This is a genomic window from Nocardia coffeae (genome assembly GCF_019890715.1).
In the GTDB taxonomy this organism is placed as follows: domain Bacteria; phylum Actinomycetota; class Actinomycetes; order Mycobacteriales; family Mycobacteriaceae; genus Nocardia; species Nocardia jiangxiensis.
On the sequence record NZ_JAINZY010000006.1, the window covers coordinates 343,126 to 457,494 of the forward strand.

Below are 114,369 nucleotides of genomic sequence, written 5' to 3' on the forward strand. Positions count from 1 at the left end.
CCACCATGGACCAGCGCAGGACGAGTTCGGTCGGTGTGGGTGGCTGCGGATCCGAGAGCAGGCCGGCCTGATACAACACCAACTCCTCGATCCGCTGCACCGTCATCGTGTAGATGATGACGCCCAGGTAGATCCCGACAGCCAGCCGATCCCGGTGGGTGAACTCGTCCAGCACCGTCGCCAGCGGCAGCGCCACAATGCCGAACAGCCAGAACATATTCACCCGCACCAGCAGGTGGGTATATCCGGTCGCCCGCTCGAACAGCCGGTGATGTTCACGCCAGAACACCCCGATCACCGCGAAGGTGACCGCCGCGGCGATCAGTGTGTAGGCGTTGTCGGAGAAGAACTTCGACGTCGTACTGTGCTCGACCTCCCGAGCAGTGTCGACCAGCGGCAACACGATCAGCGTGATGGCGATGGCCACCACGGCATCACTGAAGAAGATCACCCGGTCGAGGCCGCGGTCGGTCTTGGGCGGGGTGGTTTTCGCTGGATCGGTACTTAGCTCACTCACCGGACGAGCCTATCGAGTCGAGCGGCGATGGGCGCGGTGACGAGCGGCGGGGAGGTGGCCGTCGAGTGGCTGGTGGATGGGCGTTGTGCGGTGTCAGTGGATGGGATCGGGTGATGGGGGTTGCGGGTTGCGGTCGAAGACCTTGCGGAAGATGTCGTCGGCGTGGCTGCCGGGATCGGGGGAGTCGGGGATGAGATGGAAGGTGCGGGTGCCGTCGGGGAGGCGTTCGGCGCGTAGGAACAGGTCGGTGGAATGGGGAGATTCGGCTCGGCGGCAGGCGAATTCGGTGAGGTGGGTGACGAAGATTATGGAGATTCCGGTGTCCAGGAGGGCATTCAGGAGTGGTTCGGCTATCTGTTCCGCGTCGCGAGCGGCGGTCGAGGCGAAGGATTCGTTGCACAGCAGGAGTGAATCGGGGGCCATGCGGTCGACGAGATCGCTCATCCGGGCCAGTTCCTCGACCAGTTTGCCGTGTGACATGGTGCGGTCTTCGTCGGCGGCGAAATGGGTGAACACTCCGCCGTGTACGTCGGTGTCGAAACTCTCTGCGGCGACGAACATCCCGGCGTGCGCCATCAGTTGCGCCGCGCCGACCGCGCGCAGGAAGGTGGACTTGCCGCCGTTGTTGGCCCCGGTGACGATGATGAGCGAGCGGCCGTCGGCATCGAGGTCGTTGCCGACGACCGGTCGCTCGCCCATCAGGCACAACCCGATATCGCGTAATCCGGTGCTGCGCAGGCGCGGTGCGCCCGGGGGATGGACGGTCGGCAGGCAGATGGGTACGCGATCTCGTGTCAGCCTGCGGTGCAGGGTGACGCAGCCCAGGTAGAACGCCAGCTGAGTGCGCAGTTGTGCGAAGAAGTCCTGCACATGATCGGCGGCATCGCTCACCACGTCGGCGATGATCTGTAAAGCCGGATTCTGCAGCTGGACAACGGGATTGGATTCGGTCTCCGGATCGTCGATGGCCTCGAACGTTCGCCCGGTGCGGCGATCGAGGCCGAATCGGCGTCTACGGATGGGTGTATGCAGGCGAATTCCGGCGACCTTGTTGCCGAGGCCCAGGCCCGCGGTGAAATGCAGACCGTTCTCGAAATCCAGTGCGGCGAGCTGCTGTTCGACCGATACCAGATATGGCTCATCGAGTTCCGCGGCGACCGTCGCCATCAGATCGGCGAATCCGGCGGATTCGAACGACGGGGCATGGTACGCGCACGCCGCCCGCAACTCGCGCAGACAGCCGAGCAGCTCTCGCAGCGGCTCCAGGGCGAGTAGTAACTTGCCGTTCGGGCGATGCCTCGGACCGACCTGCCAGCGTTTGACTCGCGTTGCCTCCGTAGCGATCCGGTAGAGCTCGCGAACTGCCGCCGGGTGGGCACAGCAGTCGGCGAGGACGGCGTGACGGTAGCGGATCACCTCGGGATCGGCGACGCTCGCGGGCAGGATCGCCCGCACCGCCTCGGCGACCGCCGGATCCTCGCCGTACTCGTCGTCGTGGGCCATGGCCGTGCACAGGGCGTCCAGACCGAGATCGGTGAGGGTGCGCTGTTCGGTGGTGACGGTCCGGACCGTGACGCCGGGCGGTTGCAGCAGAGCCAGTCTCATCGGCGGATCCTCGCGGTCACCCGGTCGTAGGTCAGCCCGTGCCGACCGGCGAGTTCGAGGGCGTGGAGCTGTCCGTCGGGCGGCCTGCGCTCGATGCGGAAGGTGCGCCGGGCGGTGCCCTCGCCCGATTCGGTGACCGCGACCATGCTCACGACCGCGGGTGAAGTGCGGGAGAGTTCCTCGAAGAAGGTGACCCACAGCGCCATTGCGCCCCGGTCGATGATCCGGCCGAGGATGTCCCCGCCGATCCGCAACGCGTCGGAAGTACTTGTCGAGCTGAAACTTTCGTTCATCACGATCACGCTGTCGGCCGTTACGCGGTCGAGGGTGTCACGCATCCGGGTGAGCTCGCCGAGCAGTCGGCCGTCCGGATCCCCGGGATCCTCGGCATGTTCGAAATGGGTGAAGATCGCGTCCGGCAATGGCAGGCGGGCCTCGCGGGCCGGAACCGGGCAGCCGAGCGCGGCGAAATACAGCAGCTGCCCGAACATTCGGGCGAAGGTGGTCTTCCCGCCCTGGTTCGGGCCGGTCACCATCAACACCCGTTCCGGGCCGGACAATCGGAAATCGTTGCACACCAGGACAGCAGCCGGATCCGGCCGGACGATGCTGAAATCGTGCACCTCGCCTCCCCACGTGCGATATAGGTGACCCGTGCGGCTCGCGCGGTCACCCCGTCATCGAAGGCTAGAAGCATTGCTTACCGGCCGTCAAGTAATGAAATGCCTCCGGACGGTGGTCCGTTCGAGTGGTCAGGTGATCAGATCGGGTTTACCCTGCGCGAGTGGATCGGGATTGGCGCGAAGGCGAGTACCTCGAGTGTCTGTGGGGTGAGCGTCATCGTTTCGCCTGGGTGATGCGGCGGTACGGGGGAATGACGCAGGTGGAGGCGGAATCGAGTGCGATGCGACGGTATCCGTACGAGCAGGCCGACGCACCGCATCGCGGGCTGATCTTCCACGACGAGGCGTGGCATTGGGCGATGCTGCGAATTCACGGTGAGCGGTATGCGCACGAGCGTCCGGAACTGGCTGCTCCGTCCGCGGCGTATCGCGAACTCGACTGACCGGGCAACGAAAATCCCGGGGCGAGCCGTGTGGCTCACCCCGGGACGTCGTCTCGCGATGCTCAGGTGTTCGCCGGTACCGGCAGGCCGACTCGCGCGCTCACCCAGGCCAGTGACGAGCTGAACGCGGCCGAGGCGAACTGCCAGGTGTGCCCGCCCTTCGTGGTGTGGATCGTGCAGTCGATGCCGACCTTCTTGCCTGTGGCACACAGCTTCTCGGCCGCGCCGACCTCACTCGAACCCTCGAAGGCGTCCTGACCGCCCTTGCCGATCTGATCCTCGCTCACCTTCGGCATCTTGAAGCCCTTCGGCATCGCGTGCTTACCGTCGCGCTGCGGGGCGGTCAGATCGTCGAACAGGCCGGCGATCCCGGTGTAGGGGCCGTGCTTGTCCATCACCGTGACCGGGTCGAAGCGCTCCCATGCCTCGGTGCTGCCGCCGTAGAGGCGCTGGATCGTCTGCGCCTTGGTGCCCGAATCGGGTCCGGCGTCACCGGCGATATCGACGAAGGTGCGGAACAGCTCGGGATGCATCACCGTCAGGTCCACGGCGCAGGTGCCGCCCATGGACCAGCCGACCACCGCCCAGTGCGCCGGATCGGAGGATGCGTTGAACTTCGATTCCACATAAGGGACAACGTCTTTGGTCAAGTGGTCGGCGGCGTTGCCGCGCGGTCCGTTGACGCATTCGGTGTCGTTGTTGAAGCTGCCGCTGGAGTCGACGAACACCAGGATCGGAGCCTGGCCGTTGTTCGCCGCGGTGAACTTATCGATCTCCGGCATGATCTGCCCGCTGCGCAGCCAGTCGCCCGGGGTGTTGAACTCGCCGCCGATCATCATCACCACGGGCAGGGACGGCGGGGTCTTTCCGGCGAACCAGGCCGGGGGCAGGTAGACGTATTCGGTGCGGTGGTTGAAGCCGCTGCCGTTGCTCGGGATGTCCGCCGGGACCACCACGCCGGTCTTCGGATTCGTGCCGCGCAGGCCCGCGAGCGCGTCCGTGGTGGTCTGATGCGGCAGCGGACCGGCGGTCAGCGCGCTCCAGGCGGATTGCACGGTCGGGTAGTAGCCGACCCACTGATTGAGCACCACACCGGTGCTGGCGATCGCGAACGGCAGCGCGAGGATGGCTGCGACGCGCTGCCACCAGCGCGCACCCGGCCAGCCGATCACCACGACGACCAGCGCCCCGACCATCAGGCCCACGCAGATCCAGAGCAGGACGGGAGCGGGATCCGAGGCGAGCCCCTGATCGTTCGTGTACACCCAGGCGCCCAGCGCACCCGCGACGCCGAGCACCACCGCGATCGGGATCCGGATCAGCCACCACCGTCGGGTGAGCCGGACGATCGCGATCAGCAGCAGCACGATCGCGACGATCTCGATGGTCAGCGGCAACCACCCGTGCAGCAGCGACGTTCCGTGATGGAAGTTCATCTCGTAGGGATTGAGCTTCGCCGACGGCATCGTCGGAGCCGGTGGCGGCGCCACGCCGGCCGGTGTCGGGGTGGGCGTTGTCGTGACGTCCGTCTGCACAGGAAACACGGCCGTAATTCTCGGGGGTCTACCTCGAGGTTTGCTGTGAGGGGCCTACGAGTGGAGTGTACGGAGCGGACGGAATCTCCGCTTCGTCGTCCATCGCCGGCGAGGATGCCCTGATCACGAGGCTGATCAGGGCAGACGGGCGCCGCCCCGCACCGGTCGCACATTCACGGGCGACACGATGCGTGGGCGGCGGTGTTCGAGCGGATGAGGTCAGTCGCCGATGCGGTCGCCGGTTTCGGGGTGGAACAGGTGGACCGCGGCGGGATCGGTGATGTGCAGGGCGATCGATTCGGCGAGACGGGCCGGGGCGCGCTGGGGGGAGCGGGCCACGAAGGTGACCGGAGTGCCCTCGAGTCCGGAGATCGGGTCGCCGGGGATACGGGTGTAGACGTACGACTCGCTGCCGAGTTCCTCGACCAGTTCGACCGTGGCGGTGAAACCCGTTCCGTCGCGGCGCAATTCGAGATGTTCGGGGCGGATGCCGAGGGTGACCGAATCCAGCTTCGCCTCGCCGAGGCGGGTCATCCGTTCGCGCGGCAGTTCCATCGTGGTTCCGGCGATGTCGACGCCGCCCGGGGTCAGTGGCACGGTGCACAGATTCATCGAGGGTGAGCCGATGAATCCGGCGACGAAGGCGTTGGCCGGGTGGTCGTACAGCGTGGCGGGAGTGCTGAACTGCTGCAACTGGCCGTCGCGCAGCACCGCGACCCGGTCACCCATCGTCATCGCCTCCACCTGATCGTGGGTGACGTAGACCGTGGTCGTGCCCAGGCGACGCTGCAGCGCCGCGATCTGGGTGCGGGTCTGCACCCGCAGTTTCGCGTCCAGATTGCTCAGCGGCTCATCCATGCAGAACACCCGCGGCTCGCGCACGATGGCGCGGCCCATCGCGACGCGCTGGCGCTGACCGCCGGACAGTTTGGCCGGCTTGCGATCCAGATACGGTGTGAGCCCGAGCAATTCGGCGGCGTCGGCGACCCGGCGCTTGCGCTCGGCCAGCGGGACCTTCATCATCTTGAGCGCGAAGCCCATGTTCTCGCCGACGGTCTTGTTCGGGTACAGCGCGTAGTTCTGGAACACCATGGCGATATCGCGGTCCTTGGACGAGACACCGACCATGTCCTGACCGTCGATGCGGATGGTGCCGCCGTCGATCTCCTCGAGTCCGGCGAGCATGCGCAGCGCGGTCGACTTGCCCGAACCCGAGGGTCCGACCAGCACGATGAACTCGCCGTCGGCGATGTCCAGGTCGAGCGAGTCGACCGCGAGCGTCTCGGCGCCCGCGTACACGCACGAGGCCTTGTCGTATTGAATGGTGGCCATTGTCGTTTACCTCACTCGAGCTCTTATTTGATGGCGCCGAAGGACAGTCCGCGCACCAGCTTGTTCTGCGCGAACCAACCGGCCAGGACGACGGGCAGGGCGGCCAGGGTCGCCGCGGCGGACAGCCGGGCCCAGTACAGGCCCTCGCCGGTGATGAAGCCGACCAGGAACACCGGCATGGTCTGGGCCTGCACGGCGGTCAGGTTGACCGCGAAGAAGAATTCGTTCCAGGAGAAGATCACGCAGATCAGCGCGGTGGCGGCGATACCGGGGGAGACCAGCGGCAGGATCACCTCGCGCATCGCGGTCCACAGGCTCGCGCCGTCCATGCTGGCCGCCTCGAGTAGCTCGCCCGGGACCTCCAGGAAGAACGACCGCATCATCCAGACCGCGATCGGCAGATTCATCGCGGTGTAGAGGATGACCAGCGTCCAGATGTTGTCCAGCATGCCCAGATCGCCGACGATCACGTACAGCGGGATGATCGCGGCCACGATGGGCAGCATCTTCGTGCCGATGAAGAACATCAGCGCATCACGGGTGCGCGTGATCGGGCGCAGCGAGAGCGCGAACGCCGCCGGAATGCCCAGCACCAGAACCAGAATCGCGGAGACGATGGTCGCGAAGGCCGAGTTGAGCAGGGGCGTGCCGACACCGCTGGAGAACACCGCCGAGAACTGGTCCAGCGTGGGGACGAAGAACAGCTTCGGAGTGTTGGTGTAGGCGTCACCCTCCTGCTTGAACGCCGTGAGCACCATCCACAGCACCGGGAAGAACATCCCGATACCGACGACCCAGGCCAGAATGCCCCAGCCGATACCGGCCCGATTGCGGCGGCGGCGCACCGGAACCTGTTGCGCCGCAGATGATGTGGTCGCGGGAGCGGTAGTCGTGGTCATGCCGCCTCCTCCTTCCCGGTGAACGAGGTGAACAGCAATCGCAGCGCGAACGTCGCCACGACCGTCGTGCCGACGACGGTGACCACGCCCATGGCCGCGGCCTGGCCGATGTCGAAGCCGAGGAAGGCGCGCTGATAGATGTAGAACGGCAGGTTGGAGCTGGCGATGCCGGGTCCGCCCTGGGTCATCATGTACACCGAGTCGAACGTGTTGACCAGGTAGATCGCGCCGAGCACGGTACCCAGTTCGATGAAGCGGCGCAGGTGCGGCAGGGTGAGTTCGCGGAACACCTGGAACGAATTCGCCCCGTCCACTCGCGCGGCCTCGGTGATCTCGCGCGGCATGGACTGCAGGCCCGCCAGGATCAGCAGCATCATGAATGGCGTCCACTGCCAGACCATGTCGGCCATGACCGCGGGCAGCGGGAATTTGCTCACCCAGTCGGTCTGGCCCGCCCCGAACGGTTTGAGCACGAAGTTGATCAGCCCGAACACCGGATCGAGCATCGTGGTCTTCCAGATCAGCGCTGCGGCGACCGGCGTGACCAGGAACGGCGTGATCAGCAGGGTGCGCACCACGCCGCGCCCGAGGAAGGTGCGATCCAGCAGCAGCGCCAGCAGCAGTCCGAGGACGACCGAGACGATCACGGTGCCGACGATCAGGATGACCGTGTTGAGCGTGACCGACCAGAACTGGTTGTCCCGGAACACATCCGCGTAGTTGCCGAGCCCGACGAAATGCCGCGAACCGGGCCGGACCAGGTTCCAGGACTGCGTCGAGTAGTACAGGGTGAACACGAACGGGATCTGCGTGACCACGATCATGAAGATCAGCGCGGGCAGCAACGGACCGCGCTTGCGCCAGCCTTCGGCGCGGGAGACGCCCTGAGCGCGTCGGACGATCTCCGATGGTGGGGTGGCCTCGGGGGCCGTGGTGGTTACGGACGTCATGGCTACTGATTCCCTCGATACGACCTGCCGACGGTCTCGGCATACTCCTGGGACTGTTGGAGTGCGGTCTGCACGCTCTCCCGCCCGGCGATCGCCGCGCTGATCTGCTGGCTCACCCGGGTGCCCAGATCCTGGAATTCCGGAATGGCGAGGAACTGGATGCCGGTGTACGGAACCGGTTGCACCGTGGGATGTTCCGGATCCACGGTCGACATCGCCTGCAGGGTGACCGGGCCGTACGCCTTGGCGGCCTCGGCGTATCCCGGGATCTGGTAGGTGGAGTTGCGGCTGCCCGGCGGCACGTGTGACCAACCGAGCTTCTCGCCGACGTGGTTGATGTACTCCTTACTGGTCATCCAGGAGATGAATTTCCATGCGGCGTCCGGATTCTTGCTGGTCTTGGGGATGCCCAGCGACCAGGTGTACAGCCAGCCGGAGTTCGGCTTCTGCGCGACCGGGGCCAGGACGTAGCCGATCTTGCCGACCACCTTGCTCGCCGAGGGATCCTCGAGGACACCCACCGCGGAGGTGGCGTCGTACCACATGGCCGTGTCGCCCTGGGACAGCTGCGTGGCGCACTCACTGAAACCGCTTGTCGCCGCGCCCGGTTCGCCGTATTTGCGAACCAGGTCGACGTAGAAGTTCACCGCCTTCTCCACCTGCGGGCTGGTGAGCTGGGCATTCCAGTTCTCGTCGAACCAGCGCCCGCCGAAGGTGTTGATCACCGTGTCCAGCGGGGCCAGCGTCTCACCCCAGCCCGGATCGCCGCGCAGGCAGATCCCCGAATGCCCGTGTGCGGGATCGTCCAGCTTGGCGGCGAACTGGGCCACCTGATCCCAGGTGGGCTGATCGGGCATGCTCAGACCGGCCTGCTGGAACAGATCCTTGCGATACATCAGGAACGAGGACTCGCCGTAGAACGGCACCGAGTACATATCGCCCTTGTAGGACAGCGACTTGCGCAGCGAGGAGATGAAGTCGGGCGCGTCGTAACCGGGGGTTTTCGCCTGGTAGGGAGCCAGGTTGGTCAGCCAGCCGTCCGCGGCCCACTGCGGCGTCTCGTAGTTGCTGATCATCACCACGTCGAATTCGCCGCCGCCGGTCGCGACCGAGGAGGTGATCTTGGCGCGCGCCTCGTTCTCCGACAGCGAGACGAATTTGAGCTTGATGCCGGGATTGGCGCGCTCGAATTCGCCGGAGAGCTTGATCGCGTCCTGCATCTGCGAATTGGAGACCATCGCGATGGTGACCGTGCGGCCGCCGCCGGAGGTGAACGAGCCCGCGCCCGCGCAGCCGCTCAGCGTCAGCACCGCCGAGAGTGCCAGTGCCGCTAGACATTTCACGCGTCGCCGGGTGCGGCCGGGGCCGTTCTTGTTCATGGGCGTTGTCATGGGCCTGCGCCCTCCTTCTTTTCCAGCAGCCACCGCGCGCACTCGATGTCGGTGACCAGGATCGTGGCCAGACCGCCGCGCAACGCGCCGAGGACGGCCTGGTGTTTGGACTCGCCACCGGAGATCAGCACCGTGCATCCGCAGGCCCGGATCGCGTCGAGACCGACCGAGACCGTGCGCGCGGCAAGGGATCCGGGCAGATCGGTGCCGTCGGCGCGGAAGAACCGGCCGCCGATCTCGCCGACGGCGCCGAGGCCGCGTAGCTCGTCGAGCAGGGCGGTGTCCAGATAGCTGCCCTCGAACAGGGTGGTCGCGGTGGAGGCCGTGCCGACGCCGAACATCATCACCTCGGCGTCGCGGCCCAGCGCGATGGCGCGGCCCAGGACCGAATCCTGTTCCAGCGCGGTCACCGTCGCGGCGTCGGCGTAGAGCGGTGCGTGCAGCCGGACCGGTGCGGCCTGTAGTTGGGTGGCGCAGCGACCGAGGGTGAATTCGACGCCGGTCTGGTAGTCCGAGGAGGTGAGCGAGCCGTCGAGCTGGACGACGGTGGCGCAGCGCGCCGAATGCGGTCCGAGTTCGGTGGCCACGGCGATGGTTTCCGGACCCCAGGTGAATCCGAGGGTGGCCTGCGGCCGCAGCCGCCGTCCGAGGACCGCGACCGCGGCGCGGGCCAGCGGGGCCAGGCTCGCGGGGGAGTCGTCGGGCGCCTCGCCGAGTACCACCGCTTCGGTCAGTCCGTAGGCCGCCTCGAGCTCGCGCTCCAGATCGGTGTGCACCGTGGCGCGCAGCTCATCCGGGACCACGATCTCGATGCGGACCAGACCCTGGGCGCGGGCTCGGGCGATGAGCCGCCCCGCAGTCGGGCGCGAAACACCCAGTACGGCAGCGATTTCGGCCTGCGTGGCGCCCTCGAAGTGGTAGAGCCGCGCGGCACGCAGCGCCATCCGGACGTCCTCCGGATTGCTGGGCCGGGGTTCGGGGGCCACGGTGCTCCTCATCGAATGATCATCTGCTCACGGGGTGATCTATTGCTCGGAACACGGTACCATCGGGCATGTGACGCACACAACACTTTCGTCATCGACCTATGACCGCAGCGGGCTGACGGCCGGCATCGTGCACTTCGGAGTCGGCGGATTCCATCGCGCGCACCAGGCGATGTACATCGACCGGCTACTCGCGCGGGGCGGATCGAAGGAGTGGGCCATCTGCGGCGTCGGCGTCCTTCCGGGTGATCGCCGCATGCGCGATGTGCTCGCCGCGCAGGACGGGCAGTACACGCTCTCGGTCGTGGGCGCCGACGGCGTCTGGGACACCCGGGTGATCGGCTCGATCACCGAATATCTCTACGCCCCGGACGATCCGGAGGCGGTGCTGGCGAAACTGGCCGATCCGGCGACGCGTATCGTCTCGCTCACGATCACCGAGGGCGGTTACGGAATCGACGCGACCACAGGTGAATTCGATGCCGCCGAGCCGTCCGTCGCGGCGGATCTGGCGCCGGATGCGGTGCCGCGCACGGTATTCGGCCTCGTGGTCGAGGCGCTGGCGCGGCGGCGGGCCGCGGGCATCGCGCCCTTCACGGTCATGTCCTGCGACAACATCCAGGGCAACGGTGAGGTGGCGCGGCGGGTGTTCGGCACGTTCGCGCGCTTGCGTGATGCGGACCTGGGCGAGTGGATCGACCGGGAAGTGAGCTTCCCCAATTCGATGGTGGACCGGATCACACCGGTCACGCCGCCGGAGGCCGAGGCGGAGGTTCTGCGCCGCACCGGAATCACGGATTGGTGGCCGGTGATCACCGAGCCGTTCACGCAGTGGGTGCTCGAGGATTCCTTCACCCTGGGCCGTCCGGCCTACGAGGAGGTCGGCGTGCAGGTGGTCGAGGACGTCACCCCGTACGAGCTGATGAAGCTGCGCCTGCTCAATGCCGGCCACCAGGGCATCGCCTACTTCGGGCACCTGTGCGGCTACCGGATGGTCCACGATGCCGCGCGGGATCCGCTGTTCGACCGATTCCTCATGCGGTACATGGATTTCGAGGCCACGCCGACGTTGCGCCCGGTTCCGGGCGTCGATCTGGACAGCTACAAACGCACCCTGATCGAACGTTTCGGGAATCCCGCGATCGGTGACACCATCGCCCGGCTGTGCGCCGAATCCTCGGACCGGATTCCGAAGTGGGTGCTGCCGGTCATCCGGGAGCGGCTGGCGGCTGGCGGCGAGATCGACTGCGCCGCGGCCATCGTGGCGAGCTGGGCCCGCTACGCGGAGGGGGTCGACGAGCAGGGAGAGCCCATCGAGGTGGTCGACCGGCTGCGCGATCGGCTGGTGCCGCTGGCGCAGCGGCAGCGCACCGACCCGACCGCATTCCTGTGCGACCGTTCGGTATTCGGCGATCTGATCGACGAGCCTCGGTTCGTGCGCCCCTATCTGGCCGCTCTGGAATCGCTGCACACCAAGGGAGCGCGGGCCACACTGGCCGATCTTGCCGGGCAGGAGTGAATCGCCGACTACTATGTCGGCGAAAAAGGTGGGTCGGTGCTCGGCGGACGAGGCCCGAGGGTTACTTTTATATCGCTATGAAAACTGCCGCCACCACAATTTCAGGAGCATGGCGCGCGGGCGACGACACGGCAGTGTCGTTCCGTGACGCCGCCGTCGCATGGGCGCTGGCCGCCCATGAGGTCCTTGCCGAAACCGCCACCGGCTATGGACATTTCGTGACCGTCGAAGATCTGGCCGATCGGGTGCAGGAGATGTCGGGCGTGCGTACCGACGCCCCGACCCGCACGTGGATGGACGCGATTCTGCGTAAGGTCGCGCGCCGCTGCCACAGCGCGGGAGAACCCCCGCTGACGGCATTGTGCGTGCGAGCCAACCACACCGTCGGCGACAGCTACAAATATGTCCTCGAACTCGCCGCGCTGCCGACGCCGGAGGATCTGGAACTGCATGCGGCATACGCGCGTTGGCAGTGCTACCAGACCTACGGTGCGGAGATCCCGGCCGACGGTGGCGTGCCGCCGCTGACACCGAAGGTCGCAGCGCGGCGTCGCACGGTCACCGCGCGTCCGGCCGAGCCGGAGCCCGATCCCGTGGCCGCTCCGGCGGTGTGCCAGCAGTGCTTCATCCAGCTGCCGGCCAACGGAATCTGCCAGTACTGCTGAGGCTTTCGTGGCTCGCACCGGCAGCCGGTGCGAGCCACGGTGCGTGTCCGGCGTCGCGGTGGGTCAGTGAAATGCCTTGAGCCCCACCACTCCCGCGACGATCAGCAGTAGGCAGACGATGCGGCTCACGGCGGCGGACTCGCCCAGCCACAGCATGCCGACCAGCGCCGTGCCGACCGCGCCGATGCCGACCCAGACCGCGTAACCGGTGCCGACGGGAATCGTGCGCAGCGCGTAGCCGAGCCCCGCCATGCTCAGCGCCAGGGCAACCAGGAAGCTGATGCTGGGCCACAGTCTGCTGAATCCCTCGGACTTCTCCAGCGAGATCGCCCAAGCGGTCTCCATGAATCCCGAGACGATCAACAGTATCCACGCCATGCTCGTACCGTATGCGACCGTCCGGTTCTCTCCGGCACCGCTCCGGTCGGATGTGCGGCGGAGCACAATGGCGGCATGGTCGAACTCGTACTGGTGCAGGGCGACATCACCGAACAGGCCGTCGACGCGGTGGTGAACGCGGCGAACTCCTCCCTGCTCGGCGGCGGGGGAGTGGACGGCGCGATCCATCGCAAAGGCGGTCCGGCCATCCTCGCGCAATGCCGGGATCTGCGCGCATCCCGGTACGGCAAGGGGTTGCCGACCGGCGCCGCGGTGGCCACCACCGCGGGAAATCTGCCTGCGCGCTGGGTGATTCACACCGTCGGTCCGGTGTGGTCGGCCCGTGACGATCGTTCGGAGTTGCTCGCCTCCTGTTATCGCGAATCGCTCGCCGTCGCCGACGAACTGGGCGCGGCGACGGTGGCCTTCCCGGCGATATCCACCGGAATCTTCGGCTGGCCGATGGACGACGGCGCCCGAATCGCGATCGAGACAGTGCGTTCGGCGCACACGGACGTGCAACGGGTCAGCTTCGTGCTGTTCACGCCCGACGGGTACGCGACATTCGAGAACGCGCTGGTCTGAACGCTTTCGCGCGAATACGTCGGTGGCCTGCGCTACAGCTGGACCGTGGCGAACTCGGAGGAACCGTCCCCGATCAGGTCCGGGCCCCGGGTCCGTGTCGGTATCGGGGCGGTTGCCGCTCGTCCTCTAGACTTCGAACAACTGTTCGCGAATCGGGTAGGGGTGCTTACGTGCGGGTGATGGGTGTGGACCCCGGGCTCACCCGGTGTGGTCTGAGTGTCGTCGACGGCGGGCTGGGGCGACAGGTGAGCGCCGTCGGGGTGGATGTGGTGCGGACGCCGCCGGAGATGGACCTCGCGCATCGGCTGCTGGCGGTTTCCGATGCGGCCGAGCAGTGGATGGATACGCACCGGCCCGAGGCGGTCGCGATCGAGCGGGTGTTCTCCCAGCACAATGTGCGCACCGCGATGGGTACCGCGCAGGCCGGTGGCGTGATCGCGCTGGCCGCGGCGCGGCGCGGCATCCCGGTGGCATTCCACACGCCGAGTCAGGTGAAGGCGGCGGTCACCGGTAACGGGTCCGCCGACAAGGCGCAGGTGACCGTGATGGTGACCAGGATTCTCGGGTTGGCGACCGCGCCGAAACCGGCCGATGCCGCCGACGCGCTCGCCCTGGCGATCTGTCATTGTTGGCGGGCGCCGATGCAGGAGCGGATGGCCAAGGCCGAGGCCATGGCCGAAGAACAGCGGCGCAGATATGCGGAACGACTTGCCCGGCAACGGAAGGCGGTGAACCGGTGATCGCGTCGGTACGCGGAGAGGTGCTCGAGATCGGCCTCGACCATGTGGTGATCGAGGCCGCCGGGGTCGGCTACCGGCTCAACGCCACACCCGCGACGCTGTCCACGCTGACGCGCGGCGAGGAATCGCGGCTGTTCACCGCGATGATCGTGCGCGAGGATTCGATGACCCTGTTCGGCTTCGCCGACACCGAGGCGCGGGATCTGTTCGGTCTGTTGCAGACCGTCTCGGGCGTGGGCCCCCGGTTGGCGATGGCGGTGCTGGCGGTGCTCGAACCCGAAGCGCTGCGCAAGGCCCTGGCCGAGAGCAATGTGGCCGCGCTGACCCGCGTACCCGGTATCGGCAAGCGCGGGGCCGAGCGCATGGTGGTCGAACTGCGCGACAAGGTGAATTTGGTTCCGGTGCAATCGGGTCCGCCCGGGGTGACGCCCGTTCCGGTGGTCACGCCGGTGCGCGATCAGGTGATCGAGGCCCTCGTCGGACTCGGGTTCGGACTCAAACAGGCCGAACCGACGGTGGACACGGTCCTGGCCGAGGATCCGGGGCTGGACACCTCGAAGACGTTGCGCGCGGCGCTGGGCATGCTCGGGAAGAACCGGTAGCGGCGGATGGGCGAGGAGTTCGAGGACGAGGAGCAATCTCCGGTCACCGCAAGCTATCTCAACTCGGACGGCGATGTCGAGGCGAGTCTGCGGCCCAAATCCCTGGATGACTTCATCGGTCAGCCGCGGGTGCGGGAACAGTTGGCACTGGTGTTGCGCGGCGCGAAACTGCGCGGCGGCACGCCCGACCATGTGCTGTTGTCCGGTCCGCCCGGACTGGGTAAGACCAGTATGGCGATGATCATCGCGGGGGAACTCGGCTCGGCGCTGCGGATCACCTCCGGTCCGGCGCTCGAGCGGGCCGGTGATCTGGCCGCGATGCTGAGCAATCTGGTCGAGGGCGATGTGCTGTTCATCGATGAGATCCACCGCATGGCCCGCCCGGCGGAGGAGATGCTCTATCTGGCGATGGAGGATTTCCGGGTGGACGTCGTGGTCGGCAAAGGCCCCGGGGCGACCTCGATCCCGCTGGATATCGCGCCGTTCACCCTCGTCGGCGCGACCACGCGTTCGGGTGCGCTGACCGGTCCGCTGCGTGACCGGTTCGGCTTCACCGGACATATGGATTTCTACGAATCCGATGAGCTGCAGAGCATTCTGGAACGTTCGGCGCGGATTCTGGGCGTGCACCTGGAATCGGATGCCGCGAGCGAGATCGCCGGACGGTCGCGCGGCACGCCGCGTATCGCCAACCGACTGCTGCGTCGCGTGCGCGACTATGCCGAGGTCCGCGCCGACGGCGTGATCACCGTCGACATCGCCCGGGCCGCCCTGGCCGTCTACGACGTCGACGCCCTCGGCCTGGACCGCCTGGACCGCGCCGTACTGGGCGCCCTGGTCCGCAGCTTCAGCGGTGGCCCCGTGGGCGTTTCGACGCTGGCCGTGGCCGTGGGCGAGGAGGCCGCAACGGTCGAGGAGGTGTGCGAACCCTTCCTGGTCCGCGCCGGAATGGTCGCCCGCACCCCCCGCGGCCGCGTCGCCACCGCAGCCGCCTGGGAGCATCTGGGCCTGGTCCCGCCCCCGGACCTCGTCTTCGGCTCGATCGAGGTCCGCGGTCGCGAACCGAACCCCACTCTGGATCTGTTCGAATGAGCTGTGCGCCGGGTGTTCCCGGCGCCGGCTCGTTCAGTTGAGGGCAACCTTCGTACCGCCGGAGAACGCCGAATCGTGAAAGTCCATGACGGCCGGCGTCGTTCCCGCGGGCACGTCGTAGGCCAGAATCACGGAGATGTGGTTCCCGGGATTTACCGTGGTCGCGAGATTCGGGTTGAGATTCACTTCGGCGGTCGAATCGTCGCTGTAGATCTTGCCCTGGCTGTCGATCAGCTTCTGGTTGTCGGCGAAATAGATCTGGGGCGCAGCCGCGGTGTTGGTGATGTCGACGTGCACGAGGATGTACTCACCCTGTGCGTCCCGCTTCGTGATTTCATCGGTCCCAACGGTTTTCGTCGGCGGATCGACCCGGGTGACGGTGAATCCGAACTTTCCGTCGCGGACCTGCGTGCCCGCCGGGGCCGCATTGTCCATGGCACTGGTGGGTGTTCCGTTCCGGGCTTCCTGGGCGACCTTGTTGGTGGCAGTGGTGAGCAGTGCGCCGCAGCCGCCGACGATCACCACGAAGACCACGACGAATCCGCCCAGGACCCACGGCCAGGTGCGGCGCTTCCTGGGCGGCTGCTGCCGGTACCCGCCGTAAGGCGGCTGCCGGTACGGGCCCGGGGACTGGACACCATGCGGCGGAGGCACATTCGACATCGGGATCACCCCTCCTGCTCTTTCGTGATCGATGAATCGGAAGCTCGCTCGGCCTGCCCGGAGGGGACAACCGAAACCTCCGGCGGATGAACAGTCTTGCGCCGGGATCACATCGAAGACGGAAAGATGCTCTGGGAGATGACATTCGAGAACAGACGGGTGCGGATCATCCCGATACTGCGGGACTTTGTGCCACTTGCCCGCCCCACGGGCCCGGTGTAGGTCCGCGGACGGGCGTGCCGACGGTCAGCGGCGGCGGCCGTGCAGGTAGTCGCTGACCACGGCTGCGCCGAGACCGTCGAGGTCGGGGGCGATGACGCGGCCGCCGCTGCGGCGGGCCACCAGGTCGACGAAGGCGGCCAGGCGAGGTTCGTCGCCGAGCATGAAGACCGTGATGGAGGCGCCCAGTTTGGCCAGGGCGTCGACCTGGGTCATGGTGACGGCCAGGGTTCGTGGCTGGGGCGGCCAGTTGAAGTACGCCTCACCGTCGGATTCTAGATGGGCGGTGGGCTCGCCGTCGGTGACGACCAGGACCACCGGGACCGCATCGGGATGCCGGCGCAGATGCCGGGCGGCCAGCAGCAGGGCGTGGTGCAGATTCGTGCCCTGCTCCCAGACCCCTTCCAGCGCGGTCAATTCCGAGACGTCCACCGATCCCGCGTGGCGGCCGAAAGTGATCACTTCCAGTGCGTCGGAACGGAATCGGGTGCTGATCAGCTGATGCAGCGCCAACGCGGTGCGCTTCATCGGTACCCACCGGCCCTCCTGCACCATCGACCAGGAGGTGTCCACGCACAGCGCCACCGCGGCCCGCGAGCGCTGTTCGGTCTCGACGATCTCGACATCGGAGACGTCCAGCCGCACGCTGCGGCTGCCCGCCGAAGCCGAACGCAGTACCGCATTGCGCACGGTTCGCGAGACGTCCCAGGGTTCGGTGTCGCCGAACCGCCACAGCCGCGACGCGCCCGTGGGCTCGCCCGCCGCACCCGCCAGCGCGGTGTCCCGCTCGCCGCGCCGCGATCGCAGCTGCCCGACGACCGCGCGCAACGCGGTCTCACCCAGTCGGCGTAATGCCTTGGGCGTCAAGCGCAGTGAGCCGTCCGGCGCGCGTTCGAACAAACCCTGGCGGCGCAGCTCACGCTCGAGTTCGGCCAGACGCCGGGCGTCGACGCGAGCCTCGTCGCCGAGTTGGCGGGTGAGCGCGTCGAGATCGATGTCCTCGAGCCGCGCACCCGGATAGGACTGGCCGAGTTGTTCGGCCAGGGCGTCGAGTTCGGCCAGATCCTGCATGGCCTGCGCGCCCTCGCCCATGCCAAGTGGATCCTGTCCGCGGAATCGCTGCGCGGACTCCCAGTCCTCACCCGGACGCAACGCACGCAGATTCGCGTCCAGCGCCGCGACCTGCGCGGCGACGTCCGGATCGCCGAATGCCTGCCCGATCAGGTCGGACAGTTCGGCGCGCTGCTGTTCGGACATCGAGTTGAGCATGCGTTGCGCGGCAGCCGAACGCGCGGCGAGCGCATCGATCAGCTCATCTGTGTCGCGCGGATTCTCCGGGAAGAATTCGCCGTGCTCGGCCATGAACTCGGCGAACTGCTGTTCGGTGTCCTCACCGCGGGCATGCGCGGTCAGCAGATCGTTCAGATCGGACATCATCCGCTTGATGCGTTCGACATCCTCGGGCGTGGTGCTCTGCAGCGCCTGCTTCATCCCCTGGAAGCGCGATTCGAGCAGTTCCTGGCCGAGCATGTCGCGGATCTTCTGGTAGTTCTCCCGGCCGGTCTCCGAACGCCAGTCGTATTCGGACAGTTCGCCCACCGCGGCCGCGGTGCTCGGCGGCAACGCGTCGAGCTGGGCCTCGGCGAAGCGGGCGTCGTCGGACGGATCGGGGAACAGCGCCCGGCGTTCGGCGTCGAGCGCCTCGTCCAGCAGCCTGCGCACCTCCTGCAGGGTGCCGTCGAGCCGGTTGCGGCGGGTGATGTCGGCGCGACGCTGCCAGACCTGCCGGGTCAGCTCGTCCAGGCCGCGCATATCGCGCATGCCGCGGCGCAGCAGCTCCTCCAGCGCGCGCCGGGGCGAGCTGCCCTCCATCACCTCGCGCCCGATCTGGTCCAGGGCATCGCGCAGATCCAGTGGCGGCGCGAGCGGATCGGGGCCGTCGTGATAGGGGCCGTAGGAGTAGCGATCAGGGGCAGTCATGGTCTCTCACAAGAGGGTTCGACGGCGGTCACGAACCGTAGACCGCCATGCCGTCGTCGGTGTCCTTGGCAACCTGCCGGGCCAGGAACAGCGCCTCCAGGGCGAATTCCACGGCGGCCGCGATCCGGGTGGGCGGTTCGGTGGGGCCGACGCCGAGGCGTTCGGCGACCTCGTGCAGCACCGGCAGTTCGGGCAGTGCGGACAGCACGTCCTTGCCGGGGATGCGTTCACCGGTGGTGACCATGTTGCCGTCACCGACCGCGGTGGCCAGCGGTCGCAGATTCACCCCGCCCAGGCGGGCGCGGGCGGTCTCGGAGAACGCGCGGCGCATCAGGTGGGTGAGATGTTCCTGTTCGCGGCCCTCCTCACCGGATTCGAACTCCAGCTTGCCGCGCAACACCGCGGGCACCGACTCGAGATCGACCGGACGCGCGACCGCGGGGCTCTCCCCGGTGATCGCGGACCGGCGCAGGGCCGCCGCGGCCACGGTTTCGGCAGCGGCGACGGCGAAGCGCGCCGACACACCCGAACGCTGGTCGATCGCGGGCGATTCGCGCAGTTGCCGCACGAACCGGGCGAGCACCTCGATCAGCGGATCGCCGACCTCCGCGACCAGTTCGGCCTCCTGGCGGACCAGATCCACCTCGGCTTCCACGTCGAGCGGGTAGTGGGTGCGGATCTCCGCGCCGAAGCGGTCCTTGAGCGGGGTGATGATGCGGCCGCGGTTGGTGTAGTCCTCCGGATTGGCCGTCGCGACGAGCAGCACGTCCAGCGGCAGGCGCAGCGTGTAGCCGCGGACCTGGATATCACGCTCCTCCATGACGTTCAGCAGCGCGACCTGGATGCGTTCGGCCAGATCAGGCAGCTCGTTCACCGCGACGATGCCGCGATGCGCGCGCGGGACGAGTCCGAAGTGGATGGTCTCCGGATCGCCCAGGCTGCGGCCCTCGGCGACCTTGACCGGGTCGACGTCGCCGATCAGGTCGCCGACCGAGGTGTCGGGGGTGGCCAGCTTCTCGGCGTAGCGCTCGGAGCGGTGCCGCCAGGCGACCGGCAGATCGTCGCCGAGTTCGGCGGCCAGGCGCCGTCCGGCCGGGCTGATCGGGTCGAGCGGATGTTCGCCGAGTTCGGCGCCCGCGATGACGGGCGTCCACTCGTCGAGCAGGCCGATCAGCGTACGCAGCAGCCGGGTCTTGCCCTGGCCGCGCTCACCGAGCAGGACGACGTCGTGTCCGGCCAGCAGCGCGCGCTCGAGTTGCGGCAGGACGGTTCGGTCGAAGCCGACGATGCCGGGCCACGCGTCGCCGCCGGAGCTGAGCAGGGCCAGCAGATTCTCGCGGATCTCGGACTTCACGCTGCGCGGCAGATATCCGGCGGCACGCAGTTCGCCCGCGGTGGTGGGGAGGTTCTCCGGTGCGGTCACCGTATCGACGCTACGACGATCTTGCGGTCCCGTCGACGCAACCGACCTGCGGCGTCGGCCGGAAAAGAAGTTGACAGGTGTGCATCCTCGGATATCGTACGAACTGCCGCTTTCGCGGTACTTCGGGAAATACCTGGCCAAGGCCCGGTTTCCGTGCCCAGCGGCCGGCGAATTCGGCTCTGCGCGAACATCTGCTCGCCCGACTGAGCCGCACAATGCGGTCGGATATGTGGAAATGGCGGGCGCGCACCGGCATTCGACCGGCCCCGGGATACGCGCACCGAATGCGGCGGACTGCGTCGCAGGGCGTAGCCGCGAATACGCACCACGGCGCAGGCGCGCCGGACCGAGTGCGATCTACCCTGGTGGCAGCTCGATTGTCGTAATTTCCGGTGAGGCGGTAGAGATGGCCGAATCAGACTCCGTGGGCTTCGGGGCGTCCCCGACATCGCGCACCGTGCGGATCGGCACGGCGGAACGTGAGCAGGCGGCCGCATCGCTGGGCGAGCATTTCGCGGCGGGCCGGCTGGAGGTCGACGAATACGACGATCGGGTGGCGCGGGCGTATGCCGCGAAGACGACCGCGGACCTCGCGGTGCTGTTCAGCGATCTGCCGAGCCCCGTGGTGCCGCAGTCGGCACAGCCCGCGCCTGCCCGGCAGCCCCGGTCGTTGATCCCGGTGGTGGTGTTCGCCGTGCTGATACTCGCGGTCGTCCTCGCTGTGACGGTCCACGTCGTCCCGTTCTTCGTGTTCCCGGTGCTGTTCTTCATCTTCCTGCGCGGTCGTCGCGGCTGGGCGCGGCAGTATCGCGGGCCGCGGCGGTACTCCCGGATGTGATCCGTTCGCCGGACGCGCTGGCGCGCAACGCTTTCCCCGCACTGTCGGCAATATCGTGATCCATCTCACCGAAGTGGTTCACCTGCTGGTTGTCCGCGGTACCGGCGGTGTGCACCCGGCAGGGGTGGCGCACCGCAGCGGTTCCGGGCACTCTCGTCGAGGGAAACCTTGTCAGGCAATGTGATCCAAAAACGACCGCCCCCGCGAGGCTTCCGCCAGAATGGATGCGGTCGAAACGTCGGGGGTCGGACGTGTCGGTGGAACAACCGACGGATTTGAGGGGAATGCATATGAGAGCCAAGAAGTTCGCTGCTACCGCGCTACTCGCGATCGGCGCCACCGGCGTCACCGCGGGTGTCGTGCAAGCACAGCCTGTCACGCCTGCCGCCACCGCCATTCAGGGTGCCGATCACGGCGTGCAGTATTCGGTCGCGCCGACCGCGGACCACACCGGTGTGGCCACGACCGTCGCGGCGGGCCGGTTCGCTCTGACGCCCGACGCCCGGGCGGTCACGCTCACCGATGCCTCGGGCGCGGTCGTGGCCTCTGTTCCGCTGGGCCTGCGGTCCGCCGCCGGGATCGTCGGCCTGACCCCCCGGATTGCCAACGACGGCCGAACCCTCACCCTCACACCGCAATCCGCGTCGTCGAGCGTCGTCAAGTCCATCGACGAGGCGGACACGACCGCTCGCAAGCAATACAACGCCGGTGTGGGCGCCCTGATCGGCGCTGGTATCGGTGCGGTGATCGGCTTCTTCCTCGGCGGCGTCGGCGCCTTGGTGACCATTCCGCTCGGCGCCGGCATCGGCGCCCTGATCGGTTACTCCACCCCGTAGTTCGAAACCTCTCGGCCGGTATTCAGCGGACGAGATCTCTCCTCGCGCAGCGTCGTTCGGGCATCGACCCGGACGGCGCTGCGTCGTATTTCGGGCCCGACCCGTGACGTGCCGACGCTCGCAGCGCCGCTGCCGCCGGGTATTCCCCGTGTCATTCCGAAAATGGCGCTGCGACGCATGCATCATGCGGAAGTATCAGCGAGCTTTCGAATCTGCTCGACTCGCGCGGAAACTCAGATCTGTGCGTTCGCGTCGACTCGCGAAATATCGGCCGGGTCCGACATGACGTCCGGATTCTCGTGCGGGACCGTGTTCGCCCCGGGGAATTGATCATCCGTGGAATTGCCTGGTTCGGAAGCTTCGGGCGCGCCGGAGACTTCATGCAAGCCTGCGCCGAGTTCGCCGACGCGATCAACTACGGGGAGATCAGGTGCGGCCGTGTGAGGTTCGGTGAGGCGATCGTCGCTGGGAAGCTCGGGTGCGACCGTGCCGGGTTCGGTGGGGAGGTCGCTGCCAGGAGTACCGGGCAGGTCGACGCCGACGACAGGCAGATCGGCTGTGTCGGCCCGACGTTCGGGCAGGGAGTCGAATTCGCTACGGAGCAGGTCGATCTCGGCGGCCAGTTCGTCGCGGAGTTGTTCGCGTTCGGCGAGGCTGGCGCGCATACCCTCGAGGGTGTCGTCCATGGCGGCCAGGCGGCGGTCCGCGCCCTGGAGCTGCCAGGTGATGACGGTGCGGCGGTCCACGTCGGCGCTGGCCGCGCCGACCCAATCGATGACGTAGTCCAGCCAGTCGGGTTGTTTGGGCATGGTCACGGTCTCGTCCCAGCCCTGCCGCAGTGCGGGTTTACCCGAGATCACCCGTTCGCCGACCTCGGGCGCGTGCATCTGCACCATGCTCAGCTTCCCGGCGCTGGTCACCACCGCGGTCAGGCGGTAGCGGCCCGCCAGATGCATGCGCAGTTCCGCGGTGCCGCGGCCGTCGGCGTCCATCACGCCCAGCCACGGCCCGTCCGCGGCGTCGAGGATCGACTCGATGACGCCGAGTTGCCCGACGCCCCGTCGCAGGCGAGTTGCCCGCTTGCGCAGGTCGTTCGGTGTAGCCGTCATCTGATCCCAGTGCATGCATCACCTTTCCGCTCGGCAGGCCGGACCGGGTGCCCACACTACTCACGATGCGGTGTGCGCCTGCTCTTGCTCGGTCAGCGTCCGCACGACGACGTCCAGGAAGGCGTCCACCTCGTCGGCGTAATAGGACGGGCCGCCGGGTTCGGCCGGGCAGAAGTCGATCGCCCGCGCGTCCCGGCTGCTCAGGCCGGTGGGTCCGGCGTGCGCGAGGGTGGCGGCGACGATGTCGAGGAAGGTGTCGACCTCGGCGGCGGCATAGCCGTCACGTCCGGGCGGGGGTGCGGAGAACCGGAGCCGCTGGATATCGCGCGGGCTCAGCCGCTCGGGCCCGGGGTGCGGTGCGTCCCCGCGGCGCGCGTATTCGAGATCCACGCAGGCGCGATCCAGATAATCGTCCACCTGGTCGCGATCGTAGCCACGGTGCCCGAATGCGGCAGCGGCGAATTCGTGTTCGCGGATCTGCGCGGCGCTGAGCATCGTGGAGCCCTGGAACGCCGCGGCGATCCGCTCGCAGAAGGCGTCCACCTCGGCCGCGTCGTAGCCGCGCTGTCCCGCGGGGGTTCTGGCGAAGCGGGCCATCCGCTCGTCCTCGGTCGTCACACCGAACATTCTTACTACGGCTCGACGCGAATGTAGTGCGGGTCACGATAATTCGATCCGTTGCCGGGCGACCGGTCCGGTGGTGGGTGTCCTGCGGCAAATAATGTGTCATTCTGTATCAGGTACTTTGCGTAACGGGAGGTTCGTCGTGGCGCCTCGATTCGATGCGATCGTGGTCGGAGCCGGGTTCGGTGGCATGGGTGCGGGCATCGAGCTCGACCGGCTCGGACTCGGCGATTTCGTGATCCTGGAGCGCGAGAGCGATCTGGGCGGGACCTGGCATGTGAACCGCTATCCCGGACTCGCGGTGGACATCGCCTCGGTCACCTACTCGTACTCCTTCGAACCCAATCCGCACTGGTCGCGACTGTTCGCACCGGGTGCGGAGCTGAAGCGGTACGCCGAACACGTCGCGGACAAATACGACCTGCGTCGGCGGATGCGGTTCGACACCGTCGTCTCCGGCGCCCGCTGGGACGCCGAACACAACCAGTGGGTGGTGAACATCGAGGGCGGTGAACCGCTGACCGCCAGGTATCTGCTCACCGCGACCGGTTTCCTGTCCCAGCCGTACACCCCGCCGTTCGCGGGTATCGAGACCTTCGCGGGCAAGATCATTCACACCACTGCCTGGGATCAGGACTACGACCTGACCGGCCGCCGGGCCGCGATCATCGGCACCGGCGCGACTGCGGTGCAGCTGGTGCCCGAAGTCGCGCGCGTGGTGGACGAGCTGACCGTGTTCCAGCGCACCCCGATCTGGGTCGTGCCCAAGATCGATATGCCCATCCCGCCGGTGGTGCAGAACCTCTTCGATCGGGTGCCGCTCACCCAGCAGGCCGCCCGCCTGGCCAACACCACCGCGCTCGAGGCGATGATGGTGATCGGCGTCCTGCACTTCCGGCAGGCCAAACTGCTGAACCGGGGCGCGGGCCTGCTGGCGAAGGCGCATCTGCGGACCCAGGTGCGCGATGCGGAGACCCGGCGTGAGCTCACCCCGCACTACGACTTCGGCTGCAAGCGGCCGACGTTCTCGAACAGCTATTTCCGGACGTTCAACGAACCGCACGTGCATCTGGAGACGACCTCGATCGAACGCGTCGAACCGGGCGGCATCGTCACCGCCGACGGGCGCACCACCGAGATCGATACGTTGATCCTGGCCACCGGCTTCAATCTGTGGGACGTGAACTTCCCGGCCATCGAGATCATCGGCCGCGACGGGGTGGATCTCGGAAAGTTCTGGCGGGACAACCGATTCCAGGCGTACGAGGGCATCACGGTGCCGAAGTTCCCGAACTTCCTGAGCCTCAACAGCCCGTACTCCTACAGCGGCCTGTCGTACTTCACGACCATCGAGGCGCAGATGAAACATATGGGCCGGTTGTTCGGGGAGATGTTCCGGCGCGACGCCCAGGTGTTCGAGGTGACCGAGCGAGCCAACACCGAATTCCTGGACCGGGTCACCGAGAAGCTGGCGTCCTCGGTGTTCTACGACGGGCACTGCTCGACCGCGCGCAGCTACTACTTCAACCAGCACGGTGAGGCCGCACTGCTGCGTCCGACAAGCACCCTGAACGCCCATCGCGAGGCGGTCAGCTTCCCGCTGGACGACTACCTCTACGCACACGCGTAGTCCGCTTTGTCGCCCTCGGCGCGTTCGCGGGGCGGCCGCGCGGCCCGCAGGTCCCGCGGTGGGGTAGTGTTCGCCCGACCCCGGGGACGGCCGCCCGGTCGCGACGGCGTCGGCGTCGGTACGGGTGCTCGAAACGACCGCCGTGGGCGGTAACCGCGAGCTGATGGCAGACTGGGGTACTACGCTGGCAGTTCGGCGTCCGCCGGACCGCTCCCACCGACAGACCTAGGACCGACGACAACGATGGCTCAACTGCTGTTTCCCCTGCTGCTGGTAGCCCTGCTGGTGCCGATGTTCCTCGGCGTCCGCCGACAGAAGCGCGAGGCCGCCAACACTACCTCCATGCAGGAGAACCTGAAGGTCGGCGATCGGGTCACCACCACCTCGGGCCTGTACGGCACCGTGGTCGATCTCGACGAGACGACCATCGACCTGGAGATCGCCGAAGACGTCGTGACCACTTGGCTGCGCGCCGCCGTGCGCGATGTGCGCACCGACGACGCCACGGAATCGGCCGAGGTCGAGCCGCACGACTCCGAGGTCGAGGCGACCGAGCCCGAGGGCTCCGCCACCACCGCGGCGCAGCCGCCGCACACCGCGGCCGACGGCGCCACCGTGGAGGAGTCCGTCGAGGACACCAACGCCCGGCTGACCAAGGAATGACCCACCCGCGTCGTCGCCCGGCCGCACCGGCCGTGTGCGACGGCGCTGCGGCATGTCCGCAGTCGACTGCTCGACCGGCATCCGCCTGCTCACCCTGTCCACTGCCCGGCCCAACACCGTCCAGGAGATAAGAACTGTGCCACCTTCCAAGGGAACGGGGCATCCGCTGCGGTTGCTCGGCGTCTATGCGCTGCTGCTGATCGTGATCTACGGCCTGGTGTTCTTCACAGATGCGAAGACCGCAGCGGCCAAACTCGGTATCGACCTGCAAGGCGGCACGCGTGTGACGCTGAGCGCGCGCACGCCGGATGGCAGCAAGCCGAGTCAGGACAGCCTCAAACAGGCCCAGCAGATCATCGAGTCCCGAGTGAACGGCCTCGGCGTCGCCGGGTCGGAGGTCGTCATCGACGGTGACAACCTGGTGATCACGGTGCCCGGACAGAACGGTCAGCAGGCCAAGTCACTGGCCACCACCGCCAAGCTCTACATCCGCCCGGTCCTGCAGTCCGGTCAGCAGAACGCCGCGGGCGGACTTCCGGGCGGCCCCACCGGCAACGTCACTCCGGGGCTGCCGCTGCCGGGCATGACGCCGCCGGGCACGCAGCAGCCGGGCAATGCGACACCGGGTAAGGCCACGCCCGCGCCGGGCGCGCAGAAGCCCGCGACGGCCAACCACGCTCCGCAGAACCGCGTGTTCCCGGCGGACTACCAGGTGCCGCTCGCGCAGGATCTGAGCCACCAGCAGGCCCCGACCACGCCGCCGGCCACGCCCAAGAAGCCCACGCCGTCGACGACGCCCAAGCCCGGCACTCCGGCTCCGACCACCTCGGCCCCGGCCCCGGCGAACACGCTCAGCCCGGCCGAGCAGACCAAGAAGGCCATCGCCGAGGCCAAGCTGATCCGGCAGAGCACCGACCAGCAGATCCAGCAGTACGCGCTGGCGACCCTGGATTGCAGCAAGCCCGATCCGCTGGCCGGTAACGACGACCCGAATCTGCCGCTGGTCACCTGTGCGACCGACGGCACCGGCACCTACCTGCTGGACAAGAGCCGCATCGACGGCCAGGACATCAAGGACGCCAGCGCCTCGTTCAACCAGCAGCAGTCGCAGTGGTCGGTGGACCTGACCTTCAAGCACTCCGATCCGTGGGCCAAGCTCACCGGCGACTACGTGAACCAGCAGGTCGCGTTCGTCCTCGACTCGAAGGTCGTCAGCGCGCCGGTGGTGCAGCAGGGCCCGCAGGAGGGCGGCACCACCTCGATCACCGGGCACTTCAACGCGACCACCGCCAAGGATCTGGCGAACCAGCTGAAGTACGGTTCGCTGCCGCTGTCCTTCGCCACCTCCGAGGCCGAGACGGTCTCCGCGACGCTGGGCCTGTCCTCGCTGCACGCGGGTCTGATCGCCGGTGCGATCGGTCTGATCGCGGTGCTGCTGTACTGCCTGCTCTACTACCGGATGCTCGGCTTCCTCGCCGGATTCTCGCTCGTCGCTTCGGGTTTCGCGGTGTACGGGATCATCGTGCTGCTGGGCCGGTGGATCAATTTCACCCTGGACCTGGCCGGTATCGCGGGTCTGATCATCGGTATCGGTATGACCGCGGACTCGTTCGTGGTGTTCTTCGAACGCATCAAGGACGAGATGCGCGAAGGCCGAAGTTTCCGTTCGGCGGTGCCACGCGGCTGGTCGCGAGCCCAGCGCACGAACCTGTCGGGTAAGACGGTCAGCCTGATCGCCTCGGCGGTGCTGTACATCCTGGCCGCCGGTCAGGTGAAGGGCTTCGCCTTCACCCTCGGTCTGACCACCGTGCTCGACGTCATCGTGCTGTACCTGGTCACCTCGCCACTGATGATGCTGGCCTCGCGCTCGCCGTTCTGGGCCAAGCCCTCGGTGAACGGCCTGGGCGCGGTGGCGCAGTACGCCCGTGAACGCAAGGCCGCCGCCGGCGTCCCGGCCGGCAAGGAGGCGTGATGAGCAACCCGAGTTCCGTCATGGAGACCGACACCGTGAACGATCAGGCCGCCGCCGCGCCCAAGCACGGATTCTTCGAACGGCTGTACACCGGCACCGGTGGATTCCGGATCGTCGGGCGACGCCGGATGTACTACGTCATCGCCGCGGTGCTGATCCTGATCGCGCTGCTGAGTATCGGGCTGCGCGGATTCACCCTCGGCATCGACTTCGCCGGTGGCACCCGGATCCAGCTGCCCGCCGCCGCGGGGACCAGCACCTCGCAGGTCACCGATGCCTATGCCAAGGCACTCGGGCACGATCCGGTCACCGTGCAGAAGGTCGGCTCCGGCGCCGCGGCCTCGTACGAGGTCCGTTCGGACACACTGGATGCCACGCAGCAGGACAAGGTGCAGACCGCGCTGTTCGACGCCTTCCATCCGAAGGACTCGACCGGAACGGTCAGCCGCAACGCGATCAGCATCGCGGAGATCAGTTCGACCTGGGGTGGTCAGGTCACGCGCAAGGCGCTCATCGCGCTGGGCGTGTTCGTCCTGCTGACGATGATCTACATCGCGATCCGGTTCGAACGCGATATGTCCATCGCCGCGATCGCCTCGCTGTTCTTCAACCTGATCGTGACCGCCGGGCTCTACTCGATCGTCGGCTTCGAGGTGACCCCGGCCGCGGTGATCGGTCTGCTGACCATCCTCGGATACGTGCTCTACGACAACGTCGTCGTCTTCGACAAGGTCGAGGAGAACACCCGAGGCGTGCTGCACCGCACCAACCGCACGTATGCGGAATTCGCGAACCTCGCGGCCAACCAGACGCTGATGCGTTCGATCAACACCACCATCATCGGCATTCTGCCGATCATCGGCATGCTGGTCATCGCGGTGTGGCTGCTGGGCGTCGGCACGCTGAAGGATCTGGCGCTGGTGCAGCTCATCGGTATGGTCGTCGGCGCGTACTCCTCGATCTTCTTCGCCGTGCCGCTGCTGGTCTCGATCAAGGAGCGCTGGGGGCCGGTGGCCGCCCACACGAAGAAGGTGCTGAGCAAGCGGGCGGGCCGGGCTGCCCGGTCCGCCGACGACGAGGCGGCTCCGCGTCGTGTGGCGCCCGCGGGCACCGCACCCCGTCGTCGTGAGCCGTCGGGCGATGCGCCCCGGTCCGCCGCGCCGAGGCCGGGTGCGCGGCCGACCGGAAAGCGCCACAAGAACAGGCACTGATCATGCGGGGCGCTGCCCTCGCGCAGTCGCAGCGAATTCAGCGGAGGAAGCTTGCGTAACGACGGAGGGCAGCGTGCGTAACCACGGAGGGGTCGGCACGCGCCGTCGGTGGATGCGGCAAACGATCGGGGTGCTGTCGGCGGGTGCGCTCGTCGGTGGTGCTCTGGCCGGATGTTCGGCGAAGAATCAGGTGCCGTCCATCGGCTATGCGGTCGACGCGGTACCGCTGAGCTACAACGGCGGCACCACGTCGGGCGCGAACGGCGGTGCGGCAGCGATCTTCTCGCGGGTGTCCACCGGGTTCTTCTATACCGGTCCGGACGGTCAGCCGGTCGCGGACACCGATTACGGCACAGCCAAGCAGGTGCCGGGTGATGTGCAGACCATCCAGTACCGGCTGAACCCGGACGGCGTGTACTCCGACGGGGTGCCCACCTCCTGTGACGATCTGGTACTGGAGTGGGCCGCGCGCAGCGGCCGGTTCACCAAGGCCGGTGGTCAGGCGCCGATGTTCGATGCGGCCTCCACCGCGGGCTATCGCGATATCGAGAAGGTCGAATGCCAGCCCGGTTCGAAGGACGCGACGGTGGTCTTCCGCCCGGGGCGGCACTTCCTGCCCTGGCAGACCCTGTTCGGCGCCGCGAATCTGATGCCCGCGCACATCGCGGCGCAGTCCGCGGGCGTGCCGAGTGTGGTCTCGGCGGTGCAGACCGCCGATCCGGCCGTGATGGACAAACTGGCGCAGTTCTGGAATACCGGCTGGAATCTCACGCCCGACAAGCTCGACACCAAACTCTTCCCGTCCTCGGGGCCGTACCGGATCGATTCCTACAGCGCCACCGACGGTCTGGTACTGGTCAAGAATGAGAAGTGGTGGGGTCTGCCGCCGCGCACGCCGCGAATCGTGGTGTGGCCCAAGAACACCGACCTGAAGCAGAAGATGTCCGACAAGGCGGTCGGCGTCGTCGACATCGGCGCGGGGTCGGTCAAGGATCTGGATCTGAGCGGATTCTCGGTGAACCAGGTGCCCGGTCGGGGCGCGGAGCAACTGGTGCTGGCCACGTCGGGGGTCTTCGCCTCGCCCGACGCGCGCCGCGCCTTCGCGCTGTGCGTTCCGCGCAAGACGTTGTTCGACAAGCTGGGACATCCGGGATTCGACCAGAAATCGGGCCTGGGCTCGGGTCCGTTGAATTCCCGTACGACACAGGCGGATTCGCTGTACTACACACCGAGTACCGGTGCGGCCGGCAAGTACCCCGGCGGTGACACCGCCGGAGCGCAGCAGGTCCTGAGTACGGCGGGGGCGAACAATCCGACCGTGCGGATCGGCTATCGCGCACCGGACGATCGGCGGGCGCAGACCGTCGCGATGATCGCCGACGCCTGCCGGGCGGCCGGGATCACGGTGGTGGACGCGGGGTCGCCGACCTTCGTGCCGACTCAGCTCGGCGCCGGTGTGGACGCGGTGCTGGGCAGTACCGCCGGTGCGCCCGGTCCGGCCGGGTCGCTGTCCGGTATCGGCGCCGCGGCGGCGCTGTACACCGGCCAGGGCCTGAATTTCGGTCACTACGGCAACGGCCGTTGCGATGCGATCACCGATCAGCTTGCGGCGGACGATGATTCGACCAACGTGCTGAATCTGGACACCGAGGCCGAGAATCTGCTCTGGAACGAGATGCCGACGATTCCGCTGTTCGACACACCGCGGACGATCGCCTTCGGCACCGGTATGCAGAGCGGGGTCGTGAACCCCACCGAGTCCGGTGCGGGATGGAATATGGATCGCTGGGTGTTGCGGCGGTGAGCGTCCCGGTGTGGCGCGGCCCCGGGGTACCGGGCGTCGGATGAGTGGAGTGGGTGTGGATGAGTAAACACGGTATGACCGAGTCGGCCGACACGGTGGGGGAGCGCGTCGCGCGGGCCGCCGAAGCGGTGCAGCGATTGACTCGATGGCATGACGACTTCCCCACTCCCGGTGTGCGTTTCGCCGATCTGACCCCGGTGTTCGCGGACGCGGACGGATTCCACGCGGTGATCGACTGCCTGGGCGCGTGCGCGCCGGACGCGGATCTGGTGGCCGGGGTGGACGCGCGCGGTTTCCTGCTGGGCGCGGGTGTCGCGGCCGCGCTGGGCACCGGCGTCGTCGCGGTCCGCAAGGCCGGTAAGCTTCCGCCGCCGGTGCTCTCGCGCGAGTACACCCTCGAATACGGTTCGGCCGCACTGGAGATCCCCGCCGACGGCATCGATCTGAAGGGCCGCAAGGTCCTGCTGCTGGACGACGTGCTGGCCACCGGCGGCACCCTGGCCGCGGCGGCGGGACTGTTCGCCGCCGCCGGTGCGGAGGTGACGGCCGCCGCGGTGGTACTCGAACTCGGTTTCCTGGACGGCCGCAAGCATCAGGGCGACTATCCGCTGACTTCGATTGTGCGCCTGTAGTTCCCGGCTGCGGTTGTCAGGTGCCGGGTGGGTGGTTATGCTCGTGCCGCGGCGGCGCGGCCGGATGCCGGGTCGTTCGCGGACACGCCGACATCGTCGCTGACCCTCAGCGACTTCACAGGGATCCGGATTCACAATCAGACTCATGAGCCGAGCGCAGCACACCAGAATCAGCGTCGCCGCCGTGGGCGCGGTGGGAGTCGTCTTCGCGGTCGGTGCGGCGACCGCCTCGGCCGCACCGTCGGTGGACGTGCACGGCGGGAACACCATCACCGCACAGGTCTCCGGCGAGAAGCCGGGACACTCCTGCCGGATCGCGGCCACGGGCGTCGAGACGCCCTGGCGGCCGGTGAGCGGCGACGGCACGGTGCGCCTGGACAGCGGGCCGGTGCGGCACGGGCGGCACGATGCACGGGTGGTGTGTGAGAACCCGCGGGTCGGTGCTGCCTCGGTGCATACGGTCGGGCACGAGCAGGACGTCTTCACCGGGCAGTGGGCGCCGGCCTTCGAATTCCTCCAGCATCACCGGCTCGAATTCCTCACCCCGCGCGAGCACTGATCACGTGCGGCGCTCGGCGCGCACAGCTCAGAACCGGCCCAGTACGCGGGCGACGATCCCGGCCACGAGCAGCCAGAACGCCGCGGCCAGACCGTAACCCACGACGATGTTCAGCTCGTGATTGCCGGTGTCGAACAGGCCCGGGAAGAACAGCGCCAGCGATTCGGCCAGGGATGTGATGACCGAGAAGAGTCTGTTCGTCGGATTCACCCCGAACAGCAACATCAGCATGTGCGCGATCTCGATGAGGGCGAATATGCTGCCGACGGCGCTGACCAGTGCGCCCACCGGACCACGGCGATGGAGTCTGCGATAGCTGTCCATACTGCGCGAATCCCGTCGCCGAATCGCTGAAACCGTTAGGCCACTTGATAAGTCGAGTCTACATCGATCCGAGCGGCGCCGGGGGCGTGTCGCTGTGCGCGCAGGGTCGGCGAAGAATTCCTTGCGCGGATCGGTCCGGTCGGCTAACGTAGCCGAGTCTTGTTTCCGTTGATCGGAGTCGTGCCGTTGCTCTTCTGAGGTAGCCGTCGAGTGGCCCGCATCCCGCGCGCCGCATTCTCGCGACCTCTCTGGAGCGTGCACATGTCTACTTCTGTTTCGCTGTCCGATCTCACGTTCTCCTGGCCCGACGGCACCCCGGTGTTCGACGGTGTGGACACCGTCCTCGGGCCCGGTCACCTCGGCCTGGTCGGCAGCAACGGCGTCGGGAAGTCCACTCTGCTCCGCTTGATCGCCGGTGAGCTGCGCCCCGCGCGCGGTTCGATCACCGTCGGCGGCAGCCTCGGATATCTCCATCAGGATCTCGGCCTGGCCGCAGGTCAACGGGTGGATGAGGTGCTCGGTATCGATCAGGTGCGGCGGGCGCTGCACCGGATCGAATCGGGGGAGGGGACCGAGGCGGACTTCGACGCCGTCGGCGGCCGCTGGGATGTCGAGGAGTCCGCGGTCGCGCTGCTGGGCCGCCTGGGTCTGGACTATCTGGCCGGGGACGTAGCGCAGCTGGATCGCCGCCTGGACACGCTGTCGGGTGGGGAGACGGTTCTGCTCGGCCTGGTCGCCGAACTGTTGCGCGAACCCGACGTCCTGCTGCTCGACGAACCCACCAACAATCTGGATCACCATGCGCGCCAACGGCTCTACGAGGTCGTCGACCAGTTCTCCGGCACCGTGCTGATCGTCAGCCACGACCGCGAACTGCTCGACCGGATGAGCGCCATCGCCGAACTGCGGCGCGGTGAGATCCGTTTGTTCGGCGGGAATTTCGCGGCCTACGAGGAGATCATCGAGGCCGAGCAGGAGACCGCTCGCGCGGCGATTCGCGACGCGCGCAGCGATGTTCGCAAACAATCGCGCGAGTTGGTGGAGGCCCGGATCAAACTGGATCGGCGTCAGCGGTACGGGCAGAAGATGTTCGAGCAGAAGCGCGAGCCGAAAATCGTGATGGGCGAACGCAAACGGCAGGCCCAGGTCGCCGCGGGCAAGTTGCGCAACAACCACATCGCCAAGGTGGAGCAGGCGCGGCAGAGTCTGGACCGGGCGCAGGATCAGTTGCGCGACGATCGGGAGATCCGGGTGGATCTGCCCGGGACGCGGCTGTATCCGGGACAGGACGTCATCGAGCTGGACCAGGTGCGGCTGGCCAACGGACCGGTGGTCACCCTGCGGGTGAACGGCCCGGAGCGGATCGCGCTGACCGGGCGCAACGGTGCGGGGAAAACCACGCTGCTGCGCCGGATCGCCGCGGAACCGCCGAAGGTGCCGTGGCGGATGCTGCCGCAGCGGCTGGACGTGTTCGACGAGCAGCGGTCGGTGTTCGAGAACGTCTCGGCGGCAACGCCGCACGCCACCGCCGAGCGGGTGCGTGCCCAACTGGCCCGCTTCCTGCTCCGTGGCGCGGACGCCGATGTCGCGGCGGGTGCGCTCTCGGGCGGGGAACGTCTGCGTGCGGCGCTGGCGATGCTGCTGCTGGCCGATCCCGCACCCCGGCTACTGCTCCTGGACGAACCGACCAACAACCTGGACCTGCCCAGCCTGGCCCATCTCACCGAGGCGCTCACCGGATTCGAGGGCGCGCTGATCGTGGTCAGCCACGATCAGCGATTCCTCGAGGAGATCGGGGTGACCCGTCGGCTGGAACTCACCGAGGAGGGACTGCTGGAGGATCCGTGACGGGGGCGGTGGTCAGCGGCGCGGCGCGTCCATGATCACCGCCCGGTCGTCCGCGAACTCATGGCATCGCGCGGGAACTGTCCCGGCTCGCTTCGCGTTCTGTATAGAACGCCGGTCTCGACCGGCCGCCGGACGGTCCACCGATGCCGTGTGCGCCCCGGAATCGGGCGCATTTCCCAGGATGCGGCGGTCGTGGGCGGCGGGGATTAAAGTTGGTGGTCTGAGCCCCACCGGCGCATCGGATATGGTGTTCCGGTCGAGGCGGGAGAGGTGGTGGCATGACTCAGCATCTGGAAAAGGCGAATGCCGAGCAAACGATCGCTGGCGATCGCGTAGCGCCTTCTCCCGAGCCACCCGCACCTGCGCCGACGCCGCGTGCCATGCCGCCGCGTCAGCCGGGCAGTCCGGCGGTCGTGTCGACCTCTGCCTCGCGGCGGGTGCGTGCCCGGCTGGCCCGCCGGATGACCGGTCAGCGTGGTATCGCGGCGGTCAAGCCGGTGCTCGAGCCGCTGGCCACGGTGCATCGCGAGCTGTATCCGAAGGCCAATCTGCAGCTGTTGCAGCGCGCGTTCGACGTCGCCGACGAGAAGCATTCGCACCAGTTCCGCAAGTCCGGTGATCCGTACATCACCCACCCGCTGGCCGTGGCCAATATCCTGGCCGAGCTGGGGATGGATACCACCACCCTGGTCGCCGCACTGCTGCACGACACGGTCGAGGACACCGGCTACTCCCTGGACGAGCTGACCGAGGAATTCGGCCAGGAGGTCGCCCACCTGGTCGACGGCGTCACCAAACTCGACAAGGTCAATCTGGGTGCGGCCGCCGAGGCCGAGACCATCCGCAAGATGATCATCGCGATGGCGCGCGATCCACGCGTGCTGGTCATCAAGGTCGCCGACCGCCTGCACAACATGCGCACCATGCGTTTCCTGCCGCCGGAGAAGCAGGCCAAGAAGGCGCGCGAGACGCTGGAAGTCATTGCGCCGCTGGCACATCGACTGGGTATGGCCACGGTCAAGTGGGAGCTGGAGGATCTCGCGTTCGCGATCCTGCACCCGAAGAAGTACGACGAGATCGTGCGTCTGGTCGCCGACCGCGCACCCTCGCGCGACACCTACCTGGCCAGGGTCCGCGCCGAGATCGTGAACACCCTGGCCGCGAGCCGGATCAACGCCAGTGTCGAGGGTCGCCCGAAGCACTACTGGTCGATCTATCAGAAGATGATCGTCAAGGGTAAGGACTTCGACGACATCCACGACCTGGTCGGCATCCGCATCCTGTGCGAGGAGGTGCGCGACTGCTACGCCGCGGTCGGTGTGGTGCACTCGCTGTGGCAGCCGATGGCCGGCCGGTTCAAGGACTACATCGCCCAGCCGCGCTACGGGGTGTACCAGTCGCTGCACACCACCGTCGTGGGTCCGGACGGTAAACCGCTCGAGGTGCAGATCCGCACCCGCGACATGCACCGCACCGCCGAATTCGGCATCGCGGCGCACTGGCGCTACAAGGAGACCAAGGGTAAGCACTCCGGCGATCTCGGCGAGGTCGACGATATGGCCTGGATGCGCCAGCTGCTGGACTGGCAGCGGGAGGCCGCGGACCCGGCGGAGTTCCTGGAGTCGCTGCGCTTCGACCTGAAGTCGCCGGAGATCTTCGTGTTCACCCCGAAGGGCGATGTGATCACGTTGCCGCAGAAGTCGACTCCGGTCGATTTCGCGTACGCCGTGCACACCGAGGTCGGGCACAAATGCATCGGCGCGCGGGTCAACGGGCGTCTGGTCGCGCTGGAACGGCAGCTGGAGAACGGTGAGGTCGTCGAGATCTTCACCTCCAAGGCACAGAACGCCGGGCCCAGCCGCGACTGGCAGAACTTCGTCGTCTCGCCGCGCGCCAAGGCCAAGATCCGCCAGTGGTTCGCCAAGGAACGTCGCGAGGAGGCGCTCGAGGCGGGTAAGGAGCAGATCTCCAAGGAGGTCCGCCGGTCCGGTCTGCCGCTGCAGCGGTTGATGAGCGTCGACGCGATGACCGCGCTGGCCCATGAGCTGCACTACTCGGACATCTCCGCGCTGTACGCGGCGGTGGGCGAGAACCAGGTGTCCGCGCATCATGTCGTGCAGCGTCTGATGGCGCAGCTCGGCGGCGTCGGCGACGTGGAAAACGAACTGGCCGAACGCAGTACGCCCTCCACACTGCCGCTGCGTCAGCGGTCCGGCGGCGACGCCGGGGTCGAAATCCCCGGTGCGCCGGGCACTGTCGCGAAACTCGCGAAGTGCTGCACCCCGGTTCCCGGCGACGAGATCATGGGTTTCGTCACCCGCGGCGGCGCGGTGAGCGTGCATCGCACCGACTGCACGAACGCCGATTCGCTTCAGGCACAACAGGAACGGATCATCGAGGTCACCTGGGCGCCGTCGCCGTCCTCGGTATTCCTGGTCGCCATCCAGATCGAGGCGCTGGACCGCACCCGCCTGCTCTCGGATGTGACCAAGGTGCTCGCCGACGAGAAGGTGAACATCCTCTCGGCCTCGGTGATGACCTCGGGTGACCGCGTCGCGATCAGCAAGTTCACCTTCGAGATGGGCGATCCCAAACACCTCGGCCACCTGCTGAACGTGGTGCGCAACGTCGAGGGTGTCTACGACGTGTACCGGGTGACCTCGGCGGCGTGATCGGTGTCACCCGGCCACGGCCTCCGAGACCGTATCGGCCGCCTGTGCCCGGGACAGCAAGACCGCGCCGACGCACATCACGATCACCGCGACCAACACGAAACCCGTGCCGACCGGACCGCTGCGCAGGCGTTCGTCCAGGACGGTGAGTCCGATGAACGCCGCCCCGAGCGGTTCGGCCACGGTGAACGCGGGGAGCGAGGCGGACAGCGGCCCGACCTGGTAGCCGCGTTGTTGCAGGTAGAGTCCGGCGATTCCGGCGGCGACCAGCGTGTAGGGCTGCCAGCTGGTCAGCACCGGGCCCAGCCCCTGGCCGAACAGTTCGGTGACATGCTCGGTGAGGGCGGCGGAGATGCCGAACAGCAGACCGGCGGCGGTACCGAGCAGCAGCGCCTGCAGGGCGGGAATGCGGACCGTGGTGGCGACCACGATGCCCACCACGATCAGTCCGCCCAGCAGGCCCAGCGGGGCGATCCAGCGATGCCAGGGTGCGTCGGTGTGGCCCTCGGTCGGATCTCCGATGACCAGGAAGACCGCCAGCGCGGCCGACAGCGCGGCGGCCTGCGCCCACATCATCGGCGTCACTCGCCGCCCGCTGTAGTGCGCGGCGAGCGGAAGCGCGAAGACCAGGGAGGTCACCAGGATCGGCTGGACGACCAGCACCGAACCCATGGCCAGGGCCGCCACCTGGAAGCCGAATCCGCCCGCATCGCCGACGATCCCCGCCCACCAGCGCGGATTGCGGATCAATCGGGCGAGCAGGGCGTCGCCCTCGGGCACATCGGCCGCCGCCCGCTGCTGCGCCACGGCGGACACGGCGAACATCACCGCGCCGATGAATGCGCAGCCCACGGCTGCCAGGGGTAGTTGAGCCACGTGCTCAGTCTGCCCGGACCATCCTGGCAACTCGCTCGAGCCCCCCGGCGAGCGCGTTCGGAGGCGGACGGTGTGAGTCCGCGACACCGCGGGGTCGCTGTCCACGTCCGGTGTGGATCGGGTGCGGCTCACGAGTACCCGTCGGTTCGAGCGCGGAAATTACGACTGGCGAAATTTTCGCGAATGCGAATTATGGGTGCCTACGCGGCAATTCGAGAGTTTGTGCATGAAAGTTCGAATTCTGGCAATCTTCCGGCGTGCAATTCGGTTGCGGCGCGGGTTCTTTGCTGTCCGATTCGCTTCATTCGGTAGCGGGATTCGATAACTGAACTGTTGCTGATGTCGTCGTCTCGCGGGCGTGATCCTCGAAAATTCTTCCGGTGCGGTGATGTCCGACGCGGGGATCCTTCCCGTCTCGAGGTCGCATCCCGCAGGATGCACTGCAGAGTTCGCCGGATTCTGTTACGGTCTATTGCGTTTCGGGGCTCACACGGCAACGGCGGCAACTCGAACCGATCACCGACTGCTCTCGCTCGCCGCGGCTCTCGGCCCTCCGAACGCCTTGCACACAGCTGGTTAAGGGGGTCGGACGATGCTGACCGCGCGCACAACCTGGAGCAGGCTGGTCGCGATCGCGGGTGACGCTTCGGCGAGCACCACGCGAGCGCAGGCGTATCCGCAGCTGGTGACAACTCTCCCGAACCCCCTCGGCAACGGTGTCGCTGCGACGTTGTCCGCCTTGGACATTCGACCGGATCTGCGCGGCGTTACGGCCGTGGGCGCTGGGCCGTCATCGTTTCACTTTTCGGCCCGTCGGCGTGAGATGCCGCATCGGGTCCGGCCGGCAGGTGAATCCGCGTCCCGCTGCACGGGCGCGACCTGCGTGAATCGCCACGTTCGGGGCCGGTGTGAGAATGTGAAAAGCCTGGTCGGCGGAATCTCGGCCGTCGCATGCGGCGCGTCGAGTTCGCCGAATTCGTCGGGTACGGGAGAATTTCCGTTCGGGACACACCGCGGCTGTGCCGCCCCCGGTGGCGTGGCGACGGTCGTGCCCATCGACGATTTCGACACCGACTACCCGTTCACCACGAACTGATCGCCGAGAGGGTCCGACGATGTCGCACGAGGTGCCTGGCTCTGCGGGGATGGGGGAATGTTGAACTCGTACAAAGATGTGCAGCACTGGTTCCCGGCCCTCGAGCCGCAGGACGCCGTGGCATCGCCGAAGGCCGCCGATCCCGAGATCGAGCAGGCGCTGAGCGAAGGGGGTGCGGGTCAGTACCCGCACTACATCCGGGAGACCGAACCCGAACCGTTCGATGTCCCGTTCGCCGGGGAGACCGGTACGCGCCGCGCCGAATTCGTCGGCGGCTGGTCGGACTGGGTCGCGGGTGACCACGCTCCCGGCCCGGACGACGACTATCCCGTGCGTAACGCCGAGCTGGTGCAGTTCCCGTGGGACGAGGAGACACAGGCCCCGGCCCGCCGTCCCCGTAAATCGCGGGCCGACGATGCCGCGGACGCCGCAGGACCGCGGGAGCGCGGTTCGCGCGGTGGTTCCGCCGAGGAGTCCGCGCGCCAGGACGGGGATCCGCGTGCGCGCCGCTCTCCCGCCCCGCTCGACGAGGACGACTGGCCGGGCAACTCCGCCGACTGGCTCGACGACTGGCCGGATTCGACCGATGACGGGCGCGGGGAGAGTGCGCGCCGGAGCTGGATTCCGCGGCGTCGCATCGGCCGTCGCCGGGGCGGTCCCGGCGCGGCGACCGCACCGCGCAGTCTGCGTCAGCAGACCGGGGCCGGGAGTCTGCGCGTCGCGATCGTCCTGGCGGTTGCGGTGCTGCTGCTGGCCGGCGCCGCGATGTTCGCTGTGTATTTGCTTCATGCTCGTGGCGGTGCTGCGCATTCGGCGCGTCCGGTGATTTCGGAGATTCGGCTCACCGGAGCGACCACCGGCACCGTCCTGACCTGTCCGACCGAGCGCATCGGTGATGTGGTGCGCGGGGCGGAGCCGGGCGGCACCGGTTCCGGGCCCGACGCGATCATGTGGTTCCAGCACGCCTATTACGTCGACCGTTCCGCCGAGCGCGCCCGCGAGGTCGTCGCACCCGACGCGAGTCTGCCTGCGGCGGAAGTGATTCAGCGCGGCATCGACTCGGTCCCCGTGGGGACCCTGTACTGCGTGCGAGTGGCGCCGTCCGGGGATTCCAGGTATTCGGTGGAGGTCACCGAACAACGGCCAGGGGGCGCGCCCGCGACCTACGGCCGGCAGACGGTGACCACCGAGGTCGTCGGCGGCCGCACCCTGATCACGGGAATCACGGCCGGTTAAGAGGAGAGCTGAGACGATGGGACAGGACTGGAGCCAGTGGCTCGACGAGACGCCCGAGACGGGCGACCCGGCGGGTTCGCGCACGCGCGACAGGGCTCCGGTGGTGCGGTTACGCCGGAGCCGGCGCGAGAACGGTGAGGGTGATCTGCTGCCGCGGCCGATTCTGGTGGTCGGCGGTTGTGGCGGAGCGGGTACCACGACGACGGCCCTGGGCCTGGCCGCGGAACTGGGATCGGGCGGTCTGCCGACGGTCGCGGTGGACGCGACGGCATCGGGCAGCGATCTTGCCCTGCGCGGCGCGGACGAACATCTGAGCCCGATCAGCCTGCAGTCCTGGCTGTACGGCCGCGGCGAGGACGAGCCCGCGCCGCTGAAGGAGTGTCTGTCCCAGGCGAGTTCGGGCATCGGGCTGCTGTGGCGCGACTCCGCGCCGCTGCGCCGCCGGGCCACCTACCTGACCGTCGCGCGGGCGATCGCCGACGCCGGTCACACCCCGGTCTACGACGGCGGCAGCCCGATCGGAGCGCGTCATCTGCGGCCGCTGCTCGAGGATGCCGATATCGCACTGGTGCTGGCGATTCCGGCGCGCGCCGACGCGGCCAACCGGCTGCGGGTGACGCTGGAATGGCTGGACGACGAATTCGGCGGTCAGACCGAGGGCCAGGGCGGCGGGATCGTCGGGGACACCACGATCGTGGTGTCCCATCAGCTGCCCGGTGACAGCGCCCCGGTCGCGAAACATCTGCGCGAACATCTCAACGGGTGGGTCCGGGACATCCGCGAGATTCCCTACGACCAGCACCTCGCACGCGGAGAACTGGTGCGACACAACACACTTGCCGCCGAAACGCGCAAGGCTTATCGCACCCTGCTGGCGGGGGTGGCATCATGACCGCGGCCATGAAGGAAAATCGCAACCCATCGGAAAACCCCGAGCCGGCCGACCAGCCGACGGGGGCGGCGGGCGTCGTCGCACCGCCGGAGAATCGTCGCGCGCCCATCTGGGACCGGCCCGTGCCCGGCGCCGGGCGTGCGCCGCTGGTGTGGTTGCTCGGTGTGCACGGCGGTGCCGGCGCCAGTACGCTCGCGCATGTGCTCGCGCCCGCCGCGGACTCGCATCGACGCTGGCCGGGCGTTTTCGAGCGCGAATCCCCCTACGTGGTTCTGCTTGCGCGCGAGACCATTTCGGGACTGACTCGGGCGCACGACCTGCTGCGCCAGCATCATGCGGGCCTGGCCGGGTCGTGCGAGGTGCTCGGGTTGATCACGGTGGCCGCGCGGCCGGGCCGCATCCCGGCGGAGATCCGCCGCTACCGCGATCTGGTGGGCTCGCTGGCCGGACCGGTCTGGCAGGTGCCGTGGTACGAGGAGTGGACTCTGGTCGAACCCGAGCAACTGCCGGTGTGGTCGCCCAACGATCCGCCGCCGCAGCAGCGCAAACGCAAACTCGATCCGCTGCAGGAGGTTCCGCACGACGTGGACCAGCTCGGTGCGGGTATAGTGGCTCTGATTCGTGAAAAGGTAAGCACCGCTTCACATTTCGAGGAAGAGGGCATGCGATGACCGTGCACTCTCGACCGCCGCTGGGCGGGCGGCGACCTGGCGTAACTGACGGTGTACCCCCGGTACACGGCTTTGTTTTCGGTTCACCTATTGAGAAGGACGCTCGATGAGTACCATCCTGCTCGCTGTGCACGAGACGTACAGCGCTGTGCTCGCCCAGGTCGGGAATCCGACCCCGGAGGCCCCGCCCGCCTCGGACAAATTGTTGAAACTGGTCCGCTACTTCACCTGGTTCGTGCTGCTGTCCGGCATCATGGGCATCACCTATGCGGGCGGCCGCTTCGCGTGGGAGAAGTGGACCGGCGGGGGTCTCGAGTCGCCGAAGATGGTGGCCGGCGCCATGATCGGCGGAATCATCGCCACCAGCGCCGGGACCATCATGAACGCCGCCATCGGATCATAGGGGGCGAGGCGCGGAGTGCTTGCCTATAAACAGATGCCGGCCGACGTCCTCGCGCCGCTGATGCAGCTGATCGATTGGCTGCTCTGGGTGGTGCTGTTGTTCTGCCTTGCCTGGCTGATCATCTCGGCCGGCCGCTTCTGGTCTGCGATTCGCGACGACATGGCGATCAACGACGCTTCGCACGGCATCGTGATGAGCCTGGTCGGTGCGATCGTGGCATCGTCCGCAAGTGCGATCGCCCTGGCCTTCCTGCCGACATGAAGGACAAGGATGCGGACTCGGACCGCGGAATCTCCTTCGGCGGCATCGCCTCCGCGGCGGTGCTGGCGCTGATCGTGGTCGTCGGGGTGTTCATGTACGTCAATCACGGCGGTTCGCACAGCGGTGGCGGCGGTGGGACCGCGGCTCCCGGTGCGCCGTCCCCGGCGGCGGGCTCCTCGGATGCGACAGGTTTCGCCGCGCCCGCGGTGGACGTGTTCGGCCGCCGGGTGGATGTACCGAACAACCCTGCCGGACAGGTACTTCCGCAGGATCCGGGCAAGGAACACAAGGCGAGCGATCAGGATTGGCTGACCGCGGCCCCGGCCGGTACCACCGCACAGCACGGCTGGCAGCGGGTGTTCGGCGCCTCGGTGCCGTTCTCCACCAGCGACGGTCCGGCCCGGATCGCCGACGGCCTGGCGTCGGGGTATTCGCACACTCCGCAGGGCGCGGTGCTGGCGGCGGCGCAGATCACCTACCGGCTCAACGCGCGTCCGGCCGATCGGGATCTGTACGTCCATCAGGTCAAGGCCAGCGCCCAGCAGCTCGCCGCCTACGACAAGGCGCGTTCGGCGGGGCGGCTGCCCCAGCAGCAGCCTGAGCAGGTGACCCGATATCTGGTGGCGCCGGACGCGTTTCAGATCGAGAACTATGCCGACGACATGGCCATCGTGCGGCTGGCCGCGCGCGGTCCGACGAACGACGGCAAACAACTGTGGGCGGCGGTCCGCCTGGTCATGGTGTGGGACAACGGGGATTGGCGGCTGAAGCCGACCGACGCCTCGGGGTCGCAGACCGAGTATGTGGACTCGCTGGATGGGTGGACGAAATGGTGAGCGCAGCGGCGAGCAGGGGATGTGATGGGACGTTGACCACAGTGCTTAGGGCCGATAGGGCCGAATTCCATCGCGGCACTTCGACGGATCGAGGGGTGAGCCATTTGATCAGGCGCTTGGTCACGATTCTCGCGGTCGTCTTCACCGTCGTGATCGCCACGCCGACCGTGGCATACGGCCAGACCTACGGATTCGACCAGACCTGCAACCAGATTCACGACGACCTCGACAGTTTGGGACTGCCCGGGGCATCCCTGGGCGATGCCGCTTCCGCGGCCTGTAAGGGCTCCAATGCCCTGACCCATCCCGACGCCGCCGGAAACGCGGTGCGCGACAAGGCCTGGGATTCCACCTTCGGCAAGGTGGTCGACTCGCTGATGAGCGGTCTGGGCCAAGCGCTGATCATGGCGCTCACCTTCTGGATGAAGGTGCCCAACGAGCGACTCAGCAACGGCGGCCAGCTGTTCCAGAAGATCAACGACTACACCTATCAGGCGCAGATCCTGCTGCTGATCGTCTCGATCATCCTGTCCGGGGTCAGACTCGCCGAGGCCAGACGTGGTGCGCTGATATCCGAAGCGGCCGAATCGTTCCGGATGTTCGCGCGGGTGATATTCAGTTCCTGGATGCTCGGCGCGGTGATCGTCGCGGGCACTCAGGCTTCGGATCGCTTCTCCGCGTGGGTGATTCAGGACGCCACCAACGGCCAGGCGAAGAACATCGCCGAGTTGATGGTGAAAACCAGTAAGTTGCAGGCGTTCTCGCCGGGTCTGGTGCTGATCATCGCGATCGTGGGTCTCCTCGGCGCGCTGGCGCAGATCGTGCTGGCCATCGTGCGTCAGGGCATGCTGGTCGTCGCCGCGGGTGTGCTGCCGTTGGCCGCCGCCGCGTCGGGCACGAGTATCGGCAAGCAGTCCTACTCGAAGCTGTTGAGCTGGATCATCGCGTTCATGCTGTGGAAACCGGTGGCCGCGATCGTCTACATGATCGCCTTCTTGGCCGCCGGGAACACCGACGAAAGTACTTCCACCGCAGGACTTCCCGATGCGGATCAGGCACAGCGGATGCTGGTCGCGATCGTGCTGCTGGGCAGTGTCGCCTTCGTTCTGCCGGTGCTGATGCGCCTGGTGGCTCCGGCGGTCGGCATGGTCGGCAACGGCGGTTCGGGTCTGGCGGCCACCGGCGGCGTGGTCCTGGGTGCGATGGCGCTGGGCGCGGTCGGTACCAAGGCGGTCGCCATGCGCGGTACCGCCGGCTCGGGCGCGCCCGGATTCGTCGGCGGGCGCGGTCCGCGTCCGCCCGGCGGCGCCGGTGGTCGCGGCAGCGGCGGTAACCGTCCCGTACCCCCGCCGCGTGGCGGTGGTAGCGGCGCATCGGCGGCCGCGAGTCCGCCGACAGCCAGCGGGTCGGCCACGACGCCGTCCGGACCCGCTCGCGCGATGAACCGAATCGCCAACGCCCGCGCGGCCGCGGCCAGTCTCAACCGCGGTGAGTCGGCGATGGGTGACATCGCCGGCGACGGCTGGGGCAACCGTTCACCCGACCTCGGCAGGAGCACCATTCCACGATGACGACGACCGAATCCTATGAGCGGCGCTCGTACGGGCTCTGGCAGAAGCCGCGCAGCGCAGGTCTTTTCGGCCTGCGCTGGGGCGAGACGGTGCTCGGCTTCGTCGTGGTCATCGGTGCGCTGCTGACAGCGTTGGTGGCCGGTCCGAAACCGGCGTTCTTCGTCGCCGGGATCGGCGTCGTGGTGATGGTTCCACTGGTGTGGCGGTCGGGGGGCCGCTCCGGCTACGAGACGGGATTGATGATGTTCCATTGGCTACGCGGTCGAAACCGGGGCGAGCACGTCTACCGGGGCGGGCGGTTCTCCCGGATCCCCGGCGGGGTCGCCCGGCTACCCGGGCTGATGGCGCCGTCCAAGTTGTACGAGGGAATCGACGCCGGAGGCTACAGCTTCGGCATGATCCACCTGCCGCAGTTCGGCCAGTACACCGTCGTGCTGCGGGCCTGGCCGCAGGGTCACGAGGCGGTGGATCAGCCGGTGATCGATCGCTGGGTCGCGGCCTGGGGCACCTTCCTGGCCTCGCTGGGGCAGACCTCCGACATCATCGCGGTGGTGCCGGTCATCGACACCGTGCCCGAGACCGGTAACCGGCTGCTGACCGAGGTGTCCACGATCACCCATCCGCAGGCGCCGGACCTGGCGCAGCAGGTGATGTACGAACTGGCCACCGAATTGCCCCAGGAGCGTGTGCAATTGCTGCCGCGCGTGGCGATCACGTTCAAGGCGACCACCGCCGAGCGCCGCAAGAATCCCGCGGAGGAGGCGGTGGAGATCGGCCGTCGGCTGCCGGGCATCTGCGCGGCGCTGGCCGAGGCGGGTGTGCGGGCTCAGCCGATGTCCGCGGACGAGGTGATCGCGTTCATCCGGCGCAGCTACGACCCGGCCGCGCAGGCCGATCTCGAGGTCGCGGTCGGTGAACCGGGCGGCCACGGTCTGGACTGGGCCGACGCCGGGCCGGTCTCGCACGAGGAACGCTGGGATCACTTCCTGCACGACGGCGGTCGCTCGGTGACCTGGGAGATGGACACCGCCCCGGAGGGCGCGGTGGACGAGCGGGTGCTGCAGCGGCTGCTCGCACCGAATCCCGAAGTGCCGCGCAAACGCGTGGCGATCGTGTACCGTCCGCACTCGGCGGCCGACGCCGCCGAGATCGTCGACGACGACTACAAGAACGCGCTGGTGGCACAGCAGAGCGAGCGCGGTGTCGTCTCGGCGGCGGCCACCCTGCGGGTGGGCGCGACGCAGCAGGCCCGCGAGGAGCAGGCGCGCGGTCACGGCGTGACCCGCTTCGGGGCGCTGGTGACGATCACCGAGCCCCTGCGTGGCGATCTGCCGCGTATCGAGGCCATTACGCGCGATCTGTCCACGCAGGCGCGCTTGAAGATCCGGCGGTGTTACCGCTATCAGGCGGCGGGCTTCGCGGCCTCGCTCGGGTGCGGGGTGATTCTGCCGGAGCACGCGAGCATTCCGAAAGCATTGGCGGGGTGATCCTTCATGGCAGGTGACGACGGCGACGCGCCGATCCGCTCCCGCGGCGAACCACCGCGGTACCGCGAGCGCGTGGTGGACACGAGCAATCCGGTGCCCGGCGGCGGGCGCGGGTTGCGCCGTGAGGACGACTGGAACATCGAGGCGTACACGCCCGGCCAGCCGCGTAACGCCATGCCTGCCGACTGGGACGATGCCCCTGTTCGTCCCGCCCGCCGGGGCACGCCCGGACTCGGTTCCGGGCGTGAGCGTTCCAGCACGCCCCCGGAACGTCGGCCGCGGCGTACCGAAGAGGATCGGGGCGCTGCGGCTCGGGCCGGACGCGCGGCCGACACCGAAGCGCGCTCGCGTTCCCGGGACGTCGCGCCGCCGCGCGATCGCCGTCCGATGCGCGAGGACACCACCTCCGATCGTCTCGCGATCGAATCCTCCACTGCCCGTGAGCAATCGGTCACCACGCGGGAGCAGTCCACCTCGCGCGCCGGAGCCATTCCCGCGCTCGACGCGCCCGCCGCGAACGGCACGACATCCGCGAACGGCACGTCGGCGTCGAACGAGACCGAATCCGCTGCGGTGCGGACGCCCGTCGCCGATGATTCTGGTTCGGCCGACACGAGCCGCGGCGCGGCGCGGGCGTCGGCCGATTCGAGTACGCGCAACACCACTTCCCGGCCGCCGACGGCCCGGGAACGTGACCAGCAGCAGACAGCCGACCGGTCGGGCGGTGCGGCCCGGGGGACCGAACAGCGCACGAGAGGTCGTGAGGACATGCGATACGGGCAGGGCGGTCGGCGTCAGCGCCCGCCGCAGGAGTTACCCGAGCAAACCGGTCCGCCCGACCCCCGTGCCGCGCGGTCGCATCCGGAACCGGATGCGTTGTCCGGCAACGGCTCCCATCCGGACCCACAGCGCGCGGACGCGGGACATCTGACCCGCAGTCGCGCCCCGATGTCCGAACGCAACCGCCGCCGGGTGACCGATCGCAACGGTGGTGACACCGCCAGCACCACACCCCGCCGCCCGGAGCGGAGCGCGCCGGTGGCCAGGTCGAAGTCCTCGGCCCGAAAGGGTAAGGGCGGCAAGCAGACCAAACAGGGCCCGCCGCTGCTGGACGAGTTGACCCGGGCCCGGCTGGAGATGACCGTGCGCGAGGGCGCCGGTCTGCGCGCGGCTTGGGCGGCCTTCCGCATCCGCACCGACGATCTGCGCCGGATGAACGCCGCGGCCCGCCTGGATACCGCGCAGGAGGACGGATTCGACCGCACCACAGCGCAATTGACCGATCGCGGCTATCTCGGCGCGGGCGGCGGCCGGATGAACGTCATCGGCCGTCCGGTCGAATACCGGGCCACCACAGCGCAGGTCGCGGGCCTGTGGCCGTGGTCGGTCGGTGCGGGCGCGCCGCTGATCGGCACCCCGCTGGGTTCGCATCTGCACACCGGTGCGCCGGTCTGCTTCGACCCGATGAACTGGTTCATGCGCGGCAGTTTCATCACCGCGCCCAGCCTGTTCGTACTGGGGCTCAACGGATTCGGTAAGTCCTCGCTGGTGCGGCGGATCGTGCTGGGTGGTGTCGCGCAGGGCATCACGCCGCTGATCCTGGCCGACGTCAAACCCGACTACCGCAAACTCGTGGAGATGGTCGGCGGGCAGGTCATCGACCTGGGTTACGGCCACGGCAAGGTCAACCCGCTGGCCGGTGGCGTCCTGGGCGCGGTCGTGCCGCTGCTGAACGATCTACCCGCCCTGCAGATCCAGGTGACGCAGGAGCTGCGGGCCCGCCAGGTCACGCTGATCGCGGGTCTGGTCGAACTGGTGCGCGGCGCGCGGGTGCGCGACTACGAGGAGACGCTCATCTCCACCGGGCTGAGCATCCTGTACCGCGAGGGCAGCGGCTTCGCCCCGGAGAATCCGCCGATCATGGAGAACCTGCTCGAGGTCATCGTCGAGGGCGGCGATCAGCTGATGCTGGACGCCGGAGCGGACAGTCCCGAGGAGTACCACGAATCCATCAAGGGCCTGCGCCGCTCGTTGCGCGCGCTGACCCAGGGGCCGTTCGGCGCGGTGTTCAACGGGCAGACCACCACCCCGATCGACACCACCTCGGTCGCGGTCTGCATCGACGTCTCGCACATCCCGACCGGCGACAAGAAGCTCAAGGCCGCGGTCATGTTGGCCTGCTGGGCAGACGGATTCGCCTCCGTCGAGGCCGCCCACGTGCTCGCCGACGCCGAAATGGGCGCGCAGCGCTACTTCCAGGTGGTCATGGACGAGCTGTGGCAGGTGCTGGGCCTGGGCGACTTCATGGTCGATCGCGTCGACGAGCTGACCCGTCTGCAGCGTGGTCTGGCCACTTCGCTGATCATGATCAGCCACACCATCAAGGATCTGCAGTCGCTCGGTTCGGAGGCCGCGATCGCGAAGGCGATCGGTTTCCTCGAGCGCGCCCGCGCGAAGATCTTCGGCGCATTGCCGCCGGAGGAGATCAAACGTCTGGATTCCACGATTCCGTTCACCGCCGCCGAGGAGGAGATGGTGACCGGATGGTCTGCGCCGCAGGCGTTGACCGGTGAGGCGCTCAAGCCCGGACAGGCCCGCCCGCCCGCACCCGGTACCGGTAAATTCCTGCTGAAGATCGGCGAGGATCGCCGTCCCGGCATACCGTTCCACATGGAATTCACGATTTCGGAGAAGGAAAGCGGAATCCACGAAACCAACCAGCGTTTCAGCGAATTCACCGAATCCACCGCGCGCCGCGGTGAGGACGCCGCGCCGAGCGGCGACGAGGGGAGTGCTGCGTGAGAGCGAACCGGGCGGTGGCGCAGGCGCCTTCGCGGATTCGGCGGTCAGGGAGGGTGGCGCGATGATGCCACACAGGTCCTATCGCAGGGTGTCACCACAGGTGCGGCAGGCCGCGGTGGAGCAGGTGATCGCCCTGACAGGCAAGTTGCGCAGCGAATCCGAGGCGTGCCGGGTGGTCGCCGAGCAGATCGGTGTGCACGCCAACTCGGTCCGCAACTGGGTGCGCGCCGCGGAGGGACCGGGACTGGATCGGATGGACGCGGGCGCGCTGCGGCGCAAGGTCGCACTGCTGCAACAACAGCTGGCCGCCGCTGCCGAGATGAACCGCACCCTGGTGGAAACCCTCAACGACACTCAGCGCAGCACATGATCGGTGCCCAGCGACGAATGGGCGTGCCGCGGTGAACGCGAAATCTCTGCTGTGGGTGGGATTCGGCAGTGTGATCGGGCTGATCGCACTGGTCGTGGTGATCGTGCTGCCCTCCTCGGAGGACGAGTGCGCCGATCAGCCGACCGTATCGGTCACCGCGCCGGTTCCCGGCCCTGCGGTGCAGGCGCAGACCTCGCCCACCTCGGGTGCGGCGAAACCTACGACGTCGAGGCCGAATGCGCCTGCGGCCGCATCGAATTCGACGGTGCCGGATGTGCCCGCGGCGGCGGTGCAGCCGAGTTCGGGCGCCGATCGGGCGGGCGGGAGCCTGGCCCCGATCCGGCGGACGTGGCCGTTGGCCGCGGGATCGTTCCAGGTCTCCGATACGTTCGGTTCGCGCGGCGGTACGCATCTCGGCGTCGACCTGGCCGCGCCGGACGGTACGGCCATCTATTCGGTGGCCGACGGCACGGTCGTCGCGGCCGGTCCGGCCTCCGGATTCGGCAACTGGATCGTGATCGACTCCACGGACGTCAACGGACGTCCGTTCTCGGCGGTGTACGGGCACGAATGGGCCAGCGGCGTCGGAGTGCGGGTGGGGCAGACCGTGCGTGCCGGGCAGCCGATCGGCCGGGTGGGCTCGGACGGGCAGGCCACCGGGCCGCACCTGCATTTCGAGATCGTTCCCGGCGGCCGCCTCAACGGCGGACATCAGATCGACCCGCTGCCCTGGTTGGACGGCGCACCGACCCCGCAGGCCAGTGGCGCGGTGCCGAATTCGGTGAACCCGTTGTGCAGCCGCGGATTCGGGACCGCCGGTGGCGCACTCGCCGACGGCAAGGTGCCCGCCGATCTCGAAATCTGGTATCGCCGTGCGGGTTCCCTCTGCCCGGAGATCAGCTCGTCGATCCTGGCCGCCCAGGGCAAACAGGAGTCCGGATTCCGGCGCGGGCTGACCTCCCCGGCCGGCGCCGAGGGATTGGCGCAGTTCCTGCCCGGCACAGCGCGATCCACCGATCCGGACGACGGCAAACCGTACCTGCTCGACGCCGACGGCAACGGCACCGCGAGCCTGTGGGACGACGGCGACGCGATCATCGCGCAGGGCCGCTACATGTGTTCGCTGGCGCATCGGATCGAGGGTTGGATCGGGCAGGGCAAGGTGCACGGCGATGTCGCGCCGCTCGCGCTCGCGGCGTACAACGCCGGTGAGGGGGCGGTGCTGGCCTCGGGCGGGATGCCCGATCAGGTGCCCGCGCACTTCTCCGAGACCCAGCCGTACGTGAAGAACATCCTGACGATGGAGGCGCAGTTCCGCGCCCCGGGCTCGATGGGCCGCTTCCAGCCGGACGGCGGATCCGGTGGCGATCAGATCGTGCGGGCCGGTGAGCAGTGGATGGGCACGCCGTACGTGTGGGGTGGCGGTGGCCCGTCGGGGCCGACCGGTGGCGGTCTGGACGGACCGGGCCTGACTTCGGCGTCGGTGTTCGCGGCCTCCTCGGGCCGGGTTATCCTGCCGCGCACCGCCGAACAGCAGTGGGAGAGGGGCTCGGAGGTGTCGCTGAGTGCGGCGCGTCCGGGTGATCTGGTGTTCTTCGATTTCGGGCGGCGCGGACCCGCGGACGTCGGTATCTATCTCGGCGGCGGCAGCATGCTGCGCTCGGCCGATCCGTCCGGCGTCGGCAAGGCCCCGGTCCCCGGTGACGGGCGGTTACGGAGGGTGATGTGAGCCGGACAGCAGAGCACGACCGCGCACACGCGGGACACGCCGAGATCACCGAATTGCCGGGAGCTGTCAACAGTCCCGTGCGCCCGATAGCCTGGAGTACAGGCATGGTCGGCCCCCGCCCGCCGGGCGGGCGTGCCTCGGTGACTGGGCGATACGCGATAGTGGTGGTGATGCTGGTGGTGGGCGTCGCAATGCTGGCCGCCGCATGCGGCGGCAGCACCGGAACCGATTCCACACAACCGCCCACGACCACGGTCCGGCAGCTGGAGGCGGTGCCGCCGCCGGATCCGAGCACACCCGACGGTGTGGCGGTGGCGGCCCTGAAGGAGATCTACACCTGGTACCCGGCAACCGAGTCCGAGGCGAGTTCGCTGTCGCGGGCGCGCCAGTACCTCGGTCCCACCCTGTTGCGGACGCTGGACTCGCCGCCGAGTGTCGCCGAGACGCCGAAACCCTCACTGCAGTGGGCGGATTGGGCCGCGGCCGGGGCGAAGATCGAGGCGTTCGCGTTCGCGTCGGGGGAGAAGGCGCCGTCCACCGGCGATCCGGATCATCAGCAGTACAAGATCGGAATCGAGCAGACCGTCGTCTACCCGGACGGGCGGCGCGAATCGCTGCCGTCGACGACGGTCATCGCCACTGTCGTGCAGACCGGCGGGGTCTGGCGACTCGACGGATTCCGTTGAGCGGCACCAACATATACGGTCACCCAGGAGGCTGAGATGGCGAAGAAGGTGAAGGATCCGGCCGACCCGGGTCCCGACCACACCCTGATTCTGATCTACTTCGGATTCGCGGTCGTCGGAACCCTGTGGGTGGCAGTGCAACTGGGCAATTGGCTGTCCTCGACCAAGCAGAACATCCCGGTCAATCCGATCGCGATCGTGGCCGGGCTGGCGCGCGGGAAACTGAGCTGGCCGTTCCCGGCGACGGTGATCGTGATCCTGGTCATCGTGCTCGTGATCGCGTATGTCGTGATCCGCAAGGAGATGCGCAAGCGCGCCGGCAAGGGCAAACTCCCGGTCGACGACAAGGCCCAGCACATGGGCATGGGCGGCGCGATCGCCGCACTGACCGAAGAGGGCGTGCGGGCCAAGGCCGCGCAGCTCGGCGTTGGGTCGGGGCACGGCTCGGGCGGATTCGGTTCGGACCTGTCGCGCAATCAGGGCCTGGGCTACAAGGATTCACCGGGCGTTCCGATCGGGATCTCGGTCGCCGAGGGTGTGCCGCTGTACGGCTCGTACGAGGATCTGCACCTGGACATCTGGGGCCCGCGGCAGGGCAAGTCGACCTCCCGGGTGATCCCGGCGATCCTGTCCGCGATCGGCCCGGTGCTGGTCACCTCGAACAAGCGTGACGTGGTCGACGCGACTCGCGGTGTGCGCGAACGCCAGGGCGATCCGCGGCACGTCTACGTCTTCGATCCGCAGGGCGTGGCCCTGGACGTGGAGCAGCCGATCAACTGGTACTGGGATCCGCTGCGGTGGGTCGATGCGCGTCGGCGCGGCTGTGAGATGCGCGCCGCGCAGCTCGCCGGACACTTCGCCGACGCGGACTCCGGTCTGGATGCCAAGGGGGACAAGTACTTCGACTCCGAGGCCGAGGATCTGCTGGCGAATCTTTTCCTGGCCGCCGCAGTGGCGCAACGTCCGATCGTGCAGGTGTGGGAGTGGGTGACCAACCCGAACAACCCCGAGCCCATCGAGATGTTGCGTCAGGCCACGCCGTACTGGGAGAACGTCGCGGATCTGAGCCTGTCCGCATCGAGCCTGTCCGCCCAGTACAACACCGACCCGCGGACCAAGAGCGGCATCTTCGGCACGGCCAAGAAGATGATCGGCTGCCTGAAGATGTCCAACGTGCACCAGTGGATCACCCCGGGCGGCGATCGCCGGGAGTTCGACGAGCTGGAATTCCTGGAGCGCAACGGAACCCTGTACTGCCTCTCGCTGGAGGGACGCGGTTCGGCCGCCCCGCTGGTCAGCGCGTTGACCGCGGCGGTGATCGATGTGGCGATGCGCGAGGCGGCCCGTTCACCGCACGGCCGGCTGCGGGTGCCGCTGCTGGCGGTGCTGGACGAGGCGGCCAACGTCGTGCGCTGGAAGGATCTGCCCAAGCAGTACAGCCACTTCGGCTCCCGCGGCATCGTGGTGATGACGGTGTTGCAGTCGTGGGCGCAGGGTGCGCGGTGCTGGGGTGAGGACGGTATGGAAGCGCTGTGGTCCGCCGCCAACATCAAGGTCCTGGGCAGCGGCATCGACGATACGAAGTTCCTGTCCGAACGTTCCGAGGCGATCGGCGATTACGACTCCATCTCCCAGTCGATGTCCGAATCCAAGGGCGGCAAGAGCTATTCGCGTTCGCTGGGTTCCTCGCGGACGTTGAATGTGAACGCCCTGGTGACGTTGCCGCGTGGTCGAGCCGTCGTGTTCACCTCCGGTGCGCCCGCGGTGCTGGTGCGGACCGTTCCGTGGTGGGAGGGCGAATATGCCGACGCGGTACGGGATTCCATCGCACGATACGAGCCCGGCGCGCGCACGACGCAGATCAGCGATCTGGTCGAGGAGCGCGGTCTGGTCCGCGAGGCGCCGACCGAGCAGTACGGACAGCCCGAGGAGGTGCAGCCGCTGTGAGTATGCGCACTGAGCGAGCCTTCGGTGTGATCGCTTCGGCCGCAACGGAATCGAAGGCCGAGGTGGGGTCGTGACCGAACCGCAGGAGTACCCCACGCACTATCCGAACGTCGCGGCGTTCGTGGATCAGTATCTGCGCTACGTGTACCAGCGGCAGGTCACCGATACCACCGATGCCGTGTGGTGCCCGGAGTGGTGGAAACACACCGAGGCGACCATCCGGCTGGAGGCGCTGTGGCGGGCGTGGGAGAACCTGCGGCAGGATCCCAGCAGGGGCTTGAGCATCTGGTTCCTCGACCACGCCGATAAGCACATGGCGAAACTGCTGGACCCCAACGGGCCGTTCAAGTACTGCAGTGCCAGGCACGGCCACCGCCAGCTGCTGGCTCCACTGCCGTTGCGTACGCCGCCGGCCGGGATGTTCAACGAGGTGAGTGACGACGTCACCTACAAGTCGGTGGTGCAGTTCGTCGAGAACTACCTGAGCATGACGTTTCAGCGGCAGGTCACCGACACGACCGATACGGTCTGGTGCCCGGAGTGGTGGAAGCACCACGAGGCCGTGGCGCGGCTGGATTCGCTGTGGCGCGTGTGGGAGCACTTCCGGCAACAGGGTGCGACCGGCCTGAGCGAGTGGTTCGTGGAGCATGCCGACCCGCAGATGAAACAGTTGTTCGATCCGCGTGGCACTTTCCGCTACTGCAGTGCCCGACACGGCCACAAGGATCTGCTGAGCCCGCTACCGGCTTCGGAGCCGCAGGTGGGGATGTTCAGCAATCCGGAGGATGCCGAAGAATATCAGGTCTGAACCGGAACCGGCTGCGCCACAACGGGTTCCGGTGAACCTGTTGCTGCCGTCGAAAACACCGCACCGCCCGGGGGATCGGACATCGATCCCCCGGGCGGTGCGGTGAACGAGCGAAATCAGCCGCGGGTGCGCTCCAGTCCGCGACCTTCCAATTCCCGAGCCTGACCGATGCGCCTGCTGGTATCGGGCCTGGTGCGGACCGCCTCGGATGCGGGCTGTGCCTGACCGACCTCCATCAGCATGCGTACCGCGGCGAGTTCGGGCGCGACGCCGATGCGGTTGAGATGCTGAGCCAGCGCCGTACGACGCTCGGCCGAGTCGTATCGGATCGAGGGTTTCGCGGGCGTGGTCTGCCCGCCCGCGGGCGGCGTGCTGCTCGGCCGATCGGAGATACGGTCCCGCTCCAGGGAGACACCCTTCTCGAGCGGCGCCTTCTCGAACATTCGGGAGAGTTCGAGGTTGCGCGGATCCTTGGCTTTCGCCTCGCGCGCGTCCCGGAGTTGAAGTTCGCGAGCGTCCTTGATGCGCGATTCGGTGACCTTGACGCGGGCCTCGGCTTCCTTCTGCCCGCGCTCCCGGGTGCGCAGCGCGACCAACGTCGCGAGCTGCAACATTTGCTTCATTATCGACGCTGTTTCGGCGCCGATGTCGTCCATTTCCGGCATGGCCTGCTCCCCGATGCTGCAGTGAGGATCACTATGGATGATTGTGGTGCATCGTCATGGACGCGATCACCGGAACGGTGGTTCGAGTGATACGTCCCGCCTGCATTGTGAACACCGGGAGCACTGGGTGAGCGGTACTGCCCGGTCGGGCGTCGACAACACTACGTCGCACTCCGTTATACGAGATTACCAATAAATATGCAGGGTTGCCTTACCAGGCGTGCACTGCCCCAGCATATATCGCACATTTCCGACGCGCGCGCAGAACCTTCGTATGTCTTCCGGTCGATCGGGGGTGCGCGCCGTAGCTTCTCCACGTGCGCGCGTGCACCCCGAGACGGGGTGGCCGCCGGATTCGACTCGGCGGCCACCGATTTCAGCTCACGGTGACCGAGTTGAAGGTGATCGGCAGGTTCGGCTTGCCGCCGCCGGCCGAGGAGTCCATCGAGTGGTCGTCACCGGCCTTGGCGACCTTGTCCAGCGTCGCGAGTCCGGCCTGGTCGATCGTGCCGAAGATGGTGTACTGCGGGGGCAGCGGCGAGTCGCCGAACATCAGGAAGAACTGGCTTCCGTTGGTGCCCTGGCCTGTTGTGCGGTCCGGGCCCGCGTTGGCCATCGCGATCACGCCACGCTTGTACAACACCGGATTCTGCGCGGCCTCGGTATCGCCCTTGGCGATCTGATCGGTCGGGTACTCGTTGTCGAACATGTATCCCGGGCCGCCCTGGCCGTTGCCCATCGGATCGCCGCACTGCAGCATCTGCAGACCTTGGGTGCTGAGGCGGTGGCACGAAGTCTTGTCGTAGAAGTGCTGAGCGATCAGGCTCTCGAAACTGTTGGCCGTGCAAGGAGATTCGGCCGGGTTCAGGGTGATTCCGATCGGGCCCTGGGTGGAATCGATGCTGACCTTCGGGCTGCCGGAGGTGGACACCTGGGTCTTGTCCGGCTTGTGTACCGGCTTGGCCGCCTGCCCGCCGTCGCGATACGCGCAGTTCACGGTCGCGGCCTTCGGCTTGGCCGCCGGGGGCGGGGCGGCCTTGGGCGTATTGGACAGCGAGGCGTCGGCGCTGGTGGTGGTCGACGAGTCGGCCGATTTCGTGTTGTTGTCGTCACCGCGCGTGAGGAAGTAGATGCCGACACCGGCCGCTACCACGACGACCACGCCGAGCGCGGACCCGGCGATGGTGAGCTGCTTGCGCCGCCGGGCCCGTTCGGCCCGCCGGGCGAGTTGTCGCTCCAGCTTGCGTTTCGCCGCGGCTCGTCGCTGTTCGTTGCTCGGCACTCCCAGTTCCTCCCGTGTAGGTCTGCGTCTCGGCCAAGAGTCTGCCATCAGTTCCTGAGGCCAGTATCAGGACGGGACCAACCGCGGCGGCCGGTGGCGGTCGGGAACCGGTTGGACTTGCGGATATGTGGTAGGGGAGACTGGGGGATCGTGACCAAGACCAGCAGCTTCAACGCCCCGAAGGGGATCCCGGATTACGTCCCGCCCGGCTCGGCCGAGTTCGTCGCGGTGCGCGACACTCTCGTGCACGCCGCGCGACTGGCCGGATACGGGCATGTCGAGCTGCCGATCTTCGAGGACACCGGCCTGTTCGCCCGCGGCGTCGGCGAGTCGACCGACGTGGTCAGCAAGGAGATGTACACCTTCGCTGATCGCGGCGACCGGAGCGTCACGCTGCGCCCGGAAGGCACCGCCGGAGTGATGCGCGCGGTGATCGAACACGGCCTGGACCGGGGGCAGCTTCCGGTCAAACTCTGTTACGCGGGTCCGTTCTTCCGCTACGAACGGCCGCAGGCCGGACGGTACCGGCAGTTGCAGCAGGTCGGCGTCGAGGCCATCGGCGTGGACGATCCGGCGCTGGACGCCGAGGTGATCGCGATCGCCGACGCCGGATTCCGCGCACTGGGCTTGGACGGCTTCCGGCTCGAGATCACCTCGCTGGGTGACGACTCCTGCCGCCCGCAGTATCGGGAACTGTTGCAGGAGTTCTTGTTCAAGCTTCCGCTGGACGAGGAGACCCGGCGGCGCGCGGAGCTCAATCCGCTGCGGGTGCTGGACGACAAGCGTCCCGAGGTGCGGGAGATGACCGCCGCGGCGCCGCTGATGCTCGATCACCTGTCGGAGTCGGCGAAGGTCCACTTCGACCAGGTGCTGGGATATCTGGACGCGATCGGGGTCGCCTACACGATCAACCCTCGCATGGTGCGCGGGCTGGACTACTACACCAAGACCACCTTCGAATTCGTGCACGACGGACTCGGCGCGCAGTCGGGCATCGGCGGCGGCGGCCGGTACGACGGGCTGATGGCGGAACTGGGCGGGCAGCCGCTCTCTGGCATCGGATTCGGCCTCGGCGTGGACCGGACCGTGCTGGCCCTGCAGGCCGAGGGCAGGACCGCGGCCGACCCGGGGCGGGTGGACGTGTTCGGTGTACCGCTCGGCGATGCGGCCACCCAGCGGATGGTGGTCCTGGCGGCGCGCTTGCGGGCCGCGGGCGTGCGGGTCGATCTGGCCTACGGCGGGCGCGGGGTCAAGGGCGCGATGAAGGCCGCCGACCGGTCCGGCGCGAAATATGCTCTGGTACTGGGGGATCGGGATATCGCCGAGAACGAGATCGGGTTGAAGGATCTGGCCACCGGTGATCAGCGGCAGATCGCGCTCGACGACGCGGTCAGCGTGGTCTCGGAGGCTCTCGCGCACGATCGGTAGTACGGTCACGGGGCCGGGATCACCCGGGCTCTGGCCCGAACCCGCCGGAGTGCAGCGGAGGCCATGGATACAGATGCAGCAGCAACCGAATTCGTCAGAGCCGCAACGGGTCGGCCTGGATCTGATCGCACCCGAGGTGTACGCGCCGATGCTGCGCCGGTTCACCGTGCTCGCCTGCGGTGTGGCCGTGGTGGTGGCCCTGTTGCTGGCGTTGCTGGTGAACTGGCCGGTCGCGGTGCTGGCCGGGGTTCTGCTGGTGGCGCCCGCCGCGGTGTACGCGATATCGGTGCGGCGGCGGCGAATCTGGTTGTCGGGCACGGTCGTCGAGGCGCGCACCCTCACCGGGCGGCGTCGAGTGGACATCGCGGAGGCCACCGGTGTGGAGGTCCTGGTGTTTCCCGGGCGGCTGAGCCGGATAGTCCTGCGGGTCACCGCGGGGCGCGGTCGGCAGGTGATTCCGCTGGCCATGTACACCGATGCCGGTGGCGGCCGGGAGTTGCACATCCTGGGGTTGCGCAAACTCGCCGACGCACTGGCCGCGAGTCATCTCGCGGCCGCGCTGAGCGTGTCCAGCATGCTGGTCGGTCAACTGCGTGCGGAGGCCCGTGATGCGGGACTCGAGGAACGGCCGCTGTACCGGGCCGTGCATCTGGTGCGGGTCAAGGACGTGGTGCAGCCCGTCGCGCTGAGCGACGCGGAGATCGCCACCCTGGGCTGAGCTGTTCGGCAGTACGAAAAGCTTTGTGGCGCAGCGTCTCGGGCCTGCGCGGTGGCGTTCGCGGGGAGTTCTCCGGCGGATGTCTGATTGCTCACGGTGAGCCGTCCGGCGATGTGCGGCTCGATAGGCTCGGCACATACAGTCGATCATCGAGGAGTAGATGTGACCAGGACCGCTCGCACGCCCGTGACCGTGACCGTCACCGGTGCGGCCGGACAGATCGCCTATGGGTTGCTGTTCCGGATCGCCGCGGGGGCGATGCTCGGGCCGCAGACGCCGGTTCGATTGCGGCTATTGGAGACTCCGGCTGCGGTGGGCGCGCTGGAGGGGGTGGCGATGGAGCTCGAGGACGGTGCGTTCGGGCTGCTCGAGTCGGTCGACATCGCCGACGATCCGTGGATCGGATTCGAGGGCGCCGACATCGCGGTGCTGGTGGGCGCGCGCCCGCGCACCGCCGGGATGGAGCGTTCGGATCTACTCGCCGCCAACGGCGCCATCTTCGCCGATCAGGGCGCGGCCATCAACGCCAGTGCCGCGTCGGATGTGAAGGTTCTGGTGGTCGGCAATCCCGCGAACACCAACGCGCTGATCGCGATGAGCAATGCCCCCGACGTGCCCGATTCGCGATTCACCGCGCTGACCCGGCTCGACCACAATCGCGCCATCGCCCAGCTCGCCCGCCGGGCGGGTGCGCCCGCCGCATCGATCGCGAGGATGACCGTCTGGGGTAATCATTCGGCCACCCAGTATCCGGATCTGAACCACGCCACCGTCGGCGGTCGCCCGGCGCTGGAGACGATCGGTGATCCCGATTGGGTCGCCGATGATTTCATCCCGACCGTGCAGCAGCGCGGCACCGCGATAATCAAGGCTCGCGGTGCGTCGTCCGCAGCGAGTGCGGCGGGTGCGGCCCTGGATCACATCCGGGACTGGGTGCAGGGGACCCCGGACGGCGACTGGGTGTCGATGGCGGTCCCGTCCGATGGTTCGTACGGTGTGCCCGAGGGGCTGATCAGCTCGTTCCCGGTCACCTGCGCCGACGGGGAGTACCGGATCGTGTCGGGGCTCGAGATCGACGAATTCTCCCGTGCGCGTATCGATGTCAGTGTCGCGGAGCTGGAATCCGAGCGGCAGGCCGTGATCGAACTGGGATACGCGAAGCGGGTCTGATCCACCCCGGGCGGTCCGATCATCGCGACAGCGTCGATCGGACCGCGTCGGGCGGATCAGCATTTGGCGATGACGGATTCCGCGTAGCGCTCGATCGCCGTGAGCTTGCGCTCCAGCGGTTCGGTGTCCGGCCCGACCGTGTAGTGGTAGCGGAAGCCCACGATGACATCGGTGATGCCGCGGTCTTCCAGCCGTTTGATGCCGTCGGGGGTGTAGGCGTCCAGCGAGGCGACGTGGATCTCGAACGGGATGGAGCTGTCGCGTTCGGGGAGCAGCTCGTCCAGGCGGGCGAGCATGCGCTCCAGCTCTTCCGGCTGGCCCCCAGCGTGCATCCAGCCGTCGCACAGCCGCACCGCCCGGCGCAGCGCCGCATCGCTGTGCCCGCCGACCAGAATCGGCATCGGTTCGGTGGGCGCGGGGGTCATCTTGATCCGCGGAATGTCGTAGAACTCGCCGTGGTACTCGAAATATTCGCCGGTGCACAGGCCGCGGACGATCTCGATACATTCGTCCATTCGCCGTCCGCGCCGCTCGAACGGTACGCCCATGATCTCGAAATCCTCCGGCCACGGGCTGACTCCGACGCCGAGGGCGAATCGGTTGCCGCTCAGGGCGGCCAGTGAGCTCGCCTGCTTGGCGACCAGGACCGGCGGGCGGATCGGCAGTTTGATCACGAACGGCGTGAAACGCAGGGTGGTCGTCGCCGCGGCCAGGGCCGCGGACAGCACGAACGTCTCGATGAACGGTTTGCCGTCCAGGAACTCCCGCGAGCCGTCGGGTGTGTACGGGTACGTCGAATCCGATTCCTCCGGGTAGGCGATGCTGTCGGCGATCGACATGCTGTGGAATCCGGCGGCTTCGGCGGCCTGTGCCAGCGGCACGTAGTGGGCCGGATCGGTCATCGCCTCCGCATAGGTGAAACGCATCGGAGCATCCTCTCGGTCGGCGGGTGTGTGCACTCGCCCGGTCCGGGCGGCTCGGGCTCGGGCCCCGCGACCTCCGGACGGCTGAATTAGAACAGATTCTAGTTTTGTCGGCGATCGTAATCGCAGCGATCATGAACTGTCAGCCGATCGGCCGATCCGGCCCGCTGAGCGGGCTGCCGGGTGGTTCGGGTTCCGGATCAGCGGGTTGCGTACCGGCAGAACGTCTTTGCCCGCGCACGCGAAAGGCCCGGACCGTACTGGTCCGGGCCCTCGAGGTACGCGATCGACAGATCGGTCGATCAGAGACTGGTATCGGAGGAGTAGCCGTTGATCTCCTCGTCGGAATGGATCTGGCCGATGACATCCGGCGCGATCTCACCGAGCACACCCGCGAGTTCGGTATCGCCGGTGATGCTCTGGTATGGCTGCACCGTTGTCTGGTGCTCCTCGTCCTCGGTATTGCGCGCGCCGGCCGCACCGCCGCCGCCCATGAAACTGCTCGGGCTGGTCAGACCGGCCGCCCGGCTCGCCGCGCTGACCTCGGCAGCGATGGCGTTCTGGGCGTTGGCGATGGCGCCCGGAATGGACGTGCCCGCGCCGCCACCGGAATTGGTGCCGACGCCGTCGGTGCTCAGGCCGCCACCGCCGCTGCTGAAGGAACCGCCTCCGCCGCCGCTGGACAGGCCGTTGTATCCGGCCGTCGAGGTGTTGCCGAGCTTCGAGGTGAGATCGTCGGTGCTGGTACTGCTGTCGCCGTTGTTGGACAGCAGCGACTGGGCCTGCTCCATCACCGGCTGAGCGATGTTCTGCGCGACGGACTCCGCGGCCTGGGCCGCCTGCTGTCCGGCGCCGCTCTGACCGAGCAACTGATTGACCACGCCGCTGAGCTGACCGGTGTACCCGGCCAGTTCGCCGCGGGTGGCGTTGACGATGCCGACCGCGGTGCCGAGATGCTCTGTGGCCGTGGCGATCAGCGTGGCCTGCGCGGGCGGGGTGACGATCACCGGGGCCAGTGCGGTGGCCTGGGTGGCGAAGGACTGGGCCACCGCGGTGAGCTGCACATTGCCCTTCTGCACCACGGCCGCGGCCTCGTCGGTGAGTTTGGAGATGTCGAAACCGCGCTGGCTGGTGTCCTGCCCCTGGGACTGGGTCTGCTGACCGGCGGACTGGGCGCTGTCGGCGGATTTGCCCTGCCACACCTGGTCGACCGATTTGAGCGCGCTCTCGCCGACCGACATGGCCGCCTGGATGACCTGCGAGGACTGGCTCAGCAGGGTGCTGGGATTGAGGGCGCCCATCACGCCGGTGCCGAAGCTCTGCAACAGGCTCGCGAACGGCTGGAAGAGCTGTTCGATACCCGGGATGGCGGGCAGGGTGATGCCCTTGCTCAGCAGGGTGTTGATCGTATCGGTCGGATCGGCGGCGGCGATCGGGGCGGCCGCCTGCTGGATCGAGGACGCGGCACTGCTCAGCGCGGACGGCGCGCTGTTCAGGGCCGTGTGGGCGTTGTCGAAGACGTTCTGTGCGCCCGGAATCGCTCCCAGGGTGCTCTGGGCCTGATCGAGCGCGCTGTTCGCCGAGCCGAGCAACGGACTGGCCGCATCGCTGAGCGCGGACGCGTGCGTGGAACTGTCGCCCAGTCCGGGAATGTGTCCGCCACCGAGCGAGGAGCTGTGCTGGTCCTCGAATTCCTTCTGCGCCAGATGCAGTTCGGGCGAGATCGTCTCGGTGGTCTCGGCGGGCAGCTGTGGCAGCGCGACGTGCACGAACGGGCCGTTCTGCACGGCGGAGGCGATGTTCTGCGCGGTCTGGGACGCCGCCTCGGACACCGCGGCGAGCGGGTCCGCGGTCTGCGCGCCGATGACGCCGCCGGCTCCGGAATCGAGTGCCTGCACGCTCAGCCCCCGATCTCGTCGGCGGCGGACTTCAGCGCGCTCGAGAAGGTCGAGTCGGAATCGTCGAATGTGGCGGCGGTGCCGAAGGCGGACTGCCCGATCTTGTCGACCTTGCCGGACAGATCGTTGATGTCCTGGCAGTGCAGCACCTGCGCGGCGGCGAACATCGCCAGATAGTCGGCGCCGATGATGCCGAAGACCGGCGTCATCGCGGCCACGTGACTGACCGTGTCCATATTGCCCGCCCCGGAGATCTGCGCCGCGACGCCCTTGTGTGTCGCGGCGAATGCGCGAACGGCGTCGGTCTCAACCGAGAAACTCATCGAGTCTGCCCCCCAATCCTCATACCATCGGTCTCGTCGACTCGGCCGGGACACCGCGGCGTCCCCAGGCCGTGCGCCGTCACCGGCGCGACCGGTAACGGTACAGGGCCTCAATATAGCGGACCTGCCCGACAGGTTTCGACTCCGACCGCCATCCGACTGGCGGATTTCGGCCGATCCGGGCGTGAATCGGACGAAACGGGAATAGGTATAACTAGAACTTGTTGCAAATTAGAACGGGTTCTATATTCTCGTTCTCATGAAGGTCGCAGTCACCGGCGCAGCCGGGTTTCTTGGCACCAACCTGCTCCACCAACTGGTGGAGCGCGGTCACGATGTGACCGCCATCGATCGCGTCCGGCCCGCCGTCGCCTCCGACCCGCGGGTGACCTGGGTCAGCGGTGACGTGCTGGACCCGGAATCGATGCGTGACGCGCTCGAGGGTGCGGAGGTCGTCTACCACCTGGTCGCCATGATCACCCTCGAACACCGCCACGATCTGGCCTGGCGGATCAATACCGAGGGTGTGCGCGTGGTCGCCGAGGCGGCGCTGGCGGCGGGCGTGCGGCGGATGGTGCACACCAGTTCCATCCACGCGTTCAACCAGTACGACTGCGGTGGCCGGATCGATGAGCGCGCGCCGCGCTCGATCGATCCCGATCTGCCCGTCTACGACCGCTCCAAGTTCCAGGGCGAGGTCGAGTTGCGCAAGGTCATCGACAAGGGGCTCGATGCGGTGATCTGCAACCCGACCGGCGTGTACGGACCGGTCGATCACTCGGACTCCCGGATCAACACCACGCTGTGGGATGCCGCGCGCGGGCGCGTGCCGGTGATGATCGCCGGCGGTTTCGACCTGGTCGACGTGCGCGACGTCGCGGCGGGTCTGATCCTCGCGGGGGAGAAGGGGCGCACCGGGGAGAACTACCTGCTGACCGGCGCGATGTGCTCGATGCTCGAGGTCACCCAGCTGGCCGCGGCGGTGAACGGCAAGCGCGGTCCGCGCTTCGCGATCCCGACCAAGGTGATCGCGGGCGCCCTGCCCGTGCTGGAGCCGATCGCGAAGCTGTTCGGCAGCGACCGGGTGTCCAAGGCGGCCATGGGCGCGCTGATCTCCGCGCCGGTCGTGGACGGTTCGAAGGCCGAGGCCGAACTCGGTTACCGGCCGCGGCCGACCGAGGACACCGTGCGCGATCTGGTCGCCTTCTACAAGGGCGAACCGCTCGAGTCGCGGTCGCACTGCGTTGCTTGACAGATATTAGAACAGATGTTCGACTGGGAGGGTGCGGTGGCGAAACCAAACCCTGGATGCCGAGGACGGCGCCCTCCCGGGACTCGACCGGGCCGGTCTCGTGCGCACCGTGCAGACTCCGGAATTCGACGGCGTGACCTTTCACGAGGTGCTGTGCAAGAGTGCGCTCAACCGCATTCCGGAGAGTTCCGCATTGCCGTTCGGCTGGACGATCAACCCGATGCGCGGGTGCTCGCACGCGTGCCGATACTGCTTCGCGCGCAGCACCCACGAGTATCTGGACCTGGACGCGGGCCGCGATTTCGACAGTCAGATCGTGGTCAAGACGAACGTGGCGGCGGTGCTGCGCCGCGAGGTGAATCGGCGCTCCTGGCGGCATGAGCCGGTCGCGCTGGGCACCAATACCGATCCTTACCAGCGTGCCGAGGGCAGGTATCGGCTGATGCCGGGCATCATCGGCGCGCTGGCCGATTCGGGCACGCCGTTCTCCATCCTCACCAAGGGCACGCTGCTGCGGCGCGATCTGCCGCTGCTGACCCTGGCCGCCCGGGAGGTGCCGGTGCGGCTCGCGGTCTCGATCGCGATCCTGGACCCCGAGCTGCATCACGGTCTCGAACCCGGCACGCCGTCGCCGCGGGCGCGACTGGAACTGGTCCGCGCCCTGGCCGACGCGGGTTTCGCGGTGAACGTCATGGTGGCGCCGGTGATTCCCTGTCTGACCGACGGCACCGCCCACCTGGACGCGCTGTTCGGCGCGGTCGCCGAGGCGGGTGCGGCGAGCGCGGTCGCCTTTCCGATGCATCTACGCGCTCGCACCCGCGGCTGGTTCCTGCAGTGGCTCGCCGAGCACCACCCGGCACTGTTGCGGAGATATAGGCAGTTGTACGGTCGTGGGGCGTACGTCACACCGGAGTACTTCGCGTGGCTGCGCGGTCGGCTCGATCCGCTGCTGTCGCGGCACGGTTTGGACCGCGATGTGCCACCGGAGCCCGAGGCCCGGCCTCCGCGCGCACCGCAACCGGCCGCGCAGTTGGCCCTGTTCTCCTAGTGCGGCCCACCCCGGGCCCGGGGCGGGCGCGGGTACGGACGACCGCGACGCCACCGGGAATCGGTACGACGCGAAATCTGTTGAACCGCTTGCTACTCGGGCTTTTCCGGAGCCAGCGGAGTAACTTGGCATGTGGTACTCATCGACGAGGAAGTGATACACGCGCATGGTTGCCCAGGGCTCTGATTCTCCCGGCGACGCCGCCTCACACCCCGCTCGCGCGGACGCGGCCGGAGCCGGCGGCGTCGCGGAGAAATTGGAAAAGGTCGTCATCCGATTCGCCGGAGACTCCGGTGACGGTATGCAGCTGACCGGTGACCGTTTCACACACGAGGCCGCCGCATTCGGCAACGACCTTGCCACACAACCGAACTTCCCCGCCGAGATCCGCGCACCTCAGGGCACGCTACCCGGCGTCTCCTCGTTCCAGATCCAGATCGCCGACTACGACATCCTCACCGCCGGTGATCAGCCCGACGTGCTGGTCGCGATGAATCCCGCGGCGCTGAAGGCGAATCTGGAGGATCTGCCGCGCGGGGCGACGATCATCGTCAACACCGACGAGTTCACCAAGCGCACACTGACCAAGGTCGGCTACGCGGCCGATCCGCTCACCGACGACTCGCTGTCCGATTTCGTCGTGCACCGGGTGCCGATGACCTCGCTGACGCTGGGGGCGACCGAGTCGACCGGCGTCGGCAAGAAGGACGGCCAGCGGGCCAAGAACATGTTCGCCCTCGGTCTGCTGTCCTGGATGTACGGGCGGCCGATCGGCGGCACCGAGCAGTTCATGCGCGAGAAGTTCGCCGCCAAACCGGATATCGCCGAGGCGAACGTCCTGGCGTTCCGGGCGGGCTGGAACTACGGCGAGACCACCGAGGCGTTCGCGACCACCTACGAGGTCGCCCCGGCGGCGCTGCCCACGGGCACCTATCGGCAGATCACCGGCAACACCGCCCTGGCGTACGGCATCGTCGCGGCCGGGCAGCTCGCCGGTCTCGAGGTCTTCCTGGGCACCTATCCGATCACCCCGGCCTCGGACATCCTGCACGAGCTGAGCAAGCACAAGAATTTCGGCGTCACCACCTTCCAGGCGGAGGACGAGATCGCCGGAATCGGTGCGGCACTGGGTGCTTCGCTGGGCGGAGCGCTCGGGGTGACCAGTACCTCGGGTCCGGGTCTGGCGCTCAAGAGCGAGACCATCGGCCTGGCGGTGATGACCGAACTGCCGCTGTTGATCGTGGACGTGCAGCGCGGCGGCCCCTCGACGGGTCTGCCCACCAAGACCGAACAGGCCGATCTGCTCCAGGCGCTGTACGGCCGCAACGGTGAATCGCCGGTGGCGGTGCTCGCCCCGCGCTCACCGGCCGACTGTTTCGCCGCGGCGGTCGAGGCCGCGCGCATCGCGCTGACCTATCGCACACCGGTACTGCTGCTCTCGGACGGTTCGATCGCCAATGGTTCCGAGCCCTGGGCGATTCCACAGGTGGCCGACCTGGCGCCGATCGAGCCCGCTTTCGAACCCGATGCGGCCGAGGACGATTCGGATCCGTACCAGCCTTATGCGCGCGATCCGGAGACGCTGGCCCGATCGTTGGCGGTCCCGGGCACGCGCGGGCGTGCGCACCGCATCGGCGGCCTGGAGAAGGCCGACGGCACCGGCAACATCTCCTACGAACCGGCGAACCACGACCTGATGGTCCGGCTGCGCCAGGCGAAGATCGACGGGATAGAGGTGCCGGACCTCGAGGTCGAGGATCCCAGCGGCAACGCCGAACTGCTGCTGATCGGCTGGGGCAGCTCGTATGGTCCGATCGGCGAGGCCTGCCGCCGGGCGCGGCGGCGCGGGGTGCCCGTGGCCCAAGCGCACCTGCGGAATCTGAATCCGTTGCCCGCCAACACCGGTGCGGTGCTGGGACGCTACCGCACCGTGGTGGCGCCGGAGATGAACGGCGGTCAGCTGGCCATGCTGCTGCGCGGCCGGTACCTGGTCGACGTCCAGCCGTGGACGAAGGTCGCCGGTACCGCGTTCTCGGCACAGGAACTGGTCGGCGTGATCGATGCCGCCCTGGACGGCTCACTCACCGAACTCGAGAACGACAAGGCCTTCGCCGCACGCGCGAGGGCGACCTACCGCACCGTAGGGGGTAAGTGATGACGCTCGTGGAAACCTCGCTCGTCGGCGCCGATCTCGGTCTGACCGGCCTGTCCGGTGTGCCGGGCGCGGACGGGCCGCAGAAGGTCAAGGACTACACCTCCGATCAGGAGGTGCGGTGGTGTCCGGGCTGCGGTGACTACGTCATCCTGGCGACCGTGCGCAGCTTCCTGGCCGATCTCGGGCTGCGCCGGGAGAACATGATGTTCGTTTCGGGTATCGGCTGCTCGAGCCGTTTCCCGTACTACCTGGACGCGTACGGGATCCACTCGATCCACGGCCGCGCACCCGCGATCGCGACCGGACTGGCGGTGACCCGCCCGGATCTGTCGGTGTGGGTGGTGACCGGCGACGGCGATGCGCTCTCGATCGGCGGAAACCACCTCATCCACGCGCTGCGCCGCAACGTGAACATGACGATCCTGCTGTTCAACAACCGGATCTACGGGCTCACCAAGGGGCAGTACTCGCCGACCTCGGAACCGGGCAAGGTCACCAAGTCGACGCCGATGGGGTCGGTGGACCACCCGTTCAACACGTTGTCGGTGGCCCTGGGCGCGGAGGCCACCTTCGCCGCGCGGGCGCTGGACTCGGATCGCGCCGGGCTCACCGAGGTGTTGCGCGCCGCGGCCGAGCATCGCGGCACCTCCTTCGTGGAGATCCTGCAGGACTGCCCGATCTTCAACGACGGTTCGTTCGACGCGCTGCGCAAGGACAACGCCGAATCCCATCTGATCCGGCTGCGGCACGGTGAGCCGTTGCGCTTCGGCGCGGAAGGCGAATTCGCCGTGGTGCAACGTGGTTTCGGCCTCGACGTGGTCGACACCGACACCGTGGCCGAATCCGAGATCGTCGTGCACGACGCCTACTGCGACGATCCGGAGTACGCGTACGCGCTGTCGCGGCTGTCGGAGCAGGACCTCTCGCACGTCCCGGTCGGCATCTTCCGCAGCGTCGCGCGGCGCACCTACGACGACGGCGTTCGCGAGCAGACCGAGATCGCGCGGGAACGCCGGCCCGTGCGAGCGGATTCGCTGCAGCAGTTGCTCACTGGCAAGGAGACCTGGACGGTCGGCTGAGTCGTCTCACCCGGTGACCGGTACCGGACGAACCGATGATTCGTCCGGTACCGGATCACTGTCCGGCGCGGCCGTCAGCGCAGTGCCGGAGGGTTGTCCAGATTGGTCGCCGAGAACGTGTCGCATGCCTTCACCTGGCCGTTGTGGTATCCGGTGAGGAACCACTTCTGCCGTTCGCTGGAGGATCCGTGCGTCCAGGACTCGGGGTTGGTCCGGCCGGTGGCGGCCTTCTGGATCCGGTCGTCGCCGACCGATGAGGCGGCCGAGAGCGCGTCCTGAATGTCCTTGTCCGACAGCGGTTTCAGGAACGGCTGGTTGCTGCCGGGTGCGGGGAGCTTATCGGCGTAGGAGGCCCACACTCCGGCGTAGCAGTCCGCCTGCAGCTCGAGTCGCACCGACCCGGAGGAGGCGCCCTGTGCGGACTTCGCGGCGCGACCGGAATCGCCGAGCAGATTCTGAATGTGATGGCCGACCTCGTGCGCGACCACGTACTCCTGTGCCAGCGGTCCGCCGCTGGAACCGAATTTGTCCACCAGTTCCTGGAAGAAACTGGTGTCGAAGTACGCGGTGTGATCGGCCGGGCAGTAGAACGGCCCGACCGCGCTGGTGGCCCGGCCGCAGCCGCCGGTGTTCACCGCACCGGTGAACAGCTGCACCTTCGGTGGGGTGTACGCCTTGCGGGTCTGCTGCGGGAGCTTGGCGCCCCACACCGAGTCCAGGCTCTGCGCGGTGAGCACCACCCGGCAGTCGACGTACTTGTTCGCATCCGCGCCGGTCCTGCAGTGCGCGGGAGTCTTCGCGCTCGGGGCCTGGGTGGTCGTGCCGCCGGTCACCTCGCGCAGCAGCGATCCGGGATCTCCGCCGAACACCAGTGCCAGGACCAGCACGATCAAGCCGCCCGCGCCGCCGAGCGCGATCTTCCCGCCCATCCCCGGGCCGCCGCCCGAGGAGACTCGATCCGGATCGATCTGCATGCCCTCGTTGAAGGTCATCCCGTGGCCCTCTCGCCCATTCGTTCGCTGTGCCGCCGCGCGATCCGGTCGCCCCGGCCCGCGTGCGGACTACAGCTTGACACGGTGGTGGCGGATATCGGTTTCCGACCGGTGAACGTGTCTCTCTAGGATAGGAGCGCATCTGCCCACCCAGCCGATGCACCGACCCGTCGAAAGGAATCCCGTGCTGCGCACCCACTTGGCAGGTTCGCTGCGAAGCGAACACGCCGGTCTGACCGTGACCCTCACCGGTTGGGTGGCTCGCCGTCGCGACCACGGTGGCGTGATCTTCATCGATCTGCGTGATGCGTCGGGTGTGGCGCAGGTGGTGTTCCGCGAGGGTGTTCCCGCCGAACAGGCGCACCGGTTGCGGGCGGAGTACTGCGTACAGGTGACCGGCGTGGTCGAGCCGCGGCCCGAGGGCAGTGAGAACCCGAATCTGCCGACCGGTGCGATCGAGGTGAACGTCAGCGAACTCGTCGTCCTCAACGAGGCCGCGCCGCTGCCGTTCCAGCTCGACGAGCAGCCCGGTGAAGAGGCCCGGCTGAAGTACCGCTACCTGGACCTGCGCCGTGAGGGTCCCGCCCATGCCATCCGGCTGCGGTCCCAGGCCAACGCCGCGGCCCGCGCGGTGCTGGCCGAGCATGCGTTCGTCGAGGTCGAGACCCCGACGATGACGCGTTCCACGCCCGAGGGCGCGCGCGACTTCCTGGTCCCGGCGCGGTTGCAGCCCGGTAAGTTCTACGCGCTGCCGCAGAGCCCGCAGCTGTTCAAGCAGCTGCTGATGGTCTCGGGTGTCGAGCGGTATTACCAGATCGCGCGCTGCTACCGCGACGAGGACTTCCGCGCGGACCGGCAGCCCGAGTTCACCCAGCTCGACGTCGAGATGAGCTTCGTGACCCAGGAGGATGTCATCCTGCTGGCCGAGGATGTGCTCAGCGCGCTGTGGAAGCTGGTCGGCCACGAGATCCCCACGCCGATCCAGCACATGACCTATGCCGAGGCGATGCGCCGATTCGGCAGCGACAAGCCGGATCTGCGATTCGGCGTCGAAATCACCGAGTGCACCGAGTATTTCGCGCAGACGCCGTTCCGGGTGTTCCAGGCGCCGTACGTCGGCGCGGTCGTGATGCCCGGCGGTGCGAGCCAGCCGCGTCGTCAGCTCGACGCCTGGCAGGAGTGGGCCAAGCAGCGCGGCGCGAAGGGCCTGGCGTACATCCTGGTCAACGAGGACGGCACGCTGGGCGGTCCGGTGGCCAAGAACCTCACCGACTCCGAGCGTGAGGGCCTGGCCAAGCACGTCGGCGCGGAGCCGGGGGACTGCGTGTTCTTCGCCGCGGGGGAGACCAAGGCGCAGCGTGCGCTGCTGGGTGCCGCGCGTGGCGAGATCGCGCGCAAATGCGAGCTGATCGACGAGAACGCCTGGGCGTTCGTCTGGATCGTGGACGCGCCGCTGTTCGAACCGGCCGCCGACGCGACCGCGAGTGGCGATGTGGCCCTGGGACATTCGGCGTGGACGGCGGTGCACCACGCGTTCACCTCGCCCAGACCCGAATTCCTGGACACCTTCGACACCGATCCGGGCGCGGCACTGGCCTACGCCTACGACATCGTCTGCAACGGCAACGAGATCGGCGGCGGTTCCATTCGTATCCACCGCCGCGACGTGCAGGAACGGGTGTTCAAGGTGATGGGCATCAGCCACGAGGAGGCGCAGGAGAAGTTCGGCTTCCTGCTGGACGCGTTCTCCTACGGCGCACCCCCGCACGGCGGTATCGCCTTCGGCTGGGACCGCATCACCGCGCTGCTGGCCGGAGTGGATTCGATCCGCGATGTCATCGCGTTCCCGAAGTCCGGCGGCGGCGTCGACCCGCTGACCGACGCGCCCGCGCCGATCACCCGTCAGCAGCGCAAGGAGGCGGGGTTGGACGTCGTCCTCGACGAGAACGGCAACCCCGTGGCGCCGGACAAGAAGGCCGCCGCGAAGAAGTGACCCACGTTCGGACCCGGATCGGCATGTCCGGTCCGGGTCCGTCTGTGCGGTAAGCGATCTCGGGGCGGTGCGAGACGAAGCGGAGGCAGGAGAATCGTGCTGCACGTCCGGGTTATCTGCCCGTCCGGGACGACCGAGGCCGCGCTCGCCGCACTGCGCGCCGAGCCGGGCGCGACGCTGATCACGGTGCAGCGCGGTGCGGCGATCGAGCCGTCCGGGGATGTGCTCGAGGCCGACGTCGCGCGTGAATCGGTCAACGACGTGATCGCGGCCCTCGAAGCGCTGGGCATCAGCCGCGAGGGCGGGATCATCCTCGGCCCGGTCGACACGGCGCTGTCGGAGGCCGCGGATCGCGCGGTGGCCGACGCGCCGGGGGATCCGTCCGACGCGGTCGTGTGGCAGGCGCTGCTGGCCGAGACCAGGGACGAGTCCACGCTGAGTCCGGCGTTCCTGGCGTTCATCACCATCGCGTGTCTGCTCGCCGCGGTCGGCGTCGCCACCGATTCGCCGGTGACGATCGTCGGCGCGATGGTGGTGGGACCGGAGTTCGGGCCGCTGGCCGCGCTCGCGGTGTCGTTGGTGCGCAAGGATTTCGGGTTGGCGCGACGTTCGGCGCTGGCTCTGGTCGTCGGGTTCTCCGTGGCGATGGTGATCACCTGGGTGGCCACGCTGGTGTGGGAGCGGTTCGGCTGGCTGACCCTGGACAGCGTCGACCGGATCCACAACGTGGAGTTCATCTATCAGGTCGGGCCGTTCTCACTGGTGGTCGCGCTGCTGGCCGGCGCTGCTGGGATGTTGTCGCTGGTTACCTCGAAATCGGCTGCGCTGGTGGGGGTTTTCATCTCGGTGACCACGATCCCGGCGGCCGGATTCGCGGTGGTGGCCGCGACGGTGGGGGCGTGGGACAAGGCGTTCTGGTCGATCGGTCAGCTCGGGGTGAACATGGTCGGGATCGTCATCGCCGGCTGGATCGTGCTGCAGTTGCGCCCTCGCCACGGCAGCGAGGGCGGACCGCTGGACAGATTCAAACGCTGGTGGGTCTCCGCGGACTGATCAGCCCAGGGTCAGGCCGTCGGTCAGCGCGCGATAGGAGTAGGTCAGCGCCATCACCGAGATCGGGCCGACCAGCAGCAGGCTCAGCGAGCAGATGATCAGGCCGATCGTTCCGGCGATGACCATGCCGATCACGCAGACGACCAGGGCGGCCATGGTCATGAACAGCACCGCGAAGGCCAGTGTCGCCGTCTTGCCGATATCCGAGAGCACCAGGCGAACACTGGACCGGATCGCGGCGATCGGATTCTGATCCCGATCGATCACGAAGTGCAGCGAGAACATGCACAGGAATCCGACCACGATCGCCGCGAGCACACTCAGGACCGTCGCGAGCGCGGCGGATATCAGGCCGAACACCACGGACATCACGACCATCGCCAGCACACTGCTCGCGAATACGGCCAGCGCGCACAGCAGGACGTTGCCCGCGTTGACGAATCCGAAGAAGGACTGGAAATCCGGTGGGGTGCCGTCGGTTTCGTAGAGCGCGCCCCGGATCATCGCCGCCTGCAACAGCCAGACCACGGCCGCGACGATCAGGAAGACCACCAGGACCGGAATCAACGAATTGATGTCGGCGACCCGGACCACCACCATCGCGACGAGATAGGCGACGAATCCGACCAGGGTGATCGCGATCCAGGGAATCGGGTTGGCGCGCAAGCGTTCCCAGCCGTATCCGAGGGCGCGGCCGATGCTCAGGCCGAGGGGCGGGGGTGCGGGGAATCCGTACGGCGGCTGGCCGGGCATCGCGCCCTGCGGCGTGCCGGGAACGTAACCCTGGCCCGTGTTCGGGTCGTAGCCCGGTCCGGGTGCGTAGCCGGGCTGCGGCGTCGTGGTCGGCTGACCGTAACCGGGTTGACTGTAACCGGGCTGACCGTAAACGGGCTGGCCGTAGCCGGGCTGGGATTGTCCGTAACCGGGTTGCGGCTGGTTGTAGCCAGGCTGCGGCTGGTTGTAATCGGACACGGGCGGCGGCGCGGGCCGCTGAGCGGACGAGGGCGTCGCGCCGAAGACCGGGGGCGGCGGCGGGGCCCCGCCGGCCACCGGAGGCGGGGCAGCGGCGGACCCGGGTCGTGCGTGCCCTTCGGATCGTGATCCGGCGTCCTGAGGGTATCCAGGGTGCGGTTGGGGCTGCTCGGTGGTGCCTTCCCCGGATGTGCCGGGCGCGGGGTGCGGGGTCTCGGTCATCGTGGGGACCTTTCGAATCACCTGGGTTTCAGTGTGGCGCACAGCAGTTGGCTTTCGACACAACCGGAACTCGCCGCATCGTGTCAAGCAGCCTCGATGATATTCCTGTCCGGAATGTCGTAATCCCTGATGGGGCAGGATGATCCCGGACGATGAGCACGTCGTGTGCGGATGTCCAGCCTCTCGCGACAACAGCCCGCGCTTCATCGAGACACGCCGGGCGACGCGCGAAAGGTTGTTGAACCGCTCGCTGAAAGTGACCTGAAGCGAGTAACTTGGAGCGCGATGACCGCACTATTGGCCGAACGCGCCACCGAAGTCGTGTCCGCGGCACAACATTTGCTCACAAAGCGGATGGGTGCTCCGGTGAAGCTCAGCGATCCGATAGAGCTCGGCGGAAGTGGCAGGACGACGGTTCTACGTGTGCGTGTCGCGGAGAACGCGTTCTCGCTCCCGCGCACGCTCATCGTCAAACAACTCCGCGGTGCGGCGCAGGATCGCCGCGTCGGTGGTCTCGCGCCCGGTGTGGCGAGTATCGATTCGGCATTCCTGCGTGAAACGGTGTCGTACCAGTTCACCACCGCGCTGAGCAGCCGTCATCGGCCCGGTGCGTATCTGCTAGCCCACGACCTGCCCGAACGGCTGCTGATCCTGAGTGATCTGGGCGAGAACGCCTCGCTGACCACGGTGCTGAGTTCGGGCGCCGAACCGGCCAGCCGCAATGCGCTGATGGCGTTCGCCCAGGCGATGGGCCGGATGCACGCGGCCACGGTCGGTCGGGAGCCCGATTTCGTCGCGCTGCTGCGCCGCGTCGACGTGGTGCACCGGGTGGACGGTATCGCCCAGCAGGCCGAGGCCGCCGTCACCGAGGTGCCCAAGATGCTGCACCGCGAGCTGAACATCGACGTGCCCGGCGAGATCGCCGAGCGCATCGTCGCGGGCAACCGGCTGTTCTCCGCGGGCCGCTATCGCGCCTTCAGCCCCTCTGACCTGTGCCCGGACAATGTCATCCTCAATGCCGAGGGCGCCCGGTTCCTGGACTACGAGTGGGGCGGATTCCGCGACGCGACGCTGGATATCGCCTATGCGCTGGTCTCCTTCCCCGGGTGCCTGTGCGATGTCGAACTCTCCCGCGAACGAGCCCGTCAGCTGGTCGAGGCGTGGCGTTCGGAGGTGGTGGGCGTGTGGCCCGCCCTGGCCGACGACGACGTCCTCGCCGAGCGGATCCTCGAGGCGCGGCTGATCTGGGTGTGGCTGACCACCTACTGGTTCCTGCCCGCCGATCACGCCCGCATCGCCGCCGCCCGCGAGCACGGCCTGTCGATTCCGCGTTCGGCGGCGCTGATCAACCGCTGGGCCGCCCTGGCCGAGGATGCCCGGTGCACCGGCGACGACATCCTGGGCGACTTCGCCGAGCACGTCTCGGCGACCCTCGAGGAACTCTGGGACGAGTGAGCCGGATCAGCGTGACGGGCGCGGTCCGACGATGGACGCTCGTTCCATGATCCGGATCTGGGGCCAGTAGTCGCTGGTGGCGTAGTGCTGGACGGCCCGGTTGTCCCAGAAGGCGACGGTGTGCGGCTGCCAGTGCAGGCGAACCTGGTGTTCGGGATAGTCGGCCTGACGGCACAGCCGGTCCAGTAGTTCGCGGCTCGCCTCGGGTGTCCGCCCGGTGATGTGGTCGGTGAAGATCCGGTTGACGTAGAGATGCCGGCGGCCGGTGGCCGCGTGGGTGCACACCACGGGATGTTCGACGCTCGGGTGTTCGGTTCGCATGCGTTCGCGAACCTCGGGTGTGGCGAAGTGGCCGAAGGCGCGGGTGAAGTCGTGCACGGCGGTGAGTTCGTCGGCGAGTGCGCGGGTGTCCTCGTCCAGGGCGGTGTACGCGGCGTACATATCGGAGAACAGGGTGTCGCCGCCGACCTCGGGCACCGAGATCGCGTGCAGGATCGCGCCCATCGACGGTTGCGGCCGCCAGGTCACGTCGTGATGCCAGGTGTTCTCGAGTCCGGCGACGTCCGCGCCCTTCTCGAAACGGACCAGTTCGGGCTGATCGGAATTGGATCCGAGGGCCGGATGGACCTCCAGTTCGCCGAATCGGCGGGCGAATGCGACGTGCTGGGCCGGGGTGATCGGCTGGTCACGGAAGAACAGGACCTTGTAGTCGTGCAGGGCCTGCTGTAGTTCGGCGACGACCTCGTCGGCCAGCGGTTCGCGTAGATCGATGCCGCTGATCTCCCCGCCCAGCGTGGTGCCCACGAGCCGGGCGTCGAAATGCTGCCACCGCAACGCGGTGAGGCGGCGATGTTCGGCGGTCAGATGGGTGAAGGGTCCGGCCAGCAGGGGATAGCCGGGCAGTTGGAACGGGCGCACCGTGGGTTCGGCCTCGGCGACGACGGGTGCTTCGATCATGGCGACTCCTTCGTTCGACCCGGGCGTAGTCGGTTGACTACACCGGTATGCGCTAATGTAGTCGCATGACTACAGATCGCGCAACAGGATCGTCCGGAACCGGTGACGCCCCGGTTGGGCGGGATGCGGTCGTGTCGGCGGTGCTGACTCACGCCGCTGAGCTGTTCGCCGAGCGTGGCCCGGCCGCGACCTCCATCCGCGATATCGCGGAGCGGGCAGGGGTGAATCACGGCCTGGTGTTCCGGCACTTCGGGGCCAAGGATCAGTTGGTGGCCCGGGTGCTGGACCATCTCGCCGCCGAATCCGGTGCGGCGCTGGACCGTTCGGGTCCGGGGGACCGCTCGCCGCTCGATGCGGCGCTGCGCACGCATCTGACCGTGCTGGCCCGCAGCATCCTGGACGGCTATCCCGTCGCGCAATTGCAGCGCGACTTCCCGGTGATCTCGCGATTGATCGAGCGGGCCCGGCCGTTCCACGAATCGGAGCACGACGCGTCCCTGGCCGTGGCCCATGTCGCGGCGTTGTCGCTGGGCTGGCAGCTGTTCGGATCGTTCCTGCGGGGTGCGGCTGGTTTGGAGGATATGTCCGAGGCCGAATTGCAGCGCGACATCGATGCCGAGGCGGCCCGCATCCTGCTGTCCGATCCCGCCGATCCGTTCCCGCCGGCCGAGTGAGGCGGCGGCCGAGAATGTCGGCCCAGGTCGGTACGGTTGATTCGTGAATGAGCGAGTGCGGCGATGAGTGAGGGGTTGTTCGAAGCTCCGGGTGCGCCGGCCGACCCGGAGGAATTCTCGATGGGGCAGGCCGCGGGGCGGTTGGCGCCGCTGGCGGTGCGGATGCGTCCGGCGAGTCTGGACGAGGTGGTGGGGCAGCAGCATCTGCTGGGCGCCGGGTCGCCGCTGCGCCGGCTGATCGAGGGATCGGGTGCGGCGTCGGTGCTGCTGTACGGGCCGCCGGGAACCGGTAAGACGACGCTGGCCTCGCTGATCTCCCAGGCCACCGGTCGCCGGTTCGAGGCGTTGTCGGCGTTGTCGGCCGGGGTCAAGGAGGTTCGGGCGGTCATCGATGTGGCCCGTCGCCGGTTGCTGTCCGGCGAGCAGACGGTGCTGTTCATCGATGAGGTGCACCGGTTCTCCAAGACCCAGCAGGACGCGCTGCTGGCGGCGGTGGAGAACCGGGTCGTGCTGCTGGTGGGCGCGACGACGGAGAATCCGTCCTTCTCGGTGGTGTCGCCGCTGCTGTCCCGGTCGCTGGTGCTGCAGCTGAAGTCGTTGTCCGAGAACGATATCCGGCAGGTGCTGCGGCGGGCCGCGGAGGATTCGCGCGGACTGGGCGGTGCGTACACGATCAGCGAGGAGGCGCTCGATCACATCGTGCGTATCGCCGGGGGAGATGCGCGTCGCGCGCTGACCGCGCTGGAGGCTTCGGCGGAGTCCTCGCTGGACGGCAGTGTCGGGGTGGATCTGGTGGAGGCCAGCGTCGATCGCGCGGCCGTGCGCTACGACCGTGCCGGAGATCAGCACTACGACGTGATCAGCGCCTACATCAAATCCCTGCGCGGTTCGGATGTCGATGCGGCGTTGCATTATCTGGCCCGGATGATCAGCGCCGGTGAGGATCCGCGCTTCATCGCTCGACGTCTGATGATCCAGGCCAGCGAGGACGTCGGCATGGCCGACCCGAGCGCATTGCAGACCGCGGTCGCCGCCGCCCAGGTGGTGCAGCTGGTCGGCATGCCCGAGGCGCAGCTCGCCCTCGCGCACGCCACCATCCACGTCGCCACCGCGCCGAAATCGGGCGCGGTGACCGCCGCGATCGGCGCGGCCATGTCCGATATCGGCCAGGGCAAAGCGGGCGCCGTCCCCCCGCACCTACGTGACGGCCACTACGCCGGCGCCGCGAAGCTCGGAAACGCCCAGGGTTACAAGTACCCCCACGATCACCCCGACGGTGTCCTGTCCCAGCAATACCCACCTGACGAACTCGTCGGCACCGACTACTACACCCCCACCGACCACGGCTACGAACGCGAAGTCGGCCCCCGGGTAACCAAGCTCCGCCGCATCGTCCGGGGTCGCTGAGGTCACCCACTCCGCTGCAATATCGCTGGACTGGTGCCGGTAGGCTTGATATTCGTGCAGACCCACGAGATTCGACGGCGCTTCCTGGACCATTTCGTCCGTGCCGGCCACACCGAGGTGCCCAGTGCCTCGCTGATCCTGGCCGATCCCAACCTGCTGTTCGTGAACGCAGGCATGGTGCAGTTCGTGCCGTATTTCCTCGGTCAGCAAACCCCGGCATTCGCGACCGCGACGAGCGTGCAGAAGTGCGTGCGCACCCTGGACATCGAGAACGTCGGCATCACCACCCGGCACAACACCTTCTTCCAGATGGCCGGTAACTTCAGCTTCGGCGACTACTTCAAGCGCGGGGCGATCGAGTTGGCCTGGTCGCTGCTCACCGGGTCGGTCGAGGACGGCGGTTACGGCTTCGATCCCGAAAAGCTGTGGGCCACGGTCTATCTGGACGACGACGAGGCCGAGAAGATCTGGCTGTCGGTGGGTGTGCCGCCGGAGCGGATCCAGCGTCGCGACATGGCCGACAACTACTGGTCCATGGGTATTCCCGGACCGTGCGGCCCGTGCTCGGAGATCTACTACGACCGCGGCCCGGAGTACGGGCGCGAGGGTGGACCCGAGGCCGACGAGGATCGCTACCTCGAGATCTGGAACCTCGTGTTCATGCAGAACGAGCGCGGTGAGGGGCGCGGCAAGGACGATTTCGAGATCCTGGGCCCGCTGCCGAAGCAGAACATCGACACCGGTATGGGCGTCGAGCGGGTCGCGTTCCTGCTGCAGGGCGTGGACAACGTCTACGAGACCGATCTGTGCCGTCCGATCATCACCCGGGCAGAGGAGCTGACCGGCCGGTCCTACGGTGTGGAACACGCCGACGACGTGCGGTTCCGCGTCATCGCCGATCACGCCCGCACCGCGGCCATGCTGATCGCCGACGGCGTCAACCCCGGCAACGACGGTCGCGGTTACGTGCTGCGCCGTCTGCTGCGCCGCATCGTGCGCTCGGCCCGCCTGCTGGGTGCGGACAAGCCGGTGATGAGCGAGTTCATGTCGGTCGTGAGCGAGCTGATGACCCCTTCGTATCCGGAACTGGCCACCGATTTCAAGCGGATCGAGACGGTCGCCGTCGGTGAGGAGACCGCGTTCCTCAAGACCCTGGCCACCGGTTCGAAGCTGTTCGACGACACGGTTGCCGAGGTGCGCTCGACCGGTGGGTCGCGGATCGGTGGCTCGGATGCGTTCACGCTGCACGACACCTACGGCTTCCCGATCGATCTGACTCTGGAGATGGCCGCCGAGGCCGGGCTCGAGGTCGACGAGACGGGCTTCCGCTCGCTGATGGCCGAACAGCGTCAGCGCGCGAAGGAGGACGCCCAGTCCCGCAAGCACGCGCACGCGGATCTGACCATCTACAAGGAGCTGGTCGACCGCGGTCCGACGGAGTTCACCGGATTCGACGAACTCACCTCGGAGGCAAAGGTTCTCGCGCTGATCTCGGACGGCGTGCGGGTGCCGGTGGCCGCCGCGGGGCAGGACGTGGAGGTGATCCTGGACCGCAGCCCGCTGTACGCGGAGTCCGGTGGTCAGATCGCCGACCGGGGTTCGCTTACCGCGTCGGGGCTGAAGGTGCGCGTCAACGACGTGCAGAAGATCGCCAAGCAGCTGTGGGTGCACAAGACCACGGTCGAGCAGGGCCGGATCACCGAGGGCGATACGGTTCTGGCGCAGGTGGATCCGGCGTGGCGGCGGGGCGCGACCCAGGGCCACTCGGGTACGCACATGGTGCACGCCGCGCTGCGGCAGGTGCTCGGTCCGAACGCGGTGCAGGCCGGTTCGCTGAACAAGCCCGGTTATCTGCGTTTCGACTTCAACTGGCAGGGCCAGCTGTCCGAATCGCAGAAGGCCGATATCGAGGCCGTCTCCAATGACGCTGTGGGCGCGGACTTCCCGGTGAACACCTTCGTCACCGATCTGCCCAAGGCCAAGTCGATGGGCGCGATGGCGCTGTTCGGGGAGAACTACGGCGACGAGGTGCGCGTGGTGGAGATCGGCGGCCCGTTCTCGATGGAGCTGTGCGGTGGTACACACGTCGAGCACTCCTCGCAGATCGGCCCGATCACCGTCCTCGGTGAGTCCTCGGTCGGTTCGGGCGTGCGGCGCGTGGAGGCGTTCGTCGGCCTGGACTCGTACCGTTATCTGGCCAAGGAGAGAGCGCTGCTGGCCGGTGTCGCTTCCTCGCTGAAGGTGCCTAGTGAAGAGGTGCCCGCGCGGGTGGAGCAGCTGGTGGAGCGGCTCAAGGTCGCCGAGCGGGAACTCGACCGGACCAAGGTGCAGGCCGTGCTGTCGCAGGCCGGGAAGTTCGTCGAGGACGCCGAGCGGGTCGGCCGGGTACTGCTGGTGGCCGCTGCCGCGCCCGAGGGTGTCGGCGCGGGCGATCTGCGCACCCTGGCCGGGGATATTCGCGGTCGTTTCGGCAGCGAACCGGCCGTGGTGGTGCTGCTGGGCAACGACGGCGGCAAGGTGCCGTTCGTGGTCGCGGTGAACAAGCCCGCAGAGGATCTCGGTTTCAAGGCCGGGGACCTGGTCGGCAGCTTCGGCCCGAGCATCGCCGGGCGTGGCGGCGGCAAGCCGGAGATGGCGCAGGGCGCCGGCTCGGACCCGTCGGGGATCGCGACCGGTCTGGCCGCCGTGCGCGCGCGGGTGGCCGAGCTCGCCGACTGATGCACAGCTCCCCGGGGGACGAAACTTCGGAGGGGTCCTCACCGGCGTCCGGTCCTGTGTCCGATCGCCCGGATGCCGCGACCGATCCTGGTCGCGGCAGGCGGATCGGCATCGATGTGGGCACGGTCCGGATCGGTGTCGCCTCGTGCGATCCGGACGGAATTCTGGCCACTCCGGTGGAGACGGTGGCGCGTGCCGGAAAGGGCAAGGGCGGCGCCGGTAAGGGGCGCGCGGGAGGAAAGGGCGCTTCGGCAACCGATCTGACGCGTATTGCCGAGATTGTGCGGGAATACGAAGCGGTCGAGGTGATCGTCGGGCTCCCGCGCACGCTTCGTGGCGAGAACGGCGCGTCGGCGGCGCTCGCGACAAGGTTTGCGAAGAGTTTGCGATCGATGGTGCCCGATGTGCCGATAAGACTTTCCGACGAACGTTTGACTACGGTGGCAGCTGCACGTGCACTGCGAGACAGTGGAGTTCGCGCACGTGGGCAGCGGCAGATGATCGACCAGGCGGCGGCCGTATCGATCCTGCAAGGGTGGTTGGACGAACGGAGTGCGGTGTTAAGGTCGGCCGGTGACGCAGGCGGCGGGGTGGGCGAATGAATGACCGCTGGCTCCGTGCCGAAGAACGTCTTCGGCGCAGCACCGAGGAGCGGCGGTACCGTCGCTCGGACAATTGGGCGGAGACGGACGACCGTGCCGCACACAGTGCACAGAACCGGGCCGTGCGAGGCTCGGAGCTGGGTGCGCCACGCGGCGCGGAACCGAGGCCCGGTCGTCGGGCGCGGCATGCGGCCCCGGACGAGTGGGACGAGCGCGAGGACGACACCACGATCATCCCGGCGTACCGCGACGAGTACGAGGACGGGTATCCCAGCGGCGAATTCGCGTACGGCGCCGATCAGGCGTACACCGGCGGACATCGATACGTCGATCCGGACGGTTATGGCGAACCGGAGTACGCGCAAAACGAGTACGCCGAGGACTATTACGACCAGGAGCCGCTGCCCGAACCTGAACCCGAGCCGCGTCGTGCGCCACAGCGGTCGGGGCCTCGCGGGCGAGGCGCTCGGGAGGAGACCGCGCGTTCGCGGTCCGGTGCCCGCACGGGCCGCGAGCAGACCGGTGGCAAACAGGCGGCCCGCAAATCAGGCGCTCGTGGCGCGGGTGCGGGTACGCAGCGTTCTCGTAAGCAGGGTTCGCGGGACGAGCCCCCGCGCGGCCGGTCCGGACGCGGGCGGCGGTCCCGGGTCGCCTCCCGCAAAGCGGCCGAGCGCAAGCGCCGTCGCCGGAATCTGGTCTACGTCGGCACCGTGTTCGTGGTGTTGTTCGCCGTCGCGGTGGTCTATGCCGGATACAAGTTCCTCGGCGGGTTCGCTGGTCCCGACGACTACACCGGTGCGGCCGGACCGTTGACGGTGGTGCGTGTCGCGCCCGGCGACACCGCGGAGCAGATCTCCAAGACGATGGTCGACAAGGGCGTGGTCAAGAGCTCCGGTGCGTTCTATCAAGCGGCCGTGCGCGATTCGGGGATGAACTCGGTGCAGCCCGGCTATTACGCGGTGCCCACGCACAGCAAGGGCGCCGATGCGGTGACCGCGATGATGAGCAAGGACGCCCGGGTCGGCAACGTGGTCATCTCCGAGGGCCGGCGGCTGCACGATTCGACCGACGCGAACACCGGCTCGCGCAGTGACGGGATCTACCGCAAGATCGCCGACGCCAGCTGCCTGGGCAGCGGCAGCGAGAAGAAGTGCGTCTCTTACGAGCAGCTCGACGCGGCCGGGGCGAGTACCGACCTGAACGCGCTGGGCGTGCCGCAGTGGGCGATGGATTCGGTGCGTCAGGTGCCCGACCGCACTCGGCAGCTCGAGGGGCTGATCGAAGCGGGGACATGGGATTTCGATCCGAGCGGGACACCGCAGCAGATCCTGGCCCAGTTGGTCCGGCAGAGCGCGCAGAGTTACGAGTCGACGGGTTTGCTGACCTCCAATGCCAACGGACTGAACCCGTATCAGACCCTGACCGCTGCCTCGCTAGTGGAGCGCGAGGCCCTGCCCGCGGATATGCCCAGGGTGGCGCGGGTGATCGTCAATCGGCTCGCGGTCAACCAACCGCTGCAGTTCGATTCGACGGTGAACTACACCCTGGACAAGCTCGCGGTCGCCACCAGCGACTCGGACCGGGCCAAGCGGACCCCGTGGAACACCTACGCCATGTCGGGGCTGCCCGCGACGCCGATCGCCTCACCGTCGCTGGGCGCGTTGCGCGCGATGGAGAATCCGACGCCGGGGCCGTGGCTGTATTTCGTCACCGTGGACAAACAGGGCACCACCCTGTTCACCGACAGTTACAGCGAACATCAGCGCAATATCGAAAAGGCCAGGCAGAGCGGAATTCTCGACAGTGGACACTAACGCCGCCGCACCGGTGCGCCCGCACCGCCGGGCGGCCGTACTGGGCAGTCCGATCGCGCATTCGCGTTCACCGCGACTGCATCTGGCCGCGTATCGCGCGCTCGGCCTGGACTGGACCTACGAGCGCATCGAGTGCACCGCTGAACAGCTGCCCGGCCTGGTCTCCGGATTCGGGCCCGAATGGGTGGGGTTGTCGGTGACGATGCCGGGCAAGGTGGCCGCACTCGAGTTCGCCGCCGAGCGCAGCGAGCGGGCGGTGCTGGTCGGCTCGGCGAATACGCTGGTGCACACCGCATCCGGGTGGCGGGCGGACTGCACCGACGTGGACGGGGTGCGTGGCGCGCTGCGCGGCGGCGGAGTCGAGAAGGTCGCCGAGGCGGTGGTGGTCGGCGCGGGCGGCACCGCGCGGCCCGCGCTGCTGGCGCTGTCCGAACTCGGGGCGCAGGGGGTCACGGTGGTGGCGCGCGATGCGGGCCGCGCCGCGAGCGCACTGGAATTGGCCGCGCGCCTCGGCATGTCGGCGACAGTGATCGATTTCGACGCGGATCGGGTGCGCGCCGCGTGCGCCGGCGCCGACGCGGTGGTCAGCACGGTGCCCGCGAACGGCGCTGCGGCAGTGGCGGATTCGATCGCCGCCGCGCCGGTGGTGTTGGATGCCATCTACGATCCGTGGCCGACCCCGGTCGCCGAGGCGGTCGTGCGGGCCGGTCATACGGTGATCAGCGGGCTGCAGATGCTGTTGCATCAGGCCTACGGTCAGGTCGAGCAGTTCACCGGCGCGGATGCGCCTCGTGCCGCGATGATCGCGGCGCTGGACGGCTGAGCCGCCCGGTCCGGGTTGTAGAACTGTAACCGGTTACTATTTTTCCGAATCCTTCGGCAGGTTAGGGTGGACGACATGAATGCGTGGGTGTTACGCGCCGTAGGTCTGGGCGTGTTGACGGTTGTCCTGCGAACCCTGCTGGGCTTCGGGATGATCTATTGGCCGACCCAGGGCGCCTGGATGCGCTTGGTCTGTCTGATCGTGTTGATCGCCGCCGGAGTGGCCTGGGGCCTGGCCGACGGTCGCGGTGATCGGCGGGCCAATCCGGATCCCGAGCGTGGCGGTGCGGATCTGACCATGCGCTGGCTCAAGGCCGGTGTGGTCGGCGGGCTGGGTTCGGGCATCGTGGCCTGGGCCCTGGACTACATTCCGTCCTTCGACCTCGGTGACAACGGACTGGGCTTCGAGATCACCGCGGGCGCCGCGTTCATCGTGCTGATGATCTTCATCCCCGCCATGGTGGGCGTCGCACTCGGGCGCTTCCTGGTCGCCCGGGAGAACAACAAGGCGGACAAGGGGTCGGCGCAGCCGTCGACCGACCACGCCGCCAGTCCCGCCTGACCCTTCGAAAACGACGATGCCGTTCCGGATTCGATCCGGAACGGCATTTCGCTTTCCTCGGTGCGACCGTGACTACAGCAGGATCGCGCCGCCCTGGGGCGCGTCCTCGCGCGCGATGGTGGCGTAGGCGGCGGCCAGCAGCGACGGATCGGGGCCCTCGAGACGGCCGGGCTTGGCCAGACCGTCCAGGACGACGAAACGCAGCATGCCCGCGCGATTCTTCTTGTCCGTCTGCATGCCCTCCAGCAACTGCGGCAGTGCGTCGGCGTCGTAGCTGGTCGGCAGGCCCACACTGGTCAGAATGGCGCGATGCCGGTCGGCGGTGGCGTCGTCCAGGCGTCCGGCCAGACGGCCGAGTTCCGCGGCGAAGACCAGGCCCACCGACACCGCCGCGCCGTGCCGCCACCGGTAGTGTTCCCGGCGCTCGATGGCGTGGCCGAGGGTGTGCCCGTAGTTCAGGATCTCCCGCAGACTGGATTCCTTCAGATCCGCCGCGACGACGTCGGCCTTGACCTGGATGGAACGGCGGATCAGTTCCGGCAGCACATCCCCGGTGGGATCGAGTGCGGCCTTCGGGTCGCGTTCGATCAGTTCGAGGATGACCGGGTCGGCGATGAATCCGGTCTTGATGATCTCGGCCATCCCGGCGACGATCTCGTTGGGCGGCACCGTCTCCAGGGTGGCCAGATCCACCATGACCGCGGCGGGCTCGTGGAACGAGCCGACCAGATTCTTGCCCGCCTCGGTATTGATACCCGTCTTACCGCCGACGGCCGCGTCCACCATGGCCAGCAGCGTGGTGGGAATGTGGATGACCTGCACACCGCGCATCCAGGTGGCGGCCACGAATCCGGACAGGTCGGTGGCCGCGCCGCCGCCGAGGCCGATGACCAGGTCCTGACGGGTCAGTCCGATACGTCCCAGCACCTCCCAGCAGAAACCGGCCACCGGCAGGTCCTTACCGGCTTCGGCGTCCGGGATCTCGATGCGGTGCGCGTCGATTCCCTTGTCTGCCAAGGCTTTGCGAACCACCTCGGCGGTTTCGGTCAGCGGCGGCTGATGGAAGATGGCGACGGTGCGTACGGCGGGACGTCCGGTCACCTGTTCGACGAGATCCCCCAGCAGGCCGCGTCCGATGATCACCGGGTACGGCGCTGCGGTGCGGACGTCGATGCGGATCGGGTCGGTCATGCGGTCTGCTCCGATTCTTGTTGTGCTCGTAGGGTGCGTGCGCGGCGTGCCCGGCTCCACCGGGACCGGCCTGTCGCGTCGTCCGAATCCCGGTGTGCGCTAGTGGTATTCGGGACAGAGGTCGGGCCTTCGGGTTCAGGGGTGGCCGACTCCGGGGCCGGTCTCGGTGTGGGGGGTCCCGCCGGGCGTTTGGCCGCGCGGGAACGTCGCGCCCCGGTCGCGCGCGAAGGTGCGGCGTTCTCGCGGGCGGGCGGTGCGGTGGTCTCGCGGGTAGGTGGTGTGGTGGTCTCGGCGGACGGTCGCTGGGGAGTGGCGCGTGACCTCGACCGGGATGTGCCCGAGCGAGCCTGGTGTGCCGCGCCGGAATCGGAGCGGGAGGCATTTCGCCGTCGGGGTGCGGACGCCTGATCCGGAACCGGTTGTGCGGCAGTTGATTCGGACTGCGATTCGGCGGCGGTGGTCGGGGCGTCCGGTGTGGTCGCGGCGGGGCGCTGACTCTTCGAACGGCGACGGCCGCCACGTCGGGATCGGCGGGATCGGCGGGTGCTCGTCGCAGTGCCGGTGGTCGAGGCATCCGTTGTGGGTGTGCCCGGTTCGGCGGTATCGGACGTCCGGGTGGCCGCGGCGTCGGTCGAGTCCTGCGCCTCGGTGGTCGAGACCGCTTGTGCGGCAGCTTTGTTCGCTCCGCGGGAACGGCCGCCGCGGCGGCGTCGCCGGGACTTGCGGGCAGTCGGGGCGGCGGTCTCGGCGGGAGGTGGTGTCACCACCGGCTCGACGGGTTCGAGTCCCAGCCTGGTCAGGATGTTGCGCACCACGCGGCCGGGGCTGCGGCCGTCGGTGCGCACCCGGACCGAGGCGACCTCGCGATACAGCGGACGGCGGGCCTGCATGAGCTCGCGATATTTGGCCGACGGGTCGGCGCCGGCCAGCAGCGGCCGGTGGGTGGCCGCACCGGTGCGCCGAAGTCCTTCGGCGACACTGATTTCCAGATAGACCACAGTTCGCTCGCGCAGTAGTGCGCGCGTCGCGGCGGACAGGATCGCGCCGCCGCCCAGCGAGACGATGCCGTCACCGGCCTGCACCGCCCGGCGGACCACATCCTCCTCGATGCGCCGGAATTCGGGTTCCCCGTCGGTGGTGAAGATCTCCGGTATGGAGCGTCCGGTCTCGGCCTCGATCACCGCGTCGGTGTCGACCAGTTCGGCGCCGAGTTCACGGGCCAGTTTGCGGCCGATCGTGGATTTACCCGCGCCCGGCGGCCCGACCAGCACCACGCAGGGCCGGTGCGGGCCGGTCTCGCAGGTCATGAGACCGCGGAGCCCGATGGCACATGGGGGCGGGTGCTGATCCGCTTCAGGTAGCCGTCGATATTGCCGATGGTCTCCGATAGCGAGTCGCCGCCGAACTTCTCCAGCGCGGCCTGGGCCACGACCAGCGCGACCATCGCCTCGGCGACCACACCGGCGGCGGGCACCGCGCACACGTCCGAGCGCTGGTGAATCGCCACCGCCTCGTCGCCGGTGGTCATGTCGACCGTGGCCAGCGCCCGCGGAACCGTCGAGATCGGCTTCATCGCCGCACGCACCCGCAGCGGTTCGCCGTTGGTCATGCCGCCTTCCAGGCCACCGGCGCGGTTCGTCGAGCGCAGTACCCCGTCCGGGCCCGGACGCATCTCGTCGTGTGCGGCGCTGCCGCGCCGCCGCGCGGTCTCGAAACCGTCGCCCACCTCGACGCCCTTGATCGCCTGAATGCCCATGAGTGCGGCCGCCAGGCGCGCGTCGAGGCGATTCTCGCCGCTGGTGAACGACCCGAGCCCGACCGGCAGACCCTCCACGACGACCTCGACCACGCCGCCGAGCGTGTCGCCATCCTTCTTCGCGGCCTCGATCTCCTCGATCATCGCCGCCTCGGCAGCCTTGTCGAATGCGCGTACCGGGCTCTCATCGATCGCGGGCAGATCCGCGGCGGTGGGGACGACCCCGGCCGGAGCGGTCGCGGTGCCGATGGACACCACATGCGAGATGACCTCCACGCCGAAAGCCTGCCGCAGGAACTGCCGCGCGACCGTGGCGGCGGCGACGCGTGCGGCGGTCTCGCGGGCGCTCGCGCGCTCGAGCACCGGACGCGCGTCGTCGAAGCCGTATTTGAGCATGCCGGAGTAGTCGGCGTGCCCGGGGCGAGGGCGGGTCAGCGGGGCGTTGCGGGCCAGTTCGGCGAGTTCGGCCTCGTCGACCGGATCCGCGGCCATCACCTCGGTCCACTTGGGCCACTCGGAGTTCGCGATCTGGATCGCCACCGGTCCGCCCATGGTGCGGCCGTGCCGGACCCCGCCGAGCACGGTGACCTTGTCGGCTTCGAACTTCATGCGCGCGCCGCGCCCGTAACCCAGGCGTCGTCGCGCCAGCTGTCCCGCGATATCGGCAGAGCTCACCTCGACACCGGCCACCATCCCCTCGAGGATCGCGACGAGGGCGGGACCATGGGATTCTCCGGCAGTTATCCAGCGCAGCACGCCTTCCATCTTTCCACGTCAAGACCGCTGGTCGGACATCTGGCCCGGCGTCGTGCGGGATCGTGGTCCGGTGTGAGCCCGGACGGGCCCGTGCTCGGACGGCGAAATCGCAGCTACGCGGGCATGGTGCCGCAGATCGCCGATGACCCGGGTGGACACGGTCGAGACCAGGTCAGTGCGCCAGCACCAGGGCGCCGAGGGTCGCCAGGCACATCGCCGGTCCGTGTGGAACGCCTCGGTCCGCGGGCGCGGCGCGGGCCGGGTGAGCGCGCACTCGCACGAGCGCTCCCGCCAGCGCGGTGAGGACCGGTGCGCTGACTGCCGCCCACACCCACACCTGCGCGCCGCCGTAGGCCGCCGCCGCGCCGAGACCGAGCGCCAATTTCACATCGCCCGCCCCGAAGGCGGCCGGAAACGCCAGATGGATCACCAGATAGGGCGCGGCGAGCAGGAGTGCGCCGAGCACCGCGGCGGTGCCGCGTCCGGTGGCCGCCGCGGCACCCAGTACGGTTACCGCACCCGGTCCGGTGAGCGCGTTGGGCAGGCGGCGCTCACGCAGATCGATGACGCTCAGCGCAACGCACCATCCGGTGAGTGCGAGGAATGCGGTGACGGCGAGGACGGACATGCGCTCATCGTGCCCGTACCGAATGGTCCGCGGGGGCCGCGACCAGCAAATGTGGATAACTTCGAAGTTGTGAATAAATGACGCTTCAGAATTCCGCGGAGTAGGGCATTCGCCCAGCTCGCCGAGCGGGCGGCCGTTCCGGCCGGGCTGTGTAGCAGTATGGGGATACGACATGGGGATGTTCGGGGCCGACAGCGGTAGCGTTGAGGCCATGTCTGCTGATCACGGTGCCCGGCGCCCCGACCACGGAGCCCGCCGGGCTGCGTTGCGGGACCTACTGGTGGAGAACAGGGTCGATGCCCTGCTGGTGACGGACCTGGTGAACATCCGGTATCTGACCGGATTCACCGGATCCAATGCCGCCCTGCTGGTCTACGCCTGGGACACGCCCGAAGCGCGCACCGTGATCTGTACGGACGGCCGGTACATCACGCAGGTCGGCGAGCAGGTGCCGGATCTGCGCGCGGAGATCGCGCGGGCCAGCGCGCGCCGGATCGTGGAGTTGGCCGGGGAGTGGCAGACCGGGCGCGTCGGCTTCGAGAGCCATGTCGTCACGGTCGACCAGCACCGCGGCTTCGTCGACCAGGCCACCGGACTGGAACTGGTCGCGGCGCCCGGCCTGGTGGAACAGCTGCGCATGGTCAAGGACGACTACGAGGTGGATCGGTTGCGCGCGGCCTGTGCGGCGGCCGACGCGGCGCTGGCCGCGCTGCTCGAGCGCGGCGGCATCCGGCCCGGCCGCACCGAGCGACAGGTCGCGCGGGATCTGGAATGGCTGATGTTCGAGCACGGAGGTCAGGCGGTGGCTTTCGAGACCATCGTCGCCGCGGGCGCGAATTCCGCTGTGCCGCATCATCGCCCCACCGACGCGGTGCTGGCCGCGGGTGATTTCGTGAAACTCGATTTCGGTGCGGTCGTCGACGGCTACCACTCGGACATGACCCGCACCCTCGTCCTCGGCGAGCCCGACGACTGGCAGCGCGAGGTGTACGACCTGGTTCGCGAATCGCAGCGGGCCGGGCGCAAGGCGCTGAAACCGGGTGTGGGATGCGCCGAGGTCGATGCGGCCGCACGGGGCGTGATCGACGCGGCAGGGCACGGCGAGCTGTTCGTGCACGGCCTGGGACACGGCGTCGGTCTGCAGATCCACGAAGCGCCCGGTCTCGCCAAAACGGGCACGGGTACACTGCTCGGTGGCGTGGCGGTGACCGTCGAACCAGGTGTGTACTTCCCGGGCCGCGGCGGTGTCCGGATCGAGGATACCCTCGTGGTACGCGAGGGGGGTCCCGAGCTGCTCACGCTCACCAGCAAAGACCTGACCGTCGTCGACTGACGCGCGGCCCGAACAGTAGTTACTTCACGACAAGGAGATCCGAGGACAGTGGCGGACACCAGCGACTTCAAGAACGGCCTCGTGCTGAAGATCGACAATCAGCTCCAGCAGATTGTCGAGTTCCAGCACGTCAAGCCGGGCAAGGGTCCTGCCTTCGTACGCACCAAGCTGAAGAACGTCATGTCCGGCAAGGTGGTCGACAAGACGTTCAACGCCGGCGTGAAGGTCGAGACCGCGACGGTCGACCGCCGCGATATGACCTACCTGTACCACGACGGGTCGGACTACATCTTCATGGACGGCGACACCTTCGACCAGATCAACCTGGGCGAATCCGTACTGGGCAAGTCCTCGGGCTTCCTGCTGGAGAACATGAGCGTCCAGGTCGCGATGCACGAGGGCGAGGCGCTGTACGTCGAGCTCCCCGTCGCCATCGACGTCGTGGTGACCCACACCGAGCCGGGCCTGCAGGGCGACCGGTCCAGCGCGGGCACCAAGCCCGCCACCGTGGAGACCGGCGCCGAAGTGCAGGTGCCGCTGTTCATCAACCAGGGGGACAAGCTGCGCATCGATACCCGCGACGGTTCCTACATCAGCCGCGTCAACTCCTGACCCGAGGGAAGCCAGCGACTGTGGCCGATCAGCCCGGGGACAAGAAGTCCCAGTACAAGAAGCTCGGCGCCCGGCACAAGGCGCGTCGGCGCGCGGTGGACCTGTTGTTCGAGGCCGAGGCGCGCGATATCGACGTGACCGAGCTGATCACCGAGCGGGTGCAGTTGTCCACCGGCGACGATTCGGTCGCGCCGGTGAACCCGTACACCAGCACGCTGGTCGAGGGTGTGGCCGACGATCTGGACCGGGTGGACGGCACCATCGAGTCGTACCTGCAGGACTGGACGCTCTCGCGGCTGCCCGCCGTGGATCGCGCCATCCTGCGGGTCGCGGTGTGGGAGTTGTTCCACGCCAACGACGTTCCCCCGGTCGTGGCCGTGGACGAGGCGGTGGAGCTGGCCAAGGAGTTGTCCACCGACGATTCGCCGAGCTTCATCAACGGTGTGCTGGGCCAGGTGGTCCGGGTGGCTCCGCAGGTCCGCGCGGCCGCGGCGGCCACTCGCAGCACGCCGGTTTCGGGGTCCGAGGAGTAGTTTTCCGGACCTGCGGAGTCGTTTCGCGATCGGGCCGAGGATCCCGCCGAGCCGGGGCTTCGGCCCGATCGCGTTATGGGGCAGTCGGATTCGGCTGCAGGATGATCGTTCCGGTGGTCTGCCGGTCCTGGACCAGTCGATGGGCGTGCGCCGCCCGATCCAGCGGCAGCGTCCGGTCGATCAGTGGCTCGAGTCCGCCCTGTGCGGCGCGCTCGAGCACCTCGGCGCGGGTGGTGGCGACGAGATTCAGCCAGGCCGGGCCCGCGCAGCCGGTGTAGGTGAGGCCGCGGGCGAGCAGGTCCGTGGCGGTGATGGGGGCGGGCTCTCCCGACAGCGAGCCGTACCCGAGCATCCGGCCGTGCAACGGGGTCATGAGATCCAGGAGTTCCGCCGCCGACGAGCCGCCGATCGCTTCGAACGCGACATCGATCGTGTTGCCTGCGAGGATGTCTCGCAGTTGGCGCGTCCAGTGCGGGTCGCGGTGGTCGAGGACCTCGTCCGCGCCGAGCGCGCGGGCACGACCGGTCTTGTCCCCGCCCACCGTGGCGACGACGTGTTTCGCCCCGAATTCCTTCGCCAGCTGGGTGAGATAGCCGCCGACACCGGTGGCCGCGGCCTGGACCAGGATCGTTTCGGTACCGGTGAGTGCTGCCCGACGCAGCAGAGCCGTCGCGACCGATCCGCCCATCAGTACCGCGGCGGCCTTCTCGGTCGGCAGTTCCGCCGGGATCACGATCGCGGATTCCGCTGGCACGCAAACCATTTCCGCATACGCTCCCGAGCCCGCGGTGACCGCGACCACTCGCGCTCCCAGCAGTGTGGCATCCACCCCTGGCCCGATCTCGGCGACCGATCCGGCCGCCTGGAATCCGAATACCGCGGGAAGTTCGGCGACCATCGGGAAAATGCCTGCGCGCAGGGCGATCTCCGGATAGAGCACCGGAATCGCGGTGGCCCGCACCAGGATCTCACCGGGGCCGGGGTGTGGGTCCGGCACCTCGCGGGCGAGGAGTACCTCGGGCTCGCCGACGGCGGTCATTACGATTGCCTGCATCGAAACTCCATAAGTGGACTGACGGTCAAGTTTCGTTTCCGACGATATGGACCGTCGGTCAAGTTGTCAACGAAGGGACGGCATGTCCGGCGAACCCCGTAAGGAACGCGCCGACGCCGCGCGCAATCGACGCGCGATCCTGGACGCGACCGCGGCGTTGTTCGCCGAGCACGGCGCGGCCGGAGTCACGATGGAGCGCGTGGCGGCCGCCGCCGGGGTGGGCAAGGGGACCATCTTTCATCGCTTCGGCTCTCGGGCGGGGCTGTTGCAGGAATTGGTCGGGGAACGCGCGTTCGCGTTGCGTGAGGCGGTCGTGCACGGTCCGCCGCCGCTCGGGCCGGGTGCGCCTGCGGCGGAGCGGCTGTTGGCGTACTTCGACGCGATGACGGAACTGGCGCTGGACAACCTCGACCTGGTCGTCGCCTACCAGACGTTGCCCGAACATCCCGAACGGGAGAAGCTGCACGCCTTCTGGGCGGCGCATATCACCGGCCTGTTGCGTGAGGCGCGGCCGGAACTGGACGCGGAGACCACCGCGGCCCTGCTGATGGCGCCACTGGGTAGCGAGATGGTCGTTCGCGCGAGGCAGACGGTGGGGCGAGAGCGGATCCAGCAGGGGATGCGGGATCTGGTGTCCTCGGTGCTCGCGCCGCGGTGAGCGGACGAGATCTACGCCCGGCCCGGTGCAGGTGGTAGCGGACCGGTGTTATCCGGTGGACCCGCTGGACGCCGGGGCGGGTGCGGGCGACGGCTTGCCGTTCAGCTGGGTATTGCAATACGCGTCCGAATGCCCGGCGCCCTTGCAGTTCGCCCATTGGACCTGGCCGTCGGTCCACGCGTCGGCGCTCGCCGCCGGCGCCGCGATGCCCACCGCGCAGCAGAATGCCAGGCCGATGACGGGAACGAGTTTTCTCACACCAACCCCCAGATGATCGCGAACAGGGAACCGGCTCCCACAATGCCATGGCCGCGGAACATCCGACCAGGGGAATTATCTGCGCCGATCAGCCAGTGATCAGCAGCGCGCCGACGGCGGCCGCGGTCGCGAGGACGGCCAGGGCGAGTCCGGTGGCCAGGAATCGGCGCATCGGCACGCGCACGCCGTGGGTGCGGCAGAACTCCAGGCACAGCAGGGTGGCCAGGGACGCCCACGGCGTGACCACCGATCCCACGTTCGTGCCGATCAGCAAGGCCAGCAACTGATTCCGATTCCCGGCCGGTATCACCGCCTCGCCTGCGGTGTATGCGGGCAGGTTGTTCGCGATGTTGGACAGTCCGGTCCCGGCGGCCGCGGCACGCAGCGCCCCGGACACGCCGGGATCGTCACCGATCAGGGTGTGCATCAGCGTCGAGAGGCCGAATCGGCTCAGCGTCGGAACCACCAGGAACAAACCGACCACGAAGATCAGCAGTTGCCACGGGATGAGCGACCAGCGCAGCACACGACGATCCAGGACGGCGAAGGCCGCGATCGCCAGCAGTGCCGCCGCGGCCGCGGCCAGGCCGATGCTGTCTCCGACGAGCGGGATGGCGACCACGAACAGCAGGCACGCGCCCGCGGTGACACCCATCAGGATGCGTTCGCGGGAATCGGCCGCGCGCACCGGCTGCGGGGGAACGTAGCGGTCCGCGCCGCGGCGGCGCCGCCGCCAGTACCAGATCCACAACGCCAGCATCGTCATCAGCACCGAGGCCAGCTGCGGCGCCCACATGCGCGCCGCGAATCCGACGCCGTCCAGCCGGACCCGGTTCGCCGCGAGCAGGTTGGTCAGGTTGGAGACCGGCAACAGCAGACTCGCGGTGTTGGCCAGCCACAGCGTGGTCATCGCCAGCGGTAGCGGCGTGATCCGGGCGGGCCCGGCCAGGGCCAGCATCACCGGCGTGAGCAGCACCGCGGTCGTGTCGAGGTTGAGCAGGGTGGTGGTCGCCGTGGCGAACAGCACGCACAGCACGAACAACGCCGCGTAATTTCCGCGGCCCAGGATCGCCACCCGATGCGCGATCACGTCGAACACCCTCGCCCGCCGCGCCAGCTGAGCCAGCACGATCACACTGCCCAGGAACAACAGCAGCGGCGCGATCCGGCGCATATTGCTCGCGGCCTCGGCGCGCGGCAGCAAACCCGTTGCCACGCAGAGCAACCCGGCAACGAGCAGCGCGAACCGAATCCAGTCCAGCAGAGCTACCCGGCGCAGTCTCGCGGATATCGGCAGTGTTCGCGCGGTCGTGGTCCGCTGGTCGAGTTCGGTCTGCTCGGGCATCACAGACATCATCTCAGAGGCCACCGACGCGTTCCGACCGGTCCCGGGAGGACATCCGGGCAACATCGGGGGAATCGCTGCGAGGTCAGCGCGATCCGGTGGCCTGCGGGGGATGTGCCACCCATCCGGCCACGACGGCCAATCCGGTAGGGCGGTGGACGGCCAGGAACCCGAAGGGCCGGTCGAAGTTCACCGAAATTTCGGTCGTGGCGTGAGGGCGGCGGAATGCGACGGCGCGGACCACGCCGACGGCGGTGACCGCGGCGGCCTCGAAACCTTCTCGGGTGAATCGGGCGCGGGCGTTCTGTGCGGCGGCGTCGACGCACAGGGGTGTGTCGGACAGTGCCGGGAAGTGTCCGGCCAATGGGTCGGTCGCGGTGCGCAGGCCGAACAGATCGCGGTGCGCCAGCAGGTCGTGTGCGGAATGGATTTCGAACGGCGGCAACTGGATTCGCAGGGTGTCGGCCACCGCGCGGGTCTGCCGGACGGTCAGGCCGGGGCCGGTGTCGCCGATCTGCAGGGCGGAATTCACCTCGACCGAGCCGTCCAGGACGCCGAGTCCGGCTCGCAGTGTCTCGGCGGGGGAGGCGTCGCCGAGGAGTAGGTGTACGTCCAGGTCGCCGGTACCGCGTACGACGACCCTGGTCACAGGGGCCGGTGCGGTGAGTAGGGCCGCATCACCGAGTGTTTCGGAATTGCGGGACAGGCCCGGTCCGCGATGGCTCGCCCAGGGGCCCGATGCCGGTTCCAGAACGTCGTCGTCGAATGGTATGCGCCACGAGGTTTTCGCGACGATCGCGGTGGCCAGCACCATCAGGGTGTCGGGCCGCACGTCGAGCGGGAAGCGATCGATCAGCCCGCCGGTGTGGCGGTCGGCCCAGGAGTCGAGGGCGGGTTGGCCGGTCAGTTTCTCGACGGTGCCCTCGGGGAGGGCGCGAACCCATACGTCGTGCAGGGTGAGGTCCGGATCGACCCAGACACCGAGCGCGGCGGACGTCGAGTCGGCATCGGCGATTTCAGTGAGCAGGGCCAGTGCGGCGGCTCTCGACTCGTCGGCCGCGATCGACGTGGCGGCGGCGAGTTCGGAGCGCGCGGGTTCGTCGGCGGCATCGGCGAGAATGCCCAGCAGCGGCCAGATTCCGCAGCCCGACAGGACGAAGTCGTCACTTCCCGCCCGCTCGCACCAGCGACCGGTCAGGTCGTTGGCGGCGGCGACATTCGACAGAAGGCTCGACTGCACGTGATCCAGGGTAGCCATCGGGCGATGCCGCATCCGGTGTGCAGCGCACCGGGGGTGTGCCCCGGAACCCCGCCGACGGGTGTACGAAAGAACGACGGGGTGTTCCGCGACCGCATCGGGCGGATTCGCGGACCGGGGTCGGTGATCATCCTGGTATCTCAACCGCACTCGAGGTCAAGGGATCCTCCGCAGAGGACGGACGTGTTCGCGGTCTCGGCGTGTCGAGATATTGTGAGAGACGTTTGTTCTTTCTTTCGCACGAATCGAGGAGGCTGGCGTGGCCGGTATCGGCACACCCGCGGCGCGGCTGGACGAGCTGCGCGGCACGGGCTGCACCCCGCAGCAGGCGTGGGAACTGTTCGACAGCCTCCCCGGAGTTCGCGTCGAGGAGATCACCACCGGTCGCTGGCGCGGTGGCGAACTGGACACCGGACATCCGTGGAAGGGTGTGCTGGTCGGATCCGGCTGGTACGGAAAACAATTCGACAGTGCCGACAGCGTGCAACCGCTGCTGTTCGCCGGACCGGACGAGCACATCTTCCCGGTCGACCCGCGTCGCGTCCCGCTCGCACTCGCGGGCCGGATTCCGCTGGCCGGCGTCCGATTCTGCCGACGGCTGCTGCCGCTGCTGCGTCCGGCCCTGCGGGCGGGATCGCCGCGCGCGCGGCTGCGTGACCTGGAATTCCGCGGCAAGGTCGGCGCGGCGATGGTGTACGACCACCTGCCGATCATCGACTGCTTCCGCCTGGTCGACGGCGATACGCTGCTCGGCGTGATGGATATGCGCGGGATGAGCGACCCGTATTTCTTCATCCTGTCGCGCGATCACTCCTGAGCGCGGCCGAGTGTGCCCGGCGGAATCGCCGCCGGGCGGGCGGTCACTGCTCCATCGAGCGATCGGTGCGGTGCGGGGGCTGCTCGTCGGCCGTGCTCTTGGCGCCGCCGGATCCCGGTGCGGTGGTGGTATTTCCACCGGGTAGCACGCGGAAACCGTTGTGCCAGCTCGATACCGCGGCCTGTGCGGGATTGCGGTTCGGCCGCCCCGAGGTATCGGATTCGGCGCCCAGATCGGCGATGATGCGTCGGATGGTGCGGGAACTCGTGCCCAGTTGCGCGGCGATCTCGCTGGTCGGCGCGTTGTCGGCGTGGAGTTCGCGCACGCGCTCGCGGAACGCCGGATCGCGCCGGTACTGACGATTGGCCTGAGCGGATTCGGACTGCGCCGTCTGCGGTGAGGCGGTCGGTGTCGCCGTTGCCGTGTACGGTCCGGCAGGTTCGGCGTACTCCTGTTCCGGGGATTGGGCGGGTGCCGTCCGTGCGGCGTCCGCCGGCGTCTGCCCCGACGGGTTCGGCGCCATCGGTGGAAGTGCTTGCCCCGCTTGCCATGTCCAGGCCGTATTCGAGCGTGGTTGTACCGCCGGCAGCGTTTGCGTCACTGCCGAGAGGTCCGGATCGTCTGCCGGGGTCTGCGTCGTCGGCGGGAGTGCCTGCCCTGGATCCGGGGTCTGTGCCGCTCGCGGGGTCGGTTGGCCCGCTTCCGGAATCTGTGCGGTCGCCGGGAGTGGCTGTCCTGCTTCGGCCTGCTGGGTCTGTGCCGAGGGGCCCGCTTCCTGCGTCTGTGTGGTCGGCGAGAGCGGTCGGCCGTTTGCCGGGGTCTGTGCTGTCGCCGGAAGTGGTCGGCCTTCCGTCGACGCGGAGGGGAGCTGCTCCGCCGTCGACATCGGTGCTGTCCGCTGCGCTTGCTCGACCGACGACATCTGCTCTGCTGGCGAGGTCGATTGTCCCGCTGCTGAATTCGGCGCTTCCGGTGCGGGCATCCGAGGTTCGGGCTGGGGGCGGCTCTCTTGTTGCGCGGCCGACATCGATGTCGCCTGATCGGACGACGCTATCCATTCTCCTGGAATCGCCTGTGCGCCAGCTGATCTCGATGAGTTCTGCGTTGCAGAGGAGGGGACAGGGGACATCTCGTCCGACACGACTGCGTGCGAGTCGGCTGCCGCACCCGAGGCCACGAGTGCCGGGGCAGCGAACATCCCGCTGGTCGAGGTGTCGGATTCTTCGTCCAGGATCCACGGACTGGGCAGATCCAGATCCACCAGTGCGCCGGTGCCGGACAGGATGCGCAGATTGTCCATCAGCACCGTCCGCGGTGCGCGGGCGTTGTCCACCAGGCCGCCGTCCTCGACCGCGCGGCGCATGACCCGCTGCAGGTGTCGGCGGGCCCGGTTGATCCGTCGCGATCCGGCGCCGGTCTCGCGCAAGGTGCGCGCGTGATCGGCGGCCAGGGCGACGTCGATCAGGCGCCGCTGTCGCGCGGCCTCATCTGCGGTGCGGTCGGTGGGATCCGCGATGCCGAGCCGGATCAGCATGCGTTCGGGTGTGATGCGCCAATTGATTCCGCCCAGAGCGCCGCTGCGGCGACGTTCGAGGGCCATGCTGCGTTCCCATCCCCACGCCGCGACCAGCGGCGCGGACAGGCGGATCAGTACGGTGCCGGCATTGTCCGCATCGGTGGCAGCCAGTACCGCCGACAAGCAGGTGAGCACCCACATGGCGACGCCGTCGATTCCGGCGCTGCCACTGACCTGCTGGGCGCTGCGGGCTCGCAACGCCGAGGTCAGCACCATGATCTCGAGGAATGCGAAGAACATGATCCGCAACGACAACGTCAGGTGCAGGGATTTGTCGAAGAACACCCACATGCCCTGCGCGCTGACACCCGTCGCGATCGCGGCCGCGAGCAGCGTGCCGGCCTGTTCTCCGGTCAGTCCGCGACGCCGGGCCGATCGCACGGCCCAGATCGCGCCCCAGACGACCACGACCGCGCCGAGGGCGGCGAGCACCGTGATCGTGAGATGTGACTCCAGGTTCGTCGCGATCCGATCGATGCCGTTCATCCGCCGGAGGTCCTTCCATTTGCCAAACGCCGAGCCCGGTGATGGTCTCGCGTTCTCGGCCGCACCGCACCCCGAATCATCCGAAAGGGTGGCGGATCACCGATGCGCGGCGGACCGAATCACCGTCGGCGGCATCGGGACAGCGGCGGTCAGTTCTCCTGGAGGATGGCGGCGAAACGTTCGTCGGCCAGATCGAGCTGGGCGAGTATGTGCTGCTTGACGTGTGCGGCCAGCGGTGTGTCGGGCCGGGTGACCAGATCGCGGTAGACGCTGGTGAGCGGGCGATATTTGATCGCGAGCTTCTCCATGGCCGGGCTCGTGGCGTAGAGGATGCCGACACCGTTGTCGGTGAAGTCGGACAGTTTCACCACCCGTGCCCACGGATCGCTCTCCAGACTCGTGGCGATGTGCGCGCGGTATTGGTGATTGCGATCGATGCCCGGCTCGCGGGCGGGATTGGTGACCGCGGCGACGAGTTCGGCGACCCGCTCGCCGAAACGCTCGCGCACCGCGGCGAGAGCGCCCTCGGTCGCGGATCCTTCTCGGCCGCTCGCGAGTTCGGGTGCGTGGTCCTCGACCGCGTCGTGCAGCAGGGCCGCCACGACCAGATCGGTGTCGCGCACCTCGTAGTGGCTGACGATCCGGATCGCCACGCGCAGTAGGTGGCTCAGATAGGGTTCGCGGCCGTACCGGTCGTCGCGATGCAGGTCCGAGACCAATTCGAGTGCCGCGCCGACGCGTTCGGGCTCGTCCAGTTTCGCCGACTCGAGGGCGAGCCTGCGGCGCAGCCCTTCCTCGCCGTGCACCTCGCTGATCGTGTGCAGCGGCATCACGGCCAGAATTCCCGCCCCTGTCGCGTTCATGGCCCCAATCTATCGGGCCGGACCGACGAAGTGACCCATCGGTAGGCGAAATTACGGTGACCGAACGGGGACAGGGTGCGGGCCGCGCGCCGGGGCGGGGCTCATCGCACGCCGCGTGGCCGGAACTGGATGCTGATTCGTGGGCCGACCGCGCGGCGGGTCTTGGGCACCGCGTGCTCCCAGGTGCGCTGACAGGATCCGCCCATGACGATCAGATCGCCGTGCCCCAGTGAATACCGCAGGCTCTCGCCGCCGCCGCGCGGACGCAGCAGCAGCGCGCGGGGCGCGCCGATCGACACGATGGCCACCATCGTGTCGTGCGTCGCGCCGCGACCCGAGGTGTCGCCGTGCCAGGCGACGCTGTCCGCCCCGTCCCGGTAATAACACAACCCGGCTGTGCGGAACGGCTCGCCCAGTTCGTCGAAGTAGTACTCGCTCAAGGCGATTCGCGCGGCTTGAAGCGCCGGGTCCGGAAATTCCCGGCCCTCCTCGTAGAACCGCAGCAACCGCGGCACGTCGACCACTCGGTCGTACATCTGCCGGCGATCCGCGCGCCACGGGACCGCCGTGACGAGTCGATCGAACAGCAGATCCGCCCCGCCCAGCCAGCCCGGCAGCACATCGACCCACGCACCGCCGGACAGGTTCACCCGGCGCACCCCGTCGAGCGGACCGAGCGTGATCTCCTCGAATCCGTCGAGCAACGATCCCTGCAGCGGTACCGACATGCGCTCGAATCTACGTTCTATCGAACATATGTTCAAGCATCGATGTCCGGTGAGTCGAACTTCCGTGCCGTGTCGCAGGACATCGGTGACGGTTCTCCATCAGGACATCGGTGACACGACGACGTGGAGTGTTCGTCGGTTCACCGCGGATCTCCGGGGCGGACATCGATGAGCTGAAGCATCGCGGGGAGCAGGTCGTTCGCCAGTGGGTCGGCAGCTTCCTCGCCGATCGCGCCCTCCAGTGCGAGGGTGGTGTAGCCGTGCACGAGCGACCACACTGCGTAGCTCTGCATCAGCGCGGGATCCTCCTCGGACGTCGGCGCGGCATCGGTGCCGCGCAGGACGCGATCCAGGGCGCGCAGGGCGCGGTACTTCTGCTCGGCCAGTTCCGGATCGTTGTAGTCGAACTGCGTCATACGCCACATGAGGTCGAACAGCGCGCGGTTGTCCCGCGCGAACGCAACATATTCGAATGCGAGCGCCGTCACCCGCTCACGCACATCGCGCCCGGAGAGCTCGACCGCCTCGAGACGCTCGCACAGCTGGCGGTAGGCGCGCGTGGCGAGCGCGCCGAGCAGCCCGCGCGCATCGCCGAAGTGGTGCTTCGGGGCGGACTGCGACACACCGGCCCGTCGCGCTGCCTCGCGCATGCTGAAGTCGGCGACGCCGCTCTCGGTCAACACCTCCAGCGCGCTGTCGAGCAGCGCCGTGCGCAGGTTGCCGTGATGGTAGCGATCGCCGGTCCTGGGCTCCTCGGTCATCATGATGCCTCATCTTGACAGTGAGTAGATCGTACGTAAACTACTCACTGTCAAGATGGCAGATCGATTGGGTGGACATGGCGGACACGGTTCTGGTCACAGGCATTTCGGGATTCATCGGCGGCCACATCGCCGCTGAGCTTCTGCGCCGCGGATACGCGGTCCGCGGGTCGGTGCGGTCGCCGGCCCGCGCCGACGAGGTGCGCGCCGCGATGGCGGCGGTCGCGGACGACGCCTTACTCGAGATCGTGCAACTCGACCTGCTCTCGGACGAGGGGTGGTCGGCCGCGACCGAAGGGTGCCGTTTCGTGCAGCACGTGGCTTCCCCCTTCGTCACCGCGAAGCCGAAGGACCCGGATGACCTGATCCGTCCCGCCGTCCAGGGCACGACCAGGGCGATCAACGCCGCGCTCGATGCGGGCGTGGACCGCGTGGTGGTCACTTCCGCCCTCGCGACGGTGCAGTACGCCCCGGCGCGAAAGGATCACCTCTTCACGGCATCCGACTGGACCCCGCTCGATCAGCGCGGGCTCGGCGCCTACGTCACCTCGAAGGTCCGGGCCGAGCGCGCGGCGTGGGACATCACCGAACGACGCGGCGCGCGCGACCGCCTCGCCGTCATCAACCCGGGCGGGGTCATCGGCCCGCTTCTCTCCGACGACCCGGGAACCTCGGTCACGGCGATCCAGCAGATCATGGCAGGGGCGCTGCCGATGATTCCCGACCTGCGACTTCCCTGGATCGACGTGCGAGATGTCGCCGACGCGCATATCGAGGCCATGACCGGCGAGACGGCGGGCGGCACGCGCACGATCCTCGCCACGGACCCGTCATCGCTCATCGACGTCGCCGCGGTGCTGCGAGCGAGGCTGCCCGAGGCGAGTGCGAAGATGCCCACCCGCGCGATGCCGACCTGGCTGACCTGGGTCGCGAGCATGTTCGAACCTCAGCTGCGCGACAACCGATGGCTCATCGGATCGGCGCAACGCTTCGACCGGGGGCCTGCCGAGACGCTCCTTGGCCGGCCTTTCCGCTCGATACCCGAGACGATCGAGGAAACCGGCCGCAGCCTGGTCGAGCACGGACTCGTCTGAGGCCGCATTCCCTCAGCCGTCATCGCTACCCGAACCCCGCAGAATCTGTAGCTCCAGCCGCCCGGTCCCGGGAAGCGTCGCGTCCCTGAGATTCCCTAGAGGTCGATGACGACCTTGCCGTGCACGTGGCGACCGGCTTGGAGTTCGACGGCGGCGCGGATCTGCTCGACCGGAAAATGTGCGGCGATCGGTACTCGGAGTTCTTTCGTCGCGACCAGGCGGGCGATCTCTTCCAGGGCGCCGGGGGCGGCGTTGGCGCCGTTGGCCGGCGTGATCCCGTCGATCTGGGCGGCAATGGTGGTGATGCGCGCGTCCACGACGCCGAGTTCTCGTGCGGCCTGCGCCGTCTCCGTCCCGTGCAGGTCGATCGCTGCGGTGACGCCGCCCGGGGCGAGGCCGCGGACACGGTCGGCCAGACCGTCGCCGTAGGCAACCGGTTCGGCCCCGAGGCTGCGCAGGAAGTCCGACGATGTCGCCGATCCCGTCCCGATCACCCGCGCCCCCGCGAGGCGCGCCAACTGGACGGCGAACACTCCGACGCCACCGGCCGCGCCACCGATGAGCACCGTGTCGCCCGGCCCGGGATCGACCACAGCGAGGGCGGCGGCGGCTGTGCAGCCCGCGATCGAAAGCGTGGCGGCGGTGCGGTCGTCGATGCCGTCAGGGGTGTGGTGGGCGTCGCCTCCCACCGCGATGGTCCCTGCTGCTTCGACGATCACGAAGTCGGCGACCGCGCGGGAGAGCGCGCCGCCGTACACTCTGTCGCCGGTCGTGAACCCCGTTGTGCCGTCACCAATTTGGTCCACCACTCCGGCATAGTCGGTTCCGAACCCGGCCGGCAGGCTCAGGCCGAACCGGGCGGCGGTTTCTGCGTCGGAGGTCATGAACCAGTCCATCGGGTTCAGTCCGGCTGCGGTAACTCGCACGCGAATCTGTCCCGCACCGGCGCGCGGCGGGGGTACCTCGTGGACGTCCAGGACTTCGGGGCCGCCGAATGACTCGAGCCGGACTGCCCTGCTCGTGCTCGTCGGTGTTCGAGTGCTGTATTGCTGCATGCTTGTTCGGCTCCTCGCTCCGCGATCCCGTATCGAAACGGACTGTGATCCGTTTATCTGAACCAGACTAACATAAGCGGAGCGTGATCCGTTTCAGCTGAAGCGCGCATCCGCGCCGTTCGCTGCGAGGGTTCGCTCGATGTATTCGCTGCCAGCGCGCATGGCGGCCAGGAAGCCTTCGCTCAACTCGGCAGGCAGCAGATCGCGCAGCCAGACGAATCGGCTGCGCCCGGGACCGAGCGGGACCACCTGCATGACGGCGTTGTCGTGTTCGGGCGTCACATCGCCGCCGACGACGCTGTAGGCCAGGCGCATCTGTTCTTCGTCGACCGAGACGAGTCGCTCGTGCACCACGGTGCCGTCGGCGAACGTGACGCGGCGGTGATCGCCGTCGGCGGTGCAGCCGGTGACGAATCCCGGCGCCATTCGCAGCGGGCCGGTGTCGAATCGGCGGATCACCGCCCAGATGTCGGCGGCGTCGGCCGCGATCTCGAATTCCGTTCGGACGGTTGCCATGTCGGTACTCCGGGGGTTGCGATTCGGTGGACAGCGGCGCTGTCCGGGACGGTCCGAGTGTGCCGCGCGGATTCGGCTCGCGTCTTGAACATTCTTGCGCCGCAAACCTGTCGGACCTCCGGCGTACGGTCGGTCCGTGCTCACCTCCTCAGCCCTCGCCGTGCGGCCGCGTTACGCGGTGCACACGGTCGTCTGCGATGGATGTCATCGGGGTTGGTCGGAGCCCGAATCGTCGTCGGCGCATCGGCTGGTGATGGTGCGAAGTGGCCGATTCCGCAGGCGCGGGCATGCCGGAACCGTCGAAGTCGATCGCCTGTGCGCGTATCTGGCGACGCCGGGGCAGTCGGAGCAGTTCGCGCATCCCGCGGGCGGTGATGTGTGCACCGCCGTCACGGTGGATTCCGCGCTGTGGCGATCGTTGGCGGGCTCCGGGAGCGTTTCGGTGGCGGCGATTGCCGTGGACGGACGTCTGGACCTGGCTCATCGGCGATGTCTGATCGCGACGCGGTCCGGTGATCAGGACTTCGCGCTGGCCGAGGAATTGATCGGGCTGCTGGCTGTCGCAGTGCGGCGCGCGGTGCCCGGCCCCCTCCCCGGCGTGTCCGGACGTCGGGATCACGGACTGGTCGCCGCAGCGCGGGAGGCGATCCGGGAGCGTGATCCGGCGGCGGCCGGACTCGTACCGCTGGCACAGCGGCTGGCGGTTTCGCCGTTCCGGTTGAGCCGGGCGTTCTCGCGCGAGATGGGGGAGTCGATCACCGCCTACCGCAATCGTTTTCGCGTCGCGCGCGCCCTGGATGCGATCGAACGGTCCGACCGGAGCCTGGCCGATCTGGCCGCGGAGCTGGGGTTCGCCGACCAGGCCCATCTCGCGAGAACGCTACGCGCACAGGTCGGCTATCCGCCATCGGCGATACGCGCCCTGTTGCGTCCGCGGGTCTGAAAGCGGCACCGACATCGGGCAACTGCGATCACGGCAGAGGTCGATGTGGAACTGGATACTTCCGTTAGGTGCGGCCATGGGGATGTGTGTCATCGGGTGCTGGTACCGCTGGGCAGCGGGAATCCGATTCCGGTGAGTTGTTCGGAGACGTTCCAGAGGCGTCGGGCGAGCTCGGGATCCTGTGCCGGTTCGGAGCGGTCGATGAGTTGCGGTGCGCCGCGCATGTGCGCCAGGTGCCGGGGACCGGTGAAGCTGTTGCCGGGGATGTCGGCGACAGCGGCGTACAGCACCGGCAGTGCGCCGTGGTCCGCGTCCTGGGCCAGCAGTCCGAGTACGGCCGACCACATCAGGTCGATCGGGCGTCGCGGGCCGTCGTGCTGGTAGATATTGGTTGCGACCAGGCCGGGATGTGCCGCGTTCGCCCGGACATTCGATCCGGCCGCGGTCAATCGCCTATGCAGTTCGGCGGTGAACAGCAGGTTCGCGAACTTGGAGTCGTTGTACGCCCGGGATGCCTGGTAGGGGCGTTGCTCCCAGTTGAGATCCGCGAAGTCGAGCCGGGCGAGCCGTTCGGCCTGTGAGGCCACGGTGACGACTCGGCCGGTGATGTGCGGCAGGAGCAGGTTCGTCAGCGCGAAGTGGCCGAGATGGTTGATGCCGAATTTCGACTCGAATCCGTCGGTTGTGCGGGTCAGGCTCGGCCCGGACACACCCGCATTGTTGATCAGCAGATCGATCGGGCCGTCCCAGTCCGCGGCGAAGGTTCGCACGGAGCCGAGGTCCGCGAGGTCGAGTTCGCGGACCTCGGTGTCGCCGCCGATTCCGTGCGCGGCCGTATGTCCGCGCTCGATACTGCGCACCGCCAGCACGACCCGCGCGCCCGCGGCGGCGAGCGCCCGCGATACCGACCGTCCGATTCCGCTGTTGGCGCCGGTCACCACCGCCGTGGTTCCGGACAGGTCGGGCAGATCCACACCGTGAAAGGTAGTCATGACGCCAATGTACCCATCGACTACATTGTAGTCAATGGGTACATTGTAATCGGTGGGTACATTCGAATGTTAAGGTGACGATCATGAGCGATCACGCCTATCACCACGGCAATCTGCGGTCGGTGCTGCTCGCCGAGGCCGAACGAACGCTTCGGGACGACGGCATCGATCGGTTGTCGCTGCGTGAACTCGCCCGGCGGGCGGGGGTGAGCAGCGCGGCGCCGCGGCGTCACTTCCCCGATCGGCAGGCGTTGCTGGACGCGCTCGCCGGGGTGGGATTCGATCGTCTCGCCGAGGAGATCGGCGCCGCGACCGATCGGGCCGGTGACGACTATCCGGCACGTCTGCGGGCGGCGGCGATCGCCTACATTCGATTCGCCACCCGCGACGGCGCGTTGGTCGATCTGATGTTCGCCGCCAAAACCCGTGCGGGACACTCTGTTCCGGCCGAAGGGCCCGCGCGCCTGTTCGCCACCGCCGGGGAACTGATCGCCGAGGGGCAACGAACCGGCGCGCTCCCGTCCGGTGATCCCGACCGGCTGCGCCTGCTGCTGATCGCCACCCTCCAGGGCGTCGCCACCCTCATCACTTCGGGACGAGTGCCCGCCGAACTTGCCGATACGCTCGCCGCCGACGCCGTCACCCTGTTCCTGCGTGAGCATCGTTGACGCCGACCGTGCGCCTACCGAGCTCGGCCTTCGCGCTGAATCACGCTGGTCGACGGGCGTCGTGGCGGAGTCGGGGCGAGGCGATTTCGGTGCCGAATCACGCTGTTCGGTGGACACCGCGGCGACGTTGGGGCGAGGCGAGTTTCGTGCTCGACGACGCTGCGCGATGGACACGGGGCGAGGCGATTTCGGTGCTGAATCCTGCTGGGCGATGGGCGTCGCGGCGATGTCAGAGCGAGGCAGGTGCGGTGCTGAATCGTGCCGCGCGACGCCCATCGTGGCGATGTCGCCGCGCGACAGGTGATCACGGTCGTCCGCGGCAGGTATTCGCGCGAATGCACCGGCCCGGGTTGTGCTTACTTCGAATCGATCCGGCCCAGTGGCTCGGAGGCCGACGCCGAGGCTGCCCGAACGGCAGGCCAGGCAGTGTCGTCGAGTCCCAACGTAGTGCGCAGATATGCCAGCGTGGCTCGCTGTACCAGCGCGACGCGCTCCGGATTTTCGTCAGTGGTCCGAGTGTCGTGCGCGCCCTGGATGCCGCCGAGTCCGTGTTCCGCGCCGAAAAGGGTCAGCAGATCGGTGGCGCCCGGCGCGAGGCGGTAGCCGTCGGTGAACCAGTCCGGACCGCGCACGGTCAGCGGGGACCGGTCGCTATCTCCGGCGACGATCAGGCTCGGTGTCTTCATATCGTCGAAATCGGGACTCATGAACGGGAAGTATTCGGCGGCCATCGGCGACAGGTCCGCACCACCGGTGCCGGGCAGGCTGAGCAGCACCGCCGCGCCGATTCGCGAGTCGGCCATACTCTCGCCGGGCGTGCCGCCGTCGAGAATTCGCGCACCCGCCAGCGTGCTCGCGGTCTGTGCGCCCCACGAGTGTCCGGCGACCGCGATGCGCTCGCGGTCGATACGCCCGCTCAGTCCGGGCACCCCTGCCTCGACCGCATCGAGCTGGTTCAGGATGCCGGTCAGGTCGTCGGTGCGGATGCGCCAGATGAGTGGGGTGCGCGGGTCGTCGGGCGCGAGGCCGAGAGAGTCCAGATGGGTGGGCTGGACGACGACGAAACCGTGCGCGGCCCAGAATCGGGCCAGCGGTGCGTAATCGTCCATGTCCAGGGTCATGCCGTGCGAGAAGACGACGATCGGCAGGTTGTGACCGGTTGTCGGCGCGCTGACTCGCACCGACAGGTCCCGGCCGTGATCGGGGGCGGCGAGCGTGATGGGTGCGACCGAGACGACGGCGGCCGGGGTTGCGGCGATGTCATGCATGGGAGTGGGTCCTCACTCGTGGATCGGAGATGGCGATGCCGGAAATGGTGATCTGGCAAAATGAATTCCGGAGCAACGCTCCGATTAGAAATATACGGAGCGCTGCTCCGCTTGGCAACCTGGGAGGTGTCCGCCATGTCATCGGCCGATGAAGAAGCCGGGGCCGGCCGGCGCAAGCGGTCCGACGCGCGCCGGAACGCGCAGACAGTTCTGGATGCCGCCGCGGCGGTCTTCGCGCGCGCGGGGGTCGACGCTCCGGTGCGGGACATCGCCGCGGAGGCGGGCGTCGGCATGGGGACCGTCTATCGGCATTTCCCCACCCGCCCGGACCTGGTGGTCGCGGTCTTCCGGCATCAGGTCGACGGGCTCGCCGCCGAGACCGTCACTTCGGAGGCTCCGGAGGCGGCTCTGCGCTCATGGGTGGCGCGGTTCACGGACTTCCTGGTGACCAAACACGGCCTAGCCGAGGCGCTGCATTCCGACCAGGCCGGGTTCGAGAGCCTGCACGCCGAATTCGTCGATCGGCTGGTACCGGTGCTCGGCGATCTGCTGCGGGCCGGTGTCGACGCCGGTCGATTCCGCGCGGACGTACGGCCCTTGGACCTGATGATCGCCATCGGCAACCTGTGCATCGGAGCCGGAACCTTCCCCGACTACCGTGCCCGCCACATGGTCGACGTACTCCTCGCGGGCCTTTCGGTACAGCCCGACCGAGAAAGGGAGTGAGATCGCGGGTCGCGGGGCTCAGCTCTGCTGTTCGCCGAGGTGTGCGCGCACGAAATCGACCACGGCATCGGAGAATTCGTCGTTGACGTCGCTCGCCGCGGTGTGTGCGGCGGCGCTGATCTCCACGTATTCCAGTTGCGGGACCAGGGTGCGGAAATCCGCGACGCCCTGTTCGCTGACCACGTCGGACAGGCGGCCGCGAACCAGCAGAACCGGAATGTCGAGCCGGCGGGCGGCTTCCTCCAGAGCGACGGTGTGCGCCTCGATGTCCTCGACCTTGCCCGACATCATCGCCGGATCCCAGTGCCAGTACCAGCGGCCGTCCTCGCGCAGCCGCAGGTTGCGGCGCAGGCCGTCGCTGCTGCGGGGGCGGGTGCGGTGCGGCAGATATTCCGCGACGGCGTCGGCGGCCTCGTCCAGGCTGGCGAAACCGTCCTGATGTCCGCCGAGGAAGTTCAGCACCCGTTCCACGCCCTCGTGTTCCGGGCGCGGCACGACGTCGACCATGACCAGTCCGGCGATCCGCTCACTGCCGGGGCGGTTGGTGGCCAGCAGCGCGGTCAGCCCGCCCATGCTCGCGCCGACGACGATGGCGGGGCGGTCCAGTTCGGCGAGGATGCCCAGCAGGTCGGCGGTCATCGATTCGCGCGAGTAGTCGCCGTCGGGCGCCCAGTCGCTCTCACCGTGTCCGCGCGCGTCCAGCAGCAGCGCCTGCAAACCCACCTTGGCCAGCGCGGCCCCGGAATCCTTCCAGGAGTGCCGGGTCTGACCGCCGCCGTGCAGGAATACCGCCAGCGGCCCGTTGTCGGGTCCCCAGCTCTCCCCGGCCAGTGTGATCCCACCCTGGCCGCGGAAGCTCACACGGCGCGGCTCGCTGAATTCGGCATCGTTGCTCACCCATCGAGCATCGCACATTCCGATATACGGCGTATGAAGATGGGTACTGTATGTGGCATTGCCGATCTTGCATCGATCCCACGGCCCGTGAGATCCCGCTGCGCCGGGAACCGTGATCGCCCGTGTGAGGTTGCTCCCATCACGAAGCGCGGATGTCGGTGTCGAACGCTGCGCCCGGCGATGCGATAACCGCGTATTTGCCTGACAATGCCGACCGGCCACCTGAACATCGATGTGAAGACGCTGGTCGGAGCGTTGCGGAACATCGAGCCGGTGGGGGCGTGCCGCAGCGCTGAACCGGCGGTGCGAGGCATCGATTGCCCAGGGGGTGCGGTGCGGGTGGGAACCCGCCGAACTGCTAAGCTCGGCACCCGAAAGACATCCTTTAACGGACCGTCCCGTGAGGCGGGGAAGGAGGTCGACATGGCTGTGCCCGAAGACGGGTCAGTCAGGTCGAACGCTGCCGAGTATTCGCAGCGGCACGATCCCGAATGGGTTCGGGCCGGGCGTGAGTTGCTGTCCGCCCAGGATGTCGGCCGGACCATCGCCCGAATGGCCCATCAGATCATCGAGAAGACCGCACTGGATTCCACCGATCCGGAGTCCCCGCGCGTGGTGCTGATCGGAATCCCCACCCGCGGAACCACTCTCGCCGAACGGCTCACCGAGCGCATCCACGAGTTCTCCGGTGTGCGCCCCCCACTCGGCTCCCTGGACATCACCCTCTACCGCGACGATCTGCGCAACCGCCCGCACCGCCCGCTCGAACGGACCTCGGTCCCCGAGGGCGGCATCGACGACGCGCTCGTGGTGCTGGTCGACGACGTGCTGTTCTCCGGTCGCAGCGTGCGATCGGCCCTGGACGGCCTGCGCGATCTGGGCCGCCCTCGCGCGGTGCAGCTGGCGGTGCTGATCGACCGCGGCCATCGCGAACTACCCATCCGCGCGGACTACGTGGGCAAGAACGTGCCCACCTCGCGCAGTGAGGACATCTCGGTGCTGCTGACCGAATACGACGGCCGGGACGGCGTCTACCTGCATCAGGAGGTTCAGGCGTGAGGACGTCCGCCGACCAGGCGCGAGGAGGGCGCGCGTGAGGCATCTGTTGTCGGTGACCGATCTGGATCGCGACGCGGCCACCGAACTCCTGGACGACGCACAGCGTTTCGAGCAGGCCCTGCTCGGGCGCGAGGTGCGCAAACTACCGACGTTGCGCGGACGCACCGTGATGACGGTCTTCTTCGAGAATTCCACCCGCACCCGGGTGTCGTTCGAGGTGGCGGGGAAGTGGATGAGCGCCGACGTGATCAACGTCAGTGCGTCGAGTTCGTCGGTCTCCAAGGGTGAATCGCTGCGCGATACCGCGCTGACCCTGCACGCCGCGGGCGCCGACGCGCTGATCGTGCGGCATCCCGCCTCGGGCGCGGCGCATCAGATCGCCCGCTGGTTCGGTGAGATGGACAGTGGCGCAGGCGGATTCGCCGGACCCGGCCCGGCGGTGATCAACGCCGGGGACGGGACGCACGAGCATCCGACCCAGGCGCTGCTGGACGCGCTGACGCTGCGGCAGCGGCTGGGCTCGCTGGACGGTAAGCGGGTGGTGATCGTCGGCGACATCCTGCACAGCCGGGTCGCCCGCTCGAACGCCCTGCTGCTGAGCATCCTGGGCGCGGAGGTGGTGCTGGTCGCGCCGCGCACACTGCTGCCGGTGGGTGTGGAGCAGTGGCCGGTGCGCATCTCGCATTCGCTCGACGCCGAACTGCCCGGCGCCGACGCGGTGATGATGCTGCGGGTGCAGGCCGAACGGATGAACGGCGGCTTCTTCCCCTCGGCGCGTGAGTACTCGGTGCGGTACGGGCTGAACGAGCGGCGCATGGCGCTGCTGGCCGACGATGCGGTGGTGCTGCATCCGGGTCCGATGCTGCGCGGTATGGAGATCGCGCCGCAGGTGGCGGATTCGCCGAAAGCCGCTGTGCTGCAACAGGTCACCAACGGCGTGCACATGCGCATGGCGGTGCTGTTCCGCCTGCTGGTCGGGGCGGGGGAGCCCGCATGAGCAGCCGGACGGACGAAGGGATAGGAGCCCGATGAACGACGTCCTGATCCGGAATGTGCGCCTCTACGGCGACGGCGACGCGGTCGACGTGCGGCTCGGTGAGGGCGAGATCCGGGAGATCGGTCCCTCGCTCGACGCCGGTGATGCCGAGGTCGTGGACGGCTCGGGCAAATACCTGCTGCCCGGCTTCGTGGATCTGCACACGCATCTGCGCGAACCTGGCCGCGAGGACACCGAGACCATCGAATCCGGCTCGGCCGCAGCGGCTCTGGGCGGCTACACCGCGGTCTTCGCGATGGCCAACACGACTCCGGTCGCGGACTCGGTCGTGGTCACCGACCACGTGTGGCGGCGCGGGCGGGAGATCGGCCTGGTGGACGTCTACCCGGTCGGCGCGGTCACCGTCGGCCTCGCCGGTGAGCAGCTCGCCGAGATGGGCACCATGGCCGCCGGTGAGGCGCGGGTGCGGATGTTCTCCGACGACGGACACTGCGTCCACGACCCGCTGATCATGCGGCGCGCCCTGGAATACGCGCGCTCACTCGGCGTACTGATCGCCCAGCACGCCGAGGAACCGCGGCTGACCGCGGGCGCGATCGCGCACGAGGGCCCTAATGCCGCCCGGCTCGGCCTGGCCGGCTGGCCGCGTGCGGCGGAGGAGTCGATCGTGGCCCGCGACGCGCTGCTGGTCCGCGACGCCGGTGCGCGCGTGCACATCTGCCACGCGTCCACCGCCGGAACTGTCGAGCTGGTGAAATGGGCCAAGGGGCAGGGGATTTCGATCACCGCCGAGGTCACCCCGCATCATCTGCTGCTGGACGATTCGCGGCTGGAGACCTACGACGCGGTCAACAAGGTGAATCCGCCGCTGCGCGAGGCCTCCGATGCCGAGGCCCTGCGCCGCGCCCTCGCCGACGGCGTGATCGACTGTGTGGCAACCGATCACGCGCCGCATGCCGAACAGGACAAGTGCTGCGAATTCGCCGCCGCCCGCCCCGGCATGCTGGGACTGGAGACCGCGTTGTCGGTCATCGTGCAGACCATGGTCGCGCCCGGCCTGCTGGACTGGCGCGGGGTGGCCCGGGTGATGAGCGAGAATCCGGCGCGGATCGCGGGCCTGGACGATCAGGGTCGGCCGCTCGCGGTCGGCGAGCCGGCGAATCTGGTGCTGATCGACCCGGATACGACCTGGACGGTGCACGCGAGCGAACTCGCGAGCATCTCCGAGAACACGCCCTTCGACTCGATGACCCTGCCCGCGCGGGTGAGTGCCACCTTCCTGCGTGGCCGGGTCACCGCGCGCGAGGGCAAACCCGAACCGCGCGACGAGACCACGGGAGCGTCCTGATGGAGCGGACACTGCAGGTCGCCCTGCTACTCGTACTCTTCTGCCTGTGCCTGTGGCTGATGTACCGGGCGTGGCAGAAGAAGGCCCGGCGGCAGGCCGAGGCGGTCGGCGAGCTGCCGCCGGTGCCCGCCGAACTGGGCGCGCAGGTGCTGGAACCGACGACGGGTCTGTACACCGGTACGACCCTCGCGCCCAGCTGGCAGAACCGGATCGCGGTGGGCGATCTGGGTTTCCGGGCCGCGGCGGAGCTGACCCGCTTCGAACGCGGCATCCTGCTCGAGCGCGACGGTGCCGAGGTGCTGTGGATTCCGCAGGAGTCCATCACCGCGGTCCGCACCGAACGCGGTCATGCGGGCAAGGTGATGACACAAGATGGTGTGCTGGTGATTCGCTGGAAGCTGCCGACGGGAACCGAGGTGGACACCGGTTTCCGCGGCGACGACAAGACGGTGTATCCGGCGTGGGTTGCCGCGGCGACCAGCACGAAGACGGGAGAAGAGACGACGTGACCGGGCAGAGCGCGATGATGGTGCTCGAGGACGGGCGGGTTTTCCGCGGCTCGTCCTTCGGCGCCGAGGGACAGACCCTGGGTGAGGCGGTGTTCTGCACCGCGATGACGGGTTATCAGGAGACGCTGACCGATCCGAGTTACCACCGCCAGATCGTGGTGGCCACGGCCCCGCAGATCGGCAACACGGGCTGGAACGACGAGGACGACGAGTCCAAGCAGATCTGGGTGGCCGGATACGCGGTGCGCGATCCCGCGCGCCGGGCTTCGAACTGGCGCGCCACCACCACGCTGCAGGACGAACTGGTCCGGCAGGACGTGGTCGGCATCGCGGGGATCGACACCCGCGCGCTGGTGCGCCACCTGCGCACCCGCGGTTCGATGAAGGCCGGGATCTTCTCCGGCGAGGCCGCCGCGGCCTCGGTGGAGGAACTGCTGGCCCGCGTGAACGGTCAGCCCTCGATGCTGGGCGCGGATCTGGCCGAACAGGTCAGCACCGATCAGCTGTACACGATCGAACCCGCCGGTGAGCGCCGATTCACTGTTGTCGCAGTCGATCTCGGCATCAAGACCAACACCCCGCGGATGTTCGCCGAGCGCGGCATGCGGGTGCACGTGGTGCCCTCGAACGTGACCCTCGACCAGATCAAGGAGCTGAAGCCGGACGGGGTGTTCCTGTCCAACGGCCCCGGCGACCCGGCCACTCAGGACGACGCGGTCGCGCTGACCAAGGGCATTCTGGGCGAAGGGCTGCCGCTGTTCGGCATCTGCTTCGGCAACCAGATCCTCGGGCGCGCACTGGGTTTGCAGACCTACAAGATGAAGTTCGGCCACCGCGGCATCAACGTGCCGATCGTGGACCACGCGACGGGGCAGATCTCGATCACCGCGCAGAACCACGGATTCGCGCTCGAGGGCGAGGCCGGACAGCGCTTCGACACCCCGTTCGGCACCGCCGAGG

General features: G+C 68.2%; 105 protein-coding genes and 1 pseudogene (2 of these 106 cut by a window edge). 64 read left to right on the forward strand and 42 right to left on the reverse strand.

From position 1 onward, the window contains the following. The 3 genes from K7711_RS23670 to K7711_RS23680 form a co-directional block, all read right to left on the reverse strand. Nucleotides 1-517, reverse strand: partial view of a TMEM175 family protein gene (locus tag K7711_RS23670; RefSeq protein ID WP_222971622.1) — the 5' portion only. 137 nt of this gene lie to the left of the window's left edge; 517 of the gene's 654 nt are visible here — the first part of the coding sequence; it begins with the start codon at nt 515-517; its stop codon lies beyond the left edge, outside the window. Nucleotides 518-610: 93 nt separating this feature from the next. Next, nucleotides 611-2,122: a MutS-related protein gene (locus K7711_RS23675; protein ID WP_222971623.1), complete on the reverse strand. Its 1,512-nt coding sequence runs from the start codon at nt 2,120-2,122 to the stop codon at nt 611-613. After that, nucleotides 2,119-2,745 carry a MutS-related protein gene (locus K7711_RS23680; protein WP_222971624.1) on the reverse strand — a complete coding sequence of 209 codons (627 nt, stop codon included), beginning with the start codon at nt 2,743-2,745 and terminating at the stop codon, nt 2,119-2,121. Before K7711_RS23680 ends, K7711_RS23675 begins: the two co-directional genes overlap by 4 nt. Nucleotides 2,746-2,906: 161 nt before the next feature. Between K7711_RS23680 and K7711_RS23685 the strand changes: the two genes are divergently transcribed. Next, nucleotides 2,907-3,188 carry a hypothetical protein gene (locus K7711_RS23685; RefSeq protein WP_222971625.1) on the forward strand — a complete coding sequence of 94 codons (282 nt, stop codon included), beginning with the start codon at nt 2,907-2,909 and terminating at the stop codon, nt 3,186-3,188. 62 nt (nt 3,189-3,250) lie between these two features. Here the strand turns inward: K7711_RS23685 and K7711_RS23690 are convergent, their stop codons facing one another. The 6 genes from K7711_RS23690 to K7711_RS23715 form a co-directional block, all read right to left on the reverse strand. After that, a complete protein-coding gene (locus K7711_RS23690; RefSeq protein ID WP_222971791.1) occupies nt 3,251-4,654 on the reverse strand; it encodes an alpha/beta hydrolase in 1,404 nt (467 codons plus the stop codon). 288 nt (nt 4,655-4,942) lie between these two features. Continuing rightward, entirely contained in the window at nt 4,943-6,055 is a 1,113-nt protein-coding gene (locus K7711_RS23695) for an ABC transporter ATP-binding protein (RefSeq protein WP_222971626.1), read from the reverse strand. A 23-nt stretch (nt 6,056-6,078) separates the two neighbouring features. After that, nucleotides 6,079-6,954, reverse strand: a complete 876-nt coding sequence (locus K7711_RS23700; protein WP_222971627.1) for a carbohydrate ABC transporter permease — start codon at nt 6,952-6,954, stop codon at nt 6,079-6,081. Then, on the reverse strand, nt 6,951-7,904 hold the full coding sequence (locus K7711_RS23705) for a carbohydrate ABC transporter permease (RefSeq protein ID WP_222971628.1): 954 nt from the start codon (nt 7,902-7,904) through the stop codon (nt 6,951-6,953). Before K7711_RS23705 ends, K7711_RS23700 begins: the two co-directional genes overlap by 4 nt. Before the next feature lie 2 nt (nt 7,905-7,906). After that, a complete protein-coding gene (locus tag K7711_RS23710; RefSeq protein ID WP_235747633.1) occupies nt 7,907-9,295 on the reverse strand; it encodes an ABC transporter substrate-binding protein in 1,389 nt (462 codons plus the stop codon). Next, a complete protein-coding gene (locus K7711_RS23715; RefSeq protein WP_222971629.1) occupies nt 9,292-10,293 on the reverse strand; it encodes a sugar-binding transcriptional regulator in 1,002 nt (333 codons plus the stop codon). Before K7711_RS23715 ends, K7711_RS23710 begins: the two co-directional genes overlap by 4 nt. Nucleotides 10,294-10,351: 58 nt before the next feature. Here K7711_RS23715 and K7711_RS23720 point away from each other — a divergent pair, with 58 nt between their 5' ends. Together K7711_RS23720 and K7711_RS23725 are read left to right on the forward strand one after the other, a co-directional pair. Beyond that, nucleotides 10,352-11,800 carry a mannitol dehydrogenase family protein gene (locus tag K7711_RS23720; protein WP_308014906.1) on the forward strand — a complete coding sequence of 483 codons (1,449 nt, stop codon included), beginning with the start codon at nt 10,352-10,354 and terminating at the stop codon, nt 11,798-11,800. A gap of 77 nt (nt 11,801-11,877) precedes the next feature. Then, complete coding sequence (locus tag K7711_RS23725; RefSeq protein WP_235747634.1) at nt 11,878-12,465, forward strand: hypothetical protein; 588 nt, start codon at nt 11,878-11,880, stop codon at nt 12,463-12,465. 63 nt (nt 12,466-12,528) lie between these two features. Here K7711_RS23725 and K7711_RS23730 read toward each other — a convergent pair whose 3' ends face one another. Further along, nucleotides 12,529-12,843 (reverse strand): DMT family transporter, encoded by a 315-nt coding sequence (locus tag K7711_RS23730; protein ID WP_222971630.1) that lies wholly within the window; start codon nt 12,841-12,843, stop codon nt 12,529-12,531. A 75-nt stretch (nt 12,844-12,918) separates the two neighbouring features. On the opposite strand from K7711_RS23730, the gene K7711_RS23735 reads away from it, so the two are divergent. The 4 genes from K7711_RS23735 to ruvB all read left to right on the forward strand — a co-directional run bounded on the left by K7711_RS23735 (nt 12,919) and on the right by ruvB (nt 15,862). Next, complete coding sequence (locus K7711_RS23735) at nt 12,919-13,428, forward strand: O-acetyl-ADP-ribose deacetylase (RefSeq protein ID WP_222971631.1); 510 nt, start codon at nt 12,919-12,921, stop codon at nt 13,426-13,428. Between the two features lie 170 nt (nt 13,429-13,598). Then, the gene (gene ruvC / locus K7711_RS23740) at nt 13,599-14,168 is read left to right on the forward strand and encodes a crossover junction endodeoxyribonuclease RuvC (protein WP_040825074.1); all 570 of its coding nucleotides are present in this window, start codon (nt 13,599-13,601) and stop codon (nt 14,166-14,168) included. Continuing rightward, complete coding sequence (gene ruvA, locus K7711_RS23745) at nt 14,165-14,770, forward strand: Holliday junction branch migration protein RuvA (protein ID WP_222971632.1); 606 nt, start codon at nt 14,165-14,167, stop codon at nt 14,768-14,770. The genes ruvC and ruvA overlap by 4 nt, the downstream gene beginning before the upstream one ends. A gap of 6 nt (nt 14,771-14,776) precedes the next feature. Then, nucleotides 14,777-15,862, forward strand: a complete 1,086-nt coding sequence (gene ruvB / locus K7711_RS23750) for a Holliday junction branch migration DNA helicase RuvB (protein ID WP_222971633.1) — start codon at nt 14,777-14,779, stop codon at nt 15,860-15,862. Nucleotides 15,863-15,895: 33 nt separating this feature from the next. Here the strand turns inward: ruvB and K7711_RS23755 are convergent, their stop codons facing one another. The 3 genes from K7711_RS23755 to K7711_RS23765 all read right to left on the reverse strand — a co-directional run bounded on the left by K7711_RS23755 (nt 15,896) and on the right by K7711_RS23765 (nt 20,147). Further along, on the reverse strand, nt 15,896-16,525 hold the full coding sequence (locus K7711_RS23755; RefSeq protein WP_222971634.1) for a DUF4352 domain-containing protein: 630 nt from the start codon (nt 16,523-16,525) through the stop codon (nt 15,896-15,898). A 246-nt stretch (nt 16,526-16,771) separates the two neighbouring features. Then, nucleotides 16,772-18,724: a vWA domain-containing protein gene (locus K7711_RS23760; RefSeq protein WP_222971635.1), complete on the reverse strand. Its 1,953-nt coding sequence runs from the start codon at nt 18,722-18,724 to the stop codon at nt 16,772-16,774. Nucleotides 18,725-18,752: 28 nt separating this feature from the next. Then, on the reverse strand, nt 18,753-20,147 hold the full coding sequence (locus tag K7711_RS23765) for an ATP-binding protein (protein ID WP_222971636.1): 1,395 nt from the start codon (nt 20,145-20,147) through the stop codon (nt 18,753-18,755). A gap of 406 nt (nt 20,148-20,553) precedes the next feature. Between K7711_RS23765 and K7711_RS23770 the strand changes: the two genes are divergently transcribed. Further along, nucleotides 20,554-20,985 carry a DUF1707 SHOCT-like domain-containing protein gene (locus K7711_RS23770; protein ID WP_222971637.1) on the forward strand — a complete coding sequence of 144 codons (432 nt, stop codon included), beginning with the start codon at nt 20,554-20,556 and terminating at the stop codon, nt 20,983-20,985. 290 nt (nt 20,986-21,275) lie between these two features. Then, entirely contained in the window at nt 21,276-21,821 is a 546-nt protein-coding gene (locus tag K7711_RS23775; RefSeq protein ID WP_222971638.1) for a DUF8020 domain-containing protein, read from the forward strand. 233 nt (nt 21,822-22,054) lie between these two features. Here K7711_RS23775 and K7711_RS23780 read toward each other — a convergent pair whose 3' ends face one another. Both K7711_RS23780 and K7711_RS23785 read right to left on the reverse strand, forming a co-directional pair. Next, entirely contained in the window at nt 22,055-22,930 is an 876-nt protein-coding gene (locus tag K7711_RS23780; RefSeq protein WP_222971639.1) for a hypothetical protein, read from the reverse strand. Nucleotides 22,931-22,990: 60 nt separating this feature from the next. Further along, nucleotides 22,991-23,548 carry a DivIVA domain-containing protein gene (locus K7711_RS23785; protein WP_308014907.1) on the reverse strand — a complete coding sequence of 186 codons (558 nt, stop codon included), beginning with the start codon at nt 23,546-23,548 and terminating at the stop codon, nt 22,991-22,993. Nucleotides 23,549-23,696: 148 nt separating this feature from the next. Between K7711_RS23785 and K7711_RS23790 the strand changes: the two genes are divergently transcribed. The 7 genes from K7711_RS23790 (at nt 23,697) to K7711_RS23820 (ending at nt 32,025) form a co-directional block, all read left to right on the forward strand. Next, entirely contained in the window at nt 23,697-25,184 is a 1,488-nt protein-coding gene (locus tag K7711_RS23790) for a flavin-containing monooxygenase (protein ID WP_222971641.1), read from the forward strand. Between the two features lie 243 nt (nt 25,185-25,427). After that, nucleotides 25,428-25,847: a preprotein translocase subunit YajC gene (gene yajC, locus K7711_RS23795; protein ID WP_222971642.1), complete on the forward strand. Its 420-nt coding sequence runs from the start codon at nt 25,428-25,430 to the stop codon at nt 25,845-25,847. Nucleotides 25,848-25,983: 136 nt separating this feature from the next. Then, nucleotides 25,984-27,819 carry a protein translocase subunit SecD gene (gene secD, locus K7711_RS23800; RefSeq protein WP_222971795.1) on the forward strand — a complete coding sequence of 612 codons (1,836 nt, stop codon included), beginning with the start codon at nt 25,984-25,986 and terminating at the stop codon, nt 27,817-27,819. Then, complete coding sequence (gene secF, locus K7711_RS23805) at nt 27,819-29,030, forward strand: protein translocase subunit SecF (RefSeq protein ID WP_222971643.1); 1,212 nt, start codon at nt 27,819-27,821, stop codon at nt 29,028-29,030. The genes secD and secF overlap by 1 nt, the downstream gene beginning before the upstream one ends. Before the next feature lie 112 nt (nt 29,031-29,142). Then, the gene (locus tag K7711_RS23810) at nt 29,143-30,834 is read left to right on the forward strand and encodes an ABC transporter substrate-binding protein (RefSeq protein WP_222971644.1); all 1,692 of its coding nucleotides are present in this window, start codon (nt 29,143-29,145) and stop codon (nt 30,832-30,834) included. A 59-nt stretch (nt 30,835-30,893) separates the two neighbouring features. Further along, the gene (locus tag K7711_RS23815) at nt 30,894-31,466 is read left to right on the forward strand and encodes an adenine phosphoribosyltransferase (protein WP_222971645.1); all 573 of its coding nucleotides are present in this window, start codon (nt 30,894-30,896) and stop codon (nt 31,464-31,466) included. A gap of 145 nt (nt 31,467-31,611) precedes the next feature. Continuing rightward, nucleotides 31,612-32,025, forward strand: a complete 414-nt coding sequence (locus tag K7711_RS23820) for a hypothetical protein (protein ID WP_222971646.1) — start codon at nt 31,612-31,614, stop codon at nt 32,023-32,025. Between the two features lie 27 nt (nt 32,026-32,052). On the opposite strand, the gene K7711_RS23825 is transcribed toward K7711_RS23820, so the two are convergent. Continuing rightward, nucleotides 32,053-32,349 (reverse strand): hypothetical protein, encoded by a 297-nt coding sequence (locus tag K7711_RS23825; protein WP_222971647.1) that lies wholly within the window; start codon nt 32,347-32,349, stop codon nt 32,053-32,055. A 261-nt stretch (nt 32,350-32,610) separates the two neighbouring features. Here K7711_RS23825 and K7711_RS23830 point away from each other — a divergent pair, with 261 nt between their 5' ends. Together K7711_RS23830 and K7711_RS23835 are read left to right on the forward strand one after the other, a co-directional pair. After that, nucleotides 32,611-34,197 (forward strand): ABC-F family ATP-binding cassette domain-containing protein, encoded by a 1,587-nt coding sequence (locus K7711_RS23830; RefSeq protein WP_222971648.1) that lies wholly within the window; start codon nt 32,611-32,613, stop codon nt 34,195-34,197. A gap of 380 nt (nt 34,198-34,577) precedes the next feature. After that, on the forward strand, nt 34,578-36,869 hold the full coding sequence (locus tag K7711_RS23835) for a RelA/SpoT family protein (protein ID WP_235747711.1): 2,292 nt from the start codon (nt 34,578-34,580) through the stop codon (nt 36,867-36,869). A gap of 6 nt (nt 36,870-36,875) precedes the next feature. On the opposite strand, the gene K7711_RS23840 is transcribed toward K7711_RS23835, so the two are convergent. Beyond that, nucleotides 36,876-37,745: a DMT family transporter gene (locus tag K7711_RS23840; protein WP_222971649.1), complete on the reverse strand. Its 870-nt coding sequence runs from the start codon at nt 37,743-37,745 to the stop codon at nt 36,876-36,878. A gap of 916 nt (nt 37,746-38,661) precedes the next feature. Between K7711_RS23840 and K7711_RS23845 the strand changes: the two genes are divergently transcribed. From K7711_RS23845 to K7711_RS48990, 15 genes are all read left to right on the forward strand, one after another. Beyond that, nucleotides 38,662-38,841 carry a hypothetical protein gene (locus K7711_RS23845; protein WP_222971650.1) on the forward strand — a complete coding sequence of 60 codons (180 nt, stop codon included), beginning with the start codon at nt 38,662-38,664 and terminating at the stop codon, nt 38,839-38,841. Between the two features lie 57 nt (nt 38,842-38,898). Next, nucleotides 38,899-40,077 (forward strand): DUF8176 domain-containing protein, encoded by a 1,179-nt coding sequence (locus K7711_RS23850; protein WP_222971651.1) that lies wholly within the window; start codon nt 38,899-38,901, stop codon nt 40,075-40,077. 16 nt (nt 40,078-40,093) lie between these two features. Next, nucleotides 40,094-40,969, forward strand: a complete 876-nt coding sequence (locus K7711_RS23855) for a MinD/ParA family ATP-binding protein (RefSeq protein WP_222971652.1) — start codon at nt 40,094-40,096, stop codon at nt 40,967-40,969. Beyond that, nucleotides 40,966-41,640, forward strand: a complete 675-nt coding sequence (locus K7711_RS23860) for a hypothetical protein (RefSeq protein WP_235747637.1) — start codon at nt 40,966-40,968, stop codon at nt 41,638-41,640. Before K7711_RS23855 ends, K7711_RS23860 begins: the two co-directional genes overlap by 4 nt. Nucleotides 41,641-41,746: 106 nt before the next feature. Then, nucleotides 41,747-42,043, forward strand: coding sequence for a hypothetical protein (locus K7711_RS23865; RefSeq protein WP_040825046.1), 297 nt, complete (start codon nt 41,747-41,749; stop codon nt 42,041-42,043). Between the two features lie 33 nt (nt 42,044-42,076). Next, on the forward strand, nt 42,077-42,304 hold the full coding sequence (locus tag K7711_RS23870; protein WP_040825180.1) for a hypothetical protein: 228 nt from the start codon (nt 42,077-42,079) through the stop codon (nt 42,302-42,304). Continuing rightward, the gene (locus K7711_RS23875) at nt 42,301-43,140 is read left to right on the forward strand and encodes a DUF8175 domain-containg protein (RefSeq protein WP_222971653.1); all 840 of its coding nucleotides are present in this window, start codon (nt 42,301-42,303) and stop codon (nt 43,138-43,140) included. Before K7711_RS23870 ends, K7711_RS23875 begins: the two co-directional genes overlap by 4 nt. A 95-nt stretch (nt 43,141-43,235) precedes the next feature. Then, complete coding sequence (locus tag K7711_RS23880; protein ID WP_308014908.1) at nt 43,236-44,711, forward strand: hypothetical protein; 1,476 nt, start codon at nt 43,236-43,238, stop codon at nt 44,709-44,711. Continuing rightward, nucleotides 44,708-46,198, forward strand: a complete 1,491-nt coding sequence (locus K7711_RS23885; protein WP_040825044.1) for an SCO6880 family protein — start codon at nt 44,708-44,710, stop codon at nt 46,196-46,198. Before K7711_RS23880 ends, K7711_RS23885 begins: the two co-directional genes overlap by 4 nt. A gap of 6 nt (nt 46,199-46,204) precedes the next feature. Continuing rightward, nucleotides 46,205-49,000, forward strand: a complete 2,796-nt coding sequence (locus K7711_RS47770; protein ID WP_235747638.1) for a hypothetical protein — start codon at nt 46,205-46,207, stop codon at nt 48,998-49,000. Nucleotides 49,001-49,061: 61 nt separating this feature from the next. After that, a complete protein-coding gene (locus tag K7711_RS23895; RefSeq protein WP_040825177.1) occupies nt 49,062-49,370 on the forward strand; it encodes a transposase in 309 nt (102 codons plus the stop codon). 31 nt (nt 49,371-49,401) lie between these two features. Further along, the gene (locus tag K7711_RS23900; RefSeq protein WP_222971654.1) at nt 49,402-51,099 is read left to right on the forward strand and encodes a peptidoglycan DD-metalloendopeptidase family protein; all 1,698 of its coding nucleotides are present in this window, start codon (nt 49,402-49,404) and stop codon (nt 51,097-51,099) included. After that, nucleotides 51,096-51,785 (forward strand): hypothetical protein, encoded by a 690-nt coding sequence (locus tag K7711_RS23905; protein WP_308014909.1) that lies wholly within the window; start codon nt 51,096-51,098, stop codon nt 51,783-51,785. Before K7711_RS23900 ends, K7711_RS23905 begins: the two co-directional genes overlap by 4 nt. A gap of 36 nt (nt 51,786-51,821) precedes the next feature. Continuing rightward, complete coding sequence (locus K7711_RS23910; RefSeq protein WP_222971655.1) at nt 51,822-53,732, forward strand: type IV secretory system conjugative DNA transfer family protein; 1,911 nt, start codon at nt 51,822-51,824, stop codon at nt 53,730-53,732. 70 nt (nt 53,733-53,802) lie between these two features. Then, a complete protein-coding gene (locus tag K7711_RS48990) occupies nt 53,803-54,540 on the forward strand; it encodes a DUF4913 domain-containing protein (RefSeq protein ID WP_222971656.1) in 738 nt (245 codons plus the stop codon). A gap of 116 nt (nt 54,541-54,656) precedes the next feature. Here K7711_RS48990 and K7711_RS23920 read toward each other — a convergent pair whose 3' ends face one another. Together K7711_RS23920 and K7711_RS23925 are read right to left on the reverse strand one after the other, a co-directional pair. After that, complete coding sequence (locus K7711_RS23920) at nt 54,657-55,205, reverse strand: hypothetical protein (protein ID WP_222971657.1); 549 nt, start codon at nt 55,203-55,205, stop codon at nt 54,657-54,659. Nucleotides 55,206-55,581: 376 nt separating this feature from the next. After that, on the reverse strand, nt 55,582-56,487 hold the full coding sequence (locus tag K7711_RS23925) for a peptidylprolyl isomerase (RefSeq protein ID WP_308014910.1): 906 nt from the start codon (nt 56,485-56,487) through the stop codon (nt 55,582-55,584). Between the two features lie 150 nt (nt 56,488-56,637). Between K7711_RS23925 and hisS the strand changes: the two genes are divergently transcribed. The 3 genes from hisS (at nt 56,638) to K7711_RS23940 (ending at nt 59,803) form a co-directional block, all read left to right on the forward strand. Further along, complete coding sequence (hisS, locus tag K7711_RS23930) at nt 56,638-57,915, forward strand: histidine--tRNA ligase (protein WP_222971659.1); 1,278 nt, start codon at nt 56,638-56,640, stop codon at nt 57,913-57,915. 73 nt (nt 57,916-57,988) lie between these two features. Continuing rightward, entirely contained in the window at nt 57,989-58,633 is a 645-nt protein-coding gene (locus tag K7711_RS23935; RefSeq protein ID WP_222971660.1) for a hypothetical protein, read from the forward strand. 162 nt (nt 58,634-58,795) lie between these two features. Then, complete coding sequence (locus tag K7711_RS23940) at nt 58,796-59,803, forward strand: malate dehydrogenase (protein ID WP_308014911.1); 1,008 nt, start codon at nt 58,796-58,798, stop codon at nt 59,801-59,803. Between the two features lie 56 nt (nt 59,804-59,859). Here the strand turns inward: K7711_RS23940 and K7711_RS23945 are convergent, their stop codons facing one another. The 3 genes from K7711_RS23945 to K7711_RS23955 form a co-directional block, all read right to left on the reverse strand. Then, the gene (locus tag K7711_RS23945; RefSeq protein ID WP_222971661.1) at nt 59,860-60,729 is read right to left on the reverse strand and encodes a TIGR03619 family F420-dependent LLM class oxidoreductase; all 870 of its coding nucleotides are present in this window, start codon (nt 60,727-60,729) and stop codon (nt 59,860-59,862) included. A 299-nt stretch (nt 60,730-61,028) separates the two neighbouring features. After that, entirely contained in the window at nt 61,029-62,624 is a 1,596-nt protein-coding gene (locus tag K7711_RS23950; protein ID WP_222971662.1) for a hypothetical protein, read from the reverse strand. A gap of 2 nt (nt 62,625-62,626) precedes the next feature. Beyond that, a complete protein-coding gene (locus K7711_RS23955; protein ID WP_222971663.1) occupies nt 62,627-62,947 on the reverse strand; it encodes a type VII secretion target in 321 nt (106 codons plus the stop codon). Nucleotides 62,948-63,206: 259 nt separating this feature from the next. Between K7711_RS23955 and K7711_RS23960 the strand changes: the two genes are divergently transcribed. The 4 genes from K7711_RS23960 to K7711_RS23975 all read left to right on the forward strand — a co-directional run bounded on the left by K7711_RS23960 (nt 63,207) and on the right by K7711_RS23975 (nt 68,481). Then, the gene (locus K7711_RS23960) at nt 63,207-64,199 is read left to right on the forward strand and encodes an NAD-dependent epimerase/dehydratase family protein (protein ID WP_222971664.1); all 993 of its coding nucleotides are present in this window, start codon (nt 63,207-63,209) and stop codon (nt 64,197-64,199) included. 31 nt (nt 64,200-64,230) lie between these two features. Beyond that, a complete protein-coding gene (locus tag K7711_RS23965; RefSeq protein WP_222971665.1) occupies nt 64,231-65,247 on the forward strand; it encodes an Rv2578c family radical SAM protein in 1,017 nt (338 codons plus the stop codon). A gap of 166 nt (nt 65,248-65,413) precedes the next feature. Next, a complete protein-coding gene (locus K7711_RS23970) occupies nt 65,414-67,402 on the forward strand; it encodes a 2-oxoacid:acceptor oxidoreductase subunit alpha (RefSeq protein ID WP_235747639.1) in 1,989 nt (662 codons plus the stop codon). Then, nucleotides 67,402-68,481 (forward strand): 2-oxoacid:ferredoxin oxidoreductase subunit beta, encoded by a 1,080-nt coding sequence (locus K7711_RS23975; RefSeq protein WP_222971666.1) that lies wholly within the window; start codon nt 67,402-67,404, stop codon nt 68,479-68,481. Before K7711_RS23970 ends, K7711_RS23975 begins: the two co-directional genes overlap by 1 nt. Nucleotides 68,482-68,555: 74 nt before the next feature. On the opposite strand, the gene ypfJ is transcribed toward K7711_RS23975, so the two are convergent. After that, nucleotides 68,556-69,473: a KPN_02809 family neutral zinc metallopeptidase gene (gene ypfJ / locus K7711_RS23980; protein WP_222971667.1), complete on the reverse strand. Its 918-nt coding sequence runs from the start codon at nt 69,471-69,473 to the stop codon at nt 68,556-68,558. 184 nt (nt 69,474-69,657) lie between these two features. On the opposite strand from ypfJ, the gene aspS reads away from it, so the two are divergent. Both aspS and K7711_RS23990 read left to right on the forward strand, forming a co-directional pair. Then, on the forward strand, nt 69,658-71,466 hold the full coding sequence (aspS, locus tag K7711_RS23985; RefSeq protein WP_222971668.1) for an aspartate--tRNA ligase: 1,809 nt from the start codon (nt 69,658-69,660) through the stop codon (nt 71,464-71,466). A 96-nt stretch (nt 71,467-71,562) separates the two neighbouring features. Further along, nucleotides 71,563-72,519, forward strand: a complete 957-nt coding sequence (locus K7711_RS23990; RefSeq protein ID WP_222971669.1) for a DUF389 domain-containing protein — start codon at nt 71,563-71,565, stop codon at nt 72,517-72,519. On the opposite strand, the gene K7711_RS47775 is transcribed toward K7711_RS23990, so the two are convergent. Continuing rightward, the gene (locus K7711_RS47775; protein ID WP_235747640.1) at nt 72,520-73,713 is read right to left on the reverse strand and encodes a DUF2189 domain-containing protein; all 1,194 of its coding nucleotides are present in this window, start codon (nt 73,711-73,713) and stop codon (nt 72,520-72,522) included. A 285-nt stretch (nt 73,714-73,998) separates the two neighbouring features. Here K7711_RS47775 and K7711_RS24000 point away from each other — a divergent pair, with 285 nt between their 5' ends. Beyond that, nucleotides 73,999-75,168: a phosphotransferase family protein gene (locus K7711_RS24000; RefSeq protein ID WP_222971670.1), complete on the forward strand. Its 1,170-nt coding sequence runs from the start codon at nt 73,999-74,001 to the stop codon at nt 75,166-75,168. A 6-nt stretch (nt 75,169-75,174) separates the two neighbouring features. Here K7711_RS24000 and K7711_RS24005 read toward each other — a convergent pair whose 3' ends face one another. Continuing rightward, complete coding sequence (locus K7711_RS24005) at nt 75,175-76,125, reverse strand: TauD/TfdA dioxygenase family protein (RefSeq protein WP_222971671.1); 951 nt, start codon at nt 76,123-76,125, stop codon at nt 75,175-75,177. A 65-nt stretch (nt 76,126-76,190) separates the two neighbouring features. On the opposite strand from K7711_RS24005, the gene K7711_RS24010 reads away from it, so the two are divergent. The 7 genes from K7711_RS24010 (at nt 76,191) to K7711_RS24040 (ending at nt 84,724) form a co-directional block, all read left to right on the forward strand. Beyond that, a complete protein-coding gene (locus tag K7711_RS24010; protein WP_222971672.1) occupies nt 76,191-76,799 on the forward strand; it encodes a TetR/AcrR family transcriptional regulator in 609 nt (202 codons plus the stop codon). Between the two features lie 63 nt (nt 76,800-76,862). Continuing rightward, complete coding sequence (locus tag K7711_RS24015) at nt 76,863-78,206, forward strand: replication-associated recombination protein A (protein ID WP_222971673.1); 1,344 nt, start codon at nt 76,863-76,865, stop codon at nt 78,204-78,206. Nucleotides 78,207-78,260: 54 nt separating this feature from the next. Next, nucleotides 78,261-80,924: an alanine--tRNA ligase gene (alaS, locus tag K7711_RS24020; protein ID WP_222971674.1), complete on the forward strand. Its 2,664-nt coding sequence runs from the start codon at nt 78,261-78,263 to the stop codon at nt 80,922-80,924. After that, the gene (gene ruvX, locus K7711_RS24025) at nt 80,924-81,526 is read left to right on the forward strand and encodes a Holliday junction resolvase RuvX (RefSeq protein ID WP_222971675.1); all 603 of its coding nucleotides are present in this window, start codon (nt 80,924-80,926) and stop codon (nt 81,524-81,526) included. Before alaS ends, ruvX begins: the two co-directional genes overlap by 1 nt. Continuing rightward, the gene (locus K7711_RS24030) at nt 81,523-83,340 is read left to right on the forward strand and encodes an endolytic transglycosylase MltG (protein ID WP_222971676.1); all 1,818 of its coding nucleotides are present in this window, start codon (nt 81,523-81,525) and stop codon (nt 83,338-83,340) included. The genes ruvX and K7711_RS24030 overlap by 4 nt, the downstream gene beginning before the upstream one ends. After that, nucleotides 83,330-84,163 (forward strand): shikimate dehydrogenase, encoded by an 834-nt coding sequence (locus K7711_RS24035; RefSeq protein WP_308014912.1) that lies wholly within the window; start codon nt 83,330-83,332, stop codon nt 84,161-84,163. Before K7711_RS24030 ends, K7711_RS24035 begins: the two co-directional genes overlap by 11 nt. 75 nt (nt 84,164-84,238) lie before the next feature. Further along, on the forward strand, nt 84,239-84,724 hold the full coding sequence (locus tag K7711_RS24040; protein WP_235747641.1) for a B-4DMT family transporter: 486 nt from the start codon (nt 84,239-84,241) through the stop codon (nt 84,722-84,724). Between the two features lie 72 nt (nt 84,725-84,796). Here the strand turns inward: K7711_RS24040 and aroB are convergent, their stop codons facing one another. The 4 genes and pseudogenes from aroB to K7711_RS24060 form a co-directional block, all read right to left on the reverse strand. Then, the gene (gene aroB / locus K7711_RS24045; RefSeq protein ID WP_222971678.1) at nt 84,797-85,915 is read right to left on the reverse strand and encodes a 3-dehydroquinate synthase; all 1,119 of its coding nucleotides are present in this window, start codon (nt 85,913-85,915) and stop codon (nt 84,797-84,799) included. A gap of 788 nt (nt 85,916-86,703) precedes the next feature. Next, nucleotides 86,704-87,222: pseudogene (locus tag K7711_RS24050) on the reverse strand (shikimate kinase); the annotation flags it as partial. Continuing rightward, nucleotides 87,219-88,427, reverse strand: coding sequence for a chorismate synthase (gene aroC, locus K7711_RS24055; protein WP_222971803.1), 1,209 nt, complete (start codon nt 88,425-88,427; stop codon nt 87,219-87,221). The pseudogene K7711_RS24050 and the gene aroC, both read right to left, overlap by 4 nt. A 172-nt stretch (nt 88,428-88,599) precedes the next feature. Next, the gene (locus K7711_RS24060) at nt 88,600-89,055 is read right to left on the reverse strand and encodes a prepilin peptidase (RefSeq protein WP_222971679.1); all 456 of its coding nucleotides are present in this window, start codon (nt 89,053-89,055) and stop codon (nt 88,600-88,602) included. A 211-nt stretch (nt 89,056-89,266) separates the two neighbouring features. On the opposite strand from K7711_RS24060, the gene K7711_RS24065 reads away from it, so the two are divergent. The 3 genes from K7711_RS24065 to nusB are packed head-to-tail and all read left to right on the forward strand — an operon-like array spanning nt 89,267 to nt 91,533. Then, the gene (locus K7711_RS24065; RefSeq protein WP_222971680.1) at nt 89,267-90,388 is read left to right on the forward strand and encodes an aminopeptidase P family protein; all 1,122 of its coding nucleotides are present in this window, start codon (nt 89,267-89,269) and stop codon (nt 90,386-90,388) included. A 48-nt stretch (nt 90,389-90,436) separates the two neighbouring features. Next, nucleotides 90,437-91,000, forward strand: a complete 564-nt coding sequence (efp, locus tag K7711_RS24070) for an elongation factor P (RefSeq protein ID WP_222971681.1) — start codon at nt 90,437-90,439, stop codon at nt 90,998-91,000. A 20-nt stretch (nt 91,001-91,020) separates the two neighbouring features. Beyond that, nucleotides 91,021-91,533: a transcription antitermination factor NusB gene (gene nusB, locus K7711_RS24075; RefSeq protein ID WP_040825018.1), complete on the forward strand. Its 513-nt coding sequence runs from the start codon at nt 91,021-91,023 to the stop codon at nt 91,531-91,533. A 73-nt stretch (nt 91,534-91,606) separates the two neighbouring features. On the opposite strand, the gene K7711_RS24080 is transcribed toward nusB, so the two are convergent. Then, nucleotides 91,607-92,587 carry a quinone oxidoreductase family protein gene (locus K7711_RS24080; RefSeq protein WP_222971682.1) on the reverse strand — a complete coding sequence of 327 codons (981 nt, stop codon included), beginning with the start codon at nt 92,585-92,587 and terminating at the stop codon, nt 91,607-91,609. Nucleotides 92,588-92,669: 82 nt separating this feature from the next. On the opposite strand from K7711_RS24080, the gene K7711_RS24085 reads away from it, so the two are divergent. Continuing rightward, a complete protein-coding gene (locus K7711_RS24085) occupies nt 92,670-93,245 on the forward strand; it encodes a TetR/AcrR family transcriptional regulator (RefSeq protein ID WP_222971683.1) in 576 nt (191 codons plus the stop codon). Between the two features lie 48 nt (nt 93,246-93,293). Here K7711_RS24085 and K7711_RS24090 read toward each other — a convergent pair whose 3' ends face one another. The 3 genes from K7711_RS24090 to K7711_RS24100 all read right to left on the reverse strand — a co-directional run bounded on the left by K7711_RS24090 (nt 93,294) and on the right by K7711_RS24100 (nt 96,088). After that, nucleotides 93,294-93,503, reverse strand: coding sequence for a hypothetical protein (locus K7711_RS24090; RefSeq protein WP_222971684.1), 210 nt, complete (start codon nt 93,501-93,503; stop codon nt 93,294-93,296). Nucleotides 93,504-93,591: 88 nt separating this feature from the next. Further along, nucleotides 93,592-94,848: an SLC13 family permease gene (locus tag K7711_RS24095; RefSeq protein ID WP_235747643.1), complete on the reverse strand. Its 1,257-nt coding sequence runs from the start codon at nt 94,846-94,848 to the stop codon at nt 93,592-93,594. Between the two features lie 85 nt (nt 94,849-94,933). Next, a complete protein-coding gene (locus K7711_RS24100) occupies nt 94,934-96,088 on the reverse strand; it encodes a serpin family protein (RefSeq protein ID WP_222971685.1) in 1,155 nt (384 codons plus the stop codon). Between the two features lie 277 nt (nt 96,089-96,365). Between K7711_RS24100 and K7711_RS24105 the strand changes: the two genes are divergently transcribed. Next, on the forward strand, nt 96,366-96,923 hold the full coding sequence (locus tag K7711_RS24105) for a DUF4334 domain-containing protein (RefSeq protein ID WP_372460180.1): 558 nt from the start codon (nt 96,366-96,368) through the stop codon (nt 96,921-96,923). 43 nt (nt 96,924-96,966) lie between these two features. Here the strand turns inward: K7711_RS24105 and K7711_RS24110 are convergent, their stop codons facing one another. From K7711_RS24110 to K7711_RS24125, 4 genes are all read right to left on the reverse strand, one after another. Beyond that, on the reverse strand, nt 96,967-98,985 hold the full coding sequence (locus K7711_RS24110; RefSeq protein ID WP_222971686.1) for an MHYT domain-containing protein: 2,019 nt from the start codon (nt 98,983-98,985) through the stop codon (nt 96,967-96,969). Nucleotides 98,986-99,134: 149 nt separating this feature from the next. Continuing rightward, complete coding sequence (locus K7711_RS24115) at nt 99,135-99,848, reverse strand: HD domain-containing protein (RefSeq protein WP_222971687.1); 714 nt, start codon at nt 99,846-99,848, stop codon at nt 99,135-99,137. Nucleotides 99,849-99,949: 101 nt separating this feature from the next. Then, complete coding sequence (locus K7711_RS24120; protein WP_222971688.1) at nt 99,950-100,576, reverse strand: alpha-ketoglutarate-dependent dioxygenase AlkB; 627 nt, start codon at nt 100,574-100,576, stop codon at nt 99,950-99,952. A gap of 140 nt (nt 100,577-100,716) precedes the next feature. Further along, nucleotides 100,717-101,340 (reverse strand): TetR/AcrR family transcriptional regulator, encoded by a 624-nt coding sequence (locus tag K7711_RS24125; protein WP_222971689.1) that lies wholly within the window; start codon nt 101,338-101,340, stop codon nt 100,717-100,719. Nucleotides 101,341-101,414: 74 nt separating this feature from the next. On the opposite strand from K7711_RS24125, the gene K7711_RS24130 reads away from it, so the two are divergent. Further along, nucleotides 101,415-102,431, forward strand: a complete 1,017-nt coding sequence (locus tag K7711_RS24130) for an NAD-dependent epimerase/dehydratase family protein (RefSeq protein ID WP_222971690.1) — start codon at nt 101,415-101,417, stop codon at nt 102,429-102,431. 95 nt (nt 102,432-102,526) lie between these two features. On the opposite strand, the gene K7711_RS24135 is transcribed toward K7711_RS24130, so the two are convergent. Together K7711_RS24135 and K7711_RS24140 are read right to left on the reverse strand one after the other, a co-directional pair. Beyond that, on the reverse strand, nt 102,527-103,486 hold the full coding sequence (locus K7711_RS24135; protein ID WP_222971691.1) for an NADP-dependent oxidoreductase: 960 nt from the start codon (nt 103,484-103,486) through the stop codon (nt 102,527-102,529). A gap of 93 nt (nt 103,487-103,579) precedes the next feature. Continuing rightward, nucleotides 103,580-104,002, reverse strand: coding sequence for an SRPBCC family protein (locus K7711_RS24140; protein ID WP_222971692.1), 423 nt, complete (start codon nt 104,000-104,002; stop codon nt 103,580-103,582). Between the two features lie 136 nt (nt 104,003-104,138). Here K7711_RS24140 and K7711_RS24145 point away from each other — a divergent pair, with 136 nt between their 5' ends. After that, complete coding sequence (locus tag K7711_RS24145) at nt 104,139-104,945, forward strand: helix-turn-helix domain-containing protein (protein WP_308014913.1); 807 nt, start codon at nt 104,139-104,141, stop codon at nt 104,943-104,945. Nucleotides 104,946-105,034: 89 nt separating this feature from the next. Here the strand turns inward: K7711_RS24145 and K7711_RS24150 are convergent, their stop codons facing one another. After that, nucleotides 105,035-105,937, reverse strand: a complete 903-nt coding sequence (locus K7711_RS24150; RefSeq protein WP_222971693.1) for an oxidoreductase — start codon at nt 105,935-105,937, stop codon at nt 105,035-105,037. A gap of 83 nt (nt 105,938-106,020) precedes the next feature. Between K7711_RS24150 and K7711_RS24155 the strand changes: the two genes are divergently transcribed. Further along, nucleotides 106,021-106,605, forward strand: a complete 585-nt coding sequence (locus K7711_RS24155; RefSeq protein WP_222971694.1) for a TetR/AcrR family transcriptional regulator — start codon at nt 106,021-106,023, stop codon at nt 106,603-106,605. Nucleotides 106,606-106,961: 356 nt separating this feature from the next. On the opposite strand, the gene K7711_RS24160 is transcribed toward K7711_RS24155, so the two are convergent. Beyond that, a complete protein-coding gene (locus tag K7711_RS24160) occupies nt 106,962-107,873 on the reverse strand; it encodes an alpha/beta hydrolase family protein (protein ID WP_222971695.1) in 912 nt (303 codons plus the stop codon). A 135-nt stretch (nt 107,874-108,008) separates the two neighbouring features. Here K7711_RS24160 and K7711_RS24165 point away from each other — a divergent pair, with 135 nt between their 5' ends. Next, nucleotides 108,009-108,599, forward strand: a complete 591-nt coding sequence (locus K7711_RS24165) for a TetR/AcrR family transcriptional regulator (protein ID WP_222971696.1) — start codon at nt 108,009-108,011, stop codon at nt 108,597-108,599. An 18-nt stretch (nt 108,600-108,617) separates the two neighbouring features. On the opposite strand, the gene K7711_RS24170 is transcribed toward K7711_RS24165, so the two are convergent. Then, the gene (locus K7711_RS24170) at nt 108,618-109,496 is read right to left on the reverse strand and encodes an alpha/beta fold hydrolase (protein WP_308014914.1); all 879 of its coding nucleotides are present in this window, start codon (nt 109,494-109,496) and stop codon (nt 108,618-108,620) included. 423 nt (nt 109,497-109,919) lie between these two features. Between K7711_RS24170 and pyrR the strand changes: the two genes are divergently transcribed. The 5 genes in view from pyrR to carA are tightly spaced (at most 34 nt apart) and all read left to right on the forward strand, a layout consistent with a single transcriptional unit that may run on beyond the window. Next, complete coding sequence (gene pyrR / locus K7711_RS24175) at nt 109,920-110,555, forward strand: bifunctional pyr operon transcriptional regulator/uracil phosphoribosyltransferase PyrR (RefSeq protein WP_222971698.1); 636 nt, start codon at nt 109,920-109,922, stop codon at nt 110,553-110,555. A gap of 34 nt (nt 110,556-110,589) precedes the next feature. Further along, entirely contained in the window at nt 110,590-111,552 is a 963-nt protein-coding gene (locus K7711_RS24180; RefSeq protein WP_222971699.1) for an aspartate carbamoyltransferase catalytic subunit, read from the forward strand. Nucleotides 111,553-111,583: 31 nt separating this feature from the next. Further along, entirely contained in the window at nt 111,584-112,900 is a 1,317-nt protein-coding gene (locus K7711_RS24185; RefSeq protein WP_222971700.1) for a dihydroorotase, read from the forward strand. Beyond that, the gene (locus K7711_RS24190; protein ID WP_040824981.1) at nt 112,900-113,409 is read left to right on the forward strand and encodes a PH-like domain-containing protein; all 510 of its coding nucleotides are present in this window, start codon (nt 112,900-112,902) and stop codon (nt 113,407-113,409) included. Before K7711_RS24185 ends, K7711_RS24190 begins: the two co-directional genes overlap by 1 nt. Before the next feature lie 14 nt (nt 113,410-113,423). After that, on the forward strand, nt 113,424-114,369 hold the 5' portion of the coding sequence (carA, locus tag K7711_RS24195) for a glutamine-hydrolyzing carbamoyl-phosphate synthase small subunit (RefSeq protein WP_222971807.1). Its footprint extends 155 nt past the window's final position; 946 of the gene's 1,101 nt are visible here — the first part of the coding sequence; its start codon is at nt 113,424-113,426; its stop codon lies off the right edge, out of view.

What these genes read in the sequence shown, in the direction of transcription:
- K7711_RS23675 (WP_222971623.1), bottom strand. Translation starts at nt 2,122, where the DNA reads ATGAGACTGGCTCTGCTGCAACCGCCCGGCGTCACGGTCCGGACCGTC.
- K7711_RS23690 (WP_222971791.1), bottom strand. Translation starts at nt 4,654, where the DNA reads ATGCCGTCGGCGAAGCTCAATCCCTACGAGATGAACTTCCATCACGGA.
- K7711_RS23695 (WP_222971626.1), bottom strand. Translation starts at nt 6,055, where the DNA reads ATGGCCACCATTCAATACGACAAGGCCTCGTGCGTGTACGCGGGCGCC.
- K7711_RS23700 (WP_222971627.1), bottom strand. Translation starts at nt 6,954, where the DNA reads ATGACCACGACTACCGCTCCCGCGACCACATCATCTGCGGCGCAACAG.
- K7711_RS23705 (WP_222971628.1), bottom strand. Translation starts at nt 7,904, where the DNA reads ATGACGTCCGTAACCACCACGGCCCCCGAGGCCACCCCACCATCGGAG.
- K7711_RS23710 (WP_235747633.1), bottom strand. Translation starts at nt 9,295, where the DNA reads ATGACAACGCCCATGAACAAGAACGGCCCCGGCCGCACCCGGCGACGC.
- K7711_RS23715 (WP_222971629.1), bottom strand. Translation starts at nt 10,293, where the DNA reads ATGAGGAGCACCGTGGCCCCCGAACCCCGGCCCAGCAATCCGGAGGAC.
- K7711_RS23725 (WP_235747634.1), top strand. Translation starts at nt 11,878, where the DNA reads ATGAAAACTGCCGCCACCACAATTTCAGGAGCATGGCGCGCGGGCGAC.
- K7711_RS23730 (WP_222971630.1), bottom strand. Translation starts at nt 12,843, where the DNA reads ATGGCGTGGATACTGTTGATCGTCTCGGGATTCATGGAGACCGCTTGG.
- K7711_RS23735 (WP_222971631.1), top strand. Translation starts at nt 12,919, where the DNA reads ATGGTCGAACTCGTACTGGTGCAGGGCGACATCACCGAACAGGCCGTC.
- ruvB (WP_222971633.1), top strand. Translation starts at nt 14,777, where the DNA reads ATGGGCGAGGAGTTCGAGGACGAGGAGCAATCTCCGGTCACCGCAAGC.
- K7711_RS23755 (WP_222971634.1), bottom strand. Translation starts at nt 16,525, where the DNA reads ATGTCGAATGTGCCTCCGCCGCATGGTGTCCAGTCCCCGGGCCCGTAC.
- K7711_RS23760 (WP_222971635.1), bottom strand. Translation starts at nt 18,724, where the DNA reads ATGACTGCCCCTGATCGCTACTCCTACGGCCCCTATCACGACGGCCCC.
- K7711_RS23770 (WP_222971637.1), top strand. Translation starts at nt 20,554, where the DNA reads ATGGCCGAATCAGACTCCGTGGGCTTCGGGGCGTCCCCGACATCGCGC.
- K7711_RS23775 (WP_222971638.1), top strand. Translation starts at nt 21,276, where the DNA reads ATGAGAGCCAAGAAGTTCGCTGCTACCGCGCTACTCGCGATCGGCGCC.
- K7711_RS23780 (WP_222971639.1), bottom strand. Translation starts at nt 22,930, where the DNA reads ATGACGGCTACACCGAACGACCTGCGCAAGCGGGCAACTCGCCTGCGA.
- yajC (WP_222971642.1), top strand. Translation starts at nt 25,428, where the DNA reads ATGGCTCAACTGCTGTTTCCCCTGCTGCTGGTAGCCCTGCTGGTGCCG.
- secF (WP_222971643.1), top strand. Translation starts at nt 27,819, where the DNA reads ATGAGCAACCCGAGTTCCGTCATGGAGACCGACACCGTGAACGATCAG.
- K7711_RS23810 (WP_222971644.1), top strand. Translation starts at nt 29,143, where the DNA reads ATGCGGCAAACGATCGGGGTGCTGTCGGCGGGTGCGCTCGTCGGTGGT.
- K7711_RS23815 (WP_222971645.1), top strand. Translation starts at nt 30,894, where the DNA reads ATGAGTAAACACGGTATGACCGAGTCGGCCGACACGGTGGGGGAGCGC.
- K7711_RS23820 (WP_222971646.1), top strand. Translation starts at nt 31,612, where the DNA reads ATGAGCCGAGCGCAGCACACCAGAATCAGCGTCGCCGCCGTGGGCGCG.
- K7711_RS23825 (WP_222971647.1), bottom strand. Translation starts at nt 32,349, where the DNA reads ATGGACAGCTATCGCAGACTCCATCGCCGTGGTCCGGTGGGCGCACTG.
- K7711_RS23830 (WP_222971648.1), top strand. Translation starts at nt 32,611, where the DNA reads ATGTCTACTTCTGTTTCGCTGTCCGATCTCACGTTCTCCTGGCCCGAC.
- K7711_RS23835 (WP_235747711.1), top strand. Translation starts at nt 34,578, where the DNA reads ATGCCGCCGCGTCAGCCGGGCAGTCCGGCGGTCGTGTCGACCTCTGCC.
- K7711_RS23850 (WP_222971651.1), top strand. Translation starts at nt 38,899, where the DNA reads ATGTTGAACTCGTACAAAGATGTGCAGCACTGGTTCCCGGCCCTCGAG.
- K7711_RS23855 (WP_222971652.1), top strand. Translation starts at nt 40,094, where the DNA reads ATGGGACAGGACTGGAGCCAGTGGCTCGACGAGACGCCCGAGACGGGC.
- K7711_RS23860 (WP_235747637.1), top strand. Translation starts at nt 40,966, where the DNA reads ATGACCGCGGCCATGAAGGAAAATCGCAACCCATCGGAAAACCCCGAG.
- K7711_RS23865 (WP_040825046.1), top strand. Translation starts at nt 41,747, where the DNA reads ATGAGTACCATCCTGCTCGCTGTGCACGAGACGTACAGCGCTGTGCTC.
- K7711_RS23870 (WP_040825180.1), top strand. Translation starts at nt 42,077, where the DNA reads ATGCCGGCCGACGTCCTCGCGCCGCTGATGCAGCTGATCGATTGGCTG.
- K7711_RS23875 (WP_222971653.1), top strand. Translation starts at nt 42,301, where the DNA reads ATGAAGGACAAGGATGCGGACTCGGACCGCGGAATCTCCTTCGGCGGC.
- K7711_RS23885 (WP_040825044.1), top strand. Translation starts at nt 44,708, where the DNA reads ATGACGACGACCGAATCCTATGAGCGGCGCTCGTACGGGCTCTGGCAG.
- K7711_RS47770 (WP_235747638.1), top strand. Translation starts at nt 46,205, where the DNA reads ATGGCAGGTGACGACGGCGACGCGCCGATCCGCTCCCGCGGCGAACCA.
- K7711_RS23895 (WP_040825177.1), top strand. Translation starts at nt 49,062, where the DNA reads ATGATGCCACACAGGTCCTATCGCAGGGTGTCACCACAGGTGCGGCAG.
- K7711_RS23910 (WP_222971655.1), top strand. Translation starts at nt 51,822, where the DNA reads ATGGCGAAGAAGGTGAAGGATCCGGCCGACCCGGGTCCCGACCACACC.
- K7711_RS23920 (WP_222971657.1), bottom strand. Translation starts at nt 55,205, where the DNA reads ATGCCGGAAATGGACGACATCGGCGCCGAAACAGCGTCGATAATGAAG.
- K7711_RS23935 (WP_222971660.1), top strand. Translation starts at nt 57,989, where the DNA reads ATGCAGCAGCAACCGAATTCGTCAGAGCCGCAACGGGTCGGCCTGGAT.
- K7711_RS23945 (WP_222971661.1), bottom strand. Translation starts at nt 60,729, where the DNA reads ATGCGTTTCACCTATGCGGAGGCGATGACCGATCCGGCCCACTACGTG.
- K7711_RS23955 (WP_222971663.1), bottom strand. Translation starts at nt 62,947, where the DNA reads ATGAGTTTCTCGGTTGAGACCGACGCCGTTCGCGCATTCGCCGCGACA.
- K7711_RS23960 (WP_222971664.1), top strand. Translation starts at nt 63,207, where the DNA reads ATGAAGGTCGCAGTCACCGGCGCAGCCGGGTTTCTTGGCACCAACCTG.
- K7711_RS23970 (WP_235747639.1), top strand. Translation starts at nt 65,414, where the DNA reads ATGGTTGCCCAGGGCTCTGATTCTCCCGGCGACGCCGCCTCACACCCC.
- K7711_RS23975 (WP_222971666.1), top strand. Translation starts at nt 67,402, where the DNA reads ATGACGCTCGTGGAAACCTCGCTCGTCGGCGCCGATCTCGGTCTGACC.
- ypfJ (WP_222971667.1), bottom strand. Translation starts at nt 69,473, where the DNA reads ATGACCTTCAACGAGGGCATGCAGATCGATCCGGATCGAGTCTCCTCG.
- K7711_RS47775 (WP_235747640.1), bottom strand. Translation starts at nt 73,713, where the DNA reads ATGACCGAGACCCCGCACCCCGCGCCCGGCACATCCGGGGAAGGCACC.
- K7711_RS24000 (WP_222971670.1), top strand. Translation starts at nt 73,999, where the DNA reads ATGACCGCACTATTGGCCGAACGCGCCACCGAAGTCGTGTCCGCGGCA.
- K7711_RS24005 (WP_222971671.1), bottom strand. Translation starts at nt 76,125, where the DNA reads ATGATCGAAGCACCCGTCGTCGCCGAGGCCGAACCCACGGTGCGCCCG.
- K7711_RS24010 (WP_222971672.1), top strand. Translation starts at nt 76,191, where the DNA reads ATGACTACAGATCGCGCAACAGGATCGTCCGGAACCGGTGACGCCCCG.
- K7711_RS24015 (WP_222971673.1), top strand. Translation starts at nt 76,863, where the DNA reads ATGAGTGAGGGGTTGTTCGAAGCTCCGGGTGCGCCGGCCGACCCGGAG.
- ruvX (WP_222971675.1), top strand. Translation starts at nt 80,924, where the DNA reads ATGCACAGCTCCCCGGGGGACGAAACTTCGGAGGGGTCCTCACCGGCG.
- K7711_RS24030 (WP_222971676.1), top strand. Translation starts at nt 81,523, where the DNA reads ATGAATGACCGCTGGCTCCGTGCCGAAGAACGTCTTCGGCGCAGCACC.
- K7711_RS24040 (WP_235747641.1), top strand. Translation starts at nt 84,239, where the DNA reads ATGAATGCGTGGGTGTTACGCGCCGTAGGTCTGGGCGTGTTGACGGTT.
- aroB (WP_222971678.1), bottom strand. Translation starts at nt 85,915, where the DNA reads ATGACCGACCCGATCCGCATCGACGTCCGCACCGCAGCGCCGTACCCG.
- K7711_RS24060 (WP_222971679.1), bottom strand. Translation starts at nt 89,055, where the DNA reads ATGTCCGTCCTCGCCGTCACCGCATTCCTCGCACTCACCGGATGGTGC.
- K7711_RS24065 (WP_222971680.1), top strand. Translation starts at nt 89,267, where the DNA reads ATGTCTGCTGATCACGGTGCCCGGCGCCCCGACCACGGAGCCCGCCGG.
- K7711_RS24080 (WP_222971682.1), bottom strand. Translation starts at nt 92,587, where the DNA reads ATGCAGGCAATCGTAATGACCGCCGTCGGCGAGCCCGAGGTACTCCTC.
- K7711_RS24085 (WP_222971683.1), top strand. Translation starts at nt 92,670, where the DNA reads ATGTCCGGCGAACCCCGTAAGGAACGCGCCGACGCCGCGCGCAATCGA.
- K7711_RS24095 (WP_235747643.1), bottom strand. Translation starts at nt 94,848, where the DNA reads ATGCCCGAGCAGACCGAACTCGACCAGCGGACCACGACCGCGCGAACA.
- K7711_RS24110 (WP_222971686.1), bottom strand. Translation starts at nt 98,985, where the DNA reads ATGAACGGCATCGATCGGATCGCGACGAACCTGGAGTCACATCTCACG.
- K7711_RS24115 (WP_222971687.1), bottom strand. Translation starts at nt 99,848, where the DNA reads ATGAACGCGACAGGGGCGGGAATTCTGGCCGTGATGCCGCTGCACACG.
- K7711_RS24120 (WP_222971688.1), bottom strand. Translation starts at nt 100,576, where the DNA reads ATGTCGGTACCGCTGCAGGGATCGTTGCTCGACGGATTCGAGGAGATC.
- K7711_RS24125 (WP_222971689.1), bottom strand. Translation starts at nt 101,340, where the DNA reads ATGATGACCGAGGAGCCCAGGACCGGCGATCGCTACCATCACGGCAAC.
- K7711_RS24130 (WP_222971690.1), top strand. Translation starts at nt 101,415, where the DNA reads ATGGCGGACACGGTTCTGGTCACAGGCATTTCGGGATTCATCGGCGGC.
- K7711_RS24135 (WP_222971691.1), bottom strand. Translation starts at nt 103,486, where the DNA reads ATGCAGCAATACAGCACTCGAACACCGACGAGCACGAGCAGGGCAGTC.
- K7711_RS24140 (WP_222971692.1), bottom strand. Translation starts at nt 104,002, where the DNA reads ATGGCAACCGTCCGAACGGAATTCGAGATCGCGGCCGACGCCGCCGAC.
- K7711_RS24150 (WP_222971693.1), bottom strand. Translation starts at nt 105,937, where the DNA reads ATGACTACCTTTCACGGTGTGGATCTGCCCGACCTGTCCGGAACCACG.
- K7711_RS24155 (WP_222971694.1), top strand. Translation starts at nt 106,021, where the DNA reads ATGAGCGATCACGCCTATCACCACGGCAATCTGCGGTCGGTGCTGCTC.
- K7711_RS24160 (WP_222971695.1), bottom strand. Translation starts at nt 107,873, where the DNA reads ATGCATGACATCGCCGCAACCCCGGCCGCCGTCGTCTCGGTCGCACCC.
- K7711_RS24165 (WP_222971696.1), top strand. Translation starts at nt 108,009, where the DNA reads ATGTCATCGGCCGATGAAGAAGCCGGGGCCGGCCGGCGCAAGCGGTCC.
- pyrR (WP_222971698.1), top strand. Translation starts at nt 109,920, where the DNA reads ATGGCTGTGCCCGAAGACGGGTCAGTCAGGTCGAACGCTGCCGAGTAT.
- K7711_RS24185 (WP_222971700.1), top strand. Translation starts at nt 111,584, where the DNA reads ATGAACGACGTCCTGATCCGGAATGTGCGCCTCTACGGCGACGGCGAC.
- K7711_RS24190 (WP_040824981.1), top strand. Translation starts at nt 112,900, where the DNA reads ATGGAGCGGACACTGCAGGTCGCCCTGCTACTCGTACTCTTCTGCCTG.